Below are 115,343 nucleotides of genomic sequence, written 5' to 3' on the forward strand. Positions count from 1 at the left end.
TTCGGGACTGATAGAACGTGTTTCCGCATTAGATAGCCGATATAGGTTTCCCATATTCATATCCAATCCGTTGAAATCTCGGTTTTGGGAGAAAATACTTGTTGTAAGTGCGATACAAAAAAGAAAAATGAAAGTTGGCTTTAAACGCATAATAAACAAATTAAAAATTATGATATTCTTATTCTATTGATTAATTTCTTATCTCAAAGATATTATATTTTTCCACATCCATAGATTTATCACCATTTGCATGTGGAAATTGTATTTTCATTTTACCATTAAATATTGAAATGTTTCTTTCTTAAATGACATTTCCGGATATATCATTTCTTTACTTTTAAAAAAATCTCCATTTATCATTCCTGTCAACCGGGGATGAATTGTTGAGTTATTAAAGTGAGTATGAAAAACATAAAACCAGTTATCATTTTTATCTTTAAAAAAATCCCCATGTCCCGTACCGTTTAATCCTATAAGATTACGGCTTAAAATAGGGTTCTCGTCATGTTTTTCCCAAGGACCAAATGGGGATTCACTCACGGCATACCCCAGTGCATAGTCTTTATTTTCAAAATGATTTGCAGAATAAAACAAATAATAAAGGTCATTATTTTTCAAGACTGTAGGTCCCTCTGCAACCTTCCAATTTATCTGTTGAGTGTCCTCCCATCCTGTTTCTGCAGAGATACAAAGTTTCAGTGTTTCTTTTTTAATATCGGACAGGTTTTCGTTTAATTGTGCCACATAAATTTTATTTCCTGTCAACAATTTTACAAAGTAAATATATGCTTTTCCATCATCATCAATAAAAATATATGGATCAATTTGCCGGGTGTCCCCTGAAAGAACTGTATGTTGTTTGAAAGGACCTAAAGGTGAATTACTTTTTGCGATGGCTATATTTTCGTCTGCTGTATAAGCCATGTAAATTTCATCGTTATATAAAAAAACCTGAGGTGCCCAGAATCCGGAAGAACCAAAAACATTTCCCTTCTTCAATGCAAACCCCTGAAGTGTACCGGATGGACCATCCCATTTTCTCAAATCATTTGATTTATACACCAAAAATCCCTGATCAACATCGCCGCCTTTGCCTCCCGTGCCATACAGATAATAAATATTATTATAAAGGAAAATGGTAGGGTCAGCCAGTTCTATTTTTTCCATTAACTGGAAATTAAAAATCACTATATTCGATCGTTTTTCATCGCTCACAACAGTAACATCTATGTTTCCATCCACCTTTTCAGGAACAATGACAACCACTTTTTCCTTATTTGATTCGAGTATTGTTGCGGGATGAATGCCGAAATTCACTTTGGGTAAAGAGGGAAAATTCTTTCCACGTAGAGTAATCGTATCTCCCGGTATTCCTATGCTGGGCATTAATAAATTGAGGACGATTTCATCCTTGGTGACAATTTCAGTTTCCTCTTCCGGGTGAGAATTTTGGCATCCCAACAAAAGAACAAAAATGAAAAGAACAGATAATCCGTCAGTTAAATACATAAGAGTCTTTTAGTTTAACGAATTAATTTACATTATAAATAAAATAGTAACCTTTGCCGAAGCATAAATGCCCCGGCAAAGGTTAAAACAGATATTATATCCCGGGTAGGACAAATCCTTCGGGAGTGACAATCATTGCATTGATATAATAAAATCCATCGGGATTGTTATTATTGGGACCGGCAGAAATTCTGATATCTATAGTACCAAATTCTGTGGGCTTAATACCGTCCACGATAGCGACCTCTGATCTGTTTTTTGATGTTTCAAGCAGATCAAAGCCACTGTTATCACCTATTGCTTCATACTTTGTTTCCCTCTTATCAGTTGCATCTCTTCTTGAACCATAGAACACAAACTGGTATTTCTTATCCGGATTCAAATTATAGATCGTAAATCCGGATACAGGAGTATTTTTATCACCATAAAAAGCATCCTGGCATACCTGTTGGGGAAGACCGATCGTGGTACTCAATTCACCCGATTCGTTTCTATTGGTAAACCGCGCAGTAATACTCATCGCTATACCGGTAAAGCTACCGTTGGCATCTGCCATATCCAGAAGCGGTGCATTGCCGTTGTCAGGAAAATGAAGGAATGGTGCAGAAGCCTGTAGCATACCGAAATCAACATAGATAGGTTGTTGCAATTCGAATGTACTCTTCTCTATCGGTACTTCCATACCGTCCGGCAAAAGCATCATTGCATTGATACCAAAGAAACCGTTCCAATGGGTATTATTGGGGCCCGGCTTCATTTTAATGGCAATGGTTGCATCATCAGCCGGTTCAATACCTTCTATCACAACAATTTTACCCAGATTGTTATCGTTATCGAGCAAGCCTGTTTTCTGATTCTTACCCACTACATTGAACTCTGTCTCGGTGTTATTATCATTGATAGAACCATATAAAACCAAGGTATATTTTATATCTCTATTCAGGTTTGAGAGAGTCAGGCTACTTTGAGGTGTAACTTTTCCATCCGTAAAGAACATATCTTCCGAAGCAGTCTTTGGTAATCCGAGGACATTCTCCAACCCTCTGGACAAGGTACCGGTAAATCGTTCTGAAACTTCAATGGCGAAATTGGAATTGTTCCCATCTATATCTTTCAGCCCTCCCAATTTGACATCATTAGGGGATTTGAAATTATTAAATGGTGCCGGTGATTCCACCGGACCGAAGTCTATAAATATCGGAGCCTGCAGAATAAATTCATTGGGACCCGGTTCTTTGAAATCTTCCAATTCAGTTATCTGTTTGGGGTTACTCACCGCATAATAGGCTGCTTCTTTTGCCAGTTCTATATCAAATTTCAATAAGCCGTCCGGTTCAAAATCATTTTCCCTGATACCACCGAAGAGAGCTTCAAACCAAGCGGAGGCTGCCGTAAAACGACCTATAAGCAAGTTCAGATGGTAACCGTCACGAGTAAACTTATCTCCTATATAGCTGGTTCGGCCATTTTGTATGGCAGTGCCTGCCGGCACTATGATATCAATATCCGTCAATTCTTTTGCTTTCCATGCTGTCTCCACGATGGCATTGTACATTTTCATCTGGTCATTGTCGTAGTTGGGAAATCCGGAATGGTTGGAATCTTCTGCATACGCCCATGTTTGGTGGAGAATATATTGTATGTCGGGATTGGTAGAATAATTTTGGGCATATTCCACCAATTTCGGCAGGTATTCCTGATATCCGTCAAATATTCCCGATAACTGGCTGACTTCCTGAAAACTGATATAATCCCAATTCTCGCGTGTAAGGGCGTTCAAAATAGTCTGTTCATTAAAACTGTTCTTGGAACCGTCCGGACTTATCAACCTCAACTGGTATGCAGGGTTGTCTTCTGAAATATTTTTCCAGTGCCCTTCCAGCGACTGTCCGCCAATATACATGTTTCCAATCATTACTTTGCGGCCTGACGCGGCCGCCAGGTCATAGAGATAATTTTCCACCGCATCTTCCGAGAAACTATTCCCTATCGTCAATATCTTGAAAACACGCTCCTTTCCTACCGTTAAATCAGAAAAATACTTCAGATTACCATCGGTAGATTCAATCTTGATCACAGAGGTCCCTTCAGACAATCCGGTAATGATGGCCGTATGGTTATCGAGAGGCTCAATAGAGGCAATATCGGCATCCAGGATTGTCCATTCAAAGGTCTTGGACTCACCGCCCAAACTGTCTGTAGCAGCTTTAATTACAAACTTTTCACCGGGTGTAATAGAGATGGCGGTTTTATTCAGGCTCACAAATTGTCTGCCCGACAAATCCACCGAAAAATCATCATTACAAGCCAAACTGCTGAATAAAACGGTCAGCAGGGTTAATAATATTTTTATTTTCTTCATAATTTCCATCTTATTTAATGAAATAGAATATTAATATCCGGGTGCCTGTCTCAGATTAGGATTAATATCCATCTGATTCTGGGGGACCGGCCACAGGTACATCTTCTTGTTAAAGTAACGGTTTTTATAGAAAGTACGTTTATAAAAAGCGAGAGGATCACTTACATCTTCACTTTTTTTCGTGCCATTTTTATTCATTCCATAGAGACCTACATTAAGATACTTTTCTCCCAACTTCCATCTTCTTAGATCATTAAAACGAACTCCTTCACAATTGAACTCTATCCTACGTTCATGCTGGATAGCTTCTCTCATTTCCTCTTTACTTAAGCCCTCTTTCAAATCAGGAATTCCGGCACGTTCCCTCACCAGGTTCACATATTCATACACTTCGTCATTGGGACCTTGAGATTCATTGATTGCTTCGGCATATCCGAGATAAGCTTCGGCAAGCCTATACAAAATTCCGGGTTGATTAGCGTAATACTTTCCATTCTTCGGATCCACATCCAAACTCACCCTTTTCCTGATATTATATCCGTTTTGCGGAGAGTCAAAAGTAGGTCCCGTATCTACTCCTCCACTTAAAAAGTTAACCCTCCTATTGGCCACGCTCAACCATTTTTCATTGAAAATTACCGATACATAAAAACGTGGCTCTCGATTACAATACATGTTGTATGTACCGTCAAGCGTTACAGGTCTCATGCCTGTGGCATTATCAGCCATACTGCTTGGTCCGCCGCCCGGCCATTTTGTTTGCCTCATTTCAGCTTGGACAGAAAAACCTTTTTCCACATATCCCGATTCAGGATTGATGATTGGAGAAGCATCGGCGTTGTATCCCAAAATGGGAGCGATTCCGTTTGCCATATAAAAAGCATCTACCAATTCCTGGGTCACACCCATTGCCGCATTTCCATTGATTCCTTTGGGAAGGTGATGCGACTGCCACCAGTGCATATCGTCACTACTTCCATCGACAGGCCTGACAAAGAGAATCTCTTTATTCCCGCTATTGATTGACTTGAGTGATAAATTGTAATATGACATGAAAGGATCGATAGAGCCATCGTTGTTGTACTCTTTGTATAACTCATGCCCGGCTTTATGTGCCGCATCTATCAAGTCCTTATGTGCGTTTGCGGCCCGCGTCCATTTTTGTGCATCATATTCCGATTGAAAGAGATTCACCTCTTCGTTATTTTTCCAATCCACAAGATCAGGATTACCATTAAAAAGGGGACTTGCCGCAGTTAAAAGCATTTTTGCACGGACTGCGAGTGCCATAATGCTTGTAGCCCTACCCCAATCATTATTGTTGGGATATACATCGGGCAACTTTTTTGATACCTCTATTAATTCCTGATCAATCCAGTCTACAATTTCAGCATAAGGTGTTTGACCAATCAATAATTCCTCAGTGGGTGCAGTCACATCATAAATTACCCCGGGTGCAAACGGAATGGAACCATACATTTCTATCATCAACGAATAGTAATAGGCAATAAGGAAACGCACCTCATTTTTCATCTGATCCACATATTCCTGGGTAAGGCCCGCTTCCGGTATAACTCTCACATTTTCAATGAATACCAATCCGGTACGGATACGTTTGGGCAATTCAGTCCAATAACTGGGATTCCATGCTGAATTTGGATTCCAGTTGGCGGTAGTATAATCATATACATTTTTCCAGCCAAAATCGCGCCATTCCTGAGGAATGGTAATATCATCTCCCATAATATTGAATCCCTGGTCCTTATAATATCCCCAAAGAGGAGCCGGTATGGATGAATAGACACTTGCCAACCAATCCTCAGTACGTATCTTGTCGGAAAAAACCTTGTCCATGGTCAGGAAATCATCGGGTTGATAGTCCAGATAGTCTGAACAACTTATCCCGAAGAATAACAAGGAACTCAACAATATAATTGTATATATATTCTTTTTCATGTCGTTTTTTAATTATTGAAATTAATACTCAGCCCCAATGATACAGACTTCATTTGAGGGTATTTTAATCCGTCGGTTGTTTCCAGTTCAGGATCCCATAATTTAAATTTGGAGAAGGTCAGCAAGTTTGAGCCCCTGACGAAGAACCGGCAGTCACGCACTCCTATTTTATTGGTCCATATATGGGGGAAACTGTATCCAAATTCAATATTTTTCAGTCGCAAAAAACTCATATCCTTTAACCACCATGTGGAGGCACGTTCATTATTTGCCACGGCCTTATTCCCCAATCTGGGCCAGAAGACATCTTGGCTAGGATTATCAGGCGTCCACCGGTCATCGATATTTGAAAAAATATTGCCGGCACCTGCCACCGATCCGGGAAGCCAGCTTTCACCCTTTAAAATCTGGTATGTATTACCGGCCCCCTGGAAGAAAAATCCAAAATCGAATGCCCTGTACTTCACATTTGCTCCAAAGCCATAAATAATTTCGGGAGTACGTGTTTTTCCGATTGCTGTCTCATCCAATGAATTGATCTCACCATCGCCATTCATATCCTTGTATTTGATATCGCCGGGGCGCAAATTTCTTATATCACTAAAATTTTGCACGGGGATACCTTCTTTCAACAAGCCGTTTTCATCGAAATCATCCTCAGTAAATAGCCTTTCGGCAATCAAGCCAAACAATTGTCCTACAGGCTTGCCTGTAACCGATCGGTAAGTTCCCCTTTTAGATAGGGGTTCATCGATTTCCACCACTTTGTTATGGGCATAGGTATAGTTCGCGATGGCTGATACAAACCAATCCTTATTGAGTTGCTTGTTGATGTTAAGAGACATATCTACTCCCTGGTTATCCACTTTTCCGAAATTAGCCCAAACGGAACGGTTAAATCCGGCTGATCCCGGCACATTGTAGCGTTCCATAAATATATCTTTACGGCTCTCCTTAAAAATATCTACCGTATAACTGATCGTATTATTCCACAGACCGATTTCCAATCCTAAATTCTTTTTTGTCACAGTTTCCCAGGTAAGATCGGCCACGCCAACGTCTCCCTCTGCACGACCGAGACGGTATGTGTTTCCTTCGGGTCCCCACCAATATTTGCCGGTATTCTCAATAGTCGATATATAAGCAAAACGATGGTCCCATATATTTGTACCTAAAATACTGTTACCGGCTTTTCCAATAGATCCTCTGATTTTAAGATTGGAGACAACATCTTGTATGGGTTCCATAAACCCTTCCTGAGAAATAATCCATCCCGCTGCCACCGCCGGAAAGAAGCCAAATCGTTTTCCCTTGGCAAAATTTTCCGAACCGTTATAACCAAAGTTGAACTCTCCCACATAACGCCGATCATACGTATAGGAGAAGCGCCCGGCGATTCCCTGGTTCCGGTAAGGCTGTTTATCACCCCTGTCGTACTCTTTTTGATTATACAAGAACATGGTATTCACATCATGCAGGTCATCAAATATCCGGTTGTAGGAGAGCATTCCTTCAAGATAGATACTTTGGTCTCCCCAATCCGCACCCTTGCTATGACCTAAATATTGTTCTCCGGGATTCGAGATAGAAGTAATAAGATTCCCGTCTGCATCACGACCTGTCGCAGGACTGTAATAATCCGGAGTTTTCGCTCTGGTTACGGAGTTACCTGAAAACTTGTCGAATGCAAAAGTCAATTTTGCCTTTAAACCGTCAGTAATAAATTTTAAATCCTGCTCTACAGAAGTGAGTGCTTCTATCTTACTGTTATTCATCTTCTCAAAACCCCGTTGCGTAGACCATGCCCATGGATTTTCCTTGGCGAATATGCGTGGAAGGCGCCCGCCTGAGTATACAGGAGGATGGATATAAGGAGGGATACGCATGGCCTGGTAAAAAATTCCAAAATTGCTTTCATCATTTCCGGGAGGCGCATTTTTTGTTTGCAGGAATCCTCCTAAGTTTACTCTAAGAAGGGTAGAGGGAGTTACATTTACATCCACATTGGAGCGAACTGTATATCTGTTCACTTTGAGTGATGAGTCCCAATCCTGGGTTTTATCTCTGCGAAGAATACCATCTTCAGTAAAATAACCCAATACCAGTGAATAACGGAGTATATCCGACCCACCGTTTACGCTGAGGTTAGCTTTGGTTTGCTGTGCGTGATCTTTTGCAATTACATTCCACCAATCGACATCCGGATAAAGTTCCGGATCGGTTTGATATTTGTAATTCAATAATTCGGCTTCTGTCATGAAAGGTACTTCTCCATTTTCGGCATTCATTTCATTCATCAGCTCTATGTATTTCACGCTCCCTACATAATCCAATAACCGGATAGGGGACGTAAACGACTGCTCAAAACGTACATCTACCTGGGGTTTTCCAATTTTTCCCCGTTTCGTATTGATCATTATCACACCGTTGGCACCCCTTACGCCATATACGGCACTGGCGGCAGCATCTTTCAATACGGAGAAAGATTCTATCTCTTCGGGGTCAATGTCGTGGATAGACCGTTCTACACCGTCTACCAATACCATTGGATTGGCATTTCCAGTAAAGGTACTGATACCCCTGATCCAAAAGTCCGAATTATTAAACCATGGATTACCGCTTCGTTGCACGGCAATCACACCGGACACCATCCCTGCGAGATTATTACTTATTGATCTGCTGGGCGTCAACGACAATTTTCCGGGTTCTACGTTTGTTATGGATCCTACTACGGATGCCTTTTTCTGTGCTCCAAATCCCACAATTACCACTTCGTCCAACGCTTCTATATCTTCCTCCATAGAGACATCGACAATTCCTTTATTCCCCACTTCAATCATCTTCTCTTTAAATCCTACGTAAGTAAACTTCAATACAGGATTTTTAGATGTCACATTTACTGTATATGTACCGTTAATATCCGTTACTGTACCATTAGAAGTCCCGACTTCCATTACATTCACTCCAATCAGGAGTTCACCACTTGTATCCATTACACGCCCGGTTATTTTTCGCTGTGACTGTGAAACATCCTCACTATCAGCAAAAACAGAGATCGTGTTTCCCATGCAAAGGATCAATAAGAAAAGAAACCACTTTTGTGTCTTTTCCGAAAAACACTTTTTTAATTTTCTATTTTTCATGTTTCAATAATTAAATATCCCATTCTTTTTTAAAAAGTATAATTGATATATGACTATTACACAAATAACTATAGAGTACATAAAGTTCTTACTCATTCTATTTATACAACGGTCCATAAGCCTTACAAGCACGGTAATCGGCCCCCTCGTTGTCGGAACCGAAGGCCGACCATGCATCGGGACGGAAGATCTTGTCATCATCCACGTTGTGCATGTTCACGGGGATGGACAAGGCGGCAGCCAGTGTGATCAGATCTGCGCCGATATGACCGTAACTGATCGCGCCGTGGTTGGCACCCCAGTAATTCATTACCGAGTAGATATCGGTGAAGCGTCCTTTACCGGTGATACGCGGTACAAAGAAGGTCGACGGCCAGGTCTTGTCGGTCCGCCTGTTGATGATGTCGAACACCTCATCGGGGAAGGTAGCGGTCCATCCTTCGGCGATCTGCAGCACGGGTCCCAGTCCCTTGATCAGGTTCAGACGGCACATGGTCACCGGCATACCCGCTTTTGTCAGGAATTGCGAGGAATAGCCTCCACCGCGCATATATTCCAGCGACGCGGGATACCAGGTGGTGGCACCGAGCATCTTTTCCACTTCCTCCCCGTTGATTTCCCAGAAGGGTTTCATCACCGGATTGCCGTCCTGATCCGATTGTTGGCCGGTACCGTCGAGGGTACAGGAGCCGGAGTTGATAAGATGGATCGCGCCGTCTTTCAAAATCCCCTCCGGTTTCCAGCCGCTTACACGCTCTATCGCCTCGGGGCTCCAGTAGGTGCGCACGTCGGCAAAGATCTGTGCCCTGTTGGTCAGCAGCTGGTTGAACAGCATGCTGATACCGTTCAGGTGGTCATCCTCGGTGGCGAAGGTATAGGGTTTGCGGATGCCGTTCCAATCGAAAGAAGAGTTCAGGATTGCTTCCGGGAAGTCGCCGTCGGGCAGAAAATCTGTCCATTGGCGCTGTCCCTGGAAACCGCCCGCTATAGCATTATGTCCGAGCGCCTCTTCTCCACGTCCCATTTTGTCTAATACGGGATTGCCTTCCATAAGGTCGCGCATGATGAGTGTCATCTTCACCACGAATTCCCAATCCCGGTCTTTCTGTTCACGGCTATGCTTCAGGTGAGCGGGGTTGAAATCCTCCCCTTCACGGGGCATGCAGTTTTCACGGGTCCACCGCATCGCCCTTTCAAACTCGTCATGGTCGTAGATACCCAGCTGAATGCGCCGCAGTATCTCGCTGGCATCCACGAATTCGGTACGCATGCCCAGGTATTCCTGCAGGAAGTCGGGATTGGTCATGGAACCCCCGATGCCCATCGACACCGAACCGATGGAGAGGTATGATTTACCCCGCATGATGGCTACTGCAAGGCCGGCACGGGCAAAGCGGAGCAGTTTATCCTTTACGTCATCGGGTATGGCCGGGTCATTCATGTCCTGCACTTCCCGTCCATAAATACCGAATGCAGGCAGGCCCTTCTGGTTATGGACTGCCAAGGCGGCTGCAAGATACACCGCGCCGGGGCGTTCGGTGCCGTTGAAACCCCAGATGGCCTTGGGAATGTTGGGGTTCATGTCGATGGTTTCCGAACCGTAACACCAGCAGGGGGTGACGGACAGGGAAAGGCCCACATTCTCCCTTTCAAATTTCGCGGCACAGTCGGCCGCCTCCTTCACTCCACCGATACAGGTATCGGCTATCACACACTCCACCGGGGAGCCGTCGGGATAACGCAGGTTCTCACGGTAGAGTTTTTCCACACTTCTTGCCAGATTCATGGTGGTCCCTTCAAGGGATTCCCTGATACCTCCCCGACGTCCGTCGATTACAGGGCGGATGCCGATTTTTGGGTAAATTTGTTGCATACGATCTATTTTTACTTTTTATATATAATATAGGATTTGATTAATCGTTTAACTATACTATTTTACTTAATTTATTCAATGATTTCCATTATAGAACTTTCAAAATTGATTAATCGTTTAACTAACTTTGGGAAATTTTTTATGCTATCAGTTCTGCCTCTAAAAACTGTTTTCTGATTTTGGCATTTTTATTTTCTATCCGCTCAATAAGCAATTCCAAGGATCTTTTTGCCATTTCTTCAATGGGTTGTTTTATAAATGGCACTCTAAAGGGAAACAGATTGATGGCATCTGTTTCATCAAAGCACATAACCTGTATGTCTTTTTGGATAAGGATTTCATGTTTGAGCAGAGATTTTATGCCGGCCATCGAAATTGTATTGGTGGCAAAAAAAATAGCATCTACCCTATTTTTACTGTGTAACAGGCGTATAATAGCCTCATCCATATCTTTCTCCAACATTTGATAACTTACCTCCTGTACATTATCCGGCTTATATAAATCTGCGTCTTTTACCGCCTCTATAAATCCTCTTTTACGTTCGTTGGTATGATACTGATCCTGCCGATAAGTGATAAATGCAGGATTTTTATACCCTTGTCCTATCAATTGTTTTACAGAACGATAACAAATTTCATAATTATTGATCAAAACAGAAGGCACATTTAATTTAGGGAATCCCCTATCCACTAAAACTAAAGGCTTATTCACTTTTAAAAGTGATTCTATTAATTCTTCACTCCCTTCAGCCGGAGTAATAATCAGTCCATCTACTTGTCGTGAATTAAGGAAAGCGATAATCTTCTCCATCTCTTCCAATTTTTCATTGGTATTTCCTATAATCACGGTATATCCTTCTTTCTCCGCATAATTTTGAATATGCAACGCCAACGTACCAAAAAATACGTTTGAAATATCAGCCACTATTAATCCGATCGACTTGGAATGACCCATTTTCAAACCTTTGGCAAGACTATTGGGTATATAATTCAATTCTGCTGCTTTATCTATGATTCTTTTGGACATTTCTTCACTTACCCGTCCATTTTTGTTCTTTCCATTCAAAACAAGTGAGACGGTTGCTGCGGAAACTCCTAGTTCTTTCGCAATTATTTTCAAAGAAACTTTTTCCACCTTCATAGATGTTTATAACGTAACTTAACGCAAAAGTAAAAGGTTAATCGATTAATTAAAAATTATTTTGTATGTTTTATAACATATTTAAGGCAGTTATCCTTTATTTATATTAATTCTAAATAACGTGAAATTTCTACACATTAAATCTAAAATGCATGATATCACCATCCTGCACTACATATTCTTTTCCTTCTACACTCATTTTACCTGCTTCTTTCACGGCATTTTCCGAACCATACGCAATAAAGTCCTCGTATTTGATTACTTCCGCACGAATAAATCCTTTCTCAAAATCGGTGTGGATTACTCCGGCACATTGTGGAGCTTTCCATCCTTTTTGAAAAGTCCATGCACGTACTTCCTGGACACCGGCAGTGAGGAATGTCTGTAAATCCAACAGACTATAAGCAGTTTTTACCAAACGGCTTACACCGGACTCTTCTAATCCTATCTCTTTCAAAAACATTTCACGCTCTTCATAGGTATCAAATTCAGCAATTTCTGACTCAATTTTAGCTGCTACAACCAATATCTGGGCATTTTCATTTTTAACTGCTTCATGAACTGCTTCTACATATTGATTACCGTTTACAGCACTCGCTTCATCGACGTTGCAAACATACAATACAGGTTTTGCCGTCAAAAGAAAAAGTTCTCGTGCCATCTTCTTTTCGTCTTTGGTATCGAAAATAACACTTCGGGCTGATTGACCCCGTAATAAAGCTTCACGAATCCTGGAAAAAACTTCGAAAGCAAGTTTGGCATCCTTGTCCCCACCGGTTTTTGCCTGCTTCTCTACCCTACTGATACGAGATTCAATTGTTTCCAAATCCTTTAATTGCAATTCAGCATCAATAATTTCCTTATCCCTCACTGGATCTACATTACCATCCACATGTGTTACATTTTCATCATCAAAACAACGGAGGACATGTAATATGGCGTCTGTCTCACGGATATTGGCTAAAAATTTATTACCCAATCCTTCTCCCTTACTGGCACCTTTTACCAATCCTGCAATATCTACAATTTCTACAGTAGTAGGTACAATTTTATGAGGATGAATCAATTCAGCCAATTTATTTAACCTCTCATCTGGAACAGTAATCACTCCGACATTAGGTTCAATAGTACAAAAGGGGAAATTTGCCGCCTGCGCTTTCGCATTCGACAAACAGTTAAAAAGAGTGGATTTCCCCACGTTGGGAAGTCCTACAATACCACATTGCAGCGCCATTTTTTAAGACTTTAAGATCGCTTTGCCCAAAAACAAGATTCCAAAGCCATAAATCAAGGCAAAAGAGTGAAGACAAAGCTGAAATTTATATTTTGCGGATGCAAAGGTACAAAAAAGAAAGCAGTTACAAACCGTAGCGTGCAGATATCTCCAACATTCGCTCAATTGGTTTTACTGCTTGTAATCTTATCTCTTCATCTACAAAAATTTCAGGTTTTTCATTTTTCAGACATAAATAAAGTTTCTCCAGCGTATTCATTTTCATATAGAAACATTCATTACAGGCACAAGTCGCATCTTCCGGCGGAGCAGGAATAAATTCCTTATCAGGATTCTCTTTCTGCATTTGGTGTAAAATCCCTGATTCAGTGGCTACTATAAACTGTTTATTGTCCGATTGAGTAGAAAATTTCAAAAGAGAAGAAGTAGAACCCACATGATCCGCAATTTCCAATAAATATTTAGGACACTCAGGATGAGCCAGTAACAAAGCATTAGAATACTTTTTTTTCAATTCCAAAATTCTTTCAATAGAAAACTGTGCATGTACATGGCATACTCCATCCCATAAAAGCATATTTCTTCCTGTCAATTTATTGATATAATCTCCCAGATTCTTATCCGGACCAAAAATTATCTTTTCATCTTCGGGAAGAGATTCCACAATCTGCCTGGCGTTGGTAGAAGTAACAACAATATCTGTAAGTGCCTTTACGGCGGCAGTTGTATTCACATAAGAAATCACAGTATAACCGGGGTGTGCATGTATAAATTCAGCAAAAGGTCCGGCCGGGCAACTATCAGCCAAGGAACATCCGGCATTCAGATCAGGTATAAAAACCCGTTTTTCAGGACTGAGTATTTTAGCCGTTTCCCCCATGAAATGCACACCACACAAGACAATAATATCAGCAGAAGTTTTTGTAGCCCATTGTGCCAAGGCAAGACTGTCACCCACAAAATCAGCGATATCCTGTATTTCAGGTTCCTGGTAAAAATGTGCTAAAATAATGGCATTCTTTTCTTTTTTCAGCACATTTATATTCTGAATAAGTTCTATATTATTTGTCATATAATTATATCTTTCCGTCCAAAGTTACAAAACCCTTTAAAATTAAATTTTCAACCGCACTTATATTTATTATAATATACTTTTAAATTCAAAAAATATATGATGTTGATGAATACCTGTTGAAACTGTTGATGACTTTTTCAAGTAAAAGTTGATTATGACATTATCAAAATTAATACCTATATTATCAAAACTTATCCACAGGAAAATTTTATTTTTCTTTCTGTAAATGTGATAATTACAAATGTTATCATAAATTGTTTACAAAGGGCAAAGTTAATAATTTATTTCTATTACAAGACATTTTTCCTGTTGAAAAATGAATGAAATCTTTCCAATAAAAAAAGTAACTTTTTTAGGTTAGTCGGATTTTTTTTACAAGGGGATTGTTTTTCTCTTTTCCAAATTAATTTGTCAAATTTTATTTACACCCATTTTACAAGTTATCAACAATTCATGATTCATATTATTTTATAGTTATTCGGTTTCGCCGTTATTATAATCAGATATCCATTGAATAACTACTGAATATCTATTGAACCATTGAGTATTAAAAAGGAAAATGAATAATTATATATTGTTAATCAGTCTCGAATATTTCTCTATTCAAATAAAGTTTTTTGTATATTTGTTCGTTTGTAGTATTTATAGAAAGAGGGAGTGAAAAAGCAGTATTCTATAATCTATCTGTTTTTACTGTTGGTGCTGGGAAACTCCTGTATGTCCACAGTAAAAATAACTTCTGTCGTAGAAAAGGACAGGGAAGGTGATTTTCTGTTAAAATGGGAAGTGAGCCCTGATCAGGAAGGAGATATAGATATTTATTCTTCCCTGACCGACAGTTCCCTTACAAATTTTACGCCTCTCACTTCCAAAAGGATTACCGATCAGGTGTTAAGAGTGAGTCCTACCGGCTCGGGGTTAAGAGAGTATTTTATACTTCGTACGGCGGGTGTTTATTCAGGTGTGGTGGCAAACAGAGTCATCGAAATGAATAATATCAAAAATTTCAGAGATATAGGTGGATATTTTACTTCGGATAATCGTCAGGTAAAATGGGGCCAAATATACCGTTCGGCAGATGTGAGCAATGCCACTTTGTACGATCAGGAGAAAATACGAAGGTTGGATATCAAGACTGTTATCGATTTCAGATCAGAAAGAACTGCTAAGAAATATCCTTTATTACTTCATCCATCCATCCGTAAAATATCGTTGCCGTTAACCCCGATGGATGCTGAAAAACTGGATGAACAAGTGAGGGACGGAGATTTCAACCGGAGTGATGCCATCCATTATGTACAGGAATCGTATGTGGATATTGTTGAAAATCACAAGGAACAATTTGGTGAAATGTTTGACCTGTTGACTAATGATAGCAATTATCCGATTCTTTTGACAGAATCCTTGGGTAAGGATGGGGTAGGGTTGGCTTCTTATTTCATACTGTATGCTTTAGGTATTCCACACAGTATTTTGGAAGAAGATTATATGCTATCCAATCAGGAAATAGACCCTGCTAAAGCGAATATTGACGCCAGGAATCTTCCTGAACCCCTACAGGAAGCCGTTACGGCTATGCTGTCTGTCAATAATGCATATCTGAATTATGTTATTGACTATATAAAACAGAAATACGGATCGGTAGATACCTATCTCGAAAAAGAACTTCGTGTTACTTCAGGCAAGAAAAATTTATTACGTAAATATCTGCTTTATCAATTCTGATATTTATTAGCATAGAACGGTAAACTTGATTATTTTGCAAAGTTAGATATTCAATTTATTTTCATACCTTTGCACCCGATTTTAAAATAAGGTGTTTTTGAATTCTCTCTCATCTTTAGTGTTAGTGGTTATGGGTAAGGAGAAGTATCAATACCCATAATACATTAAAATTATTTAGAAAATGAACACATTTGAAGAATTGGGAGTAATTCCGGAGATCCGGCAGGCTATTGAGGAATTAGGCTTTGAAAACCCCATGCCGGTACAGGCGGAAGTGATTCCACAACTACTTTCTCAGAAGAGGGACATTATCGCCTTGGCTCAGACAGGTACAGGTAAAACAGCCGCATTCGGTATTCCTGTAATACAAAAAACAGATATAAGTTTAGTATCCCCTCAAACGGTCATTCTTTGCCCTACCAGAGAATTGTGCCTGCAGATAGCAGGGGACCTTACCGATTTCTCTACTTACGTTGAAGATATTAAAATACTTCCTGTATATGGAGGGTCAAGCATTGAAAGTCAGATACGGACTTTAAAGAGAGGGGTACATATTATAGTAGCGACTCCCGGTCGACTGATTGATCTGATCAACCGTAAAACAGTTTCATTGAAACATGTGCATACGATTGTGTTGGATGAAGCCGACGAGATGCTCAATATGGGTTTTTCGGAAAGTATCGATGAGATTCTTTCCAGTGTGCCCGAGAATCGATCCATGTTACTCTTCTCCGCTACAATGCCGAAGGAGATAGAGAAGATTACCCGCAAATATATGAATGATCCGGTGGAGATTACCATCGGACGAAAAAATGAAGGCGCCCAAAATGTACGGCATCTCTATTACATGGTGCATGCCAAGGACAAATACCTCGCATTAAAAAGGATTGTCGACTATTATCCCAATATATACGGAATTGTCTTTTGCCGTACCAGAAAAGAAACGCAGGAGATCGCAGATAAACTTATGCAGGACGGTTATGATGCTGATGCTCTGCACGGTGACTTGTCGCAGGTGCAGCGTGATTATGTGATGAGTAAATACAGGAATCATAATCTCCAGATTTTAGTAGCTACCGACGTTGCTGCGCGGGGACTGGATGTGGATGACGTAACCCATATTATCAATTATGGGTTACCCGATGATTATGAAGTATATACTCACCGTAGCGGCAGGACTGGCCGTGCCGGTAAAACGGGAACCTCCATCTCCATTATCCACATAAAGGAAAAAGGGAAGATTACCCAGATTGAGAAATTGATTCACAAGCAATTTGAAAAGCGCTCTATCCCCAAGGGAGACCTGATCTGCGAGAAACAATTGTTCAATTTTGTGGATAAGATAGAGAAAGTAAAAGTCAACGAAGAGGAGATCGACCGGTTATTGCCCTCCATTTTCCGTAAGTTGGAATGGCTCGGAAAAGAGGATATCATTAAACGGATAGTATCACTTGAGTTCAATCGGCTGATTGAATACTATAAACAGGCCGAGGATATCTATGAACCCGAAGAGAGGTCATCGAAGGGTAGGAGAGAGGATACATGGACGGATAGGACAAGCAGGCGCCAGAAGGGTGGTGGAGTAGTGCAACCTGAAAAAGGATATGCCCGGCTGTTTATCAATATTGGGAAGATGGACGGAGTAAATCCGGCTACCTTGATGGGTTTTATCAATGAACATGTAAAAGGGAAAGTGCCGGTAGGTCGAATCGACCTGATGAAGAATTTTTCTTTTTTTGAAATACCGGAAGAGTTGGCGTCAAAAGTGGTGAAGTCTTTCAGAGGAATGTATATCGAAGACCGGAAACTGGTTGTGGAAGTCTCTCGAGATGAAAATAAACCACAAAAGGAAAAAAGGCAATTCTATGAGTCTTTTGAAGGGAAAAAGAAGAAAAAACATAAGCAGAAAAGATAGCAGTCGGTTGATGCCCATCAACTCGGCAACTGGAATATTAAATATGTATAGACGGGGTTTTTACCCCGTTTTTTTTGTTAGTATGCCCACATTATAACTTAAATCTTAATAACATCGTAACCAAACTGTAATTGATCTGTAACATTTATAAATGACCTTTGTCCCGAAAATCTAACGTAAATAGAAATTTGTGAGACATAGATTTGTTTTGTCAATATTGTTCGTTTTATTGTTTTTCCTTGTCTTTCCGGTGTACTTATATAGTCAGGCAAGTACTATCAAGGGGAAAATAATAGACGCCCAGACCAATGAACCGTTGATAGGTGCATCGGTACTGATCGAAGGGACCACCAACGGCGCTGCTGCTGATCTGGACGGAAATTATATTATCCGGAATGTGGAAGCGGGCAGTTATACGCTTATTGCGTCGTATGTGGCCTACCAAAGTGAGACAAGAACTGGAATTGTTGTTAAAGGAAACAACGAAATGACGGTTGATTTTTTGCTGCACACCGATGATATCAACTTACAGGAGGTGGAAGTAGTTGCACGGGCAAACCGTGAAAGTGAGAATATCCTGTTGATGGAGCAACGTCAGGCGTTGGTTGCCACGCAGGCGGTCGGAGCACGTGAACTGTCGAGAAAGGGAATTGGAGATGCCCGGGCGGCTGTTGCCCAAGTATCCGGAATTTCCAAACAGGAAGGAGTAAAGAATGTGTTTGTCCGCGGATTGGGAGACCGCTATAATGTGACCTTGCTCAATGGGTTTGCCATTCCTTCGGACGATCCGGAATACAAAAATATAGCACTCGATTTTTTTGGAACCGATGTCATTCAAAATATAAGTGTCAACAAAGTATTTAGTGGAAGTGACTACTCCGATGTGGGGGGGGCCGGTATCAATATTGCTTCTAAGGAATTGATTGGCGATTATGCCCTCAATCTTGATCTTTCGGGAGGATTTAATACTTCGACTTTCGGGAGTGATTTTTTGCGTCAGGATGGATCCGGTTATTTTGGATTTGCCGGTACTAAAAGGCCTGCTGCCGATCAATTCAGGTTCCAAAACAGCCTCGATCCGAAAAAAGTGTCGTTGCCGTTTAACCATAGTTACGGGATTTCGGGAGGAAAATTACTGCGGCTGGGAGAAAATCCTTTATCATTCTTTATAGTTGCTTCTTATAGTACCGACTACTCATATACGGAAGAACAAGTGCGAAAATCTTCTACAAATGGAGAGATCAAGCAAGATCAAAAAGGGGATAAGCATTCCCAAAATATCAATCAGCTTTTGCTTGGAAATGTGACATACGATATTCACCGCAAACACAATCTACAATATAATTTTATGTTGGTTCATGCCAACGATCAATATGTGAGCGAATACAAGGGATTCAATTCTGAACGGCATCAGGATAGCCCCGATTTTTTGGGTTTTCTGAGGAGACAGCAGGCAAATGATAATTTATTGGTGGTAAATCAATTAATGTCGGACTGGGAACTGTCGAAACCACTCAAGTTAAGCGCCGGTGTTTCTTATAATAGTGTGAAAGGTGAGGAACCCGATAGGAGGGAGAATTATCTCTCACAACAGGGTGATGGAACTTACGGTTTCACCGGTAGCAACCGACAAAAGCGTTTTTTCTCTACACTACAAGGTAGTGATATAAATGTAAAAACGAGTTTGACTTACAAGTTGGGTGACCGTTTTAATAGTGGTAACTCGGTGTTGAAAGTGGGATATAACGGTCGTTTTGTGGATGATGAATTTGAAGCAATTGAATACAATTTCGGGGCAATTGGTGGGATCTATCCGATTGAAAGTTTGAAGTTGGACGATCTTTACAATGCACGGAACTTGGAAGAGGGACTATTCACGATGACTCTGGGTTCTTCTAATACGTATCATGTAACCAAATATATCCATTCGGGATTTGGGGAAGCATCGTACCAGTTATTAGAAAATCTTACGGCCAATGCCGGTTTCAGAGTCGATGCGGTAGATATGACAGTAGAGTATAACGTGGAACATGTTTCACCGGGAAAAAAAACGCTCAGGAAAAACTATTTCTTGCCTAGCCTGAACCTGAAATATGATTTGAATGGTAAGAATACCATACGCCTGGGGTTAAATAAAACCTATACATTGCCCCAATCAAAAGAAATTTCCCCTTACCAGTATGTAAATGTGTCATTTACCAGTCAGGGTAATCCGAATCTTCAACCATCCGATAATTACAATGCCGATTTGAAATGGGATTATTATATCAGTCCTAATGAATTGGTTTCCATAACGGGTTTCTATAAATATATTGACAATCCAATCGGCCGTGTCGATCAGGGAAATTCGGCAGGATTACTAACTTATGACAATATTAGCGATCATGCTTTGGTGGGTGGTGTGGAACTGGAACTTAGGAAGAATATCTTTAACCGGTTCAATACACAGACGGAGCAGATGAACAGGCTTTCTGCCGGATTGAATGCTTCTTATATCTACACCAATCTCGAACTGAGTATTCTCAATACCAATCCCAGAAATAGTGGGTTGGAGGGTGCCTCGCCTTTCCTTATGAATTGCGACCTGTCGTATAGTTATACCAAACAAGAGAAAAGCCTCATTGCTTCACTTATCTTTAACTACTTCAGCAATCGAATTCATACAATCGGTGCAGGAGGTTATAATGATATTATTGAGGAAGGAGTGGCTACACTCGATTTTGTTGCGTCGTATAAATTCAACAAATATTTTTCGTTAAAAGCCAAAGCTTCCAACTTATTGAATCCGACCTATCGATTGACTCGAGAAAGTAGTTCTACAACGGAAAGCCTTGTTTTGAACGAGTTTAAGAAAGGACAGAATATAAGCTTAGGCGTAAGCTATGAATTTTAATTACTGAATATTTTCACACTAAATTTATTAATTAATCAAACAAGATGAAAAAGATTTTTTTAAGTTTTATGATGTTCGCTGTTATGTTGGCACCCGTGGTGTTGACTTCTTGCGGGGATGACGATCCGGAGAATGGGGATGACAGGGAACTTGTGCACAAGCTTGCCGAAGAAGGTGTTCTTTTGGGCAAATTGAAAGACAAATTAGAATTGAAAGCCGGTACTGAATATGCATTGACAGGTAGTTTTATTGTGGAAGAGAATGGAGAATTGCATATTCCTGCCGGTACGGTTATTAAAGCCAATGAAGGTTTTGGAAATTATATCCTGGTGCTGCAGGGCGGTAAGATCTTTGTAAATGGAACAGCACAAGCACCGGTTACTATGACTGCCAATAAAGCGAATGCGGCACAAGGCCATTGGGGCGGACTGATCATCAATGGGCGCGCACCCCTTGCAGGCGGTACTACCGGCACGACTGAAATCAATACTGATTATAAATACGGTGGTACAAATGTGGCCGATAATTCAGGATCGATCACCTACTTGAAGCTGGAATATACCGGAGCACGTTCGAATGCCGACGTAGAACACAACGGCCTTACATTGAACGGTGTGGGCAACGGTACTACCATCGAAAATATTTTTATCCCGAACGGAGCCGATGACGGTATCGAATTCTTTGGTGGTTCGGTAAATGTGAAGAACCTGTTGGTTGTGAATTCCGATGATGATATGTTCGACTTTACACAAGGTTATACCGGAACATTGGAAAATGCTTATGGAATCTGGGAAAGTGATTATTCCAGTACTGAGTCGGATCCTCGTGGTGTAGAAGCGGACGGTAACATGGATGGTAATTTCCCTGATCACACAGGACAGTCCGATTTTACCATCAAGAATATGACAATCGAACTCAAATTGGCGGCACTCAATGATAAAGAACACCCCGATTTCAAGAAAAAGACGATGCAGGATGTAATTCTCATTCGCCGTGGAGCCAAGGCAACAATTGAGAATGCCTTGGTAAAAGGTACGGGTACTACACAGGATGTAATTGACTTGAATGGGGCAAATGCTGCTACGGCCATCAGCTTGACGAACCAACTGACGTCGGTAACAGACAAGTTAATAAATCCGGAGGCCGGATTGGCGAATGTAAAAATCGAAGACGGTAATGCCGGTTGTCCAACCGATATCTTTTCCTGGACGGGATACCAGTTCTAAGGCCTAAGGCAGAATATTATTTTATGAAGAGATAAAAAATACCTTGGTGAAAGTCAAGGTGTTTTTTGCTATCTGTACGTAGATTAAAGTATACCTTGTTACCAAATGAATATAACATTACAAAAGAAAATTCGAATGAAAGTTAAAGTATTGCTGATATTGACCGGCCTGCTTATAATAGTAGGAGTGCTGGCGCAGAAACGACAGGACACACCGCAATTATACCAGTCGGATGGTGTCTATTATCGCGACAGGGCACAGACAGAGCTCTATACTGGCGATTATAGGGAGTATTATGATAACAATACGATCAAATTGGAAATGCAGATTAAAAACGGTCTGCCCGAAGGTACTTATATTGTTTATTTCGAAAACCGAAAGCCCAAAGAGGTGCGTTCCTATAAAGATGGGAAGCTGCATGGGCTTTGGAGGAATTATGATATATCAGGACAACTGCTCTCCGAAGCGGAATACAAGAACGGACAAAAGCACGGTACTTGGCGGATCTGGGATGAACTGGGAACCCAACGGTATGAAATGAATTACTACAACGGGCAAAAATCTGGTATCTGGAGAATGTGGAATGAGGAGGGAGAGTTGTTGGACGAAAAAAAATATTGAACTATTTTGTTAAGCAATATGAGCAGAACAGATTTATTTGTTTTGTCGAGCGCAGAAAACAAATAAATTCAATGAACAATATCTTATCGTAATAAAAACTTAACCACATCTTAATCAAAACGCAACGGCTTATTTGCGGTTACTCCATACTTTTGTACGGTTTTAAATTAAAAATACAAAATAATATCCATTATGAGAACTTTATTAATGTTTGCTTGTGCTTTACTAATCTCGTCTGCCTTTGCTTCAACCGACAAAAAAAGCGAAAATAAAAGCAAAGAATTCATCTCTATCTTACAACTTACCGGCTCAGTGGTAGACGGGAAGAATAAGGAAACGCTTGCTGGTGCTGCTATTATCGTGGACGGAAAGAAATATTATACCGACCTTGACGGGCAATTTACCATTACTGATGTAACTCCGGGTAAATACAAAGTAAAAGTTGAATTGATTTCTTACGAACCTTATACAACTGAGATCGATTTCACGAAAAATAAAAAATTGAATATCAGTCTGCTGCAAAAATAAGCAATAGACTTCGAAGATGGAAAAAAACACTGCAGTCCATGACTCCAAAACCATGAGTCTGTAACCCAAAACGTCCGATGAATGATTCCAATCCAGTGCAACTGAACGTATGGAAAAATTTCTTTGGACAGTAGTAATATAAATTCTGAATAAACATGGATTGGCTTGCGTATCAACGTAGATTGGTTTTATTTTCTTACAAAAAGTTTTGAAAAGTTTTGAAATTATAAATAAATACTTTAATTTTGGCCCCATATTCTTTTTATTGTGAATTGCACTTCTGTAATATATTACAAAAAGGCGCATAGTAAACTATTTTATATATTAATATATTTTTTATCTTCAATCGATTAAGATATATTTTTAATTAATCAGGGGTGATAATGTATGAATATTTAATAATCTAATTATAACCAGCAATGCTAAAACAAATCAAAAAAAAGTTCTTGGGATTTATTGCGATTTTATTTGTGATAAGTCTTGTCGCTACAAGTTGTAGTGAGGATGGTGGGTATCAAGGTGCCAAACCGGTGATACCCTCTGATCCTTCGAAGCCGGTAACTTTTACCGATTATTCTCCGAAAGAAGGCCCTGTGCGGACTTTGATATTTATTGAAGGATCAAATTTCGGAACAGATATTTCAAAAATAGAAGTAACTATTGGAGGAATAATGGCTCCGGTGATTGGTTCTACGGGTACGAGGATCGCAGTAATGGCTCCCAGGCGCTCCAACAGGGGTGATGTCGTTGTTAAGATTATGGACGCAGCCGATAAAGTGGTAAAGGAGTATGAATTTGAAGATCTGTTTGATCTTCATGTGGCCTTGCAGGTAAACACATTGGTAGGAAAAGTGGACCCTCAAACCAATAAGTCCAGTATCATTAATGGGACGTTCGAAGAAGCGGAGTTTCAAGCACCTTGGTGGCTGGAATTTGATATAGACCCCGAAACGGGTGAAAAATCTATTTATTGTATTGATGCGGAAGACTTGGCCGCACTGCGGAAAATAAACTTGAATAGCGAGGAGGTTTCAACCGTATTCATGAAAGGACAGTCGGGCGCGAAGAAAATAAAATCGATGTTATTCGATACTCCCACCCGCGATACTCTGTTTTTTGTGGATGACAACGGAAAGGGAAACTGGAACGACCGGCATGCGCTACCAAATATATTTTATACGCTCCGTAGGGAAAATTTTAGGAAAGTATATCCCTATCTATATGCACAAACTTCTTATTCTGCTGTATCTATGAACGATGGCACGCTGTTTTATAACACTTACACTAATTCAGTAGTGTATAAAGCTCGCCAGGTATGGGATGCTGCCGCCAAAATGTGGGACGGAGAATCACTGTTCAGTATCAAGGCAAATAGTAGTGGACATACTTTCATGTCAAAACATCCGGATGATTTGTATGTATATATTACTGGGGTATTTCATGCTGTGTATAAATGTGCCTACAATAAGCAAACAAAAACTCTTGAATCACCTGCCGTTCATGTAGGATCTTTAACTGCGGCAACGGGTTATGCAGATCTTCCAGGTACTTCCGCTCGTTTCAATTATCCGCGACAGGGAGTTTTTGTGAAAAACAAAGAATATGTGGCACAGGGTAAAGCCGATGTGTATGATTTTTATGTGTGTGATAATCTAAACCATTGTATTCGGAAAATTACGCCCGACGGTCAGGTTAGCACATTTGCCGGACGCGGGAGTATAGGTTCCGACGGAAATGTAAACGGTTGGATTGACGGTGACGCACGTGAAACGGCTCGTTTTAACAAACCAACGGGTATTTGTTACGACGAAGAAGAAGAGGTTTTTTACGTAGCCGACAATGATAATAAACGAATACGTACCATTTCCGTAGAATAAGAAATACTAAACATGAAAAAAATGAAGAAATATATTCTCGCCGTTGTATGCTTGTTGATATGTACAACGAACCTGTTTGCTCAACAAAAGACCGTGGAAGTCTCCGGCACCATTCTTGATGCAGATGGACTTCCCCTGATTGGAGCCACTGTAGTCGTAAAGGAAAAACCGGGATTAGGTGCGGTTTCCGACATTGATGGCAATTACAAGATAAAACTCGAAGCCTTTCAATACCTTGTTTTCTCCTACATTGGTTATGATAGTCAGGAGCATTTGGTGAAAGATGAAAATATGGTCTTGAATATCACTATGAAGGAATCGACAACGAATGTGCTCGAAGAAGTGACCGTTACTGGAATGGGACCGCAGAAGAAAGTAACTGTAACCGGAGCAATTACCACCGTGGATGTGGAGACTTTGGTAACGCCGGTTTCAAGTGTCAGCAATGCTTTGGCTGGTCAGGTTGCCGGAGTGATGGCCATGCAGAGTTCAGGACAACCGGGACAGAACACTTCCGAATTCTGGATACGTGGTATTTCCACCTTTGGAGGCAGTTCCAGCGCATTGGTCCTGGTAGATGGGTTCGAACGAAATATGGATGAACTCAATATCGAAGATATAGAAACATTCTCCGTATTAAAAGATGCCTCTGCCACAGCTATCTATGGATCTCGTGGTGCCAATGGGGTTATTTTGATTACCACCAAAAGAGGGAAGGAGGGAAAGGTGGATGTGACCGCTAAAGCCGAATATACCTATACCACCCGTACCCGAACACCCAAATTCGCCGATGGACTGACTTATGCATCTATGGCGAATGAAGCGCGCCTGTCCCGTAATCAAAGACCTATTTATACAGATCAGGAACTGATAATGATTGAAGATCAATTAGACCCTGATATTTATCCCAATGTTGACTGGATGGATCTTTTGTTGAAAGATGGTGCCCCCACTTATCGTGCTTCAGTAAGTGTGAAAGGTGGCGGATCAAAAGCCCGGTATTATTTGTCCGGTAGCTTCCTTGATGAGGGTGGAATGTATAATGTGGATAAGACTATGAAGGAATACGATACCAATGCCAATTATCAACGGTACAATTACCGTATGAACATGGATATGAATATTACTAACTCCACACTGATTCAGGTCGGTATCGGTGGTGCGCTTGAAAAAACAAACCATGCCGGGACCACTTCTGACAATATTTGGTATTCCGTATTCGGTTATAACCCTGTCTCTATGCCGGTGATGTACTCAAACGGATATGTACCTGTTATACAGAAAGAAGAAAGCGAGAGAATGGAAAGAAGATACAATCCATGGACAGCCGCTACGCAAACCGGATATTCGGAAGTCTGGAAAAATACCATCAACTCAAACATCACGCTGGAACAAAAACTCGATTTTGTCACCGAAGGGTTGAGATTTACCGGACGTTTCGGTTACGATACCTATAATGAAAATTATATTCAACGCCGGAAAAACCCTGAAATGTGGAGGGCTGAACGGCTACGCGATTCCAACGGGAAGATCGTATTCAACCGATTGGTACCCGAGCGTTTGCTGGAGCAATTTTCCACTGCGTCGGGTGACCGGAAAGAATTTCTGGAAGCAGAATTGGCTTATGGTAGGACGTTTGGTGATCATAATCTCGCCAGTGTCTTCAAATATACACAGGACCGCTATGTGAATACCTCCGATATCGGTGGGGAAATCATGTCCGGAATTGCCCGCAGCCACCAGGGAGTAGCCGGAAATATATCTTACGGATACCAGAGTCGCTACTTCTTCAATTTCAATTTCGGATATAACGGTTCAGAAAATTTTGCTAAAGGGCATCAATTTGGTTTTTTTCCATCCTATTCGGCAGCATGGAACATTGCGGAAGAAAAATTCATCAGAGACCATATTGACTGGATCGGCATGTTTAAAATCCGGTATTCCTATGGCGAGGTGGGTGTGGACGGTGTAGATCCGAAAAAATCTGCTACCCGTTTCCCCTATTTGGCGAATTTTGGAAATTATAATACTACTTATGTCAAAGATGTGGAAGACCCTGTATATTATAATTGGGGAGACTTGAACAGTAAATTCGGGTACGAGGGATTGACTTACACAAAAGTGTCATCCAATAATGTGACCTGGGAAGTCGCCAAGAAGCATGACCTTGGGGTAGATGTATACCTCATGGGCGATAAATTTGGCCTTACGGTGGATTACTTTAACGAACGTCGTGACGGAATTTACATGTCCAGGGACTTTTTGTCTGATATGGTGGGTATTCAGGGAACTAATCCGTCGGCAAATGTAGGAAGCGTGAAAACACACGGGTTCGATGGTAACTTTAAACTTTCACAAAAGGCGGGCAACGTCAATTTACAGGTACGGGGCAACTTCACCTACAGTAAAAATAAGATTACCGAGGCCGATGAAATGGTAAACCGCTATCCCTATCTTCGCAAAACGGGCTATCGAGTCAATCAGGCAAAAGGATTGGTTGCTTTAGGCTTGTTTAAAGATTACGAAGATATCCGCAACAGCCCACGGCAGGACTTCGGCAACGCCCGGGACGTAATGCCCGGAGATATCAAATACAAGGACATAAACGGTGATGGTATTGTCAACAATGACGACATTGTACCCATTGGCGCTACCTCGAAACCTAACCTGATTTATGGTCTGGGAGTTTCTGCCACGTGGAAAGGGTTTGATGTGAACGTCCACTTCCAGGGTGCCGGCAGATCGAGTTTCTTCATTAATGGTTTCACCGTATATCCGTTTACCAACGGAGAATGGGGGAACATTCTGGAAGACGTAGCCAAAGGTAACCGTTGGATTTTAGGTGTCAATGAAGACCCCAATGCCGAATACCCACGGTTGAGTTATGGCGGAAACGCCAACAACTACCGCGCATCTACCTATTGGTTGCGTGACGGTTCTTATTTACGATTAAAAACACTTGAAATAGGGTATACATTGCCCAAAGTAATTACGACCAAGATACATTTGGAAAAAGTAAGATTCCATCTGGTAGGTCAAAACTTACTGACATTTTCGAAATTTAAACTATGGGATCCAGAAATGGGCAGTTCCAATGGACAAAAATATCCGTTAGGAAAAACCATAACTGTCGGACTAACCGTTAATATTTAACATGCTTAATCACAAATTTTTGAAAAGAAACAACTTTAATCAGATGAAAAAAATATATATCTTACTGAGCGCCCTTATAGGTTTGGGAACATTTCTCCAATCCTGCTCCGATCATCTGGATGTGGAGCGCTATTTCAATGACCGTCAGAGTCTGGAACGTATTTTCAATAGCCGGGATTATACCGAACAGTGGCTGGCCAATGCTTATTACCAACTGTTGAATTATAACCTGGAGATAGGACACGTTCAGTTCACGATTACTAATTTCTCGGATGATATGATTTTTACTGAGGGAGGTGCAGGCATAAGTTTTGCTAAATATAAAGCTGGTGAATATGGACCGCAATATACCTCTGGCAATCCGTCAAATCTTATAGCCCGTCCCTGGGACCAATCTTATGAAGGTATCCGCCAGGCATCTATTTTTATACAAAATGTGCATCCGGGTGATGAGATCACCGAAGCCATGTATCGAGACCTCAAAGGACAGGCTTATTTTATTCGTGGTTATCTCTACTGGTTATTATTGCGGAAATATGGGCCGGTACCCATCCTTCCTGAAGAAGGGCTCGATTATGAAGCACCCTATTCGGAATTGGCTCGTCCGAGAAATACATATGACGAGTGTGTGGAATATATTTCAGAACAGATGCTGTTGGCTGCAGGACTTTTGGGACAGGATCGAAGTACTTTGTCCGCTTCACGCCCTACCAAGGGTGCCGCTCTGGCCGTCCGCGCCAAAGTATATCTTTATGCGGCAAGCCCGCTGGCGAACGGTAATCTGGAAATGGACGATTTCGTAGATGATCAGGGAAGGAACCTCATCTCCCAAGAATACGATGAAGGAAAATGGGCAAAAGCCGCGGCTGCAGCCCGTGATGTGATAGAATTGGATGAATATGAACTTTATATAGCTCCAAAACGCCAAACTGGCGGACTTTGGGGTGCTTATCCGCAAACCATCGAGCCCCCCTACCATCCGATATATTCCGAGAAGACCTGGAAAGAAGGTGGATGGAGTGACATTGACCCGTTGGATTCGTATCGTGCCCTGTTCAATGGTGACTTGTATGTGACCGAAAATCCCGAATTGATCTTTTCACGCGGCGATAACCAACTGGACTATCGATTTGGGATACAATCCATGTCGCGTCACCAGATTCCGGTGAGTAAAGGAGGTGGATTCAATTGCCATGGGATTACCGGTAAACAATGCGACGCTTACGGTATGAGTGATGGAAAGCCGTTCGACCGGACTACCAGCCTGAAAGGATTTACTACGAAAGATGGTGAATATCCTTATCTGAAAAAAGATGTATGGCTGGAATATGCCAACCGCGAACCGCGCTTCTATGCCTCGGTTGCTTTTAGTGGCGCACTGTGGGGAGGAATAAGCGCATCGGATGCCACCAATCGTGAATTCCAGACATTTTACTATTATGGTGAAGATGATGGTAGAAAAATTGTGAGCACGCAGGATCGTTGGATACCGACCGGTATCGGGATGATGAAATTTGTGAATCCGAAAGAGAGTTACGCGAGTGGTGGAACGGCATATCCTAAAGTTGACCCAGCTATCCGCTATGCTGATATCTTGCTGATGTATGCCGAAGCGTTGAATGAACTGACAACAACTCATTCAGTTTTGTCGTGGGATGGTAATGAAATATATACCATCACAAGGGATGTCCCGGCAATGAAAGCAGCCGTGCTTCCGGTGCGCCTGCGTGGTGGTGTGCCCAATTACGATGAAGTAGGCTTGGGTAATCCATATAATTCTCCCGATGAACTGAGAACATTACTTAAACGTGAACGCCAGATTGAATTTTTGGGTGAGAATCAACGCTATTACGACCTTCGACGTTGGAAAGATGCACCGGAGGAAGAAAGCCAGATGATTTACGGATGCAATACTACTGTTCCGAAGGAATACCGAGAGCATTTCTATGAGCAGGTAGTGGTGTCGAGCATCCAAACCTCATGGTCCATCAAACAATACTTCTGGCCAGTTGCTTATAATGAGTTGAAAAGAAACGCCCGTTTGACGCAAGCGCCCGGATGGCCGTCATTTGATTAATCCAGTAATAAAAAATAAAGTTAGTATGAAACGATTATATATATATTTGACTGTACTGATTGGAGCACTTTTTCTTCTTCCCGGCTGTAATGATGAATGGAAAGAAGAGCTATATACCCGGATGGTCTCCTTGAAAGCGCCCATCAATAAAGATGATGTGTCAGTTATTTACCTGAGATATAAATCCAATGGTGAATCTTCCACATATAAACTTCCTATTATCGTGAGCGGGTCGAGTACCAATGATCGCGATTATAATGTGCGCATTGATGTAGACAACGACACGTTGAACTTCCTGAATATCGCCAGGTATGCCTCACGTACTGATTTATATTACAAGCAATTGCCAGCCGGTTTCTATGAATTTCCGTCGCAAACCTGCCATATTTCGTCAGGCGAAGATGTAGGCTTTTTTAATATAGATTTCAATTTTTCGGAATTGGATCTGGTGGAAAAATGGGTTTTGCCGGTGACTATCCTGCCCGATGCGTCCTATACAATGAACACTTATAAAGGCCGCCAGAAAGCTTTGCTATGGGTGATGCCATTCAACGATTATTCCGGTTCTTATAACGCCGCCAGTATGTATGTATATTTTGGCGATAATACCACAAAGTATATGACTGCCAGCACCCGCGAAGCCTGGGTAGTGGATGATAACACCGTTTTCTTCTATGCCGGCATAACCGAGGAATTGGCTGAAAACAGAGGTGCATTTAAAGTAAAATGTGAGTTTCGAGCACCCGATGAAGTATCCGAAATAGAGAATGTGCATACGGCAGATGGCACTCCCCTTTATCTGAAAAGGGGGGAACTGGTGCTAAGTGCCGAAAATCCGGATTTAGAATTTGAAGTGGTGGGAGAACCCAAGTATGAGATCAAGGAAGAACTGGATATCGACAGGCCACATATCATTAAACGTATTTTCACCCTGACGATGGAGTATAAGTATAAAGACACGGTCTCCAGCGAGAATATGGATTTTCCTTACAGATGTAAGGGTACCATGCTTATGCAGCGGAATATAAGTACATTAATACCCGACGAAGACCAAGCTATATTCTGGTAAGCGATTGCTGTTTTTTAATAATTAGATATACCTCCAGGAGGTCGTTCAATGGAGAATTCCAAGAATGGCATTTTGGAGGTATTTGTTATCATGTATCGTTATATTTTGTAATTTAGAGGCATGAACGGAGTGGTATTTCTATAATAATCCGATTTACAATTTATTAAAATCAAATATGAAATTTATTGCCTTATGCAAAACAGAAGAAGTTTTATCAAAAATGTATCCCTTTTCTCATTAGGGGGAATACTGATGGGGAAATCCGATTTGGCAAATGCTTCCATAATGTCAAAATTTTTAACAAGCGCGGGGAAGAAGTTCGGATTGCAGATTTACTCTTTAGGAAAAGAACTTTATGAAAATCTTCCTGAAGGGTTACAACGGATAAGCAGGATGGGCTATTCTACCCTGGAGTTGGCCGGTTACCGGGATGGAAAGATAAATAATATTGAAATGGGAGAATTCCGCAAGATGACAGATGATGCCGGCCTGAAGATTATCAGTTCGCATATGAATCCGCCGGTGCGTGAGTACAATTCCTCTAACAAGGGTGCAATAGTTGATTTCTGGAAAAAGGCAGCGGATGATCATGCCAAAATAGGAGTGCGCTATATTGTGCAACCGGGACAGCCTGTTACCCGTAGTACGGAAGAGGTATCCATTGTCTGTGAAGTTTTTAATGAAGCGGGTAGAATTGCCAAAGCCAACGGACTTATTTTTGGGTATCACAACCATGATATGGAATTTTCACGGGTGGTTCCTGGAGGGAAGGAAATGGTTTTCGGTCGTAGGGCGTTCGGTAGAGACATGCCTAAAGGTACGGAGGTTATATATGATGGATTCCTCAGGCAAACGGATCCGGATCTGGTCATATTCGAATTGGATGTCTATTGGACTGTAATAGGACAAAACGATCCGCTGGAATATATGAAAAAGTATCCAGAGCGTATTCGGTTATTACATATCAAAGATAAAGAGGTATTGGGACAGTCGGGGATGATGAACTTCGAACAGATTTTTGTCCAGGCCTATAAAAATGGGATAGAAGACTATTTTGTTGAATTGGAAGGAATCTCTTCGGGAACACAATTTGAAGGAGTGAAAGGGTGCGCTGATTATCTGCTGAAAGCTCCATTTGTAAAATGATGGCTATCGGGGGTTATGATTAAATCCCCGACCTTCAGATTACGGTAAAAAATAATTTATTTTTTAAATCCTTCATAATGTCGGGTTTTCACTTTCCTGCTTGGGGATACGAAGTTTTTCATGTAATTTTGCATCTTGTCCGGGTTAGAGGATTTCTTAACGCCGTACAATGAATGCGTAACAGAATATTTATATGATCACTTCCAAAGAGATTAGACAATCGTTTAAAGATTTTTTCCAGTCGAAAGAACACCATATCGTGCCATCGGCTCCCATGGTGATAAAGGATGACCCTACACTGATGTTTACCAATGCGGGTATGAACCAGTTCAAGGATATCATTCTGGGTAATGCGCCGGCAAAATATTCCCGTGTGGCAGATTCGCAAAAATGTCTCCGAGTGAGCGGTAAGCATAACGACCTTGAGGAGGTGGGACATGATACCTATCACCACACCATGTTTGAGATGCTGGGTAACTGGTCATTCGGCGATTATTTCAAGAAAGAGGCAATTGGATGGGCATGGGAATATCTGACGGAGGTACTTGAACTGCCTGAAGACCGACTATATGTAACCGTATTTGAAGGGGCTTCCGACGAAGGCCTCGAGAGGGATAATGAAGCGGCCGCTTATTGGGAAAAATATCTTTCTAAAGAACGCATCGTTAATGGTAATAAACACGATAATTTCTGGGAGATGGGGGATACAGGTCCTTGCGGCCCCTGCTCCGAAATCCATATCGATCTCCGTCCTGAAGAGGAACGGACTAAAATAGACGGTTTGCGGCTAGTGAACCGGAATCACCCACAGGTAATCGAAATTTGGAACCTGGTATTCATGCAATATAACCGTAAGGCGGACGGCTCGTTAGAACCGCTACCGGCGAAAGTGATTGATACCGGAATGGGGTTTGAGCGGCTTTGCATGGCAGTACAAGGGAAATTGTCGAACTACGATACCGACCTTTTCCAGCCTGTAATCCGTAAAATAGGAGAGATATGCAATACGCTCTACGGCGAAGATCCTGCCAAAGATGTGGCGATGCGCGTTGTGGCGGATCATTTGCGCACTATTGCTTTCTCCATCACGGACGGGCAACTCCCCTCGAATGCCAAAGCAGGCTATGTAATCCGCCGTATCTTGCGACGGGCAGTGCGCTACGGTTATACTTTCCTGGGTATGCACGAGCCGTTCATGTACCGGTTAATCCCTACGCTTATTGAAGTGATGGGAGAGGCTTATCCTGAACTGCCTGCACAACAGGGGCTTATTGAGAAGGTGATGAAGGAAGAGGAGGAATCCTTTTTGCGCACGCTGGAGACCGGTATCCGTTTATTAGAGAAAAACCTGCCCGAACAGGAGGGTGGGGAGTTAAATGGTGAGGTGGCTTTCCAGTTGTATGATACTTTTGGCTTCCCATTAGATCTGACGGAGTTGATCCTGCGTGAATACGGTATGACGGTGGATGTGGCAGGTTTCAATACCGAAATGGAGAAGCAGAAACAACGTGCACGAAATGCCGCTGCCGTAGAGACAGGCGACTGGACAAAGGTATGTGACGGCGAGCCGGAATTTACCGGATACGACGAGACGGAAACTGCCGGAACCCGGATTCTCCGTTATCGTGTGGTAAAACAAAAAAATCGCGAATTCTTCCAGATCGTACTTTCCCGTTCACCCTTTTATGCCGAAATGGGGGGACAGGTAGGGGATACCGGCTGGTTGATTCCTGAAGAAGGGGAGAAGATAGAAGTCTTTAATACCAAGCGGGAGAATAATCTTGCAGTCCATTTTACACGTAAATTGCCCGCAAATATAGAAGGAACTTTTACTGCACGTATTGATACGGAAAAGAGAACGGCTACTGAGTGTAACCATACTGCCACCCACCTGATGCATGAAGCACTCCGTGAGGTGTTGGGAACCCATGTGGAGCAAAAAGGATCGTATGTGTCTCCCAATCTGTTGCGGTTCGATTTCTCCCACTTTGCAAAGATGACACCTGAAGAGATCCGTCAGGTAGAACGACGGGTAACGGCCGGGATACGGAGTGATTATCCTATTGAAGAACATCGACATGTGCCGATTGAAGAGGCGAAAGCCCAGGGAGCGATGGCTCTGTTCGGCGAGAAATATGGCGATGATGTACGTACGGTGCGTTTCGGCTCCTCTATCGAATTATGTGGGGGTACGCATATCTCTTCTACAGGTCGTATCGGTACATTTCGCATCATTACCGAAAGCGCTATTTCTGCCGGTGTACGCCGCATTGAAGCAATCACGGCGAAAGCGTGTGAAGATTATCTCTATGCCAAAGAAGATGTGATGGCAGAGATAAAGAATCTCCTGCATAATGCACCCGATGTGATGTTGGGTATCCGTCGGTTAATTGCCGACAATGAGGAGAAGGAGAAAGAGTTGCAGGAGTATGTGCAAGAGAAGACCGAACAGTTGAAGCGATGGATCATTGATAAAAAACAGGATATACATGGAATCACTCTCTTTAAGGTGGTCATGCCGATAGGGCCGGTTGATGTGATGAAGAATATCGCTTATCAATTGAAAGGACAATTCCCGGAAAAGATGATGTTTGTCGCGGGGACTTCTACAGAGGATAAACCCAACCTTACGGTGATGCTTACCGACGACCTGGTGGCTACTGGCCTTCATGCAGGAAATATGGTGCGTGAAGCTGCCAAATATATTCAGGGAGGTGGAGGAGGACAACCCCACTTTGCTACTGCAGGAGGAAAAAAAACTGATGGACTGATTGAGGCAGTAGAATCTATTGTGCAAAAACTGAATGATTATTAGTGCTTCGTGCGATAATGGCTGTGCTGATAATATTGGAATTGAAAAACACATGATCCATTCACGATGGATAGGGTATGAATATTGTAGGATTTGTACTCAAAAACATGAATAATAAGGTAGCGATATTGTTGCTTCGGGAACTCTTTTTTCGGATTGACAGTATTATTCTCTGTTTTGACTGAATTTTTGTATCCTCATTAAATGCTATCATTTACATTTGTATCCTCATATCTAATAGTTTATTTTTCTTGATAATCAGTAAACTTGGATCTGATCATCTCTCCGTGACTATAGGCTTTACTTTAGTACATATCAAGATTAATTATGAAATTGAATAAACTGGTATTACTGGCAATGTTTTTGTCGATATTATTAGGTGGCTGTATTACAAAAGGCTCCTTTGAAGCAGGTGACAATACTTTCTTACTTAATGGAGAGCCCTTTGTGATCAAAGCGGCCGAATTACACTATCCCCGTATCCCCAAAGAGTATTGGGAGCATCGTATTCAGGCGACTAAAGCATTGGGCATGAATACTATTTGTCTATATGTTTTTTGGAACTATCATGAGCCGGAGGAAGGTCTATATGACTTTTCCGGACAGAAAGATATTGCTGCTTTTTGCCGTTTGGCACAAAAGCATGGTATGTATGTAATTGTCCGTCCCGGTCCGTATGTGTGTGCGGAATGGGAAATGGGCGGGCTTCCTTGGTGGCTGTTGAAAAAACATGGTATCGGACTTCGTGAACAGAATCCTTATTTTATGGAACGTACCAGATTGTTCATGAATGAGGTAGGCAAACAACTCGCAAGCTTACAAATCAACCATGGTGGAAATATCATCATGGTGCAAGTTGAAAACGAATACGGCGCATTTGGTACAGATAAACCTTATGTGGCCGCAATTCGTGATATTGTCAAAGACGCCGGATTTACCGGTATACCATTGTTCCAGTGCGATTGGAATTCCAACTTTGAGAACAATGCGCTCGAAGATTTAGTATGGACAATCAATTTTGGAACAGGAGCCAATATTGATGACCAGTTCAGACGTTTAAAAGAGCTTCGGCCCAATGCTCCACTTATGTGTAGTGAATTCTGGTCGGGTTGGTTTGACCATTGGGGTGCTAACCATGAAACGCGCAGCGCCGAGTCATTGGTAGCGGGATTGAAAGAGATGCTCGATCAGAATATCTCGTTCAGCTTATACATGACACATGGAGGAACAAGCTTCGGCCATTGGGGCGGTGCCAATTTCCCCAACTTTTCCCCGACTTGCACTTCTTATGATTACGATGCACCCATAGGTGAATCGGGAAATATCACACCTAAATATCACGAAGTGAGAAACCTGCTGAAGAATTATTTGCCGGAAGGGCAGATACTTCCGGAGGTGCCCGATTCTATTCCGACTATACATATCCCGGCATTTGCACTAACCGAAACGGCCTTGTTATTTGATAATCTGTCGGAAGCTAAACAAAGTGAGAATATTCAGTCGATGGAGTTTTTTGATCAAGGCTGGGGAAGCATTCTTTATCGTACTGCCCTTGACGTTTCTGATGAGGAACAAACATTGATAATCACCGAGGCGCATGACTGGGCGCAGGTATTTCTCGATGGTGAGAAGATCGCAACCCTTAGTCGTTTGAAAGGGGAGGGAACAGTAAAACTACCTCCCTTAAAAGAAGGAGCGCAGCTTGATATTTTGGTGGAAGCAATGGGACGCATGAATTTCGGAAAAGGAATCTATGACTGGAAAGGCATTACCGAAAAAGTTGAGATACAGAACGGCAAAGAGACGAAAGAATTAAAGAACTGGCAGATATATAGTATTCCGGTTGATTATGCATTTGTGAAAAATAAGCAATTCAAAAAAGAAGCGAATACTACAAATCATCCGGCATATTACAAAGGTACGTTTATGCTCGATGAAGTGGGTGATACTTTTTTTGATATGACTAATTGGAGCAAGGGGATGGTCTGGGTCAACGGTTGCACCATAGGTCGTTATTGGGAGATAGGCCCTCAACAGACATTGTATATGCCGGGGTGCTGGCTTAAAAAAGGAGAGAACGAAATTATCATACTCGATATGGCATCTCCTTCAAAACCTGAAACCCAAGGATTAAGAAAACCGATACTTGATATGCTCAGGGGACACGGAGCTTATGCACATCGAAAACTGGGGGAAATCCTGAATCTGAGGGAAGAAACTCCTGTTTTTCAAAGTGCATTTAAATCCGGTAACGGTTGGCAACACGTCGAATTTGGCAAGGAAATTGAAGCGCGATTCTTCTGTCTTGAGGCTTTGACTTCTCATGGAGGCGATGATTATGCAGCGATTGCCGAATTGGAATTATTGGGTGAAGATGGTAAAAAGGTATCCCGTCAACATTGGAAAGTTATATATGCCGATAGCGAAGAATTGGATGATGCTAATCACGTAGCCACCAATATTTTTGACCTTCAGGAATCTACTTTCTGGTATACGAATTATTCTTCGTCTCATCCTACATATCCGCATCATATCGTCATTGATCTTGGGGAAGACAGGAAGATAACCGGGTTTTCCTATCTTCCGCGGGCTGAAGCAAATAAGCCGGGCATGATTAAGGATTATAAGATTTTTATAAAAACGACTCCTTTTATTTTAAAATAAAATATTTGGAAATTAGTGAGTTGTATACTTTTTTTTGTAAAAAATCTTTCAGGGATGACAGTATTGTTCGGTGTTTTGACTGAATTTTTGCATCATCATTAAAGGCTATCCTGTACATTTGCATCCCAATAATATGATTCAATTTAACGAAATAGTATTATTCTATTAGCGAATAAGTACTATGATAGACCATAAACTGTTGTCAATTGAAGATTTTAATGCGGCAATTATGAGGCTTGCGTATTCGGTTTTGACTTTTCCCCGCAATTGTAGACTTTATTTTGAAATAAATCCAGATACTATAAAAGATTAATTATTTTAATTCATTATTTATGTTAAATTTAAAACTGTCATGTTGTTTCTTGTTGGCATTGTTTGGGATGCTGTCTGTTTCGGCAACACCGATCGGGAAAGACACTAATGTACAACAGCAAAAGAATACCCGTTTATTGACCGGTGTGGTGATTGATGCTGCTACCGGAGAAACTCTTATCGGGGCTACCGTTGTGGAGCTAAATACAACTAATGGAGCCGTCACCAATATGGATGGTGAATTTAGTATCAATTTAATTGGGAAAAACGAAATTGAAGTTTCTTATATCGGGTATAAGAAAGCGATATTGGATGTCTCTAATATCTCTTTTATCGAGGTCAAACTTCAATCTGATAACGAACTCGAAGAAGTTGTTATTGTCGGGGCAGGATCACAGAAAAAGATTTCTGTGACGGGAGCCATCAACTCCGTGACCGGAGAGCAGTTAAAAACGTCCAGCTCTTCACTTACCACTAATCTGGCGGGTAAGTTGGCTGGTGTCATCTCGATGACTAACTCGGGAGAGCCGGGAAGGGCTTCGGAGTTTTATATCAGAGGAATTGGTACGTTTGGAGGCCGCTCTACACCGCTTATCTTGTTGGATGATGTTGAAATCTCATCGGGTGATCTGAACCGTATCCCTGCTGAAACCATTGCGAGCTTTACTGTACTGAAAGATGCTTCGGCCACGGCTATCTATGGTGTACGAGGTGCGAACGGTGTGATGTTGATTACCACCAAGAACGGTGAGGAAAATACCCGTGCCAAGATTGGAGTTTCTATCGAGAATTCCTTTCAACAACCCATGCGTTTCCCCGAGTTTGTAGACGGAGGGACCTGGATGGAACTTTATAATGAAGGCTTACTCGCACGTGGAGGTTCTACGCCCAGGTATACCCAGGATCAGATCGATTTGACGCGGAGCCATCAATATCCCTATACCTATCCTGATGTGGATTGGGCAAAAGTACTGTTTCGTGATTTCAATATGAATCAACGGGCCAATATCAACATTACGGGAGGTGGAAACCGGATCACATATTACATGAGTTTGAACTTTAGCCATGATACCGGTATTGTGAATGCTCCCGGTGATTATGTTTTCAACAATAATATTCATCATTATAACTATAATTTCCAGAATAATCTGTCTTACAAATTGTCGAATATCACTAAAATCTCATTGAACCTTAATGCCCAGATAGGAGAGAAGCGGGGACTTAGTGAAAATCCTGCCGACCTGTTTAATTACATGTATAACGCCAATCCTGTTTTATTCCCCGCAACCTTGCCATCGGAAGAGAGTGACGATCATATCAGGTTTGGAACGATCAAGAAATCGGGAAATACCGATTACCGGAATCCTTATGCGGCAATGATGGATGATTATAGCGTAACAAAGGATAACAAATTGAACGTCTTACTCAAATTGGACCAAAAGCTTGATTTTATCACACAAGGATTGGCCGTGAATGGTCTAGTTAACTGGAATAATTATTCGAGGGCCAATTTTTACCAATCGAGAACTCCTTATTATTATCTTGTAGACAACATATCTGAAACTGATCCTTCCGTCTATGACGCTGTATTGCATAAGCCGGGAGATCAGTTTATTACTGAGAAATATAATGAGCCTTTTTCTGATCAGGTATTTTATTTTGATACGCGGTTGAACTATAACCGTAAATTTGGAGATCATACATTGGGAGGACTTTTAATGTATATGATGCGGGATTATCGTCCAAACAAAGCCCTGTCTGAGCGTAACCAGGGACTTTCCGGACGTGTTACTTATGATTTTGCACAACGTTATTTTGCTGAGGTTAATTTTGGCTATAACGGAACAGAGCGTTTGGCGAAAGAAAATAGATTTGAACTATTCCCTGCCGTATCCGCCGGTTGGGTACCCAGCAACGAGGCTTTCTGGGAGCCGCTTGGCAATATTGTTGATTACCTGAAAATTAGAGGATCTTACGGGTTGGTTGGAAGCGACGGTTTTCAGAATTTCTCTCATTTCACCTATTTTGACGAAGTTTCTCTTAACGGAGGCGGTAAGTATATTTTCGGACCGGCGGTAGATACGAAGATTCAATTTACATCTCCCGGGGTGACAGCATATGCCGTTGATGGAGCCACCTGGGAACGGGTGAAGAAACTCGACATCGGGGTTGATTTTTCCTTGTTCCGGGAGGTAAACGTGACGTTTGATTATTTCAAGGACCGTCGGGAGCGTATCATGCTTAAAAGAGGTTCATGGCCCGATATAGCGGGATATTGGAGTGCCGTACCCTGGGGACAAGTTGGAGAAGCTGAAAATCATGGAGTGGAATTCAGTGTGAATTGGACGCATAAGTTTAATAAGGATTGGGAAGTTGATTTACGTTCTAATTTTACTTATACACAAAACAAATACCTGGAATACGACGAGCCTGATTATCCGTATGTCTGGCAGACTCGCAAAGGAAAACCCCTTGATGGTTACCGGGTAATGGGTTACATTGCCGAAGGGTTATTTGCCAGTGAAGAAGAAATTGCCCATAGTCCGGATCAACAATTGGGGAGCCAGGTACGACCGGGTGACATCAAATATCGGGATGTGGATGGCAACGGAATTATTAACAGCTTGGATGAAGTAATGATTTCTCCGTATGGCTGGCGACCACGCATCCAATACGGAATCGGGTCAACTGTCCGTTGGAAGAAATGGGATCTGGGTGTTTTCTTTAACGGATCGGCTAAACGTTCTATTTATATCAGTGGTATAACACCGTTCGGCAATGACTTGAACAATGTGATGAAGTTTATCTCCAAGGACCACTGGTCTATGATCAATCCGAATCCCGATGCCGCTTATCCTCGATTGGGGATCACCGACAGCGATGTAAAAAATAATACCGTAACGAGTACCTATTGGCTGCGTAACGGAAATTTCATCCGTTTCAAAACGTTGGAAGTGGGGTATAACTTTAAATTAGGCAGGCTTTATCTTAATGGTGATAATATCGCTGTCTGGAGCCCTTTCAAACTTTGGGATCCTGAGTTGGCCTGGAATGCCTATCCTCTGTCCAGGACATTTACCCTGGGAATGCAGTTTCATTTTTAATCAGGAAAATAATAAAACTTATACAAGACAATGAAGACAATAAAAAATATAAAGACAATCTGTGGGGTTGTATTGTTATTGACACTTTCAGCATGTGACTTTCTCGATGTGGCACCTGCCAGGAAAGCTAGCCTGGTAGATGCCATGAAAGATAAGGCAGCGGTGGAGAATTGGATTTATGGCTGTTATCATTCTGTTGGTGGACTATTTAGCACCCAGGATATTCCACTTGACATGCGTTCTTATGAAGGTTCTACCGATGAGTTTGTTACTCCCGATTTATGGAATGAACACAAGCGTCGATCAATAGCCTATGGTACGATTAATTCCAGTAATGTGTCGGATCACCGTTGGCGTACTTATTATGGATCCATCGGAAATGTACACTTGTTCCTGCGTGAACTGGAAAATCAAAATCCTTCATTCCTGACTGAAGAGGATAAAGAACTTTACAGGGGACATGCGCATTTTCTAAAGGGATATTATTATTTCCGGTTGCTTGAGGCTTTTGGCCCCGTACCTATTATTGATGAATATATATCGACCTCTACGTCTAAGTCAGAATTTCCCGGACGTTCCCATTTCGATTATTGTGTCGATTATATTTGTAACGAATTGGATGAAGCGGCCAAAAGGCTTCCCGGATCACCATCCGTAGACCAGGAATATGGTGCCGGGAACAAGGCTATCTGTGCGGCGCTAAAATCACGTCTGTTGCTTTATGCCGCTTCTCCTCTCTGGAATGGAGACTTTCCTTCCCGAAACTGGAAAAATACAACTTTTGAGACTCCTGGTTATGGTAAAGAGTTGGTCAGCTATCAATTTGACGTAGAGAAATGGAAGCACGCCAAGACCGCTGCTGAAGAGGCAATTGCGATTGCAAAGGATAATGGATTTAAATTAATGGAACTGGAAGATGCGGCATTGATTGCCCAAAGGCAAGATGTGCCGGTAACCGGTTGCTGGCTTCCCGGGGTTGATATTTCAACTCCCGAGGGGGAAGAGTTTGCCAAACGGGTATTGCTGATGCGTTATGTGTCGGCTTCCGACCCCTTGGACGGAAACAGGGAAATAATCATGACAATGCGTAATCCTGATAATGATAGAAATACGCTTGAAACTTATCGGGCAGGGATGCCTCGCCGTATCATTAAAAATAATTCCAATACTTGGGTCGGTGGTTACAGTGGACTTAGTCCGACTTTACAGGCGGTAGAAGCTTTTTATACAAAAAGTGGAAAATTACCTGCAAGGGATGATAACTTTACCTCTTCTGATAATTGGTTGAAATCGGCAGGGATAAGCGATCGACCGGAAATTATCAATTTGAACGTGGATAGAGAGCCTCGTTTTTACGCATGGATTACTTATGATGGCGCGGATATTGGTCCTAAGTTGAACGCCGGTAAGTCTTTCCGTGTCGATTTGCGTGATTCGGAAAAAAGCGGGTATAATCCCACCGATGCTGTCAGGGACCAGTGTCAAACGGGTTACTTAGTCAATAAATGGTTCAGTCCCCGTACCAATTGGACAGCTAGCAGTCAGGAATTAAAGGGCAATCTTTGGCCTTATATCCGCATGGCTGAACTCTATCTGAATCTGGCTGAATGTAGTGCCGAACTATATATGGCCAACGGTGATAATGCTGAATTACAAAATGCACTTGCCAATCTCAATATAGTAAGGACCCGTGCCGGAATTGCTCCTCTTTCCACTGCTGATTGTACGGATATAATGACAATCCGCGATTGGGTACGTGCCGAGCGCCGCAATGAACTTTTTATGGAAGGTCACAGGTATTACGACCTGCGTCGTTGGGTCGTTGCTGACCAATACTTAAGTAAGGGTGTCAGAGAGGGACTGAACAGTTTTGTCGGACGGGTAAAAAATCCTTCCATCGAGACCTTTAACCAACGAGTGAAGGTGGAAGGTGATTATAAATGGGATAATAAGCTTTATCTGTTACCTATCAGTCAAGATGAACTTTACTCGAACCCGCAAATGATGCAAGCACCCTGGTATTAATTATCAATTAAAATCTATTAACGATGAAACAATTAATCAATAAGATAGGAATTATTGCTATTGTGCTGCTGGTATTTGCCGCCTGCGATAATTCAGAATACGAGATGGACAATCTTTTTCCTTCAGCGTATCATAGGATGACAAGTATCCAGGATAAACCTGACGGTGACATTATTCTCTATGAAAGCGGAGATGACGGTCAAATGACATTTTCCGTCTTACGCACCGGTAGCGATCCTTCGTTGCCGGCTGAGGTGGGAATTGAGACAATGACACAGGAAGAACTTGAAAGTTATAATGCCGATTTCCAGTTGGTAGATCCTTCGTTGTATACCGTCCCAAAAACAGTCTCATTTGCTCCCGACGAGCGATATAAGGACATCGTGGTAACTTTTACGGCAGAGAATATCGTTCGTCTGAAGGAATTGATCAGTGCGTTGGAATCGGATGAGAAGTGCTATATTGCATTGAAAATTAAAGATATAGGGCACGGTGCGGTTTATGAGGAAAAGAATTATATTTTACGGAAAGTTACTATTACACAACCCTCCGTTCAAATAGTCGGAAGTGTTGATAGTAAGGAGGATAATCCTACATGGATTGATATAGCCACAAATCCTGAAATTTCATTCTCCTTAAAATTGGATATTGCTAATAACTGGAACTTCAGATGTCATTTGGTGTACAATCCTGATCTGATAGAAGCTTATAATGCCAAGTATGGCACATCATTTCAACCGTTGCCTTTTCCGGATAATATCTTGATCGAGAACAGTGAGGTAGAATTCACAAAAGGAGAGGGTAATGGAGATGTGAACCCTAAACTGAAGATTAATAATCCTGATTTTAATGGAGCAGGACTCTATTTAGTCCCCATTGAAGCGCAAAGCGAGACTTTCCAGAGTGAGGTCTACTATATCGTGCTTGAGAACAGGGTGAATCTTAGGGAAGACATGTTGTATGCTCCATTTACCGTCACTTACGATGGTTCCTGGTGGACGGGACTGTTAGATAACGATTGGGATACTTTTTGGCATACTCCATGGAAAGAACCCAAGTATTATAATAGTGAATATGGACATTGGTTCCAGATAAAATTTGACACCCCCCTAAAGTATGGCTTTCGGCTTAAATATTGGACACGAAACTATAATCCGGTCTTGCCTATCGAAATCAAAATATGTACCAGTACGGATAATGGTGAAACCTGGACGGTTGTAGATCAGCGTAGCAGTGATCTTTGCGGTATTGCAAGCAGCTGGCTTTCCCCGGCTTATGAAAGCCTGATTTCACCGATTACCCATCTGCGCTTTTCTATCATGAAATCTAATAATGGTAGATGCGGAATCGATTCAGGAGCTTCTAGCGCTCTTTCAGGATTTAGGGTGTGGGGAAAATAATGTTGACGAATAATCTATCAAAATGATGCAAGTAATGAAAAAATTAATGACTTTCTTTTTAATGTTGGCAATCTTGTCTTTCGGCTGCTCATCTGAGAATGAAATCAAAAATTCCGGTGTTCAAAAAGTTATGATTCGACTGGTAGATTCAAACGGACAGTTGATCCGTGAGAATGTCTCATTGACGGTTTCCAGCATCCGAACCGATTTTAATTCGGTTGCTCCCTTTATAGAACGAACGGAGACAAGCGGAAGCTATACTTTCTCTATTTATATGACTTCAAGGATGGTTGTGAGCGCAGTGGCTCCCAATTATAATCCGGTACGTAAGGAATTGCTACTGGAGCCCTCTTCGGAGGAAAATATAACGATAGATATTGTCATGCACCCCCGTTCGGGTTTACGCCTGATGGGCTATAATGTGCAGGACGGATGGAAGCATTCTGAATTACAGATAGAGAATTTCACTAATTGGGTAAAAAAGTATGATCCCGATATTATTCTGTTTTGCGAATTAAATAATAATGTGCAGGATGAAACCGCTATCCGTACGGATGAAGAACTGCTCGCCTTGTCGAAACAGTGGGGACACGATTATGCAACGATTCTAAAAGATTGGGGTTATCCAACAGGGATAACTTCACGGTATGAGATAACGGATATCGAGAAAGTGCAACTAAATACGCAGCCGGAAACGGGATATAGAGTGCATGGATTTATTCAGGCCAAATGTGAGGGATTGGATCTTTTTGCAGCCCATTTGTCTTCCCAGGATAAAAGAACTCGGGAGATTGAAGCAGAAGAAATAGCACGGCGGGCGAGTCTTGTTTCTTATGCAGTTGTCTCCGGAGATATGAATACGGATAGCAGGATCGATGAGTCATTTGTTCCGAACGGATATTTTCAGAGTAATCATTGGTATGAGCGGGTGAACGAATACAGTGTTATGGATAAATTCCTGGATGCCGGACTGAAAGATGCATTCTGGCTTGCTTCTACGACATACAAGGCGAGTTTTCCTGCAGACAGGGATTATGCTACTCTGGATCAGCTTGGACTGAGACTCGATTATATGCTGTTGACTCCGGCGCTTGCTCCCAGATGTGATTTTTTTGATATATTGAATGTTTCATACACAAGAACAGGATCCGATCATTTTCCTACGTTCATGCATCTCGAATTGAATGATTAGAAATAAAGAACAACTCTTTTTGTTGAATGGATTTATTTCAATATTTTTGAGAAAATAAATTTATGAGAAAATATCTTACATTCATGCTGATGATATGCTTTATCAGCGTTTTCAGCCATTGTGGGAGGAGTAGAACGGCGACGGTTTCCTCAACCGTTCCGGATCCTCCCGCCCGGTATTATGTCAATCCGGTCATCAGTCAATCTACACCCGATCCGACTGTGATCAGGGATCTCCAAACAGGTCTTTATTTTTTATATGGGACGGAAGATACACGTAATATTCCCATATACCGGTCTGAAAACCTGGTCGACTGGACATTGACAGGGACTGTCTTCACCGATGAGGTGCGGCCTAAAGGAAACCTTTGGGCACCGGAAATCTGTCGTATCAAGGATAAATACGTGTTGTTTTATTCTCTCTGGAATGGCGATGTATGGACCAGTCTCATTGGCTACGCGGTTGCTGATTCTCCTCAAGGTCCTTTTATGGATAAGGGAGCTGTCATAAAAAGCCGGGATATTGGGGTAGAGCAATCTATCGATCAATATTATATTGAGGATAAGGGTAAGTCTTATCTGTTTTGGGGCAGCTTCAGGAATATTTATGCCGTGGAACTTGATATCACGGATGAGTTGGTGATCACGGTGAAAGAAGAGACCAAACAGCAAATAGCAGGAAATGCCTTTGAAGGAACCAATATCTATCGATACAAGGGATATTATTATCTTTTTGCTTCGATCGGTGATTTTACCAATGATACCTATCGGACGGTGGTCGGTCGTTCCTCCAATTTATTAGGACCCTATGCGGATAAGGAAGGAAAGTTGATGCTTGACAATGGATATGAAGTTGTCATGGGAAACAGTGAGCAGTTTTATGGTTTGGGTCATAATGCCGGTCTGGTAGAGGATGACGCCGGTCAGACATGGATGTTTTATCACGGCTATGAGCGTCAGACGAAGAAAGGACGGTACGTTTTTCTGGATAAAGTCTTCTGGGACGATCAGGATTGGCCTTATATTCAAGGAGGGATTTCTTCAACGAAAGCAGTAATTCCTGTTATACATAAAGACGGTTTTTAACGATAAAAAAGGGAATTTCTCCACAGATGCGGCTTGCTTTACTTTTTCTTTTTTGTTTTTTTTATATTATCCCCCCTCTCCACGCGAAGGATAAGATAGAATACTACTTTAAAAGGCTTAACATAGAGAATGGTCTGTCGCAGAATACCGTTTCTTGCATCTTGCAGGATTATCAGGGATTTATGTGGTTTGGGACAAAAGATGGGCTCAATCGTTTTGACGGGCAACAATTTCGGGTCTTTAACAAAGGATCTGCCGGTTTGGAGAATGATTTTATTACCACATTATTTGAAGCTTCAAATGGTGACCTTTGGGTAGGGACGGATGCCGGTGTGTATATTTATAATCCTGTAAAAGAATTGTTTACTCCTTTTGATCTGCAAACAGCGCAGGGAGAATCAATACAGCACACCGTTACCCGGATAGAAGAATGGAAAGATAGTACGATCTGGATTTCAGTAGATTATCAGGGTTTATTTCAATATGATTATATAAATTCACATTTATACCATCCGGTAAATTATGACATACATGCCGATTCGTTGGCGAATATTTCTCACTTCTGGTTTGAAGGTGATGTCTGCTGGATGGCCCTGTATGGAGATAACTTATATTATACGGATGACTTTAAAAGCAGACAAACGTTTAAGGATATCCATGGCGATGAGTTATTCAAAGGAGATATAATTACATCACAAATACAGGGAAATCATAATTGCTGGTATGTGGGCTCTGCGAAAGGACTTGTCGAGATCAATATGACTACCGGAAGATCCAGACGTTTGTTGAACGAGTATGTAAGGGCATTGCAGTTTAATGCGGATAATGAATTATGGATCGGAACAGAGACCGGTCTTTATATCTATTATCTGGATATCAATATTTTTATCCATCTTACCGATTCCAAGTCGGCCGATCCTTATGCTTTAAGTGATAATGTCATTTATTCCCTTTTTCGGGATAATGAAGGCTCCATGTGGGTAGGATCCTACTTTGGGGGGATAAACTATTATCCATACCCTTATACCTATTTCGAAAAATATTATTCGGAACGAAACGGAAATTTTGGGAAAAGGATACGGGAATTCTGCGAGAGCAACGATGGTTCCGTATGGATCGGAACGGAAGATAAAGGTCTTTTCCATTTTGATCCGGAGAGCGGGGTCATCGAGCCGTTTGAACATCCTTCAATTTTCCATAACGTACATGGTTTATGCCTGGACGGGGATTATCTGTGGGTGGGAACATTTTCGGGCAACTTGTGCCGTATTCATTTGCCCACCAAACGACTCAAGCAATACCCCAAAGAGAACGTGATGTCGATCTGTAAGACAAGTTCCGGCACCTTATTGATCGGTACTATCCAGGGATTATTTCGTTTCAACTACGGTACCGATGATTTTATACCGGTTTTGCCGCTGAGTAATAGAAATATCAATCATATATTGGAAGATTCAAGAGGTGATCTATGGGTGTCTACCTATGCCAATGGGGTGTATCAATATAATGTCAGGCAAAAATCGTGGAAAAATTTTTGTTACCGTAAAAACGATTCTTCTTCCTTACAAAGTGATAAAGTTACCAGTGTATTTGAAGATAGTAAAAAAAGAATCTGGGTGCTGACCCAGGGAGGAGGAGCCTGTTTGTATAATCCTGATGGCCCGGGATTCACTTGTTACGACAGCGCCTATGGATTCCCGGGAAATACTGTTTATAGGATGGAAGAGGATACCAAGAAGAACTTATGGCTTACAACGAACCAAGGATTGGTCCTTTTTAATCCCGAAGAAGATTACCGGCAGATTTATACTACCGAAGACGGCCTTTTGTCCAACCAGTTTAATTATCAATCCAGTTACAAGGATAAGAAAGGGTGCATTTATTTTGGCGGCATCAACGGATTTATCATTTTTGATCCGGCGACCTTCACTGAAAAAAAGGGAGATCCTCCAATCGTAATTACGGATCTTTTCCTGTATAACAAACCGGCCCGCGTAGGAGCAACCGGTTCCCCGCTGGATAAAAGTATTCTTTTCACCGACAGAATAGTTTTAAAGCCGGTGCAAAATTCATTTTCCCTTCATGTCTCCACGTTAGGCTATCAATCCATTTCTTCACATCCGCTGTTTTATACCCTTGAAGGGTTTAATAACGAATGGCATCCCGTTGAAAAAAGCCGTATCATTAATTTTTCCCATTTACCTTACGGCACGTACAAGTTGCGGATCAGGAGTGATATAAAAGGGAGCAATGAACGGATGCTGGAGATCCGTGTCGTTCCTCCGGTTTATTTGACGGGATGGGCTTATTTCTTCTATACCCTTTTTGGCTTGGTGATGGTGGTTACCTTATTCCTTTTTTATCAGAAGAAAAACAAAAATAAACAGCAAAGGTTGATTGAAAAGATAAAATTGGAAAAGGAAAAGGATTTATATGCTTCCAAGATTAACTTTTTTACCAATGTAACGCATGAGATACGTACTCCGTTAACCCTGATCAAGACACCGCTTGAAAATATCCTGACGTCGGAAGAAATTCCAGGCAAGATCAAAAAGGATATGGAAATTATGGATATGAATACCAATCGTTTGTTGGATTTGGTGAATCAATTGCTTGATTTTCGGAAGGCTGAAATTCAAGGGTTTCAGCTGACGTTTGAAAACTGCAATATCAACGATATCGTGCAGGATATATATCAACGTTTTACCTCCCTCGCCCGGCAGAAGAAGCTGGAATATGTGATCAGGCAAACGGAGGATGTTTATACGGCATGCGACCGGGAAGCACTGACCAAGATCATAAGTAACTTGTTGACAAACGCCATCAAATATTCGGCTACTTATATACATCTAAGCCTTTGGTCGGAGAATAATGCTTTCTTATTGTCGATTGCCAATGATGGTGAAATTATTCCACCTGATAAAAGGGAGGAAATATTTAAACCTTTTGAGCAATATGAAAATGCACAAATGTATCCTACCTTAGGAACTGGTATCGGTTTGGCATTGGCCCGCTCTTTGACTGAATTGCATGACGGGAGTCTGAAGATGGATGATTCTGCTGATCAGAATTGTTTCATATTGACAATACCCATAAGACATATTCAGGAGGATAAGGCAATTCCCTATACTGAAGATTTGATCCTTGATGAAGAAGTTGAAGAAAAACAAAAAGAGGCAGGAGACAAACAAAAACCGATGATATTATTGGTGGAGGATAATCCGGAGATGCTCTCGTATATTAGCCGGCAGTTGTCATCCTCCTATCGGATATTAAAGGCGAAGAATGGTGCCCGGGCTCTGGATATATTGGAAGGGCAGATGGTCAACCTGATTGTTTCTGATGTGATGATGCCCGAAGTAGATGGTCTGGAGCTTTGTATGCGATTGAAAACGAATCTGACTTTCAGTCATATCCCCATCATATTATTGACGGCGAAGGTTACGTTGCAATCTAAAATAGACGGATTGCAATCAGGTGCAGATGCTTATATCGAAAAACCTTTTTCCGTAGAATTACTGAAAATAACAATCGCCAATCTATTGACTAACAGAGAAAAACTTCGTCATTCATTTATTCATTCGCCTCTTGTACAGATCAACTCGATGGGAGGAGGGGAGGTAGAACGCGAATTCCTAAAAACAATTACTCAGATAATAGACGAAAATATGCAGGATCCCGAATTCAATCTCGAGAAATTGGCCGATTTACTCCATATGAGCCTTTCGAGTTTGCATCGGAAAATGAAAGGCTCTTTGGACATGACTCCGAACGACTATATCCGCTTAAGGCGATTAAAAAAAGCTGCCCAATTATTATACGAGGATAATTACCGGATCAAAGAGGTTTGCTATATGGTCGGATTTAATACACCTTCCTATTTTTCCAAATGCTTTCAGAAGCAATTTGGCACACTGCCGAATGAATTTATGGGTATTAAAGAACAAGGATAGGCTATGCTATAATACAATAATTTATCAGACAAAAAACCGAATCACAACCGGATAAGTTCCAGTAGCCTCTTCCATGTATCAGGGTGTTGTTTTTTAAACCTCCGCACTTTGCTGTCCCGCCGGGCTGTTTTAAGCCATTTGCGCCAGTAGAGGGCGAAATAGAAAGTAATCGGCATCAGGATAAAATAACCGAGCGCCAAAATCCGTTCCTTTGTAATGGCTCCGATGGTCAGCGACTGGATCAGGTCGAATATGGGGACGAAAAGAAGCCCCGATGCGTATCTTACCGATGGGATAAACTGCTTGTCCTTGAAAATCCCGGTCAGCTTCTTATTGAGCAGGATGGGGAAGATACCGTTCAGCAATCCGAAAAACGCCACCGGACCGGAAAGGATAAGTGCTGCATAACGGACAAAGAGATTACTTGCAGAGGGAATTTTCTCTATCCGATCTTTTGAATTGAGCCCGTATTTTTTCAATAGGGTATGCGCTTCACGGAAACCGTCTGTTTTTCGGTCGAATTCGTCCCGGTCATTTTCATACAGCTCATCCAGTTTCCTGACGATATAGAGTGCTGCCTGAAGAAAATTATCTTTTCTTTTCGGGTATTTTTCATGTGCTATCCGGTCGCCATTCCAGTCAATGGCATAGATATATTCGTTGTAAAAATCATCATTCCATATGTTCACCACCATCGACTTGAGCCGGTTTTCCAGTTCCTGCCTTAATTGGTTGACGGCCAAAACGGGATTCTCAATATAAACATCCCTATAATCGGATACTTCAATGGGAGCGCCGAAAGTAACGTAGGCATCCGATAAGAAACCAAACATATCCCTGTAGTAAATAGATATGGGAATAATCTGGCTTTGGAGCTGAAAGTCGACCGATGCTTCGGTGGGTAATACAATGCGTGGCACCGCTTTTTGTATAGGGAGTAATGACTGTTTCGGGTTATGTCTTGCTTCGGGAAAGAGTGCGATGGGATTATTTTTCCGTAGGATGCGTGCAGCATTGTCGAATATCTCACTGTTCTTGTCAAGATTGTCCTTGCCGTCGCGAATGCGGAAGACCGGCATAATACGCATTCCTTTCAGTAGCCATGCTACAAACTTTTGTTTGAAGATATCGGCACGGGCCAAAAAAACGATTTGTTTACGGTGATAGCTGGAGAATACCAACAGCAATGCGTCTAACAGTGCGTTACGGTGGTTGGGCGCCAGGATGACCGCCCTGTCTTTGGAAACATTTTCCTTTTTCCCGACAAATATCATCCTCCTGAAATTCAGCCTCAAAGGGATGCTCACCGTTAACTTGGCCAGCGTATATCGAAAATCGTAACGGTATATCATATATTGAAGGTTTTAATGCATATTTTCATCAGACAAATTTATTGGATTCCTTCAGGAGTGACTATGTGGCTTCTCCAGTAAAACGCCAGCATGAGTCCGGCCACGATATGCCATATACCCCACCATGCGGCAATGAAAGCCATCCCTCCCAAATTAAGCTCTGGAGGAAATATCCTTGGATTAAAAATCAGCGCGAGTCCTAATCCGGAATTCTGGATACCGGTTTCGATAGAGATAGTTCTGCAGTTGATTTCACTTACTCCTAATGACTTTGGTAAAAAATATCCACTCAGAAAAGCCAACCCGTTATGGATAAGCACCAGAAAGAATATCAGATGGATATAGCGAAGGAACAGGTCGAAATTACCTGCCAATGCCGCTACGATAAAACCTACGAAAAAGATGACAGAAGCTGCCTGTATCGGCTTGTCGACTTTGGCGGTGAATTTAGGGAATTTCATTCCCACAATCATGCCTAAAATCACGGGAATACCCAGGATCAGAAAAACCGTCCGGAACATCTCCACCGGGTCAATAGTGATGGGAACCAATAAGGGCGAATGTCTGGCATAAAGCCCGCCCCAGAATGCAAAATTAAATGGCGTCATAAAAAGACTCATGACAGTAGTGATGGCCGTGAGGCTCACTGACAGGGTGACATTCGATTTTGAAATGGAAGAAATCAGATTCGATACATTCCCGCCCGGACAGGCAGCTATGAGGATCATCCCCATAGCCACGGCGGTACTGGGGCGCAGGATGATTACCAACACAAAAGTGAGTGCCGGCAGTAATATATATTGTGCGATCACCCCTAATATCACCGGTTTGGGGTTGAACACCAATGTTTTAAAATGCTGTGGCTTGATGCTTAGCGCTACGCCAAACATGATAAATGCGATGGCGATATTCATCAGGTTGACACTCTCCCTGTTAAAGTTCAGCCGGATCGTGTCAAGTTGTTCCAGATTCCCGAAAAGGGACAATAACGGAGTAAATTGCATTGGATGACTGATTGATTTTAGCTGCAAAGTTAGCATTTCCTGTAAGAAATACTAACTTTGTAAAAGATCTAAACTGAATTTATATGAGTTCACCTCTTGCCGAACGGTTACGACCGCAACACCTTGATGAACTGATCGGTCAATCGCACCTGATCGGTAAAGGTGCCGTATTGCGCCGGATGATCGACTCGGGAAGGATACCGTCCATCATCCTCTGGGGACCTCCCGGTGTAGGGAAGACCACCCTTGCCAATATTATCGCCAACACGTTAAATGCTCCTTTTTACAAGTTGAGTGCCATCAATTCGGGTGTAAAAGATGTAAGGGAAGTGATTGAAAAGGCAAAGAACAACCGCTTTTTCGAGACTACTGCCCCCATCCTTTTTATCGATGAAATCCACCGGTTCAGCAAGTCGCAACAGGATTCCTTGCTGAATGCCGTGGAGACGGGTATTGTCACGTTGATTGGCGCCACTACCGAGAATCCTTCGTTCGAGGTGATCCGTCCGTTGCTTTCCCGTTGTCAGGTTTATGTATTGAAACCGCTGGAGAAGAAAGAGCTGGAGCAGTTGTTAAACCGTGCCCTTACGGAGGACCACATCCTAAAAGAGAAAAATATAGAGGTTAAGGAGACCGATGCCTTATTCCGGTTTTCAGGAGGGGATGCCCGGAAACTGCTTAATATTTTAGAGTTGACGGTTTCTTCAGATGGTGATGAAAAGATTGTTATTACGGACAAGATGGTGACTGAACGGCTTCAGGAAAATCCGGCGGCGTATGACAAGGGAGGAGAGATGCATTATGATATCATTTCCGCATTTATCAAGTCGATAAGGGGAAGCGATCCCGATGCGGCAATCTACTGGCTGGCACGGATGGTGGCAGGAGGAGAAGATCCCAAATTTATAGCCCGCAGGTTGGTTATTTCTGCTGCCGAGGATATTGGTTTGGCGAATCCCAATGCGTTGTTATTGGCCAATGCCTGTTTTGAGACATTGCAAAAGATCGGTTGGCCGGAAGGACGTATCGTATTGGCGGAAACCACCATTTATCTTGCTGCATCCCCTAAAAGCAATTCCGCTTATCTGGCCATAGGCAGTGCTATCTCGAAAGTGGAACAGACGGGTAACCTGCCTGTACCGTTACATCTGCGCAATGCTCCTACTTCGCTAATGAAAGAGCTTAATTATGGCAAGGAATACAAGTATGCCCACGACTACGAAAATAATTTTGTGAATCAGGAATATCTTCCCAAAGAGTTGAAGAATAGTCGTTTTTGGGAACCCCAACCCAATCCTGCCGAAACCAAAATGAATGATCTTATGAAAAAACTCCGGGAAGGGAAAGAATAATACACCCACTCAATCACCTAACCTCCTTTCCACTTTATTAATACCAGTTCGTTCCTCTGTCATAGGGCGAACTTCGTTCATCCCATTTCAAGTCTTGCAACAGTGAGGAGCTGGCGCGTATTGTAAAGTTATAGGATTTATAAGGACCGATAGGTATAAAACTGGCTGACATGCTCCAGCAGTGCAGGTTACGGGTGAGTGTACAATTGATATTGGTAAATTTCTTCAGGTCGAAATTATAATCGGTATTGAAAGTGAAATTCCAGTTCTTCGTCGGTTGCAAGGACCCGCTTAAACCGAAATTATGGGTAAGTTTTCCCTCATATTCCATACGATTCTTGTTGAATTCCCCATATCCATATCGTAACGAATAATTGAAAGAAAGATTCCAGTTCACCGCATTTTTCAGATAACCATCGCTGTCGAATTCTCCCATGGAATTGTCCTCGTTCGGAGCAAATGAACTTCTTTTACTTGCCTCTTCATAGGGGTTTGCCCCGATTGTACCATCGTCGGGCAGGTTCGCATCCGGATCCTGTTCTTTTTCATCCTTATTATCGCCGCCACGGCCGAACAGCTTCTTGAAGGTATCCTGGTTCAACGAGTAGGAGAAAGAGGTGCCGGTATTCATCAGTTTGCCGATTCCTTTGCCATTGAATGCCCTGAGTTTATCTACCCTCACCGGTCTGTCGTTATGGTCCAGTTCGTAAAGATAGGGATCCCATGTGGCATTCAGGCTAAGGGTGTATGATTTGGATAACTTCAGGCGTAGATTTGTATTGATGTTGCTCCATTTCATCGAGTCGGCCATCATGTTATAGCTGAAATTAATCCCCAGGTCATCTATCAGGCTTATCTTTTTAATTCCTGTTGAGTCCTTGTCACTTTTGACTTTCATTTCGAGGTTGTTCTTGAAGTCGAAGCCGATACTTCCGCTTTTCCCTGTGGGAGCGGTTCCAAACATCATAGAGGAGTAGGGGGAATAGGTATATTCCACATCTTCGCCATACTCGTTCTTATAAGTATAAGTCTCATAGAAATTATATTTCGGATCGCCGAAATCGGGTCGGTAACTCAGGCTGATACTGGGAGAAAACACGTGGCGGATGGCTTGCACCTTGTCTCCGAACATTTTCCAGGGAGTGTACATCCCATAGAATTTTGTTTGAGCGCTGATGGATGTGGAGTAATCATACACCCGTTTAAATCCATATACGGTATCTACGGGAACATGCCTCTTGACGACGGGGTCCCAGGCTTGCTTATGCGCACCTGTATACCAGCGTTCGGTATAATTGAATGAAGGTGATACCTGGATAAAATCAAAAAGGGTAAAGGTGGCACTTACGGGAATATTATGTTTCATTCCGTTTGTCCAGTCGCGTATAAGGTCTGATTTCAGGAAACGATCTTCTTTTGTAGTGATAGAGTTTCGAAATTCACCGGAATAGCTCATCGATATTTTTTCATACCACCGTTCGCTGCCCACCACATTCTTCCTCTTAAAGGGGTAGATGCGGCTCATATTCGCCGATAGGTTGGGAAGTGTGGCGGCGATGGTGGAATCGCGCGATACTTGGTTAAAACTCATCGTTGCCGAGAGACTCCATGGTGAATCAGGGAAACGCTGTGTAATGTTTACACTCGAACTTTTTGTGTTTTGGGCGGATTCACGCTGGTAGAGGCGGCCGAGATCCCTATGGTTGTTCCTGCTGGTAGAGAAGTTCACACTGGCCGACAGGGTCCGGTACATATTGGCTTTTGGGTCCTGTGAATGGGTCCAGTTGATGCGAAGGTCTTTCGCTACAGAATAAGCGTCAGGAGCCACATCTTTCAATTCTTTCTCGCCGGTTACGGTGTTCAGGTAGTAAAAATTAAAATTGCCTGAGTATTTATATCTTTTACGATAATTGGAGCGGGCACCGGCGCCCCATGAACCTTTTGTGTAAATCTCCCCCGTGACGGCAAGATCGATATAATCGCTCAGGGCAAAGTAATAACCCCCATTATGAAGATAGAACCCACGGGTCATTTCTTCACCATAACTCGGCATGATGATACCTGATGAATAGCTTTTTGTAAAGGGGAAGAAGGCAAAAGGTAATACTATGGGAAATAGCGGCACATCGGCTACTACTAACCATGCCGGACCGGTAACTACGTCCTTGTCTGGTCGTACCTTGGCTTTCGACAGGTTGAGGTAGAAGTGGGGGTGGTCATGCTGGTCGCAGGTAGTATATTTCGCATTTCGCATGTAGAAAGAATTGTCGGGGTTCATTTTCGCCTCATTGGCCACGATGTGACCCTCTCCCTGTTGCGTGATGACATTGTGGATAAATGCTTTGCGGGTATCGAAATTATATCGTACCCCTTTCATTTCATATTCTGTTCCTCCCTCCGAGAAAACGGGATGGCCGAATTCTTTTCCGGCAGAGTCGATCCCGAAAGTAGAGGAGATAATACTACTGTCCAGATCCATAGTGATATATTCCCCCTTGATCGCCAAGTCTCCATACTTGACATCGGCGTCTCCATAAAGGTAACCCATATTATTGCCTGTAAATACCATAGAATCCTTGGCTGTATAATAAACAGTAGTTTCCAATACCTCTTTTTTTGTGGCAACAGTATCGGGAGCAGCTTTAAGGGAATCTTGTACTTGTGGGGGGCCGACAGAATCAGTGATTTGTCTTATCTTGGTGGAGAGGATGGATTCCGATGTGGCGATTCGTACTGCTATATCTGTTGCTGCAGCTGCTTTATGGATAAAGAAGCCTGAGAATAAGATACTCAGCATGAAACAAATATATATATATCGTAATAATTGCCTCATTGGGAAATCAGCAGTTAGTGTGTGGTTTTGAACGCAAAACTACACATTAATGGATTAATTCGCAGCAAAAATAATAAAAAGAAACTTAAGACTGGTCGATTAGCTGCTTTTTAAACAGATTGAAGTCTTTTGGCAATGAGATGGACTGTTTTTTATTTTTCATAAAAGCTGCGAGGGCGTCCGGTATCTGCAAAGAACCTCTGATACATGAACCGACTGTCTCTCTGAATTTAGCCGGATGTGCGGTAGCGAGGAAAATTCCCGTTTCATCCGGTTTTTTCCCTTCTTTCAATGCCAGGTAAGCGCATGCACCGTGCGGATCCAGAAGGTAATCTGATTTGGCATAGACATTACTGATAGCCATTCTAATCTCTTCGTCGCTATATTTGTACGATGACACATCGGCGGTGATTGCCTCATGTGAATGCCCATATAAATCGAGGATGCGCTCAAAATTACTGGGTGCCCCCACGTCCATGGCATTGGCAATAGTTTGTACAGATGTTCTCGGGATATACTTTCCGGTTTGAAGATATTCCCTGAATACATCATTCCGGTTATTGACCGCAATGAATTTGTCTACCGAAAGTCCCATCCGTTTGGCGAAAAGGCCGGCGGTAAGGTTACCCAAGTTACCACTCGGCACTGATACCACCACTTTTGCGTCTTGCAGTTCTCTTTTCAATTGTGCATAAGCCCAAAAATAATAAAATGACTGTGGTAGGAAGCGGGCCACATTGATAGAATTTGCAGAAGTGAGTTTCAACCGGCTGTTCAGCTCTTCATCCATAAATGCCGATTTGACCAATGTCTGACAATCGTCAAAAGTGCCGTCCACCTCTAAAGCAGTGATATTTTGTCCCAGTGTAGTAAATTGGGCTTCCTGCATCTCACTCACTTTTCCTGAAGGATATAATACAAATACTTTAATTCCTTCTACTCCCAGGAAACCGTTGGCCACCGCACTACCGGTATCCCCAGATGTAGCTACAAGCACATTTACCTCTTCCTTCCCTTCCTGTACGAAGTGGGAAAGCATTCGTGCCATGAAACGGGCTCCCACATCCTTGAACGCAAATGTGGGACCATGGAACAATTCCAATACATAAACTCCCTCTTCCACTTCTTTGAGTGGAATTTCAAAGTTCAATGTATCAGAAACGATAGCATCCAGTTTTTCTTTTGGAATATCTTCACCAAAAAATACTTCCGCAACGGTTTTAGCAATTTCATGCAATTCATAATTTTCGATCTCTTCGAAAAAACCGGCCGGGAGCCGGTCAATCCGTTCAGGCATATAAAGTCCCCTGTCAGGTGCCAGTCCCTTAACAACTGCTTCCTGCAAGGACACCACGGGTGCTTTTTTATTTGTACTGTAATATTTCATACGACTAAAATTATTTCTTTTCAATGGTATATGGACTTATTTTCCACTTTCAAATACTGCTTTCATAAACTGATCCCCATGGAGGAGGCCATAACTCCCTTCCCGGGCGGCAAACTCATCATATACCTCTACGCTGTCGGGTTTAATATCCCTATGATAGATAAGGAAAGGAATTGGTGCACGTGTATGTGTCCGTATGGCACAAGGAGTAGGATGGTCGGGTAGGATGGCAATAGTGACCGGTTCGTCCCATTGTGTGGTCTCTTCGTAGATCGTCTTTACAATACGTGTATCCAGGTTCTCTATTGTTCTTACTTTCAATGCGGCATCACCTTCATGCCCCGCTTCGTCACTCGCTTCGATGTGTAGATATACAAAATCTTTTTCTTTCAAGGCCTTGAGGGCGGCTTGCGCTTTCCCCTCATAATTGGTGTCATACAATCCTGTAGCACCCTCTACCATGATCACCTCCAATCCGGCATATACACCAATCCCCCTGATCAGGTCAACTGCTGAGATCACGGAGCCGGTTTTGATGGGGAACATTTCGTTGAACGGTTTCATTTTAGGACGGAATCCGGGAGACCAGGGCCAGATACTGTTGGCGGGAGACTTTCCTTCTGCTATCCTTTTTTTGTTGACAGGATGATCACTCAATATCTCTTGTGATGCCAAGATCAATCTGTTCAATGCTTCTGCAGTGCCCCTTGCTTCGTCATTCCCCGGTTGTACCAGGTGTGGACGGAATGGCTGTTCCGGAATATCGTGGGGCGGGGTGCAATGGAGATACTTGTCTCCTCCTTTCATTTTTAACAGATGACGGTAGGAGACACCCGGGTAAAAACTGAAGATATCGTCACCCAACTCATTGTTGAGGAACCGGATCAGTTCAGTTGCTTCGGAGGTAGATATATGTCCTGCCGAATGGTTCTTTAGCAGGTCACCTTCCATACATACCAGGTTACAACGCATGCCCATTTCTCCGGGGAGGATATCCACCCCCATGCTTGCCGCTTCCAGTACGCCACGCCCTTCATATACCGAAGGGATATGGTAGCCCATGACTGAAAGGTTGGCTATTTCACTTCCGGGGGCAAACCCTTCGGGGACAGTGTCCAGCAGTCCATTCCTGCCTTTTCGGGCCAGGAGATCCATATAGGGTGTGGCAGCCGCCTGAATGGTTGTTTTATTTTCCAATGAGGTAATGGGCTCATCGGCCATGCCGTCGCCAAGAATTATTATATATTTCATTTTATTTTCAATAAAATATTTATCTGATATTTGCAATTGAGATGATATCTGAAAATACACCTGCGGCTGTTACGCCGGCACCGGCACCATATCCTTTGATTACCATCGGATATTCGTTGTAGCGTTCGGTAGTGATCATGATGATGTTGTTGCTGCCTTCCAGATCGTAGAAAGGGTGTCCCTGCTGTACTTCCCGCAATCCTACTTCACATTTCCCATTGTCGTACGATGCTACAAAACGGAGCCGTTTTCCTTCTTTCTCCAGTTCCTGGCGGCGGGATTCGAAAGATGCATCCATCTCGGGAATGGTTTGCCAGAATTCCTGAAGGGAACCGTCGAAATATTTCTGGGGTACGAAGAGATTTTTCTTTACATCCGATTGGTTTACATGGGCACCTGCTTCACGGGAGAGAATGACTAACTTCCGTGTCACATCCAATCCGCTCAGGTCAATGCGGGGATCGGGTTCGGCAAACTGTGCGTCGACCGCCATCCGGATGGCTTTGCTGAACTGGATATCTTCACTCAGCGTATTAAAGATAAAGTTTAATGTGCCGGAAAGTACCGCTTCCAGTTTCACGATCTTATCTCCCGAATTGATCAGGGAGTTCATCGTGTTAATAATGGGAAGACCGGCTCCCACGTTTGTTTCAAAAAGGAATTTGACCCCTGCTTTACGGGCGGTTTCTTTCAGGTGACGGTAACTTTCATAATCAGATGAGGCGGCAATTTTATTAGCAGTAACTACCGAAATATTTTTTGCCATCAATTCGCCGTATAGTTTTGCAATGTCCGCACTTGCGGTACAATCGACAAATACGGAATTGAAGATATTCATCTTGATGATTTCGTCCCGAATGCGTTCCGGTGAACTTTGCACGCCGTTGGTCATCAGCTTGTCGAAATACCCGTCCAGCGGTATTCCGTCGCGGGTGAACAATGCTTTGCGTCCGTTGGCGATTCCTACTATATTGATTCGTAGCTTATTTTGTTCTTTCAGCGTGCTTTGCTGTTGTTTGATCTGTTCCAGCAGGTTACCCCCTACCGTACCGGTACCGACAATGAAAAGATTTAATTCCTGGTACTGTGAGAGGAAAAAGGAATCATGGATTACATTGAGAGACTTTTTTAAATCGGATTTGGCGATTACACATGAGATATTGGTTTCCCCCCCCCCTTGTGCCAATGCAACAATACTGATACCGTTCCGTCCCAAAGCGCCGAAGAATTTTCCGGCAATACCGGGCACATGTTTCATATTCTGCCCTACGATGGCAATAGTTGCAAGGTCATACTCCACAATGATATCATTGATGCTTCCCATCCCGATCTCATGGGCAAACTCTTTCCTGAGTACTTGTTGTGAAAGGAGTGCGTCTTGTGATCGCACGCCGATGGATGAACTGTTCTCTGAAGATGCCTGTGAGACGATGAAAACGCTGATGCCGTTGTCGGCCAGTGCGGAGAAGATACGTTTGTTCACGCCGATTACCCCCACCATACCCAATCCTTGGATAGTGATTAGCGCAGTATCATTGATTGATGAAATCCCTTTAATGATCTTCCCGTTTGGTGTGGGCTGGATATTCCGGATAAGGGTTCCCTCTGCTTCGGGGTGGAATGTATTCTTTACACGTATGGGGATATCCTTGTGATAGACGGGAAAGATGGTAGGAGGATAGATTACTTTTGCGCCGAAATTGGATAATTCGATCGCTTCGGTAAATGATAACTCTTCGATGACATAAGCCGAATTAATGATTTTTGGATCTGCTGTCATAAACCCGTCCACGTCGGTCCATATCTCCAGTACCGAGGCATTCATGGCCGCTGCTATGATGGCTGCCGTGTAATCCGATCCACCCCGGCCCAAATTGGTGACATCGTTATTATAGTTGCTCGATGAGATAAATCCCGGCACAATCGCCACATGGGGAGGCGGCATCTCGGAAAATGTCTTACGGATCAAATCATTGGACCGTGCCAGATCGGGGATATGGTTACGGAATTGTTTATCGGTCTTAATGAATTTTGTAGCGTCATAGAGTTGTGAACAGTCTATTATCTTGCTGATGATCAGTGAAGAGAGACGTTCACCGTAGCTGACGATCTTGTCAGAGGTCTTTTGGGACAGATCGCCTATAAGGTAAACCCCTTGTAAGATATTACGCAACTCATCGAATAGTTGCTGTGTTTTTTGCTTTATTTCCCGGATGTCGTCCGGTGAGGTGATCATCTTGTCGATGATCTCATTATGACGGGCGATTATTTCATCAATCAGCGGCTTATAACCGGGATTGCTGTTCAATGCGAAGTCGGCGGCAAGTAACAATCGATCTGTTACGCCACCCAAAGCGGAAACCACCACAATGACGGGTTCCCTTTCTGTTTCTATGATTTTCCTGACTCGTTCCAAACTGGCGGGGTCTCCAACGGATGTCCCTCCAAATTTCATCACCTTCATATGATTATTTTTTTAGAAGCCTGAAGTAAAGAAACCGGTTGTTAAATGAGGATTCCTTACTGTTTTTTTATTATTTGAACTGTTGTGTGTGGAAATTGAATTTATTCGAACGCCATTCGACTTCTGTCTAATGTTGTTACCGTCAAAAAACGGACAAATCCGGTGCGAAGAATTTACATAACCCCCTAAGGGGTCATGGTCATTGTAGTAGTGCTGTGGAGGTATGTTGGATACAATCTCTGCATGGAGAACATATAAATTTGCTGCAAAGATAACGCAATAATTGATAAAATGAAATAAAACCGGGAATTGTTCTTCATTATGAAGAACAATTCCCGGAAAATATTTTTGTCAGGCAGATAAGTATATATTATTTCAAATCTCCTGCTTCCCAAACTTTGTATTGTACCGAGAAATTATCTTTTTTAGGAATAAACACTACTACCGGGAGGCGGCTGTTATAATTCAACAGATAGGTAGTCCCGGTAACCACCTCGGTGCGGCGGGTATTCTCCGGACAAGCCATCCGTGTGGAACGAACTTCACCATCAGATTCAAAGATGAGATAGCTATAACCCCACCCTTCGATATCTTTTTTGACGAACGCTCCCATTAACCCATACTTATTACAGTCCACTTCTGTTGTTATGCCGGGAATAATTTCTATTTTCCGATCTTTCTGCGAATTTTTTATTTCGGGAAGTAATAACACGTAACGGTCATATCCCTCCATCGATTCGGGATATGCATTTAATGCTTCGGTTGCTTCTGTCTCCACTGTATTATTGAGTTCTTTATCCATTACATAGGGAGCAGAAGGATTCCATATCCGTTGTTTTATCTCTATTCCTTCCGAAGCAAAGACCATAGGGGGGATTACTTCGTCACTATTGATAATAATACTTTGCCCCTGTACAAATTCGGTATGTTTGGTGTTATCGGGACAAGCCATCAAAGTAGAAATAGCGTCTCCATTTGATTCAAAAACATAATAACTAATACCGTCACTTAATGTCTTTTGTTCAAAATTACCCATCAATGAGTGGTGATTACAGTCCACTTCCATTGTCTTTCCGGGAATGATCTCTATTTTTATGGGATTAGAGGATCCCTCTTTCGGAGTAGGAACAGATAAGGTATGTACCTGGTATCCGTCTAATGTGTATAATGGAGATACATTACTCATTTGTCCTGTTTTTTTACTTCCACATGCTACAGAAAAGAGTGCTATTGATAATAAAACAGACAACTGTTTTGTTAAAAAAGTAACTTTCATAATGCTATTTTTTAATGATGAAAAGTTGCCGTAACGCATTATACAAAACTTTCCATAATGGAAGGTTCTTTTCGCTTGTTAACCGGCTTTGGTTAGATATTAAACAAATAAGTGCATAAAAGGTTTAAAAGGTGAAAAAACCGGAATGTGATTATTATTTCACATCCCGGTTCGTCGTGTTTTAGAGTGGATTCGCTGCTACCCCCTTAAAAGTGATTTCTACCGGTTTGATATATCCGTTTTCGTCAAACTCCATCTTTTCAATGCAGGTTGCCCGATGATCACGGTGGTTGTCTCCTAATGGGCGGCGGTGGTACACGATATACCAGTCGTCGCTTCCCGGTTTGTGGATCACCGAATGGTGTCCTGCACTGGTAGCAACTTCCGGGTTCTGTTCCAGGATAGTACCGATGCGTTCAAAAGGTCCCAATGGATTATCGGCAATGGCGTAAGCTACCCGGTAATCGGGGCTGCCCCAACCGCCTTCGGACCACATGAAGTAATACTTGCCATTCTCTTTGAACATAAAAGGTCCTTCGGTGTATCCTTCGGGAGTAATATCTTTATAAATATCACCGTCGGGGAAAGGTCTTAGTCCGGTAAAATCGTTATGAAGCAATACTACATTGCAATGACCCCATCCTCCATAAAACATGTAATAGGTACTATCATTCTCTCTGAAAACAAACTGGTCGATAGGTTGGGCGCCGTGTACAATCTCATTGACCAAGGGTTTGCCGATCAAATCCTTATAAGGTCCTTCAGGCCTGTCACTGACTGCTACGCCAATGCCTCCTGTTTCGTCCTCACTATGGATATCGTTTGCTGCAAAAAAGAAATAGTATTTCCCTTCTTTTTCAATTACACCCGGAGCCCACATGGCTATTTTTGCCCATTTTATTTCTGCTGTATCCAGGATATTCTCATGTTTGGTCCAGTTTATCAGATCGGGCGATGAAAAGCAATCAAACTTTACCTGATTCTCGTATAAGTCTGAATAAGTGGGAAATATCCAATACTGGTCATTATATATAATCCCTTCGGGATCGGCGTACCACCCCTCAAAAATTGGGTTTCCTGAATATTGGATCTTGTCGTCATTCCCTTTGTTATTCATACAGGCGGATAATAGTAGGACTCCCGCCATCCATAAAAGCACTTTTTTCATTTCAATGATAAGTTTTTATTTATAATTCCCTCTCCAGTAACTTTTCTCCTGCTGCATTGTACACTTCGAGTGTCAGTTTATCGCCTCTTTTTTCAAGCACCATCACCGTGCCGCCCGGTTCCCGGTTACCTCCGCCGATAATGACAGGGAAATTATTGCCTGCCTCACCTTTTTCAATGACCCGGTAACGGTGGGTATGTCCATTGAGGGAAATATCGAATGGAACGTCCTTGAGTACCGGTATCCACAGGTCGGAACAGGGGGAGAAACTATCAGGTTTCACACCGAAAATGGGGATATGATGGATCAGTATCCTTTTATTGGCATTCTTAAAAGATGTCGATTGTACTTCTTCCTTCAGGAATTCGGCCTGGTCGATCCGGTGCTGGGTATAATCATTCATATCGTAATATACCCAATGGTCGTCCGGTTTGTCTTCTCCGCAATCGAGAAGGACAAAACGGGTGTCACCCAAGGAGAAAGCACTGTATGAATGGCCACGCATTCTGCCCAGGTAATCCCATAGGTGAAGGGAATACTCGCCACGCGTTTCGTGGTTTCCCCTGATAAAGATGGAGGGTATCTCATCGCTTTTGATCCGGGGAGTGTAGGTGATCAACCTGTCTACAATATCGCTTTCAACTTCCACATCATCGAAACAGTCGCCATTAAAGATAACCAGGTCATAGGGCTTGTCATCTACCAAAGAATGCAATTTTTTGAACATCTCCATATTACTGTGGATGTCATTGTATACGATTACCCGGAAATCTTTCATATCATCATTCCAGGTAGTGAATGTTTTGATATCCGATCTGACGGTGTCTCCAAACTCCTTGTAGTAGCTGGAGTATCGGGTGATTTCCTGCGACACCACCCGGTAATAATATTTTGTGCCCGGTTGGAGGTCGGTAAGGCGCACCCGGTTGATTTTGTTGTTCGCCACCATCACTCCTTCAAGGAATGTACGTGCCCGTTTCAGGTTATCGGGATCGGTGCCGTATTCCACCCAACTGCGTGCCGGAACATTGGTCAACCACATCACGGTCATCTCGTCGGTACCGGGATTTTGCAGGTAGGGCATGGTGCGCATCACTTCAGAGGCTGGTGTTTTCAGGCGGATATCCACAAAAATAGGCCTGTGGTCAGATGCCACCTGCTCATCAACCACGTGAGCCCTGTATTTTGCATAGGTCTGCCCTTTGGCGGTATATCCCAATATATAATCGATTGTCCCTGTTGGTTTTCCGGAAGGGAATGTGAACTGTTTCGGGCTGGAAAGAATCTGCCATTGATCCTGGAGATATATAACCGGATCGGAATCGGGAGCAGCATTGAGGTCTCCCATGAGGAATACCGGTTTGTCCTGTTTTTTTACGGCTTCGGTTATTATTTTTACCGATTCGAGGCGCTCTTCGTTGGTGAGCGAAAGGTGTGTATTGACCACCACATATTTCTCGAGTTCCACTATCAGAGCCGTGCGTGCTTCTTTGGCACCCGGGAGGGATATCTTGCTTACCGCAATCGGCTTTTCGCGTGTGAGGACACCATTGCCATATTTTCCCCCATCGTGCAGGATAGAATAACCAAAGGTAGCGTGCATGCCGGTCTGCTCCGCAAGCATCTGCATGATATCGATATTGCCGCTTCTTGCCACCACGCTGTCCACCTCCTGTAATCCCACAACTTCGGGATTGGTGTCGAGGATTAGCCTGCCGATTCGATCAATATCCATTTTACCGTCCATCCCTTCGCCGTGATGGATATTATAACTCATCAGGCGGTGTGTATTTTCCCGTTGCGGAAATGTTTGTGCCTGGACGTGAAACAGTGCCAGGCAGAAAAATAATAAAAAGACCGTTTTTTTCATTTTATCGTATGTTTTTGAGTTTCCTTTCCGCTTTATTATTTTTTAGCAAAGTAAGCAAAAAAAGTGATTTTTACGGTTATTTTGAAAGAAAAATTGAAGTTTCGTATGTCCTGCGTCTACAGGTTGTTTTGAAGGTATCGCATTTTGCAATACCAAAAAGTCAATTTCAGTTTCGGATAGTTGGAATACACTTCCTCCCCTTACTCTTGTGAATTACGCATTTTGCGTTACGCATTTTGCGTAATAATAAAAAGTTGTATATATTTGTACGAAATTAAAATCAATATAATAATATGAATCCGTTTTTACTATATAATTATCTAAGTCCTGATTATTTCTGTGATAGACATGTAGAAACAGAAATTTTATTGAAGAACATAAATAATAAGAGCAATATAGCAGTGTTCTCTCAACGCAGACTTGGAAAGACAGCACTTGTCAAACATGTCTTTTATCTTTTGAAAAAAAAACAAAGTACCATTTATTTGGATATTTTCCCTACTTCATCATTAAAAGAGTTTACAGATTACTTAGCTACGGCAATTTACAAAGAATTCCCCATACATAAAAGTACAGGAAGAAAATTTTGGGAACATATCAAATTATTGCGGCCTATACTTAAAATAAATGCATTGAGCGGTGAACCTGAATTAACGTTGGATATCTCTCATCCTGAGCAGATAGAAAAAAGCCTTCCTCAACTTTTTTCTTTTCTAGACCAACAGGAAAAAAAGATAGTAATTGCTATTGATGAGTTTCAACAGATACTTTCATATCCTGAAAAAAATGTGGAAGCTTTATTGAGAACAATCATACAAAACCTACACAATATCTCCTTTATATTTTTAGGGAGTGATAGTCGGTTAATGATCGAAATTTTCAATAATACCAAAAGACCCTTTTACGGGAATACTAACTTTCTGACACTGAGGAAAATACCTAGGGCGGAATATACCTCTTTTATCAAGAATTTATTTCATACGGTAGGAGTGGAGACAGATGAAAAAGTTCTTGAAATGATATTAGATCTTACATGCGCTCATACATATTATACACAACGGCTATGCCATGAGGTTTATGCTGACCGAATGTCCTATGTAGAAGAAAAAGATATTGTGGATATTCTTTATAAATTAATTCAACAGAATGAGTCTGTTTATTTTCAATATAGAAATTTATTGACAAAATCTCAATGGAAAACTTTAAAAGCAGTTGCTGCAGAAGAAGTTGTTTATCAGCCTTATTCTCAAAAATTTACAAAGAAGTATGGTTTGGGTACTGTCTCAACATTACAGCGTAATTTGGAAGCACTTGTAGACAAGACAATCATCTATAATAATTTGTTCGTAGAGAACCCATATTATGAAGTTGAAGATAAATTCCTGATGCGTTGGTTACAGAATCGCCAAAACGATACAATATCAACTGCTGACATTACCCTGTGATTTTTAATATGTTTCTTTCATTCGAGTGCCTGATAGACCGTATTTAAGAATTTTTCCCATACGAGAGTATCCGGTATCCGGTTTGTATAGAGTAATATAATCATATCTTCCTGATAGTCGATAATGTAATCCGTATTGGCCATCCCTCCCCACGACAGAACTCCAGGCGAGACCATCGGAGAGGAGCCGTGACTGACATCCCAGTTCTCGTTCCCACCGGGGTAGATCTAGAAGCCCAGGCCGAAGCGGAAGTTCTTGTCACTCCCTTCATGGTACTGCAGTTGGTTTTTCGCCATGATCTCGATTGTGCGGCGTCCCAGAATGCGGTTGTTGTTGAATTTGCCGTAGTTCAGCATCATCGAGCAATACCAGTTGATCAACGTGGTAATAAATTCTTTGTTGCAATCATCTCAATGATATTTTTTTCCATAAGATTTTCAAGATTTTATGAATGTATTGACGAAGAATTGCGCAAAATGCATTACGCATTTTGCGCAATTCGCGGGAAGAGCAAATATTTGTTTAGAGAACCGTCTACGAATTTTATTCCTGAAAAATGACCGAACAGCAAAGCATAGAAATAGAGTATGAAAAATTTATTTCAACAGTTTGTCATATAGCCAGTTATTTTTCTGCTCCTGTTGTTCGGGAAACGTCCAGTGCTGGGTTTCCTGGAAAAGATGCAATTCCTTGGGTGCAGAAATCACATTGTAGGCGGCGTACATAGATGTGGGCGGACATACATTGTCATTATATCCCCAGCTATACCAACCTGAAATTTTAACGAAACGGGCGAAGTTTGCCACATCGTAATAGCTTGAAGTCTCTATTTTTTCAGGCTTATTGGTGAAATTGTTACGAAACATATGCGGCCATCCTCCTGCGCGGCCATGTAAATAGCCCGTCAAATCGGAAAGAGCAGGATAAAAAGCTGCCAGGTAATCAATTCGGCTGTCAAGTGCCGCCGTGATAATGGAAAGGGCTCCACCCTGGCTCCCTCCTGTTACCGCTATGTCCCTGCCGTTGAAGCAGTCGAGTGACTCAATGAAATCGACAGCCCTTACGCAACCAAGATATACTCGTTTGTAATAGTAATTGTCCTTGTCGTCCAGGTTGGCGGTCTGGTAGCCGTCGAGAGGGCCGGTGCGCAAGTTATCATAAACCCGTTGCTCCATATTTACCGGCACGCCGTGAATGCCGATCTGGAAAGTGACGATTCCTTTCTCCGCACTTGCCACATCGCCGTAATAAGGCCGCACGCCTGCTCCGGGGACATGCAGGATAGCCGGATATTTACCTTCGGCTTTGGGTCTGCATAAGATCCCATAGATTTTTCCCTTGATATTGTCGATGCTTACGTGGTACACATCCACTTTGTCTGTGCATCGTTCCGGCATCAGCGTCAATACCGGTTTTACCGGTACTTTGGCCAGTTCTGCTTTCGCGTTTTCCCAGAATTGTTCAAAATCGGAGGGTAATGTGGTGGTTGGCTGGATCTGTTCGGGTGAAAACCCGGCAGTCGCGTAGGACGAATAATTTTTTCCGTCGACCTGCACCGAGGCGGTACAGCGCAGGAAGCCGGCATCATTAAACCTCTTGGCTTTTACCGTGGCGATACCCTTTTTAAGTGTGACGGTATTTGCTTCCGATGCCTCCATCATTTCGGGACCGATACTGTATTTCACATCGATACCCTCTAACGGCACATTGTTTTTCAACACCATAATTTGGAATTCTGCCTGTTCGCCTTTTTTGTAAGTCCAATCAGCTTTGTCGGGTGTTACGATTACCTGCACTAACTGCCTGGCAGGTTGTGCGATACCCTGTAGGCATAGCGACACGATAAAGAATGAGAGTAGAAATAATCGATTTTTCATTTGTATATATATTTTAATGATTGATATTTTTCTGGCAAGTTAGTCAAAAAAACTTATTAACTTCAAATTCTTTTCTAAGAAAGAGCTTTCATGAGTGATTGGAGTCATCTTTATCGTTCGTTTTCTTTAAAATATTTATACGTTCCGACTCTAAGGTTCATACAAGCCTGTTCGTCACAAATGATATTGACATCAGAATGCATCTGTAATGTGCTGGCTGTCCAAACGCCTACTGAAGACGAATTTGATTCAATAATAACTCTCATAATATTATAGTTTATAATTCATAATAAGGATATTTTCTGCCTTTTAGTGGGAACGGTTACTTCATTTCATTGCCTACGCCAAAAAGCTTACCGGCCCGGTGATACCACAGGAATACACCGGTTGTTTTCTATCCACCACCCATTTCTTTGCATCCTTGATCTCGGGATGGGCATTCATAAAATTGGCCAATGTGGTAGTGAGCTTAATGCGTATGCTGTTATCCCCTTTCTTCAGAACGTTTTTCACATTGTATATATGATCACCGTACCAACATACGCCTATATTTTTTCCATTGACCATCACTTCACTGATGCCAAAAACCTTACCCAAGTCGAGGTAGTTATAGTTTGCCACATCATCGATCCTGACCGATAGTTCATAGACTGCATTACCGGAAAATTTCTTGAGGTTTTCGTCTTCTTTGAAATCGGTCAATTTGAAGTTCTGTATGACTTCTTTTTTCCCGTCAACATAATTCAATGTCAGATTCCAAAAACCATCCAGCGCTTGTAGCTGTCTTCGATGTGGATAATTGTACACTTCAGCTTTTCTGCCGGGTGTATTTTTGTCAAAAACAATCAGTAGAGACTGCGCGGGGCTCAATCTTAATTTCAATCTGTTAGGTACTCCTTCCGATTTGTAGACCGAGCGATTGCCCGTTTCAGTATCCCAAAGCCATGCAGTTTTATCTTTCGCCACATGAAACTCAGCCATCAGAGTCTCCGTCTTGCTGATGTGGCTGTTGCAAATAAAGAAGATATCCAGGTCTCCATATTTGTAATACACTTGACTGAGTGTATTTACTGATTTTTCAAAGCTGACATACCGTGGTAAATTGTACATTTCCTGTATGCCTTGAAACCATGAGATTAATCCGGTTTCTTTCTGAGGGACCGGATAGTGTTTCACACGCTCTCCTTTCTCAACCTTAGCAATAATTTGCTTTACTTCCTTGTCTCTTTGCTCATGCTGACTGAATCCAGGGGATTTGTGCGGTGTCTTACCAATAAAAACCAAACGACCTCCGGCATCAGCATATTCCTTCAATGCTCTGGCGGTATCCTCGTGCATCGTTTCGGCTTCCACTACCAGCAACAATGAATAGCTTCTATCATTGAAGTTAATCTTACCGTCCGAGAAATCCGACTTCTGAAGAATCTGGTCACTGATATAGTCACATCCGTTGCCACATTGATGAACGGCCTGCCAGATATTATGTATATAATCAGGATATCTACGATCCGGCCATGGATCTCTTTGTATGCCATACTTGCTCCATAGGTCTGCAAGAGGGTGGAACAAGACAACATCCGACATTAAATTGGCTCTTTGAAAAACAGCAGAAAGCCTTGATTTATAGTTAATCCACCTGTTCAAATAAGGCCACCAGGGATTCTGCTCATTGAAATAGGTTCCATACCGTATCCATCCCGGGAACGGGACATCCGGCGGGCTATAATTGAACCCATGCAGTATGCTATGTGTCACCCCGGACAGATTACTCTGGTCTCCACATACTTTGATATGTTCCAGTGAAGCGCCAAACACAAACTGTGTATTGGTTATTTCTTCACAGCTAATCAAATTTTTACCTGAAAACCTTGCCGCAGAAGAGACGAACCGGTTGACCATACAAGGTGGGGTCGCATACGTGAAATTAAATTCCTGAGGTTCCGAACCCGTCGCCCGGGTTATCCATGTCTCGCATTCCGGTATGTCGACATCCAAGCTTGCGTCCAGAGGATGCATTTCTTGACCATAAGGTTGTAACCTGGATTTGACATTGTTCTTTTTACACCATTCCAGAAATGTATTGATAAACCGTTCGGTAAAAAGCTCCTGCTTCGTGACTTCAAAATCGTAACGAACCCTTTCGGTTTCTGCTCTAAAATCATTGGTGAAATCAGCGCCATACTCTTCCTCGAGTGCTTTCCCCATTTTCCCCGTTTTAAAAAGAATGAACGGGAGATAAGGAATGAGGGAGTATTTTCTTCTTTTCTCGAATTCCTCGTAAAAATCATCGACCCAGTTCGCTCCTTCCAATTCGATACTATCAATAAAAATGGAGCGAAAATTGTCGCCCAGGCTACCTATTTTAGCCGTAATCGTATCGGACATCCTGTGCAGATACCGCTCTACGGCGTCTTTTTTATAATGATTCAATACGGGGCCATCTGCTCCGGGAGCTCCATGAATGACAGCCATAAAACCGGTGATTTTCACCAAGGAATAAAGGACATGTGATCCCTCCGGAATATCAATCGTGATCTTTCCCGATACTATTTCCGTGTCCAGATCCTTTACCTGATGTAGACCGGCAAGCTCTTTTGGAACCAGTCTCACCGCAGCCAATTCTTTGAGTGGATTTTTATACTTAAAGCCAATAGGAGGATTGACATTGTTTTCCAACTCTTCCTTGGTGAGGGTGATTGTCCGGGGACCAGTCAATTCCATGGTGCCTAATGCCATGAGCACCGTTTGGTCCTCCCTGGGGAGGAACTCTCCACCGAATGGGAATCCGGATCCGACCAGAATATCACAGACTATTCCTTTCTCGCGGGCTTCTTTCACCGTAAATTCCACCATTTCGAGCCATTCTTCACCGAGCCATTGGATAGGCGCGTGTGCCATAGGCTCGGCTGTCTCCGGGAATCGGATGGAGTTGATTTCAACTCCTCCAATGCCCATTTGTTGAAGCATATCAAGTTCTCTGACTATTTCTTCTTTCGTTATTCTCAGACCATTCCACCACCAACGCACAAATGGTTTTGCCTGCCCGTCCGGATTTTGAAAAGCCTGAAACAGTTTATCATTCCCATCGGTAAGACTCAAATCAATACCGTTCTTTGAGAATAAACTATAAAATGGAGCTCCAATAATTCCGGTACCGGCTATTTTGATAAATCTTCTTCTATACATGGTTGTTGGTGTGTAATTGAATTCGTTTATTATTGAGTGGCTACATTATCATATCCGTTCGGTTTGGCTTTCCATGCCAGGGCAAAAATCAATGCGGATATAATGGATACACCAATCAGGGCATAGATAGCGATTGACCATCCTGTTTTTTCTACCAGCAAGCCGATTCCCCAGCCGGAAACAATAGTGCTCGCATAACCGAACAGGCCACAAAAACCTCCGGCAGTGGCGGCGGCACGTTTGGTGGCAATATTGGCTGCCGCAATGCCCACTAACGCTTGTGGCCCGTAGATAAAAAATCCCGCGGCCACGAGTATCAGGTTGGCGTAAATGAGTGGGCTGCCTTCGTTAAGCATGCTCAGGCAGACGAGGCATATAGTTGCCATCGACATGCATATCACGCAGGTGCGCGGGGCCCTTCCCCCGAAAAATTTGTCGGTCGACCATCCTGCCGCCAGCATTCCGGCTATGCCCGCAATTTCAAATGCGGCCACCGACCATCCGGCATGGCTTATATCCAGATGCAGGTGTTCCTTGAGCATGGTAGGTCCCCAATCCAGTATGGCGAAACGGGTTATATAGAGGAAGAAATTTCCTAAGGCGATAATCCATATCGTGGGATTCATGAATACGTTCTCTTTGACGAACGCCTTGAATTCGGCCGATTCCTCCTTCTTTGATTGCTTGCCGTCAGATTTTCCACCTTTCAATTCAGGTAATCCCACCGAAGAAGGCGTATCCCTGACCAGCATGAAAACGAATATGGCCACAATCAGCACCACAATCGCCGGTATGATGAAACACCAGCGCCAATGCTGTGAGAATATGGATTCAGGGGCAAAATAGTTTCCCCAGTTGATACTCACTACATATCCACAGAATATGATGGCCAGCCCTGCCCCAATGGAGTGAGAAGTATTCCACAGGGACATTTTCGTGGCCAGTTTCTCGGGTTGTATCCAATGCGTCATCAGGCGGGTGCAGGGGGGGACCCCCATTCCCTGGAACCAGCCGTTAATAACCCAGAATATACCCAATACCACTATTGAAGAAGAGAGCCCGAACAGTATGTTGGCAATGGCGCATAATATAAGTCCAGAGACCAAAAAGTAACGGGCATTGCTCCTGTCCCCCCAAATCCCGTTGATAAATTTGGAGAGGCCATATATCAATCCGTGCAGGGTAAGGAACAGCCCGAGGTCGGTCTTCGAAATACCCAGCTCCTGGTTCATGTAAGGCATGGCGATGCTGATGTTCTTCCTTACGAAATAGAACATGGCATATCCCACTATGCAAGCTATGATCGTGCGTGTTTCCCAATATTTGAACCTTTTCTGTTCTTGTCCTGTCATTTTCTGCGCAGCTGCTACCGAATAATTCTTTTCCATAAATTGCAACTGTTATTTTCCCCTTTTCATATCAAGTCCTACAAAATCGGCAGGGTAATCAGTCTCGATAATATCAGGGTTGACCGCAAGTTCTTTCTTATATGCCTCTATCCTTGCCTCGTAAGGTTTCACCCTATCTGCTGTCGGGTGGATCGAGGTCATGCACATGACCCCATGGCTGCGTAAAAGGTCGTAAACCTCCTGTTGTTCCGGCTCCATAGTATACTTCACATAAGCCATGATCCGGTTCCAGGGTATCCCGGAATTTTTATACGCCTCATACATTTCCATGTTGCTTATCTCACAACAGAACATCACATTGTTGACCCTTTCATAATAGAAGAGACATTCCTCAAGTGAACGAACCGACAGTATTATATTGTGATATTTACTCCACTTTCCTTTCAGATTATCCACATATATTTGCCAGGGTACCCCCTTATTGTCGAAGTTGAAGACAGTCTTGTCTTTTCCCCATTCCAGTATCTCGTCCAGCGTGAGTATTCTATATTCTGTCACGTTGTTTTGCCTGTCCTTGAGAAAAAACTGTTGCAGTTCCTCGTATGTGTAATCCGACACTTTTCCCTTACCCGTCGTTGTCCTGTCTATTGTGGCATCGTGCATCAGTACCAGCACACTGTCTTTTGTTAGCCGGGGGTCTATCTCAAAGAAGGAGGGCATCAGGCTTAATGTCTTTTCACATGAAGCGATACAGTTTTCGGGGTACCCTTCGAGCATCCCGCCTCTGTGCCCGCTTATAATGATGTCTTTTTCCGGAGAGTACCTGAAATATTCCTGAAGCTCCTCCATGTTTTGGATATGAACATAATTGGGGTTTTGGTCAGGCTTTTGATCCGCTATCCTGCACGAGTAAAAGCAAACCATGCCGCAAATAACCAAAAGGTTTAATGAATGTTTCATAATGTTTTGTATTTTAATTGATTGATTGTTTTCTGATTTGTTCTTTTAAGGAAGGTACCTGGCTACTGGCAACGCTGAGTTTCCTTATCCCGAGTTTGAGAAGCAGTTCCGTCGCATAGGGGTCGGAAGCCATCTCTCCGCATACCGAAACGTCTATGGCATATCTTCTAGACGAGGTTGCAACCTCCGATATACCTTTTACTACGGCGCTGTTGAAGTAGTCACATACATTCATGGAGTAAGGATTATTCCTGTCCACGGCAAGCATATACTGGGTCAAGTCGTTGGTGCCTATGCTGAAGAAGGCCACTGTCCGGGCAAAATCGTCGGCCAGCATCACCGATGCGGGGGTTTCGACCATTATTCCTGCATGGAGTCTGTTATCGAATCCTACCCCTTTATCTTTTAATTCGATCTTGCATTCTTCAAGCAGGGCAGAGGCAGAATTGTATTCATCAATGGAAGTGACCATCGGGAACATTATACGTATGTTTCCGAGTACCGATGCTCGTAGGATGGCCCGTAGCTGCACCTTGAAAATTTTGGGGTATGCGAGGGAAAAGCGTATTCCCCGAAGTCCGAGAAGTGGATTTTCTTCTTTCGCGAACGTATGGTAGGGCAGTTGCTTGTCCGCACCTATGTCCAGGGTTCGTATAGTGATGTTTTTTCCTTGGCAGGTCCTGGCACATTCCAGATACGTCGCATACTGCGTATCTTCATCCGGGAAAACGCTCCCTTCCATGAATATGAACTCCGTGCGCAGGAGCCCGATACCGTCTGCCCCCTTGGAAATGGCTTTTTTCACGTCGTCCAGGTTCCCTGCATTGCCATATACCTTTATTTCGACACCATCTTTGGTAATAGCGGGATTCATGTCCTCTTTTTTTTTGCTACCTTGCCGCATGATTTCTGATAGTAGTTCCTCTTCGAATTCAATGATTATCTCTCCCTTTCCACCATCGATAATGATCGTTTTATTATCGGGGATGGAGTCGGTACCTTCCCCCAAGCCTAAAACCAGCGGTATTTCATTGTCCCGTGCCAGTATGGCGATATGGCTGGTCTTACTGCCTTTCCGTAATGCAATTCCTGCCAACTTCGATCTGTCAATCAGTAGGGTATCCGAAACCAGTAGGTTGTCGGCTATGAGTATACTGTTGTATGGCATAGAAGAAAAAGGGTTCCTGTTATCCTGCGTCAATGCTTGTACCAGTTGCCGGCTGATGTCGACGATATCATCGGAACGGCTACTTAGGTATTCATCTTCCATATCGGCAAATAGGAAGCATATTTCCCTTCCGGACTCTTCTACCGCACTTACGGCATCCATGGGTCCCTGCTTGATTTTGGAGATAACCTGTTCTGATATATCCTCCAATATTGCTATATGAGCCGCAAATATGGAACTCTCATCTAAATGTAGGGTTAACCGGTTCCTTACAAAAGAACGTGCATCCGAAAACCGTTTGATTTCAACATCTTTCGAAATAACATCCGGCCGGCTTTCTGTATTATCCCATGCAGGGGGATACTTGACTCTAAAGGTCTTTCCGGCAACCTTCCCCGGTGATGCAGGCGTGCCCGTTATTTTTTTCATGGATGGATATATTTAAAAAATTGAATTACTTCCCGTATTGCGTCTTCACAATCATCCCCTTCCACTTTTAGGTTTATGACACTCCCTTTTTTTAATCCCAAAGTGAGCAAGTTTATAACGCTTTTTGCGTTTGCTTCTTTTGATTCGAATTGTAAAGTAATGCTGCTTTTGAATTTTTTTGCCAATACGGCCAATTCGGCTGCCGGCCGCGCGTGGAGACCGCTACTTTCTTTGATTTCTATTATAGCTTCCCTTAACATGCCATTTCAATTTATATTTGACAATACATTGTATATTATCATTTTATCGTCAGTATTTTTTACCTTTTCCAAAATCTCTTCATCACTTAAGATGGAGCTTAATGAAGAAAGAATATCCAAATGTTTGCCATCCTTGCCGGCTATTCCTATTACTAGATAGGCCTTTTCTCCATCAAAGTCGACACCTTCGGGATATTGTATAATTGATATGCCGCTGCTAATAACATATTCGTGGGATCCGGATGTACCATGGGGAACCGCAATACCCATACCGATATAGGTGGATATAATTTGTTCCCTTTCCAACATTTTATCTACATATTTATTGTTTACATAACCTGCGTCGACCAATAATTTTCCGGCCCGTTTTATAGCTTCTTTCCTAGTGTCACCTGCAGCTCCGAGGACAATCATTCCGGGGGTCAATACCTGCTTGACAGGTGAAAGGCGGTTTGCCAGTTCATCCAGGGCGGGATCGGACAGAAATTGGTGTATGACCACGATTTCCGCATTGGGGATTTTGTCTGAAACCCTGTCTACAAAAACAGACTGGCAAACAACAATATCAGTATCCGCCGGAATGGTATCGATGGAAGTATTGATCACTGTTATCCCTTCCTGTTTTATCCTGTTCATGAAACCGGTGGCACCCATCGCACTCGAACCCATTCCCGCTTCACACGCAAAGACGATTTTGCATGGGCTCTTCCCGTAATCCTTTAACATCTTCTTTTCTTTTTCCGCTTCCTGCAACGATTTCCTGCTTTTACCGCCAACAAGGGGATAGGCCACAAGGAAAGAAACTGCCGCGGCAATTACAATTCCCAGCACTATCTGTAATGTCATCCCGCGTGGCGACATGGCCATGATGGAAATGATACTGCCCGGGGATGCCGCGGAGACAAGTCCACCGCCGATTATCTGGTAATAGGCCATCGCACTTGCCGATCCCAGTATGGCGGCAATGATCAAGGCGGGACGCATAAGCACATAGGGGAAATATATTTCATGGATGCCACCAAAAAGTAAAATCACTGAGGAAGCCGGTGCGGTTTTTCTTGCCTCCGCATCTCCCCGCAACATGTAGGCAAGTAAAATCCCCAGTCCGGGACCGGGATTAGCTTCCAGTAAAAACAGCACCGAGTAGCCTGTTTCCCGTGCTTGCTCTATTCCCAATGGTGTCAATATACCATGGTTGATGGCATTGTTCAGGAATAGGATCTTTCCCGGTTCTATAAATACAGCCACCAGTGGAAGCACGCCCTCATTCAATACGAATTCAACCCCGGAATTGAGTATCCCCGTCAACCCGAGCATGACCGGACCAACCACCAGGAATCCGGTTATCGCACATGCCATGCCGAGAATACCGATCGAAAAATTATTGACCAGCATTTCAAACCCCGACTTTACTTTATTTTTAGTGGCTCGGTCAAACCATTTTATAACGTAACCGGCCAAAGGTCCCATTACCATGGCACCCAGAAACATGGGAACACTGCTTCCCTCTATAACCCCGATAGTGGCAATTGTTCCCATAATACCCCCGCGCACACCGGCCACATTACTTCCGGCAGTATATGCTATCAGCAATGGTAAGAGGTACCGGAGCATCGGGGCGACGAGCTTTGCCAGTTCGGTATTCGGCCACCACCCGGCGGGAATGAAGATGGCAGTGATGAGCCCCCATGCAATGAACGCCCCTATGTTGGGCATGATCATTGACGAGAGTTTGCTGCCAAAAGACTGTACATGTGTGCGCAATGAATTTTTCATTGAAAAAATATCAGGATATGTATTTCAGTAAAATATCATAATTATATTCCCGGGCTTTCTTGAGAAGGTCGGATACGAGTTTGGCGTCGATACCCGCGGTGGAGATTATCTCCATCTTTTTTACTGCGAGGGGGGAAAATGCAGCGACGTCTTTATAAGCTTTTATCATTTTATTGTTCAGGTCGGAATCGGCAGCGATTCCCGTTATCTCCCCTATCGCTCCGGAGAGCCCCGTCTCCCGTATCATCTCTTGCATCCGGACGCTCTGGGGATCACCCGGATATTGGAAGTGCAACGCCGCGCCTGTCCCCAGCAATAAATTGTCGACGGGCAATCCATACCCGTAGGCCGTGGTCAGGGGGGCTATGAGCCTGTCGCCGGGCGAAAGTTTACGCAGTGGATCCCGCCCAATACGTACTACCGTATCGTTCAGGTAATAGTTGCGGAAACGCTTGATGATCTTTTCGCAGTAAGCAACATGTTCATCGATATCCAGTCCGAACTTGCGGGAGAGTGCCGCCCCGCTTTCATGCATGGCGGCCCGCACTATACTGAGGATGTCAGGGTCGGCAATGCTCTGCTCGATGGTGTCATACCCTTTCATATATCCCAAGTAGGCTATGATGGCATGGCCCGTATTGAGTGTGAATAATTTACGTTCGATATAGGCCGGCAGGTTATCCACCAGGTGAACGCCTTCTATATGTAATTCACCTTTGATTTGCGTACAGTCCATGTTCCATTCGTAAAATCGTTCCACGCACACATCCCCCGTCTTGTCCGTTTTGAATGGAGGCACTATCCGGTCAACCGAGCAATCGACAAAACCCACCCACTGTTCGCAGTACTGTTTCCCTTCGTCCGACAGCAGGGGCAGGACTTCTTTTTTCAATTCGCTCGTTGCGCGTACCCCGTTTTCACAGGCGATGATATTGAGGAAAGCCTCTTTTCTCCTCCCGGCCCGTTTTTCTATTCCCCCGGCGATAACGGGAGCTATCTTTGGCAGGACAGAGAGTCCAACGGCAGTGGTTATCACGTCACTGTCGCATATCTTTTCGATAAGTGCCGGATCGGAAGTCTCCAACGCGCTCACATTGTCAATCACGAAACTGTCGGGTTCATGGTCGGTGATGAAAACCGTATACTGCCCGCGTTCCCGGAGCGCATCGACCATCTGGATGTTGATATCCGCGAAAATCACCTCATAATTGGATTGTCTTAACAGGGCGCTGATAAACCCCCGGCCGATATTCCCGGCCCCGAATTGTATGCTTTGTTTCATTTCTTTTTATGCTGATGAACGTTGATTTGATAAGGAAAAGAAGCAAGAATACCTATATATCATCTGTTAGGAACATAGATATTCTTGCTAAATTGGCACATTCTATTAAGGCTAATTAGCCCCATTTCTAATCACAATATTATCGAGGAAGAATCGTGTTTTATTATCTCCAGTCCTTGTATAATCCGAAGAAAATGCGATCCGGCTCTCCGGAGTTACATTGGTCAGGGTCACTTCATAACTCTCGAAATCACTATCGGCTTCCAGGATAGAAATCTTTTTCTCTTCACGTACAGTCACAGATGAAAAATTGGTAATTCCACCTTTGGCATTAAATTCAGCTCCATCCACAACCTGGATAACTATATCCTCGCAATAACCAGTAGAGCCTTCTTTATAAATGGCAGCCTTAAAGCTAACTGTGACGGTAGAAGTTTCCGACAATGATAATAATTGGGGAGTATACAGTGTAGCTCCGGCGCTGCCACCTCCAATTTTAATATAACCGGGTCGTGTGGAGGTATTTCCATTTTTCCCCCAATCTTTCATGCCTGCACCTTCGGTGTAAGCAACCGTCACATTTCCTCCGTCAAATACATTAAATTCCGTAGAAACAGCGCAGGCCGCTTGTCCTTTTGTGGCATCTACAGGATTTTTACCTGCTGCCTTCTCCCAGGTTGCTCTTCCTGCTGCTGTCCCTACCGTATATCCTGCTGCGGTGTAGAGCTGATCCCCACCATGAATAAAGTTGGAGAAATCCTGGGAGAGGATCACATTTCCTCCCACAGCCGGTGCAGCCACATCTGTAGTGAGTTTATAGGCCCTGGTTTGGGTATTAGCGGTAGCATCGGTAACTCTTGCGTAATAATCTTTACCCGGTTCCAGGCCGGTAAATGTAAACCGGAGCAATGATGCTGAAAATAATCCTTTGATATCTTCCCAACTGATGTATAGATCTTCACATGCTTCATCGTTAAAAAGTTCCAATGAAAAAGTATTGTTGATTTCCGATGCCATATCGAGAAAGTCGGTGAAAGACCAGCCGACCGTCAAAGTGGAGGATGATTTGGCGATAAGTTGCACCTCTACTATTTCAAAATCACCATTAACGATTCCATAGGCCGGCATGATACGAGCATACTCATCTTCATTCATCACGTACACCCATTTAGATGTGGCGGAATAGGGAAAATTGGCCCTTACCCTAGCATAATAATTGCCCCGTGGTGATAATCCGGTAAACTCGTAATAATCATCGGTTGAAGTAGTGTACATGTGTTGAGGATAATCGGAGTCGACATTACTGAGTAATTGAACCGTATAAGAAGTTGCTCCTTCCACAAAATCCCATGCCACGGTGATGGATGTGTTTGTATATTCCATCAGCTCGACGTTCGTAGGAACATCATTTTCATGAATTGTCGAGATCGTTGTTTCCCTATCGTTGTCACACGATGACATACCAATCAATGAATATGCCAGGAGACACAAGAATAAAAATATATTTTTTTTCATTTCGTTGATTTTTAGATTAGTAAGAAACTACAATATCATCAATATAAAACCGTCCGGCTTGTACAGCGCCATCTTGCACCCAATCTTCCGGTAAAGAGAAAGCTATGGCTGATTGGTTCGTAGCATTTTCAATGATACAACTAAATTCTACCCATTTTTGATGACCGATTTCAAATGGAACATATACCTTTTGTGTCATACTTGATATGTTAGCAACCTTTATTCCTTCCACGCCTTTTGGAAATAATCCCAATAAAATCTTTTTGGGGGACGGATCGTTGTAAGTGGCCCCTTTAAAAGTGACTATAAGATCGACTTTTTCTCCTTCCGGGATATCCAGTCCGGGAGTGATTAACGATCCGTATTCAGTGGAGGTGGCACTGGCTGCTCCCAATTGAATATAACCGGGACGCATGTAATTTCGCACTCCCAACCAATTGGTCATGCCAATCTCAGCATAAAATGGGACATTTTGATTTCTGATGGTGGAGGTAACTCCAGAGCCATTAGCGCCATTGGTACCCACAGCACATTCCTGAGTTTCATCACTCAAAGTCATGGTTGCTGTCGGGTTAATGGTGCTTATCCCTGCTTTGTTCCCGATACAGTCTCCTCCCCAAATAAATTCATCGAATTTTTTGGTCAGTATCGTATTTCCCACTCTGGTAATGGTATTTATAATACCAAAATCTTCATTCTGTAAATTGAGTTGAATCGCTATTGCCCCTTGCTGGGTAGGTGTGCCGGAGATAGGAATAAGAGCAAATCCGTCTCCTTCTTCCGGAACTTGTATCTCAGATTGATTGATTTTCAATCCATCAGCCCCCTTTCCCGACAAAGTAGCTGCTATCGCAAAAGATTCCAAGCCGGTCGCTTTCAGGTAAGGAATCTTGATAGAGGCAGAAGAAGGGCTTCCGACCTGCAATATACCATCCAAAGACAGTTTTTCACCGTTAGGGAATACAGACCATTCAAAGAGACCATCTTTCTGATAAATTTTAATTTCGATATTATTTTCTCCGGAACCATTCAGAAAGATTGCTCCTTCTCTAACATTCCCGATATTACGGTCACAAGTAACTCTTATTTTCTGATATTCTTCCGCATTACCGGTACCGGAAGCCGGATCTGCATGTATCCAAGGATATTCCGATGGAATTGTAATGACCCAATTTCCTGTTGCGCGTACTGTAAATTCTAATGTTGATTCCGTATAATCAAAATACAGCTCTTCCAAATTCCGTTTGAGGAATTCATCTTTGTCATCACAACTGAAGAACAGGATAGTTGAGAGAAGAGATATTATTATAATTGTAATATTACGTACATTCATAATGTGCTATTTTATAGGTGGTTCATATAATTGATTATTTCAATTCGGAAGTAGTGTATACATTGCCAAACGGATCCCGTGCTTCAATCTTGAAATTGGCTTCAGATGCCTTTCCTGTTAGTTGACCTTTGTAGAAATGATTGGTCGATTTATCGAAATTAGATCCTTTTGCTTTTCCCAATTCTTCCAAATGATGATATAATGCCCAGTAATCTCTGCTGGAAACCGGTGTCATATTTCCTACTTCGGTTCCATCTTGGTACAATTTCACGGTCCAACGGTTATCGGCATTCCAGATATTAGCGACAATCCACCCGTCACCTGCCAGACTAAGGTTAACAGGAGCTCCAAAGACATAAGTATATTTGTTGGTCGGTCCAAACGCTTTCGATGCGTCATACGCTCTGATCTGAAAATCTGCTGGAAGACTGGTTGCTTTATAATACCAGCTCTTCATCGTATTTCCTTTTATTTCGTATATCCCATATCCGTTTGGCGCCCCATCGGCACAAAGATCTGAATTCCACCATGCTCCACATGCCGCACCATGTACATGTTCATATACAGTTTTACCATTCACGCTATGCAGGTAATTGATTTGGTAATGGGTATGACCTATCATCAGGTGGGCTTCTGCAAAAGTAGATAGTAGGTCCAGCACTTCCCTGTAATATGCCTGGTGGTCGCTTGTCCCTCCTGTTCGGAACGGCATATGAGTACACAAGATGACCATTTTATCCTTGGATACGTAAGATAAGTCTTCTTGTAGCCATTTCCACTGGCTGGCAGTAAAACCTCCCGAATATTGCTGCTTGCCTGTATAAATCACATTGTCCATCGAGATAATATGTACATTGCCTCGATTGAAAGAGTAATCGGTGGGACCGAACAGGTCTTGAAAGTTTTCCACACTTTTTTCATCGTTGGCGGCTGTTTCCAGATGATCATGGTTACCAATGGTTTGAAAAAAGGGTAGTGATTGTTTTGCCATGGAAGCTTTCATATCGCTCCATAACTCAGGCGAGTCGAAAATTATATCACCCAGGGTAATGGCATATACATTTTGATATTGGGCTGTCATCCGGTTGATATCCGGAATGGTTTCCCCTTTATACCTGTTCACTTCACTGGAATTCCTGCATTGAGGATCAGCCACGCAGAACAATGCAAATTCATTTTCTATTGATTGCTTTTCAACTTTGAAGTCCTGACGAATCTTTTTATCCTTGGAAATTAACTTCTCAAAGAATTTAGGATAATTATCCTCATCTACTATTATTTTGCAATCGGAAGGTGTGCTGTAATATACGAATTTAGCTTTCTTATTTCGTACAAGTTGATAGACACCATTCTGATCTGTCTTCACACAAGAGAATCCATCGGTAACAACAATATCGCTAACACCTTTATTTTGTGTATCGGTAATTACCCCATATAACGTTGTTTCGGCCTTCAATTCGGTATTATTGACTACCGTTTCATCAGTATCGGGATTTATTATGTTATTGTTGCTTTCCGAACAAGCAAATACGAAGAGGGATAATATTAATAATAAATATTTCTTTTTTGTAATCATAATATATTAGTTTGATAATTTTTTATTTCAATCTATCTGTTTTCCCATAAATAATTTTGTGTCAGATTAGGATTTCTTGTAATAGCATTAGTGGGGATAGGACGTAAATATTTATATTCACTCCATACCCGGTTGAAATTCCAAACCAGATTATTATCGGAATTGATAGAAAATGTTAAATTTGCCAAACTACTCGAAATAGCAACGGAGGTAGCTGTTTCTGTAGCATCGATCTTGAAATCTACAATCCCGTCACCATTGAAATCGTATTCGGCATTTGTGTCGGGAATATAAATACCTGTCCATGGTTTTTCAGCACTGTTTAATAATTCTCCCATGTGCCAGCGCATCAGGTCGTCCCAGCGAAGCCCCATTTCGAGACACAATTCTATCCCACGTTCTCTGCGCACTTCCAGTATATAGGTATCATCAATGGTGTTATTGAAATATTCCATCATATATGGGTCAACTGAAGTAGGAATAACTGAAGTGACGCCGGCTCTGTGTCTTAATAAGGCGATTGACCTGTTCCATTCTGCTTGTCCCATTTCCCCCAATTCAGCTTTTGCTTCAGCATAGTTGAGCAACACTTCGGCATAACGCAGTATAGGTAATGAATTCCAACTGACATGACTTGATAATACATTATTGTTGTCAATGGTGAATTTTATAGGCTTGTAACCTGTACGGGTATTCAGCCAATTAGGAGCGTAAGGTTGTTCAATATTGTTGATAGTCATCTTATAATCAGGACTAATGACTGTTTGTTTCATACGGTAATCCCTGTTATTAAATTCATCTTTAAATTCAGTAGTTTTATAATCTGATTTATTGGTGAAAGGTGTACCGTCAAGCATCAGGTAGGTATTCATGAACCGTTTTGTCAACGATGTTTTATTGCCATAAGTCGCAGAATAGTATACTCCGCTTAAATTGTGTAAAGCAGACAAATCTGTACTGTATTTTCGTCCCCATATTACTTCTTTGGTTTTGATGTCAGCACTTACAAAAAGACTGCGATAGGCTGTTTGTACATCATCGTCAACCAGTGAATATACCCTACTGTCCATGATTTCTTCTGCGGCAGATACTGCTTCGTTCAGAAATTTCTTAATATTGGCCTCTCGGTCTTCCCATTGCTTACCGGTGGAAGGATCCACTGAATGGTATTTACGGTAGGTGCCTTCGAAAAGACAAACTCTTGATTTGAATGCCAATACGGTCCATTTGCTGATACCTGTTCCTCCGGCGATATATTTTTCAGTGGAAAGGCAGTTATTGGCTGCAAAAGTAAGATCTTCCAATATCTTATCCATCACATATTCGCGTGAGTCCCTAGCTTTGTATAATGCTTCTGTATCACTTGATTGGACGACAAAATCATAGAACGGAACAGCTCCGAATGTTTGTACTTTGTCATAATAAAACCATGCTCTCCAGAAACGGCCCACTCCTTCATAGTGATTATATATTTCGGGATTCACATTATTTTTGCAACTTACCATATTGACCAGGAAATAATTGATATTTCGAAGATTACTCCATGAACCTTCGGCCCATCCTCCTTGATTTCCGGGGGATACATTTCCGTCGGGACGAAGCAGATCGGTTGACAACTGTATAGCACAATTGTCGGCGTTGATATCATAAGAATTATGTCCGATCGTTTCATATGCCGGTGTCATCTTGTTGAGGAATCCATTTGTGTATAATACCAAATCAGCCTCTTTTTGAAAAAAAGCTCCAGCGTTTATTGAGTCGTATGTTTCCCTATCCAGAAAATCATCGCAAGAGGATATGGCCAACAATGTTGCCATACCAAGTAATATTATATATATAAAATTTTTCATATCTAATTAATTTAAGCCGTTAATCAAAATGTAAGATTTATTCCGAATGTTACATTTTTCAGCATGGGGTAGGAGTATCCTTGTCCTGTGCCACTCAATCCTCCAGAGGTAGAGGCAGCGAAGTCGGAATCGCCCGATTCTATGACTTCCGGGTCGAACATATCTGTATGCTTGAATAATGGAGAGAAAGTAAACAAGTTTTCTCCCGAAACATAGATTTTAAGTGCTTCGAGTCCGATCTTGCTACAAATATTTCTATTGAAAGTGTAATCAACAGTTACATTTTTCAAACGTACATAAGCCGCATTTTGCAGATAGTGCGTATTCTCCCAAGTCAGCGGTCCATCATTTCTGTTTGCCGCAAGGGAAACGCGTCGCGACCAATAGGGATTTTTGTCCATATTTGTTACCACCCAGTTTTCATTCGTCTTGTCCACATTTACAATTTTGTTCCCCGTTTGAGATTTCATTAAAAAACTATACGAACGGTTATGTTGACCCCAGAAGAAACCGCTCTCGGTCCATGGATACCAGTCTCTTTTGCCTACTCCCTGAAACAGCATGGATAAGCCTATGTTATTCCAGTTAGCAGATAGGTTAAGACTGAAATGATAACGGGGAGAAGCATTCCCTATGATATCCATATCGCCATGATCGGAGAGTGTACGGCTTCCTTTGGTCATTATACCATCCCCATCTAAGTCGACAAACCGCAGGTCTCCTGCAAAGGCTTCGAACATTTCTCCATTTTTGAAAAAGTTATAGGCAGGACCATTTTTTGCTTCGGCATTGCTGGCATAAATGCCTGCTGTCCTGAAGCCCCATATTTCTCCTATTTCCATTCCTTTATAATATGTGGTCAGATCGCCGGTTTCGTTAAAATAGTCGGTAATCCAACTTCGGCTATCCCATACCATCCCTCTTATTCCATAATTGAATGGTTTCCCGCCTAATATAAATGAGTCTCTCCAGTTCACACTCAATTCCCAACCTTTGGTTTTCAAGCTGGCATAGTTGCCCTTAGGAGCTGCACTCCCTAAAACGTGAGGTAGGTTAGGTCCTACAGTGTACAAGTCTTCGGTATTGCGTCTATATACATCTCCGGTGATGTTTAACCGGCTATTCAGGAATTCTAGGTCGAGGCCGAGGTTGTATGTAACTACTTTTTCCCATGTTATATCATCGGGAATAAGGTCGGGGACATCCGTATAAGGAGATTGAACGCCATTGATAAGTACGGAAGATTTTTTGATAGACATTGTTTCGAGGAACTGATAAGGGGAGATATTGGCATTTCCCAGAGAACCGATACTGGCTCTTATTTTTAAATTATCCAACCATTTTTCAGTTGGGTCCTTGAACCAGGGTTCTTCAGATAACCTCCAGCCGAGCGAAGCCGATGGGAAAAATCCCCATTGGGAATTGGAGGGAAATTTGGAAGATCCATCGTAACGTGCGCTTAACTCAGCCAGGTAACGGCCATCATAAGCGTAATTTACACGTGAAAATAGACCTACCAATCCCCATGTATTACCTCCTGACGTGGCGGAAATATAATCTCCATCCATCAATGTAAATGAAGGATTGGATGGGTATAAATTGCCTTTTCGGTAGGTTTTCTGGTTTTTGTATTCCCTGTCTTCAATATTCCATCCTGCTACAATATTGAGGTCATGCTTTTCTGTCAGTTTTGGCGTATATGTTCCGACTATATTTGAAGACATATAGTTCGTGTCGTATCTCCAATCTTCGAGTGAAGAATCAATATTATTCTGCCCGGAAACATCGATTCCTGTATAATAAGTATACAGGTTTTCCATTCTACGTCGTTGTGCACGTATTCCTTTATAGGTGAAGTCGGCAGTAACCTTCAACACCTTGGGCACAATATCCATTCTCAATATAGTGGTATTGGCTATTTCAAGATTATTGTCTTCCTGCCAGGAGGTTCCTTCTGCAAATGCTGCATAACCTGTCCTAGCAGCTGTGTGTGTCCATGTACCGTCCGGATTTTTAATGTTTGCCACGGGAAAGCCGAACATTTCTAATTGCTTTCCCACTACATTTTGTCCGTAGTGTACCATTGGCTGTTTATAGAAATCTTTCACAAAGCTTGTATTGTTTTCAAGGGTCAGCCACGGACGTATCTTTACCGAACCTTTGGCTCGCATGTTATATTTATTAAAATCTTCTTTTCCCACTTTATAAATTCCATTCTGCCCATAATAGCGTCCTGATACATAGTAATTTATATTATCCTGTCCTCCTTGAACCGTAATGGAATGGGCTGTAGAGAAATTTCTTCTTTTATAAAATTCCTTAAGCCAGTTCGTATTCCCATAATAGATATAATTGCCATTCTCATCAATATTATAATTATCCATTGTCGGATCAGCCTGCCGTCGTTTCAATTCTTCGTACCATGCATCTGAATAAGGGAAATAGTTATTCATCATCGGAGGAACTGTCGATGTAGGAGTAGAGTTCAGGTATGCCTGGCGAAAGCCTTCCACCCATTCTACCGGATCGCTCACGATATGGTCTTCCCATAGTGTCGTACGACTAAGAGCGGATACGGATCCACTATAATTTACTCGGATTTTTCCTTTTTGGGGATCCTTTGTGGTAACCAATATAACTCCGAATGCCCCGCGTGCACCATAAACTGCAGCAGAGGAGGCATCTTTCAAAACAGAGATATTGGCAATGTCGTCGGGATTGATGCTGGACAAATCTCCTTCAGCGCCATCAATAAGTACCAATGCGCTACCTCCTTGACCTAACGAGTTGTTATGCTCTCCGCCACCTATCTTTCGTGCTTTGAAACTTGTGTTTTGCTGCCGGATACTTACCCGCCCTTCATGTCCCGGTTTTCCGTCTACCTGAACGATATTAAGCCCCGGTATTTGTCCCTGTAGCGATCGGGTGATATTGGGATTGGGTCTGTTTTCGATAGCATCACCTCCAAGATTTTCTACTGCACCAACGATATTTCTTTTTTTCAGGACACCATATCCCACAACAACGACGTCATCCAGAGTCCTTGCATCCTCCTTCAGAACAATCTCTAATTTTGTTTTACCGGCAATGGGAATATCCTGACCAAGGTATCCGATATAAGAAACCTGAAGTATGGCATCTTTGCCTATGTTTAATGAAAAAGTTCCGTCAATATCTGTTACCGTTCCGTTAGTTGTTCCTTTCTCAATAATGTTTGCTCCAATAACCGGTTCTCCATCTTCATCGGTTACTTTACCCGTTATTGTCTTGGTCTGCTGTTGAGTAACTTCCATCAAGCGGGTTATATCTGCTTTGTTCTGTTGTGCCTTCTTTGAAAGTATAATATAGTCATTTTCAAAGTTATAACCAATATCGGTGTTTGAGAATGCTGTATTGAGGTAAGAAGATACTTTATCTGAACTTTGCCGAAAATCTACCTCCCGCTTGGTGTCTATTTCCCGGTTGCTGTAAACCACCAGATAATCGGTTTGTCTTTCGATTTCGTTGATTAATTGTCCGACGGTGATAGAGTTATTCTTTAACTCAATAACCGCATCCTGTGCATTGGTGTTAATCGCCATCAGCTGAAAAGTGAAGGCAAATAAAAATAGTAGACAGATTTTCATGATCTTAATAAGTTCATTATAATCACTTTTTTTAAGCAAAAAGTAATTTGATGAAATGTTTATTTTCATATATTTGTGTGTTTAGAGTGAATACTAAATAAATTGTCAAGTGTTTGCTTTATTCTGGGCGATAACTGTTGGCGCAGTTGTCGCTCTTATTTTTCTGGTTTATCTATCATAGGCATTCAATTATTTAAAAAGTTGTTATATGTTTATTTTGTTAATGTGATAAGGTTGTTTTCCCTATCGCTCTTTATTTTAAAGGATTGAATTTTTTGTAATATACGTAAGATTTCATCGATACCGTCGCGCTGACGGAATTTTCCGGTATATCTTACATCAAAAATTTCCGGGTCTTCTACTACAATTTTCACATCGTAATAGAGTTGTAATTTCTCAATGATAACGATTAAACGCTCGTTATTGAACGAGTAAATCCCATTTTTCCAAAGGATATGATCAGGATCACTGATATTGCTGACAGTCATATTGTTTCCTCTTATCACTACCTGTTCATCCGGTTTGAGGATGACACTTTCACTTTTATCGTTTGTCCGATACACCCTTAAGGAACCTTCTATCAATTCAGTCTGAATGTAATCTGCGTCAGGATAACTATATACATTGAACTGCGTTCCCAGCACTTCCATATCTATATACTGAGAGGAAACGATAAACGGTCTGTTTCTATCCTTTGCCACATCAAAAAAAGCTTCTCCCAGAATTTCCACCTTTCTGTTTTTTTTAGAAAAATGGGAAGGATATTTCAAAGTAGACTGGGCATTCAACCAAATCTCCGTTCCGTCCTGCAATGTTATTTGGGCACGTTGTCCGACAGGAACATATAGTCTATTCATAGTTGAATCCATGACTGTATCAGACAAATGCAATGTTGTCCAAACGGTGGAGGTGATGAGAATAAGTGCTATGGCAGCATATTTTGCGATATTCTCAAAAAGTTTTCTTCGGGCGTTTTGCTTGATCCGGTCAGTAAATTTCTTGTAATGTTTCACACCTTCATTCCTGTCAGAAGAATGGGGTGCGAGTTGTGAAACCGCATTCAAGTTCTGCAGGTGGATAAACTCAGCTTTTAACCGACTGTCATTTTCAATACGGTGAAGTAATTCCAATCGTTCTTCGACCGGTATTTCGCCTAAAAAATATCGCAAAAGTTGTTCGTCCATATTAATGCTTGTTATACATAAGACGAATGGATAATAAAAATCCGCTAAAGAAAATCAATTTTTTATTGATTCAGAAGGTTTCTGCTCCGATAAATGTAAAATGAAATCTTTAAGTATTTTATTTTTTGTGCTTTATGGTTTATTTGGTCGTGCTAATATTTGTATAAGTGTTTGCTTATTTGCTTCTCATTTCTGATTGAGTTTTGTAATTTCCTGTCTTGACAGTTTTGCGCCCTTCTTTTAATCTTACCTTTAATTCCTTAACAGAATATTGGCAGGGGTATTTTAGTTGTGATTTTTTTAATTCACAAACGTACTTCAAAGCGGACTCAAGTAGAACAGCATCACTCTTGATTTCTTGGATCAATTCCTTTTCCTTTAATTTGATCTGTATTGTGTTTATAATAAGCTCTTTACCCTGTATTTGTCAGAAGAGCAAAGATATACATCTTTTTTATAAATATCATCAAACAAAAAAGAAAAGGAAGAGCAGCACATAATCTTTTAATGCTTCTTTTAGTTTTTTGTAGGCAATGGCCATTTGGCTCTCGACAGTGTTGATGGAGATATTGAGTTCATGGGCGATTACTTTTTGTTTCTTTCCTTCGAGTTTGTTCATCACAAAAATTTTCCGGCATTTCTCGGGTAGGCTCTCTATGGCATCTTGGATAATGGTATCGATATTGGATTCATTGAGGAACTTATTGTCCAATGCTTCGAGCGATTCAAATTTTAGTCTCAGCGTACGGATATATTCAGATTGTATTTCTTCTGCGGCCTGTTGCTCTAATGTTTTTCGGCGGAGAAAGTCGATGCACCTGTTTTTTAACATCATAAACAGAAAGCCGTTGAGGTTGACAAAAGAGGTGAATTCCAACTGTTTTTCCCATAGCTCAAAGAAAATATCCTGCACAATATTTTCCGCATCTTCTTCACGGATCACATATTGTCGGGCAAAGCGATTCATCTTCGAATAGAAAGAGAGATACACTTTTTCAAATTGAACCTTATATATAGGAGTGGCCTGCACAGAATAAAAGTTTTTGCATTTTTTTCGATATACTGGAAGTCAAAAATACAAAAAAATATCATACCCGGATCAATCAGCTATTATTTAACAACCAACCGCCCTTTCCCTGTAAAATCCGGGTAATACTGTGGGGGTGGTTTTATAAGAGTTATTCCGCTCCTCCTCCCAATGCACGGTATAAATTGACAGAATATTGCAATTGCTCGAGTTTATCAGTTACCTCTCCAAGTTGTGCGGAGAGGAAGTTTTGTTCTGCCGTGAGCACTTCGGTGTAGTTGGCTTCGCCTGCAATCAATAGCTCTTTCGTATACTCCACAGCGTTTTGTGATGAGTTTACTTGTTCCTGACGGACGCTATTTTTCTTGACCGATGATTCATAAGAATACAAGATATCCGAAACTTCTTGCCCTGCTCTTAACAGGGTATTTCTGAAAGTGATAAGGGCTGCTTCCTGTTGTGCCTTGGCTATTTTCAGGTTTCCTTTCAACTGTCCCCGGTTGAAGATGGGTTGGGTTATGCCTCCGATCACATTGGCCAATAAGTTTTCACTGTTGAAAAAGTGGGAGAAACCTGAGGATGCGAAGCCTATCATCGAGCCGGCATTCAATGTGACAGAGGGGTAAAAACTGGCTTGTGCCGCATTTGTCAATTCAAATGCAGAACGGAAGTCGAGCTCCGCCTGGATTACATCGGGTCGTCTTGCTAACAATTGGGCAGGAATGCCTGTCGTTAGTTTTGCCGGAACTGTTTGGGCTTCGAATGCAGAGCGTTCTATTGTCCCGGGTTCACGACCGAGCATCACCGAGATGCTGTTTTCCAACTGGTGGATGGCACTTTCCAAATCGTAGATACCCAATTTTGTCCTTAACATGAGTGCCCGGCTCTGTTCCACGGCTGCCTCATTCACGTTTTGCATCCCTGCTTCTTTCAGGGCCATCATCGTTTCCACATTTTCGTCCAATAAGCCGACTGTTTCTGTAGTGATACGTAGTTGTTCGTCGAGTGCCAGCAGCGAATAGTAAGAGGTGGCGATATTGGCGATGAGCGAACTCTGAATGAGATTTCTATAAGAATGGCTTTGCAGGAATAAGGCATACTTCGACCTTGACTGTCGATTCAGTTTTCCCCATATATCCAGTTCCCACGATGCGGCAATCCCCAATGAAACGTTTTGTGAATTGTAACCAAGAGTCTTATCGGCATTACTCGTTGTGGTGTTGGTAACTTGCCCTGTAAGCGCTACGGTGGGGAAATAGGATGCACGTGCCATATTTAAACTTGCCTCCGCCTGACGGATAGTGGTTACGGCCACCTGTAGGTCGGCATTGTGTTCCAGGGCTTCTTCGATCAATCCTACCAGGTATGTGTCGGTGAAATACTCCCGCCAGGGGATGTCGGCAATGGTAGTTGTATCTCCGGAATAACTATCACTATGGTTATTCCGGTATAGGTTCGACGTATCTATTTCAGGTGTTTGATAGCGGTTCATCACCTGACAGGAGGATAATCCCAGGAACAGGAGAACAATCCCCGTGAAAATGGCCGGCACGAAAATAGCAGGTATTCTATTTTTATTCTTGTTCATCGCTTGGTTGGTTTATAGCGTCATCACTTATGTTCACGAGCCCCGATTTTACGAATTTATCATGCATCGTCTGGAAGATGATATACAATGAAGGAATGACCAATACGCCCAGTATGGTTCCGATCAGCATACCGCCAATGGCACTGATACCAATGGAACGGTTTCCTACCGAGCCTGCACCCGTGGCGAAAAACAGCGGTGTCAACCCGGCGATGAAAGCAAACGACGTCATCAGGATAGGACGCAGACGGGCCACCGCTCCTTTTACGGCTGCCTCCACGATATGCATTCCCTGCCTTCGTCGCTGGATGGCGAATTCCACAATGAGGATGGCATTCTTGGCCAGCAAGCCGATGAGCATGATCAGGGAAATCTGCACGTATATGTTATTGGTGATACCTTGGTGTACCCCGAATATTTTTAGAAAGATGAATACCCCTGCCAGACCGACCGGCAGCGAGAGAATTACCGCAAGCGGTATAATATAACTCTCATAAAGGGCACAAAGGAGAAGATATACGAATATCAGGCAGAGCATAAAGATAAGCAATGTTTGATTGCCGCTATGGACTTCCTCTCGCGTCATCCCCGTATATTCGAAGCCGTATCCCACCGGAAGCTCGTCCGCTCCCATCCGGTCGGTCAGCGCTATCACGTCTCCCGTGCTGTATCCCGCACTGGCATTGGGGATAACGGTGACGTCCATCGACGTGTACATATTGTACCGGGTGTAGGATTGCGGTCCTGAAAAGTCGGTGATCGTCAGGTATTCGGTGATGGGTGACATTTCGCCCGATGCTGTTTTCACAAAAAGAGCCTCCAGGTCATCCATATTCTTGCGAAATTCAGGAGAGGCCTGCACGATAACACGATAGGGTTTCCCGTATAATGTGAAGTTAGAGGTATACATACTGCCGATATACATTTGCAAGGTGGCCAGGATGTCATTGAGTTGCAATCCCGATTCTTTTACCTTTGCAATATCCACTTCTATCTGTTTTTGAGGAAAGTTGGGATTGAAAGTGGTATAGGCGGTCAGTACCTGGTCCGTGGCCTGCAGCTTGCCCAGGAAATCCTGTGTGACATCGAAGAAATCGTAGATATTTCCCCCTGTCCTGTCCTGCATCTTCAGCTCCACGCCGCTGCTCAACCCAAAACCTCTCAAGGTGGGGGCGCTGAACACCGTAAACGAGGCACCAACTATAGAACTTGTTTTTTCAGTCAGAACGGTCACAATATCGGCTGCGGTTCTCTTGCGTTCTTTCCAGGGTTTCAGTTTGACCATCAATGTGCCATAAGGGCTACCCAGACCACTGATAAAATTGACCCCTGTGATATTGGAGATATGGGCCACCTCCGGTATCTCTTGGGTGATCGCGTATGCTTTCTGCACTATCGAGTCAGTCCTTTCGAGGGATGATCCGGGCGGCAAGGTAATCATGCAAAGTACGGAGCCACTATCTTCCTGTGGTACGAATCCGGTAGGCGTGGTTTTCATCAGGAAGAACAATACCAGGGAGAATACCGCGATGATTGTCACAGTGATCCAGCGGTGATTTTTCTTTCCCAGGAAACGTAATGTTTTCTCATATTGATCGGTCAGCTTCTGGAACCATTTGTTGAACCAAGCGGTAAAGCGTTTGAATATGTTCTTCTTTTTCCCGGCTTCCTCCGTATGCGGTGAAGTGAGCAATAAAGCGCTCAACGAAGGGCTTAATGTGAGCGCGTTGATGGCCGAAATAAAAATGGCTACTGCCAGCGTCAACCCGAATTGTTTGTAAAAAACACCACTCGTCCCGCCGATAAAACTGACCGGAATAAATACCGATGCCATTACCAGCGTGATGGAGATGATGGCGGGCGCAATCTCCTTCAATGTTATCAGCGTCGCTTCCTTTGCATTCTTTACCCCTTTTTCCAACTGTGCATGGACTGCTTCCACCACCACAATGGCATCGTCCACCACAATACCTATGGCAAGGATAAGGGCGAACAGCGTCAGTAGGTTGATAGAAAATCCCATCACCTGTAACACGAAGAAAGTACCTATAATGGCTACCGGCACAGCAATGGCGGGGATCAGGGTAGAGCGGAAACTTTGCAAAAAGATAAAAACTACCAGAAACACCAGTATGAATGCCTCAAAAAGAGTGGAGACCACTTTCTCGATGGAAGCATCTAAAAATTCGCTGGCATCCGATACATAAATGTATTGAAAGCCCGGTGGAAACGATTGTGAAGCCTCATCAAGTGTCGATTTTATGTTGGTGATCAGTTCGGTAGCATTGGATCCGGCAATCTGGCTTACCTGCATCACCACCGAAGGGAGGCCGTCAGTAGCAGACTGTACCGCATAGAATAAGGCGCCCAGTTCTACATCTGCCACATCCCCCAACCGGAGTATATGTCCGTCTTGGGAACGGATGATGATATTTTTGAATTCTTCCACCGATTTCAATCTTCCCGTATATTGCAGGGAATATTCAAATGTCTGGTCGCTGTTTTGCCCGATGGTACCCGGGGCTGCTTCCACGTTCTGGTCGTTTAATGCTGCCTGCACTTCCGCCGGGGTCAGATTATAGGATGCCATTAGATTAGGATTCAGCCAGATACGCATTGAATATGTCTTTGCTCCCATTACGCTGGCATCTCCCACACCCATCACACGTTTTATTTGGGGAAGCACGTTGATGTCGGTATAATTCTGGATAAACGCCTGGTCATGATCCGGGTTGGTAGATGAAAAAGAAATTGTCAATACGTTGTCACTCTGTTGTTTCACAACATTCACTCCGGAACGGGTAACCTCTGCGGGAAGGAGAGACGTTGCCTGGCTTACCCTATTTTGTACCATCACGGCCGCAATATCTTGGTCGACTCCCGGTTCAAAATACACGGTAATACTTCCCGAGCCGGAGTTTGAAGAGGTGGAAGTCATGTAGGTCATGCCTTCCACTCCGTTGATCTGTTCCTCCAGGGGTATGATCACACTGTTCATCACCACTTCTGCACTCGCCCCACTGTAATTGGTCGATACACGTATGGTGGGAGGTGAAATGTTGGGATATTGCTCCACGGGGAGCGTGACCAGACCTATGATACCCAGCACTACTATAAGGATGGAAATAACGGTGGCAAGCACCGGTCTTTCTACAAATATCTTTAACATATTATTGTTGTTCCGTTTTTATTTTTCTTGCATTACCCAAGGTGGCAATACCATCTACCACAATCCTGTCTCCTTCGGACAAGCCGGAGGTCACTGCATAATGCTTTCCATCAGGTAAAGGAAGCACTGATATCATTGTTTGCACGGTTGAGTCGTTTTCATTGGCCACATCTTTTACCACCTTATATAACACTACTTTATCCTGTTGTGTAAAAGTGGCTTTTTGGGGTATGACAAAAACGTCGTTCAATTCCCTGGGGATAGCTATCCTGGCGCTGGCTCCACTTCTGAGTATGCCATTTTTATTAGGGAAATTTGCACGAAGGCTTATTGCGCCTGTTTGGGAATTTACAATACCGGAGATTGCGGTTATTTTTCCTTTTTCGGGATAGGTGGTTCCATTTGCAAGAAGGAGGGATACCTCGGGAATATTGTTTATTTTTTCGGTCTGTGTATTTCCTTCGAGTGTTTCTAATAGTGATGCTAACGCCCTTTCATTCAGTGAGAAATAAGCATATGTCGTCTGGGTCTTCGAGATAGTGGTCAGCGTGGTAGCGTTGGTTACCATATTTCCGCTGCGGTAGGGTATGGACCCGACAATACCGTCGATGGGGCTGGTGACAGTGGTCCATCCCGAAGTGGCCTGTGCGGCTCTTAATGCCACTTGGGCTTCTTCGTGTGCCGCCTGTGCTGCGGTATAAGCATTCTCATAGGTTTGAAGCTGTACCCCGCTCACAATATTTTTTTCGGCGAGGGGGCGTATGCGCTCCACATTCAACCGGGCTGTGTTGAGGTTGGAATTTGCCCTCTCCAACGCTGATTTTGCCGAAGCGAGATCCTGTTCAGACATGGGAGAGTTAATAGAGAACAGTGGTTGTCCCTTTTTCACCATAGCACCCTCTTCGATATAGACCTTGTCTATATATCCGTTTACCCGCGGTTTAATTTCTGCGTCTTCTTCTCCTCTCAATGTGACGGGAAATACCGACTCCAGGATGGCAGTTTGCTTTGTAAGCTCTTGTACAGGATAAACTCGTGCCGCTAACGCGTTCGCGTTATTCTTCGATTTTTTTCCACAGGCGGTTATGGATAACGTCATCAAAAGTACCGCCGAAAAAAAACAGGCGTAATTCTTTATTGTATGATTCATAAATAATATTGACGATTTCACATCGTATGAAGTAATAAAATAATCCAAATTAAAAAAGGAGTAAATAGATGGACTCAATAACCTCTCCTTTCATCCAGTCTATTCCAGCAGCACAAAATTAAATATAATCCCCCAATTTTGCAAAAAAAATAGACGAACAGTCAATAATGACCGATGAACTTTGTTATGCTAAAAATTCTGCTGCCCGTGAAAAAACGGTGGTAAATGCATTATTCAACGATGTAATATCCGTTGAATTATGAGGAAATGGATTTTCGTGTGTATAAGGAAATGAAAAATCAAGCAATTGAATAGTGGATTGTGCATTTTTCTCTCCCAATGCTTCTAATACACCGTGATACGGGATTACTGTGTCTTTTGTCAGTGCTATTCCTCTGATTTTTCCTTTTAAGCGGGAAAAAATGTTTTCACGCTCGGCGCGGAACCGTTCCGGCGTGATCATTTGTAAGAAAGCATTAAAAGCATTATCATGTTCCCATACCGGGGTATCTTCATTACCGAAATGATAGATATAATACTGTTGCATGGTTTCGAAAGCAGGCTTGTCCATGATACTTCGGGAAATGCCGGACATGGATCGGAAGATGCTTCCACCACAAAACATGAAGAGCCGGGAATCACCATAAAGTCCCTTTTGATTGGCCATAAGGGCTATCTGTGAAAGGAAGGCTCCGATGGAATAGGCGAAAATATCGATTTTTGTGTCCTCTTTGAAAAAGGGATGATAGCCGGCTTTTAACTCTTCGAATAATACGGTTAAATCGGCCCAGGTCTGTCTTCCCGACAGGTAGAACCGTTCCGGGTTTTGACTGATGCGGTCACTCAATGCCACGTTTGCATAGCTGATGGTACGCTCATCGGTATATTTCTCTTTACGGAAGTTCAGCAGGTTAATCAGACTGCGGGGATTCGACCATGTCATTGGCGCCCTGTTTATGTGGAAAGCAATCGGAAAAAGAATGACCGGTTTGCCGGTATTATAACACAAAAACTCTGCCCAGGTGAGATATTTGCTCCAATTTCGTTCATTTAATCCATGAAGAAGCAAGATGGCTTCTGCATGTCTGGATTTACCCGAGGGAAAAAATACCGGATATTCAAATGAAAAGTTTTCTGTGATATTACTGTCTTTCTGTAGTAGCGTACCTCCTTTTTCGTTGACTGAATGACTGTTGAAACGGAAAAAACGAATATCGATATTTGTTTCGTCCAAATGACTGTCTACTCCTTGGGCGAAGCTGCAGTTCAGTGCAATATATCGTTCATTATAACTCTTCATAACCGGATATTTTATGACTTTTCGTGCAAAAAAACAGGCTTTTCGTGTCGTGTGCAAATCAAAGGGAAAAATGCGATTAAAATGGGATAGAATCCCATATGTGGGGTAAAATTGAGTATGGAGGGGTGAAAATTGGGGCGCAAATTTCTGATTATTTTGGTAAATCTTCAATAAAAATTTACTTTTGTACCGGATGAACTATAATTCATTCTACGATGGACAACAAAATTCCGGCATATTTATATGAGAAGCGAAACAGCGTAAAGACGATTCTTTTTACGGCGTTGTTTGCGTTGTTGTTTATCAATCTCTTTCAACCCTTCGGTTCCCGTGACTGGTATCCCGGCGTATCCGATATCAAGTATTTTGCTTTTTCGAGCCTGATCATCCTGACCGGTATGTTGGTGGTGGTAATCAGCCGGATGATTTTGACGACATACTCAAAGAAAAGGGATGTGTTGTATTGGCAATACGCAGTATGGATATTATGCGAAGTAGTAGCCATGGCTATTTTTTATACCTTATTCGCAAAGTTCTTTCCCAAAGATGGGATCGAAAGGGATATATCGGAGATTTTTCGCCAAAGCCTTATTAATACAGCATTGGTATTGCTTTTGCCATATGCCATCACTTGGCTCTATTTCTCATGGAAAGAGAAGAGTGCACTGCTGGAGGAAATCGAACAGGAGAAATCCGGGGAGTCCCGCGCAAAAACGTTGATTGCGTTCCCCGATGAAAAAGGCGACCTGAAAATCTCCATCATGATGGAAAATTTACTTTATATTGAATCGGCCGATAATTATGCTACCATCTATTACCTCAATAAATCAGGATTATCGCAATTCATGCTTCGTAACTCTCTGAAATGGATGGAGGAACATCTTGTCAATGGTACACCCTTGGTGCGTTGTCACCGCTCCTATATCGTAAATATGGATAAAGTGAAGATTCTGAAGAAGATAAAAGGAGGAATTGTACTTGAACTCGATGATGAGCGTACACCCGATATTCCCGTATCAAAGACCTATTATGAGTCATTTATGCGCAAATTTTCGCATTATTCTCTTTAGATTCAAGAGCCAAGAATCAAGACTTTGAAAGCTCATCTCTTTTCCGCCGTATAAAAAAAGCCTTATAAAATAAGGGCTAAATCGCTAAATTCGTATTACTTTTGTGATGGCAGCAGGTCGGTTTGTCGCTTCCCACCAGGTGGGAGGAGGAAAGTCCGGGCAACGCAGAGCGCCATACTTCCTAACGGGAAGCTGTCTGTGAGGGCAGATAAGCGTAACAGAAAACGACCGCCGCGGTCTTGTGCCGGGGTAAGGGTGAAAAGGTGAGGTAAGAGCTCACCGGGTGCCGCAGCAATGCGGCGTGCCGTACGCATTATGGGTTGCAAGGCCATGTATATCGGATTCGTAGGGTTGCTCGCCCGATGCCGAGGGGTAGGCCGCTAAAGGGAGGTGGTGACACTTTCCCGTAGATAAATGACAAACATCCGATTCGTCGGTTACAGAACCCGGCTTACAGACCGGCTGCTTTTTTTGGATAAAATCATGGTGAAAGATGGCAAAGAAGGGAAAAGGAGACGAACCTGAAGAGGAGAGACCGGGCAAACTTGAGCGGTTGAGGATCAAGGTGAAAGAGCTGATCCATTTCCTGACGTACGAGATATGGCGACAGAATCCCGAGACGCTCTCCGGCAAAAGGAGTATCCTGTATGATGCTATAAAGACGGTAATTCTTACTGTCAGAAATGTCCAGGAACTGGATATTGCAGCCATTGCCCGCTCGCTTACATATAGAACCTTGCTCTCTATCGTTCCGCTATTGGCTATTATCTTCGCCATTGCCCGCGGCTTCGGGATCGAAAATCTCATGGAGAGCAGCATCTTCAGTTTCATGTTGGGGAACAAGCCCCAGGAAGAGGTTGTTGTGACTGCTCCCGTGTCGACCACCGAAAGTGGGTCGACCTTCGTGGTCGAGCCGGATTCAATAGGCGCAAATTATCGGGCAGCGACATCTTCGGTCCTCTCCTCCGGGGAAGATATAGCTGCAGAAGATGCCTCGGCTGAAGAAAGGACGCGCGAGTTTCTCGACCTCCTGTTTGGTATTATCGATAATTCTCTGGAAGAAGCAAAAGGAGGAGGCGTATTTGCCGGCATAGGTATTTTATTATTCCTCTATACCATCCTGATCCTTTTTAATGATATAGAGAATAACCTGAACAGGATATGGCAGGTGAGCAAAGGAAGGGGGATCGGACGTAAAATGACTGATTATGCTGCGATGGTATTGCTTATGCCTCTCTTCTTTATATTGGTCAACGCACTGAATATTATCAGTTATCCGCAGAATGATACGCTCAAGGTCATTTATATACTCTATCCTTTTATTCCCCGTCTGTTGGAAATTGTTCCTTTCGTGGTAATAATATTCCTGTTTACGGCGCTCTACAAATTCTTGCCCAATACAAAGGTGAAATTTATCAATGCATTGATAGCGGGAGCAATAGCAGGTACAGCCTTTCAGTTCTTCCAGATGCTTTACCTGAGCGGACAGATGTGGATTACACGTTATAATGCCATCTACGGTACGTTTGCTGCCATTCCGTTGATGTTGTTGTGGATACAGATGTCGTGGTTTATTATGTTGATCGGAGCGGAGATATCCTATGCGGCACAAAACGTGCGGAAGTTCTCGTTTGAGAAGGAGACTCGCAATATCAGTCGGCGGTACAGGGACTTCTTTACTTTGATGATCGCTTCCCTGATCGTGCAACGTTTTGCCGATGAGAAGACTCCTCTTACTGCTGATCAGCTTTCAGTCAGGTGCAAGGTGCCGGGACGGCTTACCAACACCATCCTGGACCAATTGCTTGAACTGAAAATCATTTCTACTACCCCTTCCGGTATAGATGAGCGTGTGCCGGCTTTCCAGCCCGCTATGGACATCAACCTGATCACCGTAAACAGGGTGATTTCCCAGTTGGATGAGCAGGGGTCAGAAGATTTCCTGATTGATCTGGACGGGGGTTACCAGAAGCAGTGGAAGGCGTTGATGAGTACCCGTAGCGGACTTCACGGTGGAGATGGAGATATACTGCTGAAAGATCTCTGAACTGCCGCATCCGGAAAAAAATAAAATGATTACCTTTGCAGGTTATAGCAATATAATACTTTTCCAGTAGACCACATGAGTTTTATCAGTTCCATAGAAAGTGTAGGAGAATATGCACTGTTGATGAAGAAGGTGCTAACCCTTCCGGATAGGATGAGTGAATTTCTGAAGGAATTCATGAAGGGGGTCTTTTTTTTAGGAGTCAACTCTATCTGGATTGTGGTAATTATCTCATTTTTCATAGGCGCCGTTATCGTAATGCAGATCGGGTTGAATATCGATTCACCGATGTTACCCCGGTTTACGGTGGGTGCTGTTTCGCGGGAGATTATCCTGCTGGAGTTTTCTTCTACCATCATGTGCCTTATCCTTGCCGGCAAGGTAGGGTCGAACGTGGCTTCAGAAATAGGGACGATGCGTATTACCGAACAGATTGATGCGTTAGATATTATGGGTGTGAATTCAGCTAATTATCTGATATTACCCAAGATTGCTTCATTCGTGGCTTTTATGCCGGTATTGGTAGTTTTTAGCATGTTTATGGGGCTTATCGGTGGTTATATCATCTGTCATGTGTTGGGAGTTCCGTCGGTGGATACTTATGTGTACGGTATACAAGCATTCTTCAGGGAGTCGCTTATCTGGTATTCTATTGCGAAATCGATGATGTTTGGTTTTATTATTGCTTCGGTAGCTGCTTATTTTGGATATAATGCCAAAGGGGGAGCTCTGGAAGTGGGGCAGGCCAGCACCAATTCCGTGGTGATCAATAGTGTGTTGATCCTGGTATGGGATTTAGTGTTCACACAGCTGGCACTGGGATAAAAGAAATGCCGTTATGATAGAAGTGAAAAATCTGAGGCAGGAGTTTGACGGTGAAGTTGTCCTCAACAATATCAATGCTACTTTCCAAAATGGGATGGTCAATATGATTATTGGCAGGAGCGGTTCGGGAAAGACTGTGTTGCTTAAATGTCTTGTAGGACTGATCACCCCTACGTCAGGTGAGATACGTTACGACGGGAAGAATTTTATAGGACTCAAATCAAGGGAGCTAAGCCGTCTTCGCCGCAATCTGGGGATGCTATTTCAGGGGGCTGCACTCTTTGATTCCCGGACTGTCCTCGAAAATGTGATGTTCCCTCTCGACATGTTTTCAAGGAAGAATAAACGGGAGCGTAAAAAACGGGCTGAATTCTGTCTCGAAAGGGTTGAATTGCTTGATGCAGCCAATCTTTATCCCTCGGAGATCAGCGGGGGGATGAAGAAGAGGGCGGCCATAGCAAGGGCCATTGCCCTGAATCCGAAATACCTGTTTTGTGATGAACCCAATTCGGGGCTCGATCCCAAGACATCACAACTTATCGACGAGTTGATTTATGACTTGACCAAGGATTTCTCGATGACGACGATCGTAGTTTCGCATGACATGAATTCTGTGATCAATATTGGTGATAAGGTGATTTTTATCAATGAAGGAGTCAAAGAATGGGAAGGCAATAAATCGCAAGTCATGGGTACCAATAATGAGAAATTGAACGACTTCGTCTTTGCTTCCGACCTCTTTAAAAAGATCAAAGAAGCCGGAGAAGGGAAGTGAGAAAGAATCTAAGTAAACAAATGGTTAAGTGGTTAGGTGCCTAAGTGTTCTGTAAAGAGAACAATTTTAGGGTCGGCGTTGTTTGTTCGGTAGTCATTCAATAAAAAATAAACAATATATAGTATGTTAAAGATAAGTAACCTGCATGCAATTGTAGAAGAGCAGGAGATATTGAAGGGAATCGATCTGGAAGTGAATGCCGGAGAAGTTCATGCTGTCATGGGTCCGAACGGATCCGGGAAAAGTACCCTGGCTTCTGTGTTGGCAGGAAACCCGAAATTTGAGGTTACCCGTGGAAGTATTCTTTTCAAGGGAAAGGAACTGCTTGAGATGGAACCCGAAGATCGTGCCCGTGAGGGGATATTCCTCAGTTTCCAGTACCCCGTGGAGATCCCGGGCGTGAGCATGGTTAATTTCATGCGTGCGGCAGTCAATGAACAGCGAAAATACAAAAACGAAGAGCCTATATCTGCAACCGATTTCCTGAAACTGATGCGCGATAAGCGGGAACTGTTGGGCATGGATAGCCAGTTGGTCAGCCGGTCGGTCAATGAAGGTTTTTCCGGCGGGGAGAAGAAGAAAAATGAGATTTTCCAGATGGCAATGATCAATCCGCTGCTGTCCATTCTCGATGAAACAGACTCAGGACTCGATATAGATGCCTTGCGTGTGGTTGCTGCCGGCGTAAATAAGCTGCAGACCAAAGAAAACGCTACAATAGTTATTACGCACTACCAGCGTCTGCTTGAATATATCAAACCTGATTTTGTGCATGTATTGTATGCAGGTAAGATCATCAGATCCGGTGGCCCGGAACTCGCATTAGAGCTTGAAAAGAAAGGATACGACTGGCTGATAAAGCCGTAAACCCGTAACTTCGGAATAAAATGATTGAACAACAATATATAGATCTGTTTGAGCAGTATCGGGGGGAGTTGGATGCCAATTCCACGGAAGGTATCAACAGGCATCGGGATGCAGCTTTTGAATTATTTAAGAGGAATGGTTTTCCCTCTTCTAAACTGGAGGAATATAAGCATTCTAACATTGTACGTAGTTTTGACACCGAACTGGGCTTGAACCTGCGGAATATTCCTGTTCCCGTTAATCCTTACGATGCGTTCAAGTGCGATGTCCCGAATCTTTCCACCTATACTTATTTTCTTATTAACGACAGGTATTACGATAAAGCGCCACAGTCTGAAAGCTTGCCGGAAGGTGTCTTCGTAGGCAGCTTGCAGCAGTTCTCAAAAGAATTTCCCGGACAGTTTGAAACCCATTATGCGAAGATCGCCGATATGGCTGATAACGGGACAGTGGCGTATAACACCATGTTTGTACAGGATGGCTTTGTGGTATATGTCCCCAAAAATGTGGAAGTTGAAAAACCTTTACAACTGATCAATATACTGCGAGGAGGAGTAGACCTGAATGTGAACAGGAGAATCCTGATTATCGCCGAAGAGAACGCCCATGTCAAAATACTAGCCTGTGACCATGCCGTGGATGATGTTCATTTTGTGGTGACCCAGGTGACTGAGATCTCTGCCGATGTTTCTGCCCAAGTCGACTTCTATGAATTGGAAGAGAATTCTGAGAAGGTGACGCGCCTGAGCAACCTGTTCAGTGAACAAAAAGAAAACTCCAACGTGGTGACGAGCGGTATTACCCTTCACAATGGGTATACGCGCAATAACTACCGGTTTCGGATATTGGGTGAACATGCCGAAGCACATGCCGGAGGATTGGCTATTTGCGATAAAACGCAGCATATCGATAACTTTGCCTTTCTCGACCACGCGGTACCGAACTGTACCAGCAACGAACTATTTAAGAATGTACTAAAGGATAGGGCTACCGGCGTGTTCTGCGGAAAAATACTGGTAGAGAGAGATGCACAAAAAACGCAGGCTTATCAGACAAACCGTAACCTCGTCTCGTCAGATACGGCCCAGATGTTCTCCAAACCGCAATTGGAGATATACGCCGATGATGTAAAATGTTCGCATGGTCTCACTACGGGACAACTCGATGAAGATGCCTTGTTCTATATGAGGGCGCGTGGTATCGATAAAGAAGAGGCACGCCTGTTGCTGATGGTAGCTTTCACGCGTGATGTGGTGGATATGGTTCGTATTCCGGTGCTGCAGGAACGTTTGATCAGTCTTATAGACAAACGCTTCCGCGGTGAATTGATGCGCTGCGGGAATTGTGCGGTGTGTAAGTAGTAAAAGTGAAAAGAGGGGAAATTCAAAATCTGAATAGAATTGAAAGATCTCGATATACATAGGATACGTGCCGATTTCCCGATACTTTCACGGGAAGTATACGGGAAACCGTTGGTCTATTTCGATAATGCTGCTACAACGCAAAAGCCGCAGTGTGTCATTGATAAGATCAACCGGATGTATACCACTGTGAACGCCAATGTACACAGGGGGGTGCATTTCCTTAGCCAGGCCGCCACAGATGAACATGAAGCATCGCGGCGGGCGGTGCAGGAATTTATTCACGCAGCTTCTCCCAATGAGATCGTATTTACCCGCGGCGCCACTGAATCGATCAATCTGGTGGCATCCTCTTTTTGTAGGAATTTTTGCAGGGAGGGTGACGAACTGTTGATCACTGCCATGGAGCACCATTCCAATATCGTTCCCTGGCAATTGCAATGTGATTATTATGGGCTAAGGCTAAAAGTGTTGCCAATTAACCCTGAAGGTGAATTGCGTCTGGATAAGTTGGAAAATATGATCACCAACCGGACAAGATTGATAGCCGTTACCCATATCTCCAATGTATTGGGTACGGTAAACCCTGTGGGCAAAATTGTAGAAGCAGCACACCGGTATGACATCCCCGTGCTGATAGATGCTGCCCAGAGCGTACAACACCGTAAAGTGAATGTACAGGAGATAGATTGTGATTTTCTGGTCTTCTCTTCCCATAAGATATATGGCCCGACCGGGGTCGGGGTATTGTATGGGAAGGAGAAATGGCTCGATGCCCTTCCCCCTTACCAAGGTGGGGGAGAGATGATTTCGAGCGTCTCGTTTGAGAAAACAACGTTTAATGACTTGCCATTCAAATTTGAAGCAGGGACACCTGATTTTGTCGGGACGGCAGCCTTGGCTACGGCACTCCGTTATGTCTCTTCCATTGGTTTGGATGATATAGATATGTATGAGCATGCATTGCTCGGGTACGCTACCCAAAGATTGCTCTCCATACCGGGATTACGTATTTTAGGAAATGCTGCAGATAAGAGTAGTGTCATCTCTTTTCTGGTCGATGGTATCCATCCCTACGATATGGGCACGCTGCTCGATAAGATGGGTATTGCCGTCCGTACCGGGCATCATTGTGCCGAGCCGCTAATGCGTGAATTAGGAGTGGAAGGTACTGTCCGTGCCTCTTTTGCCTTTTACAATACCAAAGAGGAAATCAATCTGCTCATAAAAGGTATTGAACGGATTGTACAAATGTTTCGATAGAAAAAATTACTATATTTACAGCGTCAAGCATAAAACTGGTATGCCACAGGACCTTCGAAGCCAAGAAAGAAATGAAGATCACACTTTATTTATCTTATTGAAAAAGAGAGATAAAGAGGCTTTTTCCATGATATATCAGAAATATCATCGATATCTCTATTCGTTGGCGTTGAAGTATCTTAAAAGTGTACAAATGGCGGAAGATGCCGTACAGCATGTATTCGTGAAACTATGGGAATCTACTGCGGGTATCCATATAGAGATCAACCTGAAAAATTATCTCTATACGATGACCAAAAATTATATTCTGAATATGATTCGTGATCATAAAGAGGCTGTTTCATTGAATTATATGAAGGCACAGATAGATCTTCCTGCCGATGAGGATATTATCAGGGAAGTGGAAGAGAAGCAAATGCATGAAATGCTATACAAATATATAGAGCAGCTTCCTCCTCAAAAAAAGGAGATTTGCATGCGAAAACTGGAAACATCGGACAGTAATCAGGAAATTGCCGATAAAATGGGTATATCGGTGCATACCGTGAAATCCCATTATCAGGAATCTCTGAGAATATTACGGTCTTATTTTCAACAGATTAAAATGGTATTATTATAAAATATACATCGGAACTCATTTCTTTGGGCAGAATGTGTGTCTATATAGTAAGTGGAAAAATCTTTATGAATGCAAGTGTCGGATAAAAAAGTTATTAACAGGGTAGTTGCCGAATCGGCCTCGAAAGAGGAAGCGGTTGGGGTTGTCGATTGGTTTTCTTCAACGATAGAAGGGCAGCAATACCTTTCGGATATGCTCGACAAGGATGCTTATCTGATGGAGAGCGAACCTAATCTTGGCAGATCATTTACCCCGTTACAGTCCGATAATTTGTACAAAAAAATTGACAGAACGATCTACCAGAAACACTATAGGAAATTATTCCTCAGGGTGGCTGCCGTTCTTTTGCCGGTATTGCTTGTTTCCGGCTTGGTTTTTTATTTAAATAACCAGACTGGTATTTTTACAGAAACCACCTATTCCGAAGTATTCGTTCCTAAAGGAGAAGATGCACGCCTCTTTTTTCAAGATGGAACAGAGGTGTTTATCAATGCCGATACCCGGATCCGTTATCCCAACAAATTCGGATTAAAGAAGAGGGAGGTTTTTCTGGAGGGAGAAGCTTATTTTAATGTAACTTCCAATCGCAGTCGGCCTTTTATAGTACATGCGCAGCATACAGAAACAGAAGTGAGGGGCACCTCTTTCAATGTGAGGGCTTATGGAAATAGCAATACCATTGAGGTGGTGCTGGATGAAGGAAGGACCACTTTTCGCGTACATCAGAATAATTTTCCGATGCTGCCCGGGCAGAAAATCGAATATGACAAGTCAACCGGGGAGACTACCTTGAGGAATCTGATCAACCCGTCTAATGCTTCATTATGGAAAAAGAATATACTTCATTTTTATGATACCCCGCTTGCCGAAGTGATAAAAGAGTTGGAAAGAAGATATGACGTGCAATTCCAGGTGCACAATCCGGCGACATTGAATTACAGTTATACACTTACAACTAAACAGCCCGGCATTGAAAATGTATTGAAGGAATTACAAAAAATATCTCCGGTAAGGTTTAAAATTGAAGGGGACATGATCTCCGTTTTCCTCTGATTCCATCATGAATTTTATCGGATAGATTTTCTTCATTTCTTGGCTCTATTCTTCTATTTGTTATTTTGTCAGTCCGAAATGTGTTAATATGTAGCTTGTTTGTGCTCCGGGGGGGATATTATGTAAAAAAAAGGATGCTATGTGTGTTGATTTATTATGTCAATCGTTAAAAAATGATCGGGCCTGTTTTTAAGTAATATCTGTAAGTGGTTAACATGTAGATTCTTTATGAATTTAGCCTTAGTCAAAATCATGAAATAAATGTTGTCTATATTAAATAGATAAAAAATTGTGTCCTTTTTTTGTAGTTTTGAAAAGTATGTGTAATTTTGACGCGGTTTTAAGAGGTAGATAGGGTAATTCGCTGTAAAATAGTATGTTATTTGAGGAAGTGCTTTTATAAAGCTTATTGTAAAAGGTTCGATAAATCAAACAGTGAATTATATATGGAGCTAAGGATGAAGTAGCTAAGTTCTCACAAAAAATCATCTTCATGGAATTGAATCGCAAATCCTACATTCTTACCTGGGATTTGATATCCGGATCATAGAAAGATTATTTTATTGGTAACTAGTTGATGAGGTAAAATCAGAAACAGGTGTATATCAGTATATTAACTGGGTATACCGTCTTGGTGTGAGTCGGGGCGTATGTCTTTAAAATGTAATGGAGTGTCCGTTATATGTAAATTTGCGGAAGAGTCGGCCGAAAACAGACTAATATAATAAAGAAATAAACACTTTAATTCAATTGATTCAAAATGAAAACAAAAAATTTTCTTTTAATTGCCGCTTTTATTATTTGCGGCTTAGTATGTGTGAACAGTGTGAATGGGCAAACTCCTCCGACACAAACGGCGGATGAGGTAACCGTGAATATCAGATTTAAGCAAATCCAGTCAATTGTGGTCAACCCGGCTGAGGAGCATCAGACGGTTAATCTTGACTATTTTACATTACAAAATTATCAAGAGGGGGTTTCTGTAACGAAGAATGATCATTTGACTGTGTTCAGTTCGGGTGGTTTTCAGGTTAAAGTTAAAGCAGAAAGTCCCGCTTTTACCAGAATGGGGGGAAGTGAAACAATACAATTAAGTGATATGGTAATACAAGCCTCTAATGGTAGCGGTAATGACAAGACTTATGGAGATGGAGGATTACCTTTGGTTAATTTGTCTACAGGAGAACAATCCCTTATTGGTTCCTCAACCGGAGGAGGTAATCTTAACTTCAATATCACTTACGACAATACAGTTGCCGGAAATGAATTTAAATATATAAATAATCATGTTCGTCCAGAGGAAACATCGGTATATACCGCAACGGTTACTTATTCAATTGTAGCTATTTAAAATACCTATTCTTACTATACATGAGGAGGAGAGAGGCAATTTCTGTTGATTTGCTTCTCTCCAATTCCTCCTACTCTTCAAAGTGGCACAATTTGTTTTTGTACCTACTTGTGTTTACTTTTTCGATAGTAACAGAGGATATTGTCATATATCTGTTGATACTCACTAAAGAATATAATCAATGAGACAGTTTTTTCTCCACTCTCTTTTAGTGCTTGGTACGCTTTATTTAATGATTCCATCCGCTTTGTTCTCTCAGGTGGGCATTTCGGTATCCCCTCCACGGGTATATTATACCCTGAATCCGGGAGAAACGGGGACGCAGAAGGTGTTGGTCAGTAATGTCAGTAAAGAACATCCGCTCAATCTGTCCCTTACGCTTGGGGACTGGGCGTATGATAATTATGGAAACAACCTTATGTTTCCGCCCGATTCGCTCGACAATTCCTGTGCCGGCTGGATAAGTGTGCCCGATGGGATGTATTTGACCCTCGAACCGGGTGAAAATCGGGAGATAGAGGTGACCATGACGGTGCCAAACATGTCTGCTCCCGATGATAATGTGCAGACAGCCATGCTTTTTGTCACCCAGATGAACCCGGTGGATGGCGTAGACGCACAAGGGGCTGCTATCAGGATCAACGTGCGGCAGGGAATAAAATTATACCGTAAAGGTAACGTACCGGAAATAAAGAAGATAGAAATTGAAGACCTTGCATATGACAGGGAGACCAATTCTCTATTACTCTTATTCAGTAATGGTGGCAATATTTGGTTGAATGGTCGTGTAAGCGCCGGCTTGTTTAATCAGGATAACGGTAAGGAGTTGAATATAGAAGCAATCGATTTTTACACGATGCCCGGTGATCACCGTTCCATGCGGATCCCTCTCAGCCAAGATATGGAAAAGGGAAGCTATACGGCTACCGTGATGGTAGATTACGGTGACCGCACAACCATAGAAGCTGCAGAATTGCAGTTCAATTATGAAACAAATATGTAATCTTTCCACATACCTGCCCTTCATTTTTCTCTTTTTAAATTTAACCGCATATAGTCAGGTGAATTTAGAATGGCAGGGAGGAGCCGACTATCTGAGTGTGGGTTCCTATTCAGGAGCTGTCTCTCAATCGGATATAGCTCAATTGAAGATTAGCGGAAATGGAAATATTACTTTCGAAAACTGGAAATTATCTGCCCGAATAATGAATTATCCGGTGGTGAACGAAGGGAATGAATTTCCGGCTGATAAGATAAGCTTTTCCCCTACCGGGACATTCGGGAGTTTAAAACCGGGTCCTGTACCCGGTGTGGGGCAGATAGGTATACCGTTGTCTATATCCTTCCAAAACGGACCCAATGAAGTATTCCTTGTGCCCGGTTCCAATACTCCTATAGTGAATACCAGTCCAACTCAAAATGATTATTTTGAATTGAATATGGGATTTAACCTGACGGTCGCTCCCGGGAACTACCTCAATGCTTTGCAGGCTTGGAGAGAATATCAATTCCAAATAGAATATACGCTGTATGACGGAAATAATATGCCGGTAGGCCGACTGCAACATATGTTTAAAATACAGGTGGCCAATCTGGGTCCCCCACCGGAAGAGAGCCGGTATACCATACAGGTCTCCACGGAAGCATCCAACGGGTTGTTGGAGTTCAAAACAATGGCAGATTATATCAACGGCAAAAATGTGACCTATACCGGCGGATTGTCCGTATCCGCTACTACTGCTTACCAGGTGACAGTAAGATCGGTAACACCCCATTTTTCGTCTGCTGCCGGAAATACTTTGCCGTTGGATGTCGTTCGCCTACAACTAAACGGAGATTCCGGAACACGGTATACCCGCCCGCTCTCAACCGTAACTCAAACTATACTGGAAGGTGCTTCCACCGGAGGGAGCGCTGTAAACTTTGATATTGTCTACTCTACCGAGGCGAATGATTCTCGCCTGTTTAATGTGCCTTCCGACCAGTACGAGGCATCGCTGATGTACGAAATTTCTCCCAGATAAAAATGCTCCACGACAGAAAGGCGCTTTGCTTCATAGGGTTGCTGCTTATAATTCTTTATCCCTCTTATGGGGTAAAGGCTCAGGCTTTCACGGAGGATTCTCTCGTTTTAGAGATAAAGGAGTCAACGGTCAACGTACAGGTCATAAGCCATATACTAAAGATTGCCAATCTGTCGGAAAAGGTGTTCCAGGGCACAGTCCTGTTGGATCCGCTTTCTGATCTTCATCCCCTTTCACGGGAGGAACAGGAGCTCTCGGTGGTGCCGGGAGACAGTGCTTTCATTGCTTATCGCTTAGTAGTGGGACGCGATCTTGGGGCCGGAAGGAAAACCATCAGGTACCTCATCCTTGACGGGAAGAAGGAAAGCGTATTGGCGCGGGAAACATATATCGATATTGAAGAAAGGGAGCAGATATACCTTTCGGTCAGTGATGCCCCATTGATGGTTCCCCAGGACGGGGACTCGGTAAGGATAGATGTAACGGTGAATAATAGCGGCAACACCTCTCAGGAGGTGACATTGGTATTCAATGTGCCTAACCTGCGCGAAGTATCTCCTTTTACCGAAATGAAATTTACGATGGTTCCTATGGAACAAAAAAGGGTTACCTACAGTTTTATACCCAGCGCTAACCTTCTCTCATCGGGACAGTTCCCCGTACATATAACCGGGATGAAAGGGAAGGAGAAAACCATTTTTGGCAGCAAAACCCTTACAGTGCAGAATATTTTTACCAACAGGAGGTATGTGGATACCAATCCCGCTTTCAGATTGTACCCGGGACAGGGAACGGCCGATAATTCCCTTACACTCAGCTACCGCCAGTATAATTCATCATCGCATATGATGCAATTGCAGGGTGGCGGATACATAAATCTGCCTGCGGGCTATCTTCACCTGAAAGGAAATATATATAAATACAGTACCGTGCAGGATCCCATGATTACCAATACCGCATTGATGTATAAGCTCGATGAAAACGAATTCACCATCGGTAATGTGAGTGAGCAAATGGAGTTGCCCTTGTTCGGAAGAGGTGCCAAAGCGATGTTGTCGACTGGTGATCGGCAAAAGACACTTACTTTTGGAGCAGTCGATCAGAATTTCAACCTGATCGGATCGCAGCCATGGTTTACTGACTACTACTCTTTCTACGTGGAGGGGGCGCTGGGTGCCAATAATTCCGACAGAGGCATGAAAGCGACCTATATCTACCAGAAAAATCCGTATGAAAAGGCAACCTACAATGTGGGAGGATGGCAATGGAGAAATGTGATAGCCAAAAATTGGAACGTCCAATTGGCTGCATATGCTGCTTTGAGTGACTATGAAAATCAGCCGGGAGCAAAATTTTCCGGTGCGGCGGAATTCAGGTACAGGGGTAGTTTCCCTTCGGGATTCTTGCTTGACGGATCGGGCTATTATAGCGATGGTTATTTCCCCGGGAGCAGAAAAGGCACACTCTCCCTTACACAGGGGGCCAGCAAGAGATTGTCGGAGAAGATACATCTCAGCGGTAGTATCGGTTACACCCGGACAGCTCCAAAATCGTATGCCTACAACTATACCTACCATTCGGAAAACAGCTATGGAAGTCTTATGCTGTCACTGCCACAGTTAAGAAGGGTCTCTACGTCACTCTCTTACCGGTATCAAGGGGAAAATTCACCCTCTTATGCTTCATGGCTGGGAGAGGAAAATACCTCGGGGAATGTACGGATGGCCTCCCATCGGATGGGATGGCAGTGGAGATGGCAAAGCCCCAATGTCAGGCATTCCCTGCTCGGTACGCTGGAAGTAGGATTGTATGCCGATCCTTTAGGAAATAACCGGATGGGGCAGGGAAAGACTACCCTGAATTATTCATACCGCGGAGTGATGATGGAGACTTCATACCAGAAAGGTGCTTACTATCTGTATGAGTATATGATGGCGAAACAACAGGGCAAGCAGTTCGACCGGTTTACTGCTTCGGTATCCACCAACCAGCAGATATCAAAAAAACTCTC

The 115,343-nt window shown here is 42.7% G+C and carries 73 protein-coding genes and 1 other RNA gene (2 of these 74 cut by a window edge); 35 read left to right on the forward strand and 39 right to left on the reverse strand.

The window, feature by feature from the left end; genetic code table 11:
• From B4G81_RS01390 to nadA, 9 genes are all read right to left on the reverse strand, one after another.
• On the reverse strand, positions 1 to 150 hold the beginning of the coding sequence (locus B4G81_RS01390) for a glycoside hydrolase family 172 protein (protein ID WP_414703143.1). Its footprint begins 1,017 nt before the window's first position; only the first 150 of its 1,167 coding nucleotides appear in the window; it begins with the start codon at positions 148 to 150; its stop codon lies beyond the left edge, outside the window.
• 117 nt (positions 151 to 267) lie between these two features.
• The gene (locus B4G81_RS01395; RefSeq protein WP_294079311.1) at positions 268 to 1,509 is read right to left on the reverse strand and encodes a family 43 glycosylhydrolase; all 1,242 of its coding nucleotides are present in this window, start codon (positions 1,507 to 1,509) and stop codon (positions 268 to 270) included.
• Positions 1,510 to 1,603: 94 nt separating this feature from the next.
• Complete coding sequence (locus B4G81_RS01400; RefSeq protein WP_294079313.1) at positions 1,604 to 3,871, reverse strand: DUF4886 domain-containing protein; 2,268 nt, start codon at positions 3,869 to 3,871, stop codon at positions 1,604 to 1,606.
• A 30-nt stretch (positions 3,872 to 3,901) separates the two neighbouring features.
• Positions 3,902 to 5,827 carry a RagB/SusD family nutrient uptake outer membrane protein gene (locus tag B4G81_RS01405; RefSeq protein ID WP_294079315.1) on the reverse strand — a complete coding sequence of 642 codons (1,926 nt, stop codon included), beginning with the start codon at positions 5,825 to 5,827 and terminating at the stop codon, positions 3,902 to 3,904.
• Between the two features lie 8 nt (positions 5,828 to 5,835).
• Complete coding sequence (locus B4G81_RS01410; RefSeq protein ID WP_294079316.1) at positions 5,836 to 8,970, reverse strand: SusC/RagA family TonB-linked outer membrane protein; 3,135 nt, start codon at positions 8,968 to 8,970, stop codon at positions 5,836 to 5,838.
• A gap of 97 nt (positions 8,971 to 9,067) precedes the next feature.
• The gene (locus B4G81_RS01415; RefSeq protein WP_294079318.1) at positions 9,068 to 10,843 is read right to left on the reverse strand and encodes an L-fucose isomerase; all 1,776 of its coding nucleotides are present in this window, start codon (positions 10,841 to 10,843) and stop codon (positions 9,068 to 9,070) included.
• Between the two features lie 139 nt (positions 10,844 to 10,982).
• Positions 10,983 to 11,984 (reverse strand): LacI family DNA-binding transcriptional regulator, encoded by a 1,002-nt coding sequence (locus B4G81_RS01420; RefSeq protein ID WP_294079323.1) that lies wholly within the window; start codon positions 11,982 to 11,984, stop codon positions 10,983 to 10,985.
• Positions 11,985 to 12,114: 130 nt separating this feature from the next.
• Entirely contained in the window at positions 12,115 to 13,218 is a 1,104-nt protein-coding gene (ychF, locus tag B4G81_RS01425) for a redox-regulated ATPase YchF (protein ID WP_294079325.1), read from the reverse strand.
• A gap of 124 nt (positions 13,219 to 13,342) precedes the next feature.
• Complete coding sequence (gene nadA / locus B4G81_RS01430) at positions 13,343 to 14,290, reverse strand: quinolinate synthase NadA (RefSeq protein ID WP_294079327.1); 948 nt, start codon at positions 14,288 to 14,290, stop codon at positions 13,343 to 13,345.
• A gap of 660 nt (positions 14,291 to 14,950) precedes the next feature.
• Here nadA and B4G81_RS01435 point away from each other — a divergent pair.
• The 19 genes from B4G81_RS01435 to B4G81_RS01525 all read left to right on the forward strand — a co-directional run bounded on the left by B4G81_RS01435 (position 14,951) and on the right by B4G81_RS01525 (position 51,070).
• Entirely contained in the window at positions 14,951 to 16,018 is a 1,068-nt protein-coding gene (locus B4G81_RS01435; RefSeq protein ID WP_294079329.1) for a tyrosine-protein phosphatase, read from the forward strand.
• A gap of 181 nt (positions 16,019 to 16,199) precedes the next feature.
• Complete coding sequence (locus B4G81_RS01440) at positions 16,200 to 17,933, forward strand: DEAD/DEAH box helicase (RefSeq protein WP_294079331.1); 1,734 nt, start codon at positions 16,200 to 16,202, stop codon at positions 17,931 to 17,933.
• A gap of 190 nt (positions 17,934 to 18,123) precedes the next feature.
• A complete protein-coding gene (locus B4G81_RS01445; RefSeq protein ID WP_294079333.1) occupies positions 18,124 to 20,826 on the forward strand; it encodes a TonB-dependent receptor in 2,703 nt (900 codons plus the stop codon).
• 44 nt (positions 20,827 to 20,870) lie between these two features.
• Complete coding sequence (locus tag B4G81_RS01450) at positions 20,871 to 22,052, forward strand: hypothetical protein (protein WP_294079335.1); 1,182 nt, start codon at positions 20,871 to 20,873, stop codon at positions 22,050 to 22,052.
• Between the two features lie 135 nt (positions 22,053 to 22,187).
• Complete coding sequence (locus tag B4G81_RS01455; protein ID WP_294079337.1) at positions 22,188 to 22,673, forward strand: toxin-antitoxin system YwqK family antitoxin; 486 nt, start codon at positions 22,188 to 22,190, stop codon at positions 22,671 to 22,673.
• A gap of 192 nt (positions 22,674 to 22,865) precedes the next feature.
• Positions 22,866 to 23,201, forward strand: a complete 336-nt coding sequence (locus tag B4G81_RS01460) for a carboxypeptidase-like regulatory domain-containing protein (RefSeq protein WP_294079339.1) — start codon at positions 22,866 to 22,868, stop codon at positions 23,199 to 23,201.
• A 419-nt stretch (positions 23,202 to 23,620) separates the two neighbouring features.
• Entirely contained in the window at positions 23,621 to 25,078 is a 1,458-nt protein-coding gene (locus B4G81_RS01465) for an IPT/TIG domain-containing protein (RefSeq protein WP_294079342.1), read from the forward strand.
• Positions 25,079 to 25,099: 21 nt separating this feature from the next.
• A complete protein-coding gene (locus tag B4G81_RS01470) occupies positions 25,100 to 28,231 on the forward strand; it encodes a SusC/RagA family TonB-linked outer membrane protein (RefSeq protein WP_294079344.1) in 3,132 nt (1,043 codons plus the stop codon).
• Between the two features lie 43 nt (positions 28,232 to 28,274).
• Positions 28,275 to 30,308: a RagB/SusD family nutrient uptake outer membrane protein gene (locus B4G81_RS01475; RefSeq protein ID WP_294079346.1), complete on the forward strand. Its 2,034-nt coding sequence runs from the start codon at positions 28,275 to 28,277 to the stop codon at positions 30,306 to 30,308.
• 25 nt (positions 30,309 to 30,333) lie between these two features.
• Positions 30,334 to 31,377 (forward strand): DUF4973 domain-containing protein, encoded by a 1,044-nt coding sequence (locus tag B4G81_RS01480; RefSeq protein WP_294079349.1) that lies wholly within the window; start codon positions 30,334 to 30,336, stop codon positions 31,375 to 31,377.
• Between the two features lie 192 nt (positions 31,378 to 31,569).
• Positions 31,570 to 32,523 carry a sugar phosphate isomerase/epimerase family protein gene (locus B4G81_RS01485; RefSeq protein ID WP_294079350.1) on the forward strand — a complete coding sequence of 318 codons (954 nt, stop codon included), beginning with the start codon at positions 31,570 to 31,572 and terminating at the stop codon, positions 32,521 to 32,523.
• 193 nt (positions 32,524 to 32,716) lie between these two features.
• Positions 32,717 to 35,338 carry an alanine--tRNA ligase gene (gene alaS, locus B4G81_RS01490; RefSeq protein WP_294079352.1) on the forward strand — a complete coding sequence of 874 codons (2,622 nt, stop codon included), beginning with the start codon at positions 32,717 to 32,719 and terminating at the stop codon, positions 35,336 to 35,338.
• 324 nt (positions 35,339 to 35,662) lie between these two features.
• Positions 35,663 to 37,999 (forward strand): beta-galactosidase, encoded by a 2,337-nt coding sequence (locus B4G81_RS01495; protein ID WP_294079354.1) that lies wholly within the window; start codon positions 35,663 to 35,665, stop codon positions 37,997 to 37,999.
• 332 nt (positions 38,000 to 38,331) lie between these two features.
• Complete coding sequence (locus tag B4G81_RS01500) at positions 38,332 to 41,415, forward strand: SusC/RagA family TonB-linked outer membrane protein (protein ID WP_294079356.1); 3,084 nt, start codon at positions 38,332 to 38,334, stop codon at positions 41,413 to 41,415.
• Between the two features lie 30 nt (positions 41,416 to 41,445).
• Positions 41,446 to 43,440 carry a RagB/SusD family nutrient uptake outer membrane protein gene (locus B4G81_RS01505; RefSeq protein WP_294079358.1) on the forward strand — a complete coding sequence of 665 codons (1,995 nt, stop codon included), beginning with the start codon at positions 41,446 to 41,448 and terminating at the stop codon, positions 43,438 to 43,440.
• 23 nt (positions 43,441 to 43,463) lie between these two features.
• Positions 43,464 to 44,840, forward strand: a complete 1,377-nt coding sequence (locus B4G81_RS01510; RefSeq protein ID WP_294079361.1) for a DUF1735 domain-containing protein — start codon at positions 43,464 to 43,466, stop codon at positions 44,838 to 44,840.
• A gap of 130 nt (positions 44,841 to 44,970) precedes the next feature.
• The gene (locus B4G81_RS01515) at positions 44,971 to 46,032 is read left to right on the forward strand and encodes an endonuclease/exonuclease/phosphatase family protein (protein ID WP_294079363.1); all 1,062 of its coding nucleotides are present in this window, start codon (positions 44,971 to 44,973) and stop codon (positions 46,030 to 46,032) included.
• Between the two features lie 62 nt (positions 46,033 to 46,094).
• A complete protein-coding gene (locus B4G81_RS01520) occupies positions 46,095 to 47,117 on the forward strand; it encodes a family 43 glycosylhydrolase (RefSeq protein WP_294079365.1) in 1,023 nt (340 codons plus the stop codon).
• 26 nt (positions 47,118 to 47,143) lie between these two features.
• The gene (locus tag B4G81_RS01525) at positions 47,144 to 51,070 is read left to right on the forward strand and encodes a hybrid sensor histidine kinase/response regulator transcription factor (RefSeq protein ID WP_294079367.1); all 3,927 of its coding nucleotides are present in this window, start codon (positions 47,144 to 47,146) and stop codon (positions 51,068 to 51,070) included.
• 41 nt (positions 51,071 to 51,111) lie between these two features.
• Here B4G81_RS01525 and B4G81_RS01530 read toward each other — a convergent pair whose 3' ends face one another.
• Positions 51,112 to 52,422, reverse strand: coding sequence for a 1-acyl-sn-glycerol-3-phosphate acyltransferase (locus B4G81_RS01530; RefSeq protein ID WP_294079369.1), 1,311 nt, complete (start codon positions 52,420 to 52,422; stop codon positions 51,112 to 51,114).
• A 38-nt stretch (positions 52,423 to 52,460) separates the two neighbouring features.
• Positions 52,461 to 53,426: a bile acid:sodium symporter family protein gene (locus B4G81_RS01535; RefSeq protein ID WP_294079371.1), complete on the reverse strand. Its 966-nt coding sequence runs from the start codon at positions 53,424 to 53,426 to the stop codon at positions 52,461 to 52,463.
• 83 nt (positions 53,427 to 53,509) lie between these two features.
• On the opposite strand from B4G81_RS01535, the gene B4G81_RS01540 reads away from it, so the two are divergent.
• Entirely contained in the window at positions 53,510 to 54,778 is a 1,269-nt protein-coding gene (locus B4G81_RS01540) for a replication-associated recombination protein A (RefSeq protein ID WP_294079373.1), read from the forward strand.
• 37 nt (positions 54,779 to 54,815) lie between these two features.
• Here the strand turns inward: B4G81_RS01540 and B4G81_RS01545 are convergent, their stop codons facing one another.
• The 7 genes from B4G81_RS01545 to B4G81_RS01575 form a co-directional block, all read right to left on the reverse strand.
• Positions 54,816 to 57,575, reverse strand: coding sequence for a putative LPS assembly protein LptD (locus tag B4G81_RS01545; protein WP_294079375.1), 2,760 nt, complete (start codon positions 57,573 to 57,575; stop codon positions 54,816 to 54,818).
• A gap of 121 nt (positions 57,576 to 57,696) precedes the next feature.
• Complete coding sequence (gene thrC / locus B4G81_RS01550) at positions 57,697 to 58,998, reverse strand: threonine synthase (protein ID WP_294079377.1); 1,302 nt, start codon at positions 58,996 to 58,998, stop codon at positions 57,697 to 57,699.
• Positions 58,999 to 59,034: 36 nt separating this feature from the next.
• Positions 59,035 to 60,249, reverse strand: coding sequence for a cofactor-independent phosphoglycerate mutase (locus B4G81_RS01555; RefSeq protein WP_294079379.1), 1,215 nt, complete (start codon positions 60,247 to 60,249; stop codon positions 59,035 to 59,037).
• 19 nt (positions 60,250 to 60,268) lie between these two features.
• Positions 60,269 to 62,713 carry a bifunctional aspartate kinase/homoserine dehydrogenase I gene (thrA, locus tag B4G81_RS01560; protein WP_294079381.1) on the reverse strand — a complete coding sequence of 815 codons (2,445 nt, stop codon included), beginning with the start codon at positions 62,711 to 62,713 and terminating at the stop codon, positions 60,269 to 60,271.
• A 370-nt stretch (positions 62,714 to 63,083) separates the two neighbouring features.
• Positions 63,084 to 63,989: an ecotin family protein gene (locus B4G81_RS01565; RefSeq protein WP_294079384.1), complete on the reverse strand. Its 906-nt coding sequence runs from the start codon at positions 63,987 to 63,989 to the stop codon at positions 63,084 to 63,086.
• A 181-nt stretch (positions 63,990 to 64,170) separates the two neighbouring features.
• Positions 64,171 to 65,106 carry a glycoside hydrolase family 43 protein gene (locus B4G81_RS01570; RefSeq protein ID WP_414703146.1) on the reverse strand — a complete coding sequence of 312 codons (936 nt, stop codon included), beginning with the start codon at positions 65,104 to 65,106 and terminating at the stop codon, positions 64,171 to 64,173.
• Between the two features lie 70 nt (positions 65,107 to 65,176).
• A complete protein-coding gene (locus B4G81_RS01575; protein WP_294079388.1) occupies positions 65,177 to 67,027 on the reverse strand; it encodes an endonuclease/exonuclease/phosphatase family protein in 1,851 nt (616 codons plus the stop codon).
• A gap of 293 nt (positions 67,028 to 67,320) precedes the next feature.
• Between B4G81_RS01575 and B4G81_RS01580 the strand changes: the two genes are divergently transcribed.
• Positions 67,321 to 68,472 (forward strand): AAA family ATPase, encoded by a 1,152-nt coding sequence (locus B4G81_RS01580; RefSeq protein WP_294079389.1) that lies wholly within the window; start codon positions 67,321 to 67,323, stop codon positions 68,470 to 68,472.
• A 17-nt stretch (positions 68,473 to 68,489) separates the two neighbouring features.
• Here the strand turns inward: B4G81_RS01580 and B4G81_RS01585 are convergent, their stop codons facing one another.
• The 21 genes from B4G81_RS01585 to B4G81_RS01680 all read right to left on the reverse strand — a co-directional run bounded on the left by B4G81_RS01585 (position 68,490) and on the right by B4G81_RS01680 (position 100,077).
• Positions 68,490 to 68,648: a hypothetical protein gene (locus B4G81_RS01585; RefSeq protein WP_294079391.1), complete on the reverse strand. Its 159-nt coding sequence runs from the start codon at positions 68,646 to 68,648 to the stop codon at positions 68,490 to 68,492.
• A gap of 51 nt (positions 68,649 to 68,699) precedes the next feature.
• Positions 68,700 to 68,831 carry a hypothetical protein gene (locus B4G81_RS01590; protein ID WP_294079393.1) on the reverse strand — a complete coding sequence of 44 codons (132 nt, stop codon included), beginning with the start codon at positions 68,829 to 68,831 and terminating at the stop codon, positions 68,700 to 68,702.
• Positions 68,832 to 69,068: 237 nt separating this feature from the next.
• Entirely contained in the window at positions 69,069 to 70,349 is a 1,281-nt protein-coding gene (locus tag B4G81_RS01595; RefSeq protein ID WP_294079395.1) for an acetylxylan esterase, read from the reverse strand.
• A gap of 339 nt (positions 70,350 to 70,688) precedes the next feature.
• Complete coding sequence (locus B4G81_RS01600) at positions 70,689 to 73,535, reverse strand: glycosyl hydrolase (protein WP_294079397.1); 2,847 nt, start codon at positions 73,533 to 73,535, stop codon at positions 70,689 to 70,691.
• A 29-nt stretch (positions 73,536 to 73,564) separates the two neighbouring features.
• The gene (locus tag B4G81_RS01605) at positions 73,565 to 74,923 is read right to left on the reverse strand and encodes an MFS transporter (RefSeq protein WP_294079399.1); all 1,359 of its coding nucleotides are present in this window, start codon (positions 74,921 to 74,923) and stop codon (positions 73,565 to 73,567) included.
• A 12-nt stretch (positions 74,924 to 74,935) separates the two neighbouring features.
• On the reverse strand, positions 74,936 to 75,844 hold the full coding sequence (locus B4G81_RS01610; protein WP_294079401.1) for a glycerophosphodiester phosphodiesterase family protein: 909 nt from the start codon (positions 75,842 to 75,844) through the stop codon (positions 74,936 to 74,938).
• Between the two features lie 13 nt (positions 75,845 to 75,857).
• Positions 75,858 to 77,441, reverse strand: coding sequence for a phosphoenolpyruvate--protein phosphotransferase (gene ptsP, locus B4G81_RS01615; RefSeq protein WP_294079403.1), 1,584 nt, complete (start codon positions 77,439 to 77,441; stop codon positions 75,858 to 75,860).
• Complete coding sequence (locus B4G81_RS15225; protein WP_349678725.1) at positions 77,438 to 77,701, reverse strand: HPr family phosphocarrier protein; 264 nt, start codon at positions 77,699 to 77,701, stop codon at positions 77,438 to 77,440. Before B4G81_RS15225 ends, ptsP begins: the two co-directional genes overlap by 4 nt.
• A 6-nt stretch (positions 77,702 to 77,707) precedes the next feature.
• The gene (mtlA, locus tag B4G81_RS01620; protein ID WP_294079405.1) at positions 77,708 to 79,477 is read right to left on the reverse strand and encodes a mannitol-specific PTS transporter subunit IIC; all 1,770 of its coding nucleotides are present in this window, start codon (positions 79,475 to 79,477) and stop codon (positions 77,708 to 77,710) included.
• Between the two features lie 10 nt (positions 79,478 to 79,487).
• Positions 79,488 to 80,759: a mannitol-1-phosphate 5-dehydrogenase gene (locus B4G81_RS01625; protein WP_294079407.1), complete on the reverse strand. Its 1,272-nt coding sequence runs from the start codon at positions 80,757 to 80,759 to the stop codon at positions 79,488 to 79,490.
• A 111-nt stretch (positions 80,760 to 80,870) separates the two neighbouring features.
• On the reverse strand, positions 80,871 to 82,274 hold the full coding sequence (locus B4G81_RS01630; protein ID WP_294079409.1) for a fibronectin type III domain-containing protein: 1,404 nt from the start codon (positions 82,272 to 82,274) through the stop codon (positions 80,871 to 80,873).
• A gap of 16 nt (positions 82,275 to 82,290) precedes the next feature.
• Positions 82,291 to 83,607 carry a BACON domain-containing protein gene (locus B4G81_RS01635; RefSeq protein WP_294079411.1) on the reverse strand — a complete coding sequence of 439 codons (1,317 nt, stop codon included), beginning with the start codon at positions 83,605 to 83,607 and terminating at the stop codon, positions 82,291 to 82,293.
• 34 nt (positions 83,608 to 83,641) lie between these two features.
• Complete coding sequence (locus tag B4G81_RS01640; protein ID WP_294079413.1) at positions 83,642 to 85,183, reverse strand: calcineurin-like phosphoesterase family protein; 1,542 nt, start codon at positions 85,181 to 85,183, stop codon at positions 83,642 to 83,644.
• 32 nt (positions 85,184 to 85,215) lie between these two features.
• On the reverse strand, positions 85,216 to 87,000 hold the full coding sequence (locus B4G81_RS01645) for a RagB/SusD family nutrient uptake outer membrane protein (protein ID WP_294079415.1): 1,785 nt from the start codon (positions 86,998 to 87,000) through the stop codon (positions 85,216 to 85,218).
• Between the two features lie 56 nt (positions 87,001 to 87,056).
• The gene (locus B4G81_RS01650; protein WP_294079417.1) at positions 87,057 to 90,659 is read right to left on the reverse strand and encodes a SusC/RagA family TonB-linked outer membrane protein; all 3,603 of its coding nucleotides are present in this window, start codon (positions 90,657 to 90,659) and stop codon (positions 87,057 to 87,059) included.
• A 212-nt stretch (positions 90,660 to 90,871) separates the two neighbouring features.
• Positions 90,872 to 91,843 carry a FecR family protein gene (locus B4G81_RS01655; RefSeq protein ID WP_294079419.1) on the reverse strand — a complete coding sequence of 324 codons (972 nt, stop codon included), beginning with the start codon at positions 91,841 to 91,843 and terminating at the stop codon, positions 90,872 to 90,874.
• Positions 91,844 to 92,309: 466 nt separating this feature from the next.
• Positions 92,310 to 92,873 (reverse strand): RNA polymerase sigma-70 factor, encoded by a 564-nt coding sequence (locus B4G81_RS01660; protein WP_294079420.1) that lies wholly within the window; start codon positions 92,871 to 92,873, stop codon positions 92,310 to 92,312.
• A 148-nt stretch (positions 92,874 to 93,021) separates the two neighbouring features.
• A complete protein-coding gene (locus B4G81_RS01665; RefSeq protein WP_294079421.1) occupies positions 93,022 to 94,458 on the reverse strand; it encodes an efflux transporter outer membrane subunit in 1,437 nt (478 codons plus the stop codon).
• Positions 94,445 to 97,627, reverse strand: a complete 3,183-nt coding sequence (locus tag B4G81_RS01670; RefSeq protein ID WP_294079423.1) for an efflux RND transporter permease subunit — start codon at positions 97,625 to 97,627, stop codon at positions 94,445 to 94,447. The genes B4G81_RS01665 and B4G81_RS01670 overlap by 14 nt, the downstream gene beginning before the upstream one ends.
• A gap of 1 nt (position 97,628) precedes the next feature.
• Positions 97,629 to 98,777 carry an efflux RND transporter periplasmic adaptor subunit gene (locus B4G81_RS01675; protein WP_294079425.1) on the reverse strand — a complete coding sequence of 383 codons (1,149 nt, stop codon included), beginning with the start codon at positions 98,775 to 98,777 and terminating at the stop codon, positions 97,629 to 97,631.
• Between the two features lie 184 nt (positions 98,778 to 98,961).
• Entirely contained in the window at positions 98,962 to 100,077 is a 1,116-nt protein-coding gene (locus tag B4G81_RS01680) for a DUF6051 family protein (RefSeq protein WP_294079427.1), read from the reverse strand.
• Positions 100,078 to 100,292: 215 nt separating this feature from the next.
• On the opposite strand from B4G81_RS01680, the gene B4G81_RS01685 reads away from it, so the two are divergent.
• From B4G81_RS01685 to B4G81_RS01750, 14 genes are all read left to right on the forward strand, one after another.
• Entirely contained in the window at positions 100,293 to 101,147 is an 855-nt protein-coding gene (locus tag B4G81_RS01685) for a LytR/AlgR family response regulator transcription factor (RefSeq protein ID WP_294079429.1), read from the forward strand.
• Between the two features lie 109 nt (positions 101,148 to 101,256).
• Positions 101,257 to 101,617: RNase P RNA component class A (gene rnpB, locus B4G81_RS01690), an RNA gene on the forward strand.
• A gap of 23 nt (positions 101,618 to 101,640) precedes the next feature.
• The gene (locus B4G81_RS01695; protein WP_294079431.1) at positions 101,641 to 103,194 is read left to right on the forward strand and encodes a YihY/virulence factor BrkB family protein; all 1,554 of its coding nucleotides are present in this window, start codon (positions 101,641 to 101,643) and stop codon (positions 103,192 to 103,194) included.
• A gap of 75 nt (positions 103,195 to 103,269) precedes the next feature.
• Positions 103,270 to 104,019: an MlaE family ABC transporter permease gene (locus B4G81_RS01700; RefSeq protein WP_294079432.1), complete on the forward strand. Its 750-nt coding sequence runs from the start codon at positions 103,270 to 103,272 to the stop codon at positions 104,017 to 104,019.
• 13 nt (positions 104,020 to 104,032) lie between these two features.
• A complete protein-coding gene (locus tag B4G81_RS01705) occupies positions 104,033 to 104,794 on the forward strand; it encodes an ABC transporter ATP-binding protein (RefSeq protein WP_294079434.1) in 762 nt (253 codons plus the stop codon).
• Between the two features lie 123 nt (positions 104,795 to 104,917).
• Positions 104,918 to 105,661, forward strand: a complete 744-nt coding sequence (gene sufC, locus B4G81_RS01710) for a Fe-S cluster assembly ATPase SufC (protein ID WP_294079436.1) — start codon at positions 104,918 to 104,920, stop codon at positions 105,659 to 105,661.
• 20 nt (positions 105,662 to 105,681) lie between these two features.
• On the forward strand, positions 105,682 to 107,022 hold the full coding sequence (sufD, locus tag B4G81_RS01715) for a Fe-S cluster assembly protein SufD (protein ID WP_294079439.1): 1,341 nt from the start codon (positions 105,682 to 105,684) through the stop codon (positions 107,020 to 107,022).
• Between the two features lie 39 nt (positions 107,023 to 107,061).
• Complete coding sequence (locus B4G81_RS01720) at positions 107,062 to 108,285, forward strand: aminotransferase class V-fold PLP-dependent enzyme (protein ID WP_294079440.1); 1,224 nt, start codon at positions 107,062 to 107,064, stop codon at positions 108,283 to 108,285.
• Positions 108,286 to 108,412: 127 nt separating this feature from the next.
• Positions 108,413 to 108,904, forward strand: coding sequence for an RNA polymerase sigma-70 factor (locus B4G81_RS01725; protein WP_349678726.1), 492 nt, complete (start codon positions 108,413 to 108,415; stop codon positions 108,902 to 108,904).
• A gap of 69 nt (positions 108,905 to 108,973) precedes the next feature.
• Positions 108,974 to 109,957, forward strand: coding sequence for a FecR family protein (locus B4G81_RS01730; RefSeq protein WP_294079442.1), 984 nt, complete (start codon positions 108,974 to 108,976; stop codon positions 109,955 to 109,957).
• A 760-nt stretch (positions 109,958 to 110,717) separates the two neighbouring features.
• A complete protein-coding gene (locus tag B4G81_RS01735; RefSeq protein ID WP_294079443.1) occupies positions 110,718 to 111,308 on the forward strand; it encodes a hypothetical protein in 591 nt (196 codons plus the stop codon).
• A 181-nt stretch (positions 111,309 to 111,489) separates the two neighbouring features.
• The gene (locus B4G81_RS01740) at positions 111,490 to 112,311 is read left to right on the forward strand and encodes a fimbrial biogenesis chaperone (protein WP_294079445.1); all 822 of its coding nucleotides are present in this window, start codon (positions 111,490 to 111,492) and stop codon (positions 112,309 to 112,311) included.
• Positions 112,295 to 113,332, forward strand: a complete 1,038-nt coding sequence (locus tag B4G81_RS01745) for a hypothetical protein (RefSeq protein ID WP_294079447.1) — start codon at positions 112,295 to 112,297, stop codon at positions 113,330 to 113,332. Before B4G81_RS01740 ends, B4G81_RS01745 begins: the two co-directional genes overlap by 17 nt.
• A gap of 2 nt (positions 113,333 to 113,334) precedes the next feature.
• On the forward strand, positions 113,335 to 115,343 hold the 5' portion of the coding sequence (locus tag B4G81_RS01750) for a carboxypeptidase-like regulatory domain-containing protein (RefSeq protein ID WP_294079449.1). It continues 808 nt past the right edge of the window; 2,009 of the gene's 2,817 nt are visible here — the first part of the coding sequence; the start codon lies at positions 113,335 to 113,337; its stop codon lies beyond the right edge, outside the window.

The organism is Proteiniphilum sp. UBA5384 (assembly GCF_002410825.1).
Lineage (GTDB): Bacteria > Bacteroidota > Bacteroidia > Bacteroidales > Dysgonomonadaceae > Proteiniphilum.

Excerpts from the sequence above, each read along its gene's own strand:
- B4G81_RS01395 (WP_294079311.1), bottom strand. The coding sequence starts at position 1,509 with ATGTATTTAACTGACGGATTATCTGTTCTTTTCATTTTTGTTCTTTTG.
- B4G81_RS01400 (WP_294079313.1), bottom strand. The coding sequence starts at position 3,871 with ATGAAGAAAATAAAAATATTATTAACCCTGCTGACCGTTTTATTCAGC.
- B4G81_RS01405 (WP_294079315.1), bottom strand. The coding sequence starts at position 5,827 with ATGAAAAAGAATATATATACAATTATATTGTTGAGTTCCTTGTTATTC.
- B4G81_RS01410 (WP_294079316.1), bottom strand. The coding sequence starts at position 8,970 with ATGAAAAATAGAAAATTAAAAAAGTGTTTTTCGGAAAAGACACAAAAG.
- B4G81_RS01415 (WP_294079318.1), bottom strand. The coding sequence starts at position 10,843 with ATGCAACAAATTTACCCAAAAATCGGCATCCGCCCTGTAATCGACGGA.
- B4G81_RS01420 (WP_294079323.1), bottom strand. The coding sequence starts at position 11,984 with ATGAAGGTGGAAAAAGTTTCTTTGAAAATAATTGCGAAAGAACTAGGA.
- ychF (WP_294079325.1), bottom strand. The coding sequence starts at position 13,218 with ATGGCGCTGCAATGTGGTATTGTAGGACTTCCCAACGTGGGGAAATCC.
- nadA (WP_294079327.1), bottom strand. The coding sequence starts at position 14,290 with ATGACAAATAATATAGAACTTATTCAGAATATAAATGTGCTGAAAAAA.
- B4G81_RS01440 (WP_294079331.1), top strand. The coding sequence starts at position 16,200 with ATGAACACATTTGAAGAATTGGGAGTAATTCCGGAGATCCGGCAGGCT.
- B4G81_RS01450 (WP_294079335.1), top strand. The coding sequence starts at position 20,871 with ATGAAAAAGATTTTTTTAAGTTTTATGATGTTCGCTGTTATGTTGGCA.
- B4G81_RS01455 (WP_294079337.1), top strand. The coding sequence starts at position 22,188 with ATGAAAGTTAAAGTATTGCTGATATTGACCGGCCTGCTTATAATAGTA.
- B4G81_RS01460 (WP_294079339.1), top strand. The coding sequence starts at position 22,866 with ATGAGAACTTTATTAATGTTTGCTTGTGCTTTACTAATCTCGTCTGCC.
- B4G81_RS01465 (WP_294079342.1), top strand. The coding sequence starts at position 23,621 with ATGCTAAAACAAATCAAAAAAAAGTTCTTGGGATTTATTGCGATTTTA.
- B4G81_RS01470 (WP_294079344.1), top strand. The coding sequence starts at position 25,100 with ATGAAGAAATATATTCTCGCCGTTGTATGCTTGTTGATATGTACAACG.
- B4G81_RS01475 (WP_294079346.1), top strand. The coding sequence starts at position 28,275 with ATGAAAAAAATATATATCTTACTGAGCGCCCTTATAGGTTTGGGAACA.
- B4G81_RS01480 (WP_294079349.1), top strand. The coding sequence starts at position 30,334 with ATGAAACGATTATATATATATTTGACTGTACTGATTGGAGCACTTTTT.
- B4G81_RS01485 (WP_294079350.1), top strand. The coding sequence starts at position 31,570 with ATGCAAAACAGAAGAAGTTTTATCAAAAATGTATCCCTTTTCTCATTA.
- alaS (WP_294079352.1), top strand. The coding sequence starts at position 32,717 with ATGATCACTTCCAAAGAGATTAGACAATCGTTTAAAGATTTTTTCCAG.
- B4G81_RS01495 (WP_294079354.1), top strand. The coding sequence starts at position 35,663 with ATGAAATTGAATAAACTGGTATTACTGGCAATGTTTTTGTCGATATTA.
- B4G81_RS01500 (WP_294079356.1), top strand. The coding sequence starts at position 38,332 with ATGTTAAATTTAAAACTGTCATGTTGTTTCTTGTTGGCATTGTTTGGG.
- B4G81_RS01505 (WP_294079358.1), top strand. The coding sequence starts at position 41,446 with ATGAAGACAATAAAAAATATAAAGACAATCTGTGGGGTTGTATTGTTA.
- B4G81_RS01510 (WP_294079361.1), top strand. The coding sequence starts at position 43,464 with ATGAAACAATTAATCAATAAGATAGGAATTATTGCTATTGTGCTGCTG.
- B4G81_RS01515 (WP_294079363.1), top strand. The coding sequence starts at position 44,971 with ATGATTCGACTGGTAGATTCAAACGGACAGTTGATCCGTGAGAATGTC.
- B4G81_RS01520 (WP_294079365.1), top strand. The coding sequence starts at position 46,095 with ATGAGAAAATATCTTACATTCATGCTGATGATATGCTTTATCAGCGTT.
- B4G81_RS01525 (WP_294079367.1), top strand. The coding sequence starts at position 47,144 with ATGCGGCTTGCTTTACTTTTTCTTTTTTGTTTTTTTTATATTATCCCC.
- B4G81_RS01530 (WP_294079369.1), bottom strand. The coding sequence starts at position 52,422 with ATGATATACCGTTACGATTTTCGATATACGCTGGCCAAGTTAACGGTG.
- B4G81_RS01535 (WP_294079371.1), bottom strand. The coding sequence starts at position 53,426 with ATGCAATTTACTCCGTTATTGTCCCTTTTCGGGAATCTGGAACAACTT.
- B4G81_RS01540 (WP_294079373.1), top strand. The coding sequence starts at position 53,510 with ATGAGTTCACCTCTTGCCGAACGGTTACGACCGCAACACCTTGATGAA.
- B4G81_RS01545 (WP_294079375.1), bottom strand. The coding sequence starts at position 57,575 with ATGCTGAGTATCTTATTCTCAGGCTTCTTTATCCATAAAGCAGCTGCA.
- thrC (WP_294079377.1), bottom strand. The coding sequence starts at position 58,998 with ATGAAATATTACAGTACAAATAAAAAAGCACCCGTGGTGTCCTTGCAG.
- B4G81_RS01555 (WP_294079379.1), bottom strand. The coding sequence starts at position 60,249 with ATGAAATATATAATAATTCTTGGCGACGGCATGGCCGATGAGCCCATT.
- thrA (WP_294079381.1), bottom strand. The coding sequence starts at position 62,713 with ATGAAGGTGATGAAATTTGGAGGGACATCCGTTGGAGACCCCGCCAGT.
- B4G81_RS01565 (WP_294079384.1), bottom strand. The coding sequence starts at position 63,989 with ATGAAAGTTACTTTTTTAACAAAACAGTTGTCTGTTTTATTATCAATA.
- B4G81_RS01570 (WP_414703146.1), bottom strand. The coding sequence starts at position 65,106 with ATGAATAACAAAGGGAATGACGACAAGATCCAATATTCAGGAAACCCA.
- B4G81_RS01575 (WP_294079388.1), bottom strand. The coding sequence starts at position 67,027 with ATGAAAAAAACGGTCTTTTTATTATTTTTCTGCCTGGCACTGTTTCAC.
- B4G81_RS01580 (WP_294079389.1), top strand. The coding sequence starts at position 67,321 with ATGAATCCGTTTTTACTATATAATTATCTAAGTCCTGATTATTTCTGT.
- B4G81_RS01585 (WP_294079391.1), bottom strand. The coding sequence starts at position 68,648 with ATGGTCTCGCCTGGAGTTCTGTCGTGGGGAGGGATGGCCAATACGGAT.
- B4G81_RS01590 (WP_294079393.1), bottom strand. The coding sequence starts at position 68,831 with ATGATGCTGAACTACGGCAAATTCAACAACAACCGCATTCTGGGACGC.
- B4G81_RS01595 (WP_294079395.1), bottom strand. The coding sequence starts at position 70,349 with ATGAAAAATCGATTATTTCTACTCTCATTCTTTATCGTGTCGCTATGC.
- B4G81_RS01600 (WP_294079397.1), bottom strand. The coding sequence starts at position 73,535 with ATGTATAGAAGAAGATTTATCAAAATAGCCGGTACCGGAATTATTGGA.
- B4G81_RS01605 (WP_294079399.1), bottom strand. The coding sequence starts at position 74,923 with ATGGAAAAGAATTATTCGGTAGCAGCTGCGCAGAAAATGACAGGACAA.
- B4G81_RS01610 (WP_294079401.1), bottom strand. The coding sequence starts at position 75,844 with ATGAAACATTCATTAAACCTTTTGGTTATTTGCGGCATGGTTTGCTTT.
- ptsP (WP_294079403.1), bottom strand. The coding sequence starts at position 77,441 with ATGAAAAAAATAACGGGCACGCCTGCATCACCGGGGAAGGTTGCCGGA.
- B4G81_RS15225 (WP_349678725.1), bottom strand. The coding sequence starts at position 77,701 with ATGTTAAGGGAAGCTATAATAGAAATCAAAGAAAGTAGCGGTCTCCAC.
- mtlA (WP_294079405.1), bottom strand. The coding sequence starts at position 79,477 with ATGAAAAATTCATTGCGCACACATGTACAGTCTTTTGGCAGCAAACTC.
- B4G81_RS01625 (WP_294079407.1), bottom strand. The coding sequence starts at position 80,759 with ATGAAACAAAGCATACAATTCGGGGCCGGGAATATCGGCCGGGGGTTT.
- B4G81_RS01630 (WP_294079409.1), bottom strand. The coding sequence starts at position 82,274 with ATGAAAAAAAATATATTTTTATTCTTGTGTCTCCTGGCATATTCATTG.
- B4G81_RS01635 (WP_294079411.1), bottom strand. The coding sequence starts at position 83,607 with ATGAATGTACGTAATATTACAATTATAATAATATCTCTTCTCTCAACT.
- B4G81_RS01640 (WP_294079413.1), bottom strand. The coding sequence starts at position 85,183 with ATGATTACAAAAAAGAAATATTTATTATTAATATTATCCCTCTTCGTA.
- B4G81_RS01645 (WP_294079415.1), bottom strand. The coding sequence starts at position 87,000 with ATGGCAACATTGTTGGCCATATCCTCTTGCGATGATTTTCTGGATAGG.
- B4G81_RS01650 (WP_294079417.1), bottom strand. The coding sequence starts at position 90,659 with ATGAAAATCTGTCTACTATTTTTATTTGCCTTCACTTTTCAGCTGATG.
- B4G81_RS01655 (WP_294079419.1), bottom strand. The coding sequence starts at position 91,843 with ATGGACGAACAACTTTTGCGATATTTTTTAGGCGAAATACCGGTCGAA.
- B4G81_RS01665 (WP_294079421.1), bottom strand. The coding sequence starts at position 94,458 with ATGAACAAGAATAAAAATAGAATACCTGCTATTTTCGTGCCGGCCATT.
- B4G81_RS01670 (WP_294079423.1), bottom strand. The coding sequence starts at position 97,627 with ATGTTAAAGATATTTGTAGAAAGACCGGTGCTTGCCACCGTTATTTCC.
- B4G81_RS01675 (WP_294079425.1), bottom strand. The coding sequence starts at position 98,777 with ATGAATCATACAATAAAGAATTACGCCTGTTTTTTTTCGGCGGTACTT.
- B4G81_RS01680 (WP_294079427.1), bottom strand. The coding sequence starts at position 100,077 with ATGAAGAGTTATAATGAACGATATATTGCACTGAACTGCAGCTTCGCC.
- B4G81_RS01685 (WP_294079429.1), top strand. The coding sequence starts at position 100,293 with ATGGACAACAAAATTCCGGCATATTTATATGAGAAGCGAAACAGCGTA.
- B4G81_RS01695 (WP_294079431.1), top strand. The coding sequence starts at position 101,641 with ATGGCAAAGAAGGGAAAAGGAGACGAACCTGAAGAGGAGAGACCGGGC.
- B4G81_RS01700 (WP_294079432.1), top strand. The coding sequence starts at position 103,270 with ATGAGTTTTATCAGTTCCATAGAAAGTGTAGGAGAATATGCACTGTTG.
- B4G81_RS01705 (WP_294079434.1), top strand. The coding sequence starts at position 104,033 with ATGATAGAAGTGAAAAATCTGAGGCAGGAGTTTGACGGTGAAGTTGTC.
- sufC (WP_294079436.1), top strand. The coding sequence starts at position 104,918 with ATGTTAAAGATAAGTAACCTGCATGCAATTGTAGAAGAGCAGGAGATA.
- sufD (WP_294079439.1), top strand. The coding sequence starts at position 105,682 with ATGATTGAACAACAATATATAGATCTGTTTGAGCAGTATCGGGGGGAG.
- B4G81_RS01725 (WP_349678726.1), top strand. The coding sequence starts at position 108,413 with ATGATATATCAGAAATATCATCGATATCTCTATTCGTTGGCGTTGAAG.
- B4G81_RS01730 (WP_294079442.1), top strand. The coding sequence starts at position 108,974 with ATGCAAGTGTCGGATAAAAAAGTTATTAACAGGGTAGTTGCCGAATCG.
- B4G81_RS01735 (WP_294079443.1), top strand. The coding sequence starts at position 110,718 with ATGAAAACAAAAAATTTTCTTTTAATTGCCGCTTTTATTATTTGCGGC.
- B4G81_RS01740 (WP_294079445.1), top strand. The coding sequence starts at position 111,490 with ATGAGACAGTTTTTTCTCCACTCTCTTTTAGTGCTTGGTACGCTTTAT.
- B4G81_RS01745 (WP_294079447.1), top strand. The coding sequence starts at position 112,295 with ATGAAACAAATATGTAATCTTTCCACATACCTGCCCTTCATTTTTCTC.